Genomic DNA, 111,029 nt, shown 5'->3' with positions numbered 1-111,029 from the left:
GGCTTCGCGCCGGCCAGCGCGCCAGCTGGCGGAAGGTGGTCGCGCGCAGGTCGGCGAGGATGCGCAGGACCGCTTCGTGTCCGGTCACGCGCTCGAAATACCGGGCGATCGTGCGCAGCACCGCCGCCGCACGTATCCCGCCGGACGGTGAATAGATATCCAGGGTGGCCAGCATGCCAGCCCCGGCCAGGGCCGTGGCGGTGATGAACCAGCCCGACAGGGCGAGCAGCACGATGCCGCTGACCCAGGTCACCGCCAGCAGCAGCCAGGCCAGCAGGCTCCAGCCGAGGCGCGAGGTGAACAGGCGTTGCAGGTATTCACGGTCCGTCATGCGAGGCTCTCCACGCGGCCATCGGCCAGCCGGACCACCCGGCTGGCACGTTCCCTGACGGCCTCGCGGTGGGCCGCGATGACCAGGGTGATGTCGTGCTCGGCGGCCAGGGCGAACAGGGTGTCCAGCAGGGCGGCCTCGGTCGCCTCGTCGAGCGCGCTGGTGGGTTCGTCCAGCAGCCACAGCGGATGCCCGGCGAGGATCCCGCGGGCCATCGCGATGCGCTGGGCCTGCCCCCCGGAGATTCCGGTGTTGCCTTCCCCGATGGCGGTATCCAGCCCGTCCGGCAGCTGCGGGTCATCGACCGGCAGCCCGGCGCGGGCGAGGGCGTCGTGCATCGCCGCGTCGCTTACCGGTTCGGCGCTGGCCAGTTGCAGGTTGTCGCGCAGGCTGCCGTGGAACAGGTGGGCGTCCTGGCCGATCCACACGAACCGCTGCAGGTCGTCGGCCATGCGGATCTCGCCGCTGGCCGGGCGCAGGAAGCCGGCCAGCAGCGCCAGCAGGGTGGACTTGCCGGAGCCGCTGGGGCCGGTTACCGCCAGGTGTTCCCCGCGGCCGATCTGCAGGTCGATGTCGTGCAGGGCCGGTTGGGCGGTATCCGGATACTGCACCTGCACTCCGGCCAGGTGTACCGCCGTGCGCGGGCTGTCCGGCGCCCCGGGCGGGGCGGTGGCGGGGCCACCGGCCGGCTGCAACAGGGGCGCCAGGGACTCGGCCGCGGCCAGCGCGGCAGCCCGGTCGTGATAGCTCTGCGCGAACTGGCGCAGGGGCAGGAAGTATTCGGGCGCCAGCACCAGGATGAACAGCCCGGTGAACAGGGTCAGGCTGCCGGCCGGACCGTAGTCGATCGCCCCGAACAGGCCGAAACCGATATAGATGGCCAGCAGGCCGATGGCGACCGCGCTGAAGAATTCCATGATCGCCGACGACAGGAACGCGACTCGCAGCACGCGCATGGTCAGGCGGCGGTGTTCGTCGCTGGCGGCTACCACCGCCTCGCGGGCCGCCTGCGTGGCGCGCGCGCGGCGCAGAAAGTCGAGGCTGCGCAGGCGGTCGAGGAAGTGCCCGGCGAGGCGGTTCTCCTCGTCCTGCTGGCGGCGGTGGATCTGTTCGGCGCCCATGCCGACCAGAGCCATGAAGGCGGGAATCAGCGGTGCCGAGAGCAGCAGCAGTCCGGCGGCGAGCCAGTCCAGCCAGGCCACCGTCAGCAGCAGCACCAGCGGGGTCAGGATCACCATGCGGGTGCCGGGCAGGTAGCGCGCGTAGTGGCCGGTCAGGTCTTCCACTCGCCGCAGGTAGTGATCGACCCAGGCCCCTGACGGCGCGCGGTGCGCCAGATGCACGGCGCCGTCGCGCCGGGCCGCGTCCAGTAGTTCCTCGCGCAGTTCACGCTTGACCGCATCCGCCAGACGATGGCCGGCGCCATCGCGCAGGGCCTGCAGGGCATAGCGCAGCACCGCCGCCACCGCCGCGCCCGCCAGCACCATGCCCAGTGGCAGGCGTTCCGGTGCGAACAGCGCCATGTGGACCGCCCAGGCGATCAGGCCGGCCAGGGCCACGGTGGCCAGGGTGGCGCCCAGCCCGGCGGCGGTGGCGCCCAGCAGCCAGTGGCGGTGCGGACGCATGCGCGCCTGCAGCCAGGGGCCGGGGCGCGGAAGGCCGGAGTCGGGGGCGTCGGCGGGCATCGAAATCCTTCTGTGACGGGGCGGGGTCCGCGGGTCCGGGGCGGCCCCGGGACGGAAATTCGAAACTAATCTATAAGAAGATGCTGATCAATGGACCCGGCAACGGGTGGGGGCCGACACACCTGAAAAGAATAGTGTTGAAAAGCATTCTCATTAGCGGTAATGTCGCCTCATCCACCCATTGCCAGGGGCCGGAGCCGTCAAAGATGATTGTATGTGTCTGCAATGCCGTGCGCGAACGCCAGATTCGGGAGCTGGTGGCGCAAAGTGATACCCGCGTCCGTATGCGCGATCTGCGCGAACAGCTGGGTGTGTGCGGTGATTGCGGAAAGTGCGCACGGCGGGCCCGGGGGATCCTGCGCGACTGCGCGGATCGCGCGGGCCAGCCGGTGGCCGGACACGCTCCGGCCGGGGGCTTCGCGGGCATTCCGGTGACGGCCGGGAGCATGGCAGCGGGGGCCTGCGCGGCCACCTAGGATCGGTCCGGTGCGCCCCGCGCGCCCCTTCAGGCAACGAATTCGGGATCCAGCATGAATGCATTGATCGAGTCCCTGGCGGGCGAGCGCTTCGCCGGGTTTCTGGACGCGGGCGGGCCCGTGGTGGCCATCCTTCTGGTGGCGTCGGTGGTGGCACTGGCGTTCGTACTGGTAAAGCTCTGGCAGCTCTGGCAGCTGCGGGTGACCGACGTGCGTCCGGCCGAACAGGCGCTGGAACTGTTCCACGGCGGGGACCCGGAGGCCGCCATTCGGCATGCCGAAGCCACGCCCAACCCGGCAGCGCGCGCAGTGGCGCGCGGTATTCGCGGATTGCGCTCCGGCGTGTCCGAAGCCACCGTGAGGGAAGAGGTCGTGCGGTATGGCAACGCGACCATCCAGTCCCTGCGCCAGGGTCTGCGGCCGTTGGAGGTGATCGGTGCGCTGGCGCCGCTGCTGGGCCTGCTGGGGACGGTCATGGGTATGATCAAGGCCTTTCAGGCGCTGGAAGAAGCCGGCAGCCAGGTGGATCCGGCGATCCTGTCCGGGGGCATCTGGGAAGCCCTGCTGACCACCGCCGTGGGCCTGGCCGTGGCGATCCCGGTGGTGGCCGCGCTGAACTGGCTGGAGACCCGCGTGGAGCGGGTGGCGCATCGCATGGATGACGCGGTCACGCGGCTGTTCACCGGCCAGCTGATGACCCCGGCCCCGCGCGAGCAGGCCGCGGATGCGGAGCCCGCCAGCCAATGACCGGTGACCCGGCGGAACAGCTGACGCTGGACACCGGTCGCCCGCGCCGGCGTAACCTGATCAGCCTGACGCCGCTGATCGACGTCGTTTTCATCCTGCTGGTGTTCTTCATGCTTGCCTCCAGTTTCCTCGACTGGCGCGCCGTGGAGCTGGAGGCCCCGGCCGAGGCCGGGGGAGCCGGTTCCATGGAAGGCGCAATGCTGGTGGAGGTGCGGCCCGATGACCTGCGTCTGGGCGGCATTGCGGTACCCGCCGCTGAACTGCGCGAACGCGTGTCCGCGCGGCTGGCGGAGGATGCCGACACCCGCGTGCTGGTGATGCCGGTGGCCGGGGTGAACATGCAGCGCACTGTCGATGTCCTCGAGGCGCTGGCCGATGCCGGGGTCCGCGACCTGTCCGTGATCCGGGAGGGTGGCTCATGATCGGCCAGCGACGCCACTTTCATGTCGCGCACCGGCCGCGCAACGACGACGAGAGCATACTGCCGCTGATCAACATCGTGTTCCTGCTGCTGATCTTCTTCATGGTGGCGGGGCAGCTGAGCGCGGTGGATCCGTTCGAGGTCGAGCCGGTGGAGTCCGCGGTGGATGGTCAGCCCGGCCCCGACGAATTCATGGTGATCGTGGGCACCGAGGGGCGTCTGGCGGTCAACCAGGACGAGATCGATCTCGAGGGCATGGCGCGTCTGGTGGGTGAGCACCTGCAGCGGCACGGCGATGCGGCGCGGGTGCGGGTGAAGGCCGATGGCCGCGCCGAGGCCGTCGACGTGGTCGGCATTCTCGAACGCCTGCGCGAGGCGGGCGTGGAGCGTATCGATCTGCTGACCGTGCCGGAGACCTGAAGCATGCAGCCCGGCATTCGACACTGGGTGGTCGCACTGATCCTGGCCGTGGTGCTGCACGGACTGGTCGCGATGGCCCTGTTGCTGCGCGAGCCGCCCACCGGGGCCGAGGACGCCGGGGTCGGCGGCCTGGAGATCTCCATGGCGGCCGGGGGCTCCGCACCCCCGGCCGCCGCGGCGGAGCCGCCCGCGGAGACGGCCGAGGCCGAACCGGTCGAGCCCGAAATGCCCGAGCCCGCCCCGGCCGAGCCGGTCCGGCCGGAGGAGGCCGAGGCTCGGGAGCCGGAACGCCAGCCGGTCCGCCAGGCGGAGGAGGTCGAGCCCGAACCCGAGCCCGAACCTGAACCCGAGCCGGAACCCGAGCCGGAACCCGAGCCGGAACCCGAGCCGGAACCGGAGCCCGAACCGGAACCCGAACCGGAACCCGAACCGGAACCCGAACCGGAACCCGAACCGGAACCCGAACCGGAACCCGAACCGGAGCCCGAACCGGAACCCGAACCGGAGCCCGAACCGGAGCCCGAACCGGAGCCCGCTGGCACGGCCGAGACGGCCGCCGAAACCGATGCCGTGGCCGATGAGCCGGGCGAAACGGACCCGACGGCCGACGAGTCCGGCCCCGCCGGGGACGCGGAGGGGGCCGCCGAGACGGATGCCACGGGCGGTGGCGACCCCGGGGCGGAGAGGGACTACCTTGCCGAACTGCAGGCCTGGGTCGAGCGGCACAAGCGTTATCCCAGAGCGGCCCAGCGTCGCCGGCAGGAAGGTACCGTGGAGGTCCGGCTGCAGCTCGCCCGTGATGGTTCGGTGATCGACTACGAGATCCGGGAGAGTTCCGGCTCCGGGATCCTGGATCGCGCGGTGGAAGACATGGTGCAGCGGGCCGACCCGTTTCCGGCGCCGGACAGGATCGGTCTGGACGGCTACGAGATCGTGGTGCCGGTGAATTTTTCGGTGCGCTGACGAACGACGGATCGAAGAGTGGTGGAGGCAGGCGAGATGACACGAAACTGGCAGATTCACGGCGGACTCGCGGCAGGCGTGCTGGGGCTGGTCCTGGCGCTGCCGGCACTGGCGGAGGACGGCGGCGGGATCGGCGTCCAGCTGAACAAGCTGGAGCCCGACGGCGACGACTGTCGCGCCCATCTGGTACTGGAGAACGGCCTGGATCAGGCGCTGGAGTCGCTGCAGCTGGATCTGGTGGTGTTCAGCGATGACGGCATCATCCAGAGCCGGACGCTGCTCGAGATGGCACCGCTGCGGGCGGGGAGCACCTCGGTGCGGGCCTTCCGCATGACGGATACGTCCTGTGATCGCGTCGGGCGCATCCTCGTCAACGACGTCGCCGCCTGCGAGGGCCCCGACGGCGCGGTCGCGGACTGTGCCGACCGCATCCGGCCTGAAAGCCTGGCGGAGCCGCCGCTGATTCGCTGAAGCACCGTTCCGGGAACAGGCGCCGCCAGCCCCTGCCGTTTCTGGTTTTATATGGAGCTATTGAAAACAGTTCTCATTCGCTATAGCATTCCCATACCTTGAGGCCATCTTGCATCGCGGAGCCCCCGCGCAGGATCCTGACAGGGGGCGCAGGCCGCTTCATGGCGCGGCTGCCGGACGCGCGGTGCTCGCCGCAATCAGCAACACAACGAGAACGAGAAGGAGAGTCACGATGCAGGGTGATAAGGAAGTAATCCGTTACCTCAACCAGGCGCTCAAGGGCGAACTGACGGCCATCAACCAGTATTTCCTCCATTCCCGCATGTTCCGGGACTGGGGCCTGGAGAAGCTGGCCGCGGCCGAATACGAAGAATCGATCGACGAGATGAAGCATGCGGACGAGCTGATCAACCGCATCCTGTTCCTCGACGGCCTGCCCAACCTGCAGGATCTGGGCACGCTGAGAATCGGGGAGACCACGCGCGAGATCCTCGAGGCGGACCTGGCGCTGGAGCACGAGGGGGAAGCGGTCTACCGCGACGCGATCGCCCACTGTGAACAGGTCCGGGACTACGGGAGCCGCGATCTGCTCCAGAAGATCCTGGACAGCGAGGAAAGCCATATCGACTGGCTGGAGACCCAATTGCAGTTGATCGACCGGATCGGCCTGCAGAACTACGAACAGAGCCAGACGGGCTCCGCCGAGTAAGGCTCCGGGGCATTCAATGCGGCCGTCCCGCAAGGGGCGGGGCGGCCGGGGAGGCAGAATGAGTTCCAGCGAAAACCGCCACCAGCCGGGATCCGTTCCGGAGCACACCGGGCAGCCTCGTGTCGGGGCCGGGGCCGGGCCGGAAGACCGGCCCGCCGGCGTTCCACGGGAAATCGCCTCGAGCGAGCTGCTGTGTGATGCCGATCGACTGTATATCCGCCATGAAGGCCAGTGCTACACCCTCCGGGTGACGTCCAGCAGGAAGCTGATCCTGACCAAATAAAAGCATTCCACGCCGTGGCGGCCGCCACGGCACCCGCCAGCCAGGGGACCCGCTCCCTCAGCCAGCCATTTTTCGTTACTTGAACCGCGACATGTCACCGGTCGAGGCGGTGCGCTGTCGTGCAAACCGAAGGGAGAAAGAAATGGCTCGCAGAGAACGAATGAGAAGCGTTCATTCCTATGGTTACCGGCGTGAGGCCGGCGTTGATCGGGAGCGCGGAATGGGGCCGGCAAGCTGGCGCCATCGCGCGGTAGCACTGGCGGTCCTGGGCGTCGCCGGGATGCCGATAGCCAACGCTCAGGATGCCGATACCGATCGTCTGGCACCGGTGGAGATCATCGGCGATTCGGCCCAGGCGCGGGAGCTGCCGGGTTCGGGGGCCGTCGTGGAACCCGAACAGCTGGAGCTCGACGGGACGACCGACATCCACCAGGCGCTGAAAACCGTCCCGGGCATGTACGTTCGCGAGGAAGAGGGCTTCGGCCTGCGGCCGAACATCGGGGTGCGTGCCGCACCTCCGGGGCGCAGCAGCAAGGTGACGATCATGGAAGACGGTGTGCTGATGGCTCCGGCGCCGTATTCCAACCCGGCGGCCTATTATTTCCCCACCACCAAGCGTCTCCATTCCATCGAGGTTCTCAAGGGGGCGCCGCTTCTGCGGCACGGGCCGCAGACCACCGGTGGCGTGATCAACCTGCGTTCCACGCCGATTCCGGCCGAACGCGCCGGCAGCATCGAGACCGTGGCCGGGGAACACGGCGGTCTCGACGTGCACGCGACCTGGGGAGATCGTATCGGTGACTGGAGTTACATGATCGAAACGGTCCAGCGTCGCAGCGATGGTTTCAAGGACATCGACCGCAGCAGCCGTGACACGGGCTTCCGCATCGAGGACTACGTGGCCAAGTTGCGCTGGGACGGGGCGCGCCAGAGCGTTGAACTGAAGGCCCAGCATTCCGAGGAGACGTCCAACGAGACCTATCTGGGCCTGACTGACGATGATTTTTCGCGTGATCCCAATCGCCGTTACGGGCTGTCCGAGATCGACCAGATGAACAACGATCATCAGGGTGTCAGCCTCATTCACGAGTTCGACTGGACCCCGGAAGTGCGGCAGACATCGACCGTCTATCGTAACGAGTTCGCGCGCAACTGGTTCAAGCTCGATGGCAACCTGGTGGCGGACGCCAATGAAGGCGATGCGGACGCGCTTGGTACCTTGCGGGGCACCCGGGACACTACGGGTCTCGAGTACAAGAACAACAATCGGGAGTACGTCTCGCAGGGCGTGCAGACCGAGTTCGATCTGGCGCTCGGCGACCACTGGATCCGGACCGGCGTGCGGTACCACGAAGACGAGATGGATCGGTTCCAGCCCGTGGAGATCTACGATCAGGTCAACGGTTCGCTGGTGCGTCAGGGCCGGGTCGAGCCCTCCGGGGGCAACAATCGTTTCGAGGATGGCGAGGCCTGGAGTCTGTGGGTTACCGACGAGTGGCAGGTGAACGACCGGCTGCGTCTGAATCTGGCCATGCGGTACGAAGACGTGAAGACCTCGCGGGTTCAGTACGCGGACGCCAGCCGCAATACCGTGGACTATCGGCGGTCGAACTCTTACAGCGAATGGCTGCCCGGGGCTTCCATGACCTTTGACGTGGACGATCGCTGGCAGCTGCTGGCCGGTGTGCACCGCGGCTTTTCGCCGGCCGGAGGTGGAGCCGAGTCCGGTACCGCCCCCGAGACCAGTATCAACTGGGAGCTGGGCGGGCGCTATCGCTCCGGGAATCTCTTCGCCGAGGCGATCGGGTTCCACAGTGACTTTACCGACCAGAAGGAAGACTGCTCCGTGGGTTCGCCCTGCTCGGACGGTTCCACCTCGGGCACGTTCACTACCGGCGAGGCGGAGATCTCCGGGGTCGAGGTGCAGGCCGGGACGGAGTTCGCGGCAGGTTCCTTCCAGGTGCCGGTGTCGGCGGCCTACACCTATACCCGGGCGCGCATCAGCAGCGACAACCCGGCCTCGGGCCTGGAAAAGGGCGATCGTCTGCAGGATATCCCGCGCCATCAGCTGAATCTGCGGGCAGGCCTGGAGCATCCGAGCGGGTGGGATAACCACGCGGTGCTGAACTATACCGGTGCTTCCTGCAGCTCCGTCGGCTGTAACAACAGTGATTCGGATTTTGATGAGACCGAGTCCCTGATGACCGTCGATCTGGTGAGTCGCTATGCGCTGACCGGGGATACCGACGTGTTCCTGCGGGCCCGCAATGTCTTCGACGAGCAGCGTATCGTGGCACGTACGCCCTACGGGGCCCGCGGAACCAGCCCCGGACGATTTCCGTCGGACTGACGCACCGGTTCTGAGCCGCGGGCGACCTCGCTCGCCGGTTGATCCCGGCAGCAATAAAAAGGCCCGACCGGAGAAGGTTTCCGGTCGGGCCCCGGTGGCCGGGAAATGCGGTCGCATCGTCCCGGCGGAGCATTCGGGCGGGACGATCAGAACTGGGGTTCGTCGTCGCCTTCCATGTCGCCACCCATACCATCGCCTTCGGGTTCCATTCCCTGGCCTCCCATGTCACCTTCCGGCGGGGCGCCTTCCTGCATGCCGCCACCCATTCCGTCCTCGGCCGGCGGCGCGCCTTCTTCCATCTGCTGTTCTTCGAACTCGTCCATGCCCATGTCGTCACCGCCGCAGCCGGCGATCAGCAGGGCAAAGGGCACGATGGCGGTGGCTGCCAGCAGTTTCGTGGAACGTTTCATCAAGGTCCTCCTCATTGGGACAAGGGTAAGAATCAGGGACAGGGTCCCGTCACCCCTGCGTCTCCTGCCCCCGGGGGTGAGTTCCTGAGCCGCGCCGGCCGGATCCGCACGCAAGCGGGATGCCGGTGAAAAAAGAGAATGGCGTCACGCTCTGTGGTTCGCGTGCCCGACCGCCGTGGGGGACATCGACGCTGCGTTGTCCGGTCGGTACATTGCCGGCCGACATGTCCCGAACCGAGTTCGCACCATGAATGCATCAAATGATCCGCGCGGGCTGCTCGAGCAGGCGCGCGCGGCCTGGAGGGACGGAGACACCGCGCGGGCGGTGGACCGCTGGCAGCAGGCCGCCACCGCGGGTGATCCGCTCGCGGCCTACAACCTGGGGGTGCTGCTGGATGAAGGCACGCACATGCCGCGCGACCCGGCGCGTGCCGCGATCTGGTATCTGCAGGCGGCCGAGGCGGGCTGGCCGGATGCCGCGTTCAATCTGGCGGTGCTGTTCGAACAGGGCGACGGCGTGGAGGCCAGCCCGAACGAGGCGGCGCGCTGGTTCCATGCCGCCGCCGAGGGCGGCAATCCGCAGGCGATGTTCAACCTGGGCCTGAAGTTCGACGAGGGGCGCGGGTTGCCGCAGGACGCCGAGCAGGCGGCGCAGTGGTATCTGCTGGCGGCCGAGGCCGGCGAGGGCCGCGGGGCCGCCAACCTGGCGCGGCTGTTCGCGATGGGCGAGGGCGTGGAGCGCTCGGATGTCTCCGCCTTCAAGTGGTATGCGATCGCGGCGGAGATGGGCGTGGCCAGTGCGGCGCGCTATCGCGAGCGGGTGGCACGCGAACTCAACGCGGACGAGCGGCTGCATGCGGGGGAGCGGGCGCAGGAGTGGCTGGCGGAGTTCCCGCGGCGGGGAGACGCCTGAGTCCGCAGGGCGGCACCGCCGCGGTCAGACGACGATGTTCAGCTCGCGGCGGGGTTCCTCGGCCGGGCCGGCAAAGCTGAAGGCCAGTTCCACACGCCGGCGCAGGGCTTCGACCCCGGAATCCTCCAGTGCGCCGCCGTCGGCGATGCGCTCCTCGCCCGGACGGGCATCGTCGGCGGTGCCGGACTGAAACGCCTCGATCTCGGCCGCCAGGCGCGCCTGGCTGGCCATTTCGCGGTCGTTGCGGGGCAGAACCAGGTCGGCACGCGGGTCGCCCTCGTCCCCGTTGCGGTTGCGCTGCTGCTCGGCGCGGTCCTCGATGGGACGGCGCGCGGCCCCGGCTTCGGGGTCGTTCAGCGGGCGATCGAACTCCGATGGCGCGGACAGCTGGCCGAGACCCAGGCGGTCCGAACCGCTCGGCCGGGTGGCCGGGACGGTCGGCGGTGCCGGATTGGTCAGCGGTGCTTCCATGGTGTCCCTCGCTTCCGCGTCAGGCGCGGACGTCGAGCAGGCTCCCGATCATGCGGTCTTCGGCTTGCAGGGTCTTCACGTTCGCTTCCACGTGACGCTGGCTCGCGCTCATCTCGACCATCGCCGTGTTGCTCTGGCGGCTGCCGGCGTTCTCGGTGGCCACGGTGTGGGCCTGCTGACGCATCTGCGTCATGCCCTTCTGGATGCCCTGCAGGCCGCTGCTGCCGTCGATCATTTTCCGGTCCGGATTCGCACTTGTTTCAAATTATAGACCAGACCCCGGGAGATATGCTAAGGGCGCTCAGGAAGGCGCGGGGGCAGCCGCGAGATGTTCGGCCAGGCGGGCCGCGACCCGGTCGCGGGCCGTGGCCTGTCGTTCCAGCCATCGGGTCAGCCGCGCCTGGCGCTGCCCGGCATCCGGCAGGGTCGAAAGGGTCTCGAGAATCGCGGCGGCCACGGCATCGGGATCTTCTCCGCGGCGGATCAGGCCGGTGGTCTCCGCGGCACGCCGCAGGCGGACCTCGTCTTCCGGGGCGTCGCCGCTGGCGGCCGGCCCGGTCACCACGGCACTGCCGCAGGCCAGGGGGCGTGCCAGATCCGGCGGGGTCCGCGTGGCTGCCAAGGTGCCGCCGGGCAGGGTGATGTCGGCGCAGGCGTAGGCGGCCTGCAGGGTCTGCGGATCCTCGATGTAGTAGACCCGGTTCTTGCGCGGGACGTACGACGTCATGAACCGGTTGTGGCGCACGATCGGCAGCGAGTACTTGATTGCGTCGCGGTAGACCGGCTCGTGGCGTTCGGGGTCCGCCGGCGCCAGCAGGAGCAGGGCGGCGGTCTTCTGCAGGACCGCGAACAGTACTGCGAAGGCGAACGCCTCCTCGTCCGGGCCGGTGTTCGGGGCCAGCAGGATCGGGTGGCCGCGCTCGCGGTATTCGGCGAAGCGTTCGCAGAACGCCCGCTCGGGATCCGGGTCTTCCGGTGCGGGGGGCAGGGATACGGCCCCGGCGAGCGGGTCGCCGGTGGTCTCGGCGCCCAGTGCCGGGTCCACGGCGCCATCCCGCGCGGACAGCACGGTGGCGAAGGGGACGCCTTCCAGGGCGGGGCCCTCGGCGTTGACCCAGGCCACGCGGGCCCCGGCGGCCACGATGGCCCGCAGCGCCTCGCCGGGGAGATCGACCGGGCCCAGCAGTACCACGGCCCGGGGGCGCAGGCGCGCCAGGCGCACCGGGGCGAGTTCGGGGGGCAGGGCCACCGCCGGAAGGTCTTCGGGGGCTCCGGGCACGGCGGCCTCCCTGTCGCGGGGGGCATCGCTGACGCCCAGCAGCAGCGGGCCCAGGGCCTCGCCGAGACCGGCGAGCCAGTCGGGCGCCCGCGCGAGTTCGCGGTGCGAGGCGATGATCAGGGTGCGGCCGGTGTATGCGGACGGGACCGAGCGGGCCGTGATCCAGGCAGACAAACGTGAGATCATGCGTGATCGGACGCGGGGCGCCGGGTGGTTTGCGAGCCGCCCAGTATAGCGACCCCGCGAGGATTCGCGCAGGGGTGGCTCGGGAGCAGAAGTCGGCATGAATCTACGCTGGACCATCGGGGCGGTCGCCCTCGCGGGCATTCTGGCCCTGGCGATGTTCGTCTACATGCAGCCCGGCGGGCAGCAGACCCGGCAGTTCGACAGTCTGCCCTGGCAGGTGGAGGTGCTGGACCGGCAGCACACGCGGGTGCTGGGGATTACCCTGGGCGAGACCACCATGGCGGATCTCATGGGGCGGTTGCCGGTGCCCGAGATCCGGATGTTCGAGGATCCCGACGGGACGCGCTCGGTGGAGGCGTATTACGTGAATGCCCGCATCGAGCCGTTCGAGACCAACCTGATCCTGCGCCCCGATCTGGACGAGGCCGACCTGGACCGTATCGAGGCGGGGACGACCTCCGAACGGCCGATGCCGTCGGGTGCCCGGCGCTACGGCCTGGACGACGACACCCTTGCATCGCTGGGTAACGTGCCGGTGGTGGAGATGAGCTACATTCCCCGGGCACGCTGGGACGCGGATCTGCTGCGCCGGCATTTCGGCGAGCCGGCCGAGCGCATGCAGATCGACAGCGACCACGCCTACTGGCTGTATCCCGATCAGGGTGTGGCCGTGCTGCTGCCCGACCGCGGACGGCCGACCATGCACTACACCACGCAGGAGCGCTGGAGCCGGGTCGAGCAGCGCCTGCAGGAAGAGGGGCGCCGGCGGCTGGGCGAAGAGGACCACCGGGCGGAGACGCCGTGAGCGACGAACGGCCCTTTTACCAGCGCCCGCTGGAGGAACTCGACGCGGCCGAATGGGAGGCCCTTTGCGACGGCTGCGGGCGCTGCTGCCTGCACAAGTTCGAGGACGAGGATACCGGCGAACTGGCCCACACCTGGCTGGCCTGTGACCTGCTCGACTGCGAGACCGGCCATTGCTCCGACTATGCCCGGCGTCGGGAGTCCGTGCCGGACTGTCTGCAGCTGACCCTGGAGAAGGTGGCGCAATACGACTGGCTGCCGCCCACCTGCGCCTATCGCCTGCGCTTTGCCGGGCAGCCCCTGCCGAGCTGGCACCCGCTGCTGACCGGCGATCCGGACAGCGTGCGCCGCGCCGGGGTGTCGGTGGCCGGGCGGGTCCTGCGCGAATGCGATGCCCCGGATCTGCCGATCATCGATTACGTGGTGGACTGGCCGGGCGAGGTTCCGCTGGCCGCCCGCCTGTTGCAGCCGGCGTCGGAGCCGGAGGGTGACTCAACCGCAAAATAGAGCGGAGGTGGGGATCGGATCATGTCTTCCCCGTTCATCGACCTGTTCGTCTACGGCACGCTGAAGCGCGGGTATGCCAACTTTGCCGCGCATTGCGGCCATGCCCTGGAGGTGGTTCCGGCGAGCGTGCCCGGCTGGTTGTATCACCTGCCCCATGGCTACCCCGGGGCGGTCATTCCGCAGGAACGTATCCTGGCCGAGGGGTCGGACGACCCGGAGGCCGATGCGGCCCTGCAGTGGCGGCATGACCCCCCGGCCAGCCCGGCGCCGGTCTCCGGTTACGACCGCATTCAGGGCGAGATCATGCGTCTGCCCGAGCCACGCCGCAGTCTGCCGCCGGTGGATCGTCTGGAGGACTTCCGGGCGGACGGGCGGGGCATGTATCGCCGCGCTCTGGTACTCGCCGATCCCGACCCCTCTTCCGGTTCCGGGCCTGCGTCGGGGCCGCGTCCGGTGTGGATGTACTGGATGCCCGAAATCCCCGCCGGCCGGTATCTGCGGCGCGGGGTCTGGCCCGAGGGGTGATCAGCCGTCGCGCAGTGCGGCCGCCAGTTGCCGGGGCGCGGTGCCGGTCTGGCCATCCAGGTAGGTGGCCAGGCGCTGCGAGAAATCCGCCGGTACCGAGTCGCGTACCGCGTCCATCGCCTCCAGCCACTGCCAGCGCGCCGCCAGGCGCGGGAAGGATTCGGGGTCCCAGGGGCTGTCTTCGTGGGTGAGCAGGGCGTAGCGCATCAGCAGCGGCGCCAGGGTCGCGTCCACCAGCGAGAACTCCGCCCCGGCCAGCGTGCGGTCGCCGGCCATCTGGCGTTCCAGTCGCTCCAGACCTCGTGCCGCCTCGTGTGCGGCCCGTTCGAAGGCGTCCTCGTCGGCCGCGGTCATCCAGCGGTACTGCGCGAAGGTCTGTTCCGACAGGTACTCGATCCAGGCGCGGGCCCGGGCGCGTTCCAGTGGTTCCGGAGGCAGGCGTTCGGGCGGGGTAACGGCGTCGATGTATTCGTTGATGACCGCCGATTCGAACAGGACCGTGTCCCCGTTCACGATCAGGATTGGGACCTTGCCCAGCGGCGAGCGTTCCCGGAACCAGTCGGGCGGGTCGGCGAGGTCGATGCGGGTGAGTTCGTACGGCGCTGCCTTGTAATTCAGCGTGATGAGGCTACGCTGGACGAAAGGACAAATATCGAAGCTGACCAGGTGCAGATGCGGAAAGTCCATGGCATGGCCCGGTGGCCCGCGGGCGACCGGTTCCCCCTCCGGAAATATCGGTGCATGAAGGCGGCATTCTGGTCGCTCCGGTCCGCGGATAAAAGCCCGGGCCGACTACCGGTCCCGGGTGTGCGCGGGGCGCCCGCAGTGCTCGCGCGGGGGTGCTCATGAGCCGGACGGGTGCAGCGGCGACGCCTGCGTCCAGCCTGCGTCTGGACAAATGGCTGTGGGCGGCGCGTTTCTTCAAGACCCGCGCCCTGGCGACGGAGGCGGTGTCCGGCGGCAAGGTCCATGTCAATGGCGAGCGCTGCAAGCCCGCGCGCAAGCTGCATCCGGGGGATCGCGTACGGGTGCACAAGGGGAGCTGGTCCATGGAGGTCGACGTGGTGGCGCTGGATGATCGGCGGCGCCCGGCGACCGAGGCGGAGCAGCTCTATACCGAAACCCCGGAGAGCCGCGAGTCGCGCGAGCAGGAGGCATCCCGCCGGCGGCTGGAACGCGAGGCACGGGCCCCGGCGCCCTCGGGGCGTCCGGACAAACGCGAGCGCCGCAAGATCCGGCGTTTCGTGCGGCAGGATCAGGGAGGAACCGATGAGTGACCGACGCCCGCGTACGCCGGCCCTGGCGGTGGATCTGGTGATCCGGCATGCCGCCGAGCCCGGCCGGATCCTGGTCATCGAGCGTCACAACCCGCCGCACGGGTGGGCGCTTCCCGGGGGCTTTGTCGACGTGGGCGAGAGCGCCGAACATGCCGCCGTGCGCGAGGCCCGCGAGGAAACCGGTCTGCAGGTCGAACTGCAGGCCCTGCTGGGGGTGTATTCGGCGCCCGATCGCGACCCCCGCGGGCACACCGTGAGCGTGGTGTATCTGGCTCAGGGGAACGGTCAGGCGCGGGCCGCCGACGATGCGCGCGACTGTGCCTGGCTGGACCCGGACGACCCCGGTCTGCCACTGGCCTTCGATCACCGCCGCATCGTGGACGACTACCTGCGCTATCGCCTTACCGGTGAAGTGGCTCCCCTGAGAACAAGGACGGATTAGCTGTTAAGATACGCCACCGAAGCCATTTTGACGGCCCTGCGTGACCCGCCCTGATACCGACATCCCGGCCCCGGCCGAAACTGACCCCCGCGACAATGCCCCGCGCGCCGGCGACGCATTGGTCGTGCCTCGCGTCTACAGCCGCGAGGAGCACGGCATCTCGCGCGCGGCCATCGACAACAACGCGCTCAAGGTGCTCTACCGCCTGCGTGACGCGGGCTACCGCGCCTGTCTGGTCGGCGGCGGGGTGCGCGACCTGCTGCTGGGGCGCGAGCCCAAGGACTTCGACGTGGCCACCGACGCCACCCCCGAAGAGGTTCGCGGGGAGTTCCGCAACTGCCGGCTGATCGGCCGCCGCTTCCGCCTGGCGCACGTGCTGTTCGGCCGCGAGGTGATCGAGGTCGCGACCTTCCGTGCCCCGCACGATGCCGGTGGTGACGACGATGACGACGACGGCGACGTGGTCCTCAGCGACGACGGCCGCATCCTGCGCGACAACCGCTACGGCACCATCGAACAGGACGCCCTGCGGCGCGATTTCAGCATCAACGCGCTGTATTACGACATCAACGACTTCTCGGTGCTGGACTACACCGGCGGCGTCGAGGACCTGCGCGAGGGCGTTCTGCGCCTGATCGGCGACGATCCCGAGACGCGCCTGCGCGAGGATCCGGTGCGCATGCTGCGGGCGGTGCGTTTCTCCGCCAAGCTGGGGCTTCGCATCGACCCGGCGGTGGACGAGGCGATGCACCGGCTGGCGCCGCTGATGCAGGAAGTCGCGCCGGCACGCCTGTTCGACGAGGTGATCAAGCTGTTCCACAGCGGCGAGGCCGTCACCTGCCTCGACGAGCTCGAACGCTTCGGTCTGTTCGAGGCGATGTTCCCGTCCACCGCCGAGGCCTTCGACGACCCCGACGATCCCGAGGCCGGTCTCAGCCAGCGGGCCTTCCTGGTCGAGGCGCTGCGCAACACCGACAAGCGGCTGGCCGAGGACCAGGGCGTGCACCCGGCGTTTTTGTATGCCGCGCTGATGTGGGCGCCGCTGCAGTGGGAGGCCAGTGCGCGCATCGAGGAAGGCGAGAACCCGGCGCCGGCCTGGGACCAGGCGATGTCGCAGATCCTCGATGAGCAGGGCGAGACCATCACCATCCCGCGCCGCTTTGCGCTGGTGATTCGCGAGATCTGGGACATGCAGAGCCGGCTGGAGACCCACTCCGGGGCGCGGGCCCTGAAGCTGCTGACGCATCCGCGTTTCCGTGCCGGTTACGACTTCTACTGCCTGCGGGCGCAGGTGGGGGATGCCAGCGAGGCGACCTGCCGCTGGTGGACCGAACTGCAGGAAAAGGACGAGGCCGGACGCAAGGCAATGACCGGGGCCTCGGGCGGGGATGGCAAGCGCAAGCGCCGCAAGCGCAAGCCGCGGGGTCGTGCCGGCGGCTCGGGCGGGAAGAAGGCGGGGGAAGACTCGGCATGACCCGGATCCAGCCCGGCGGGCGCACTGCGGCCGTGTCGGCCTACATCGGCATCGGCGCCAACCTGGGGGATCCGGTGGCACAGGTTCGCGGCTCTTTCGCCCGCCTTGCCCGCGAGGTGCCCGGGACGCATCTGGCGGGGCGCTCGCGGCTGTACCGCAATCCGCCGATGGGACCGCCGGATCAGCCGGACTACGTCAATGCCGTGGCCCGGCTGCACACCCGACTGACGCCGCGCGAACTGCTGCATGCGCTGCAGGCCATCGAACAGCGCTGCGGGCGCGTGCGCGACGGCCAGCGCTGGGGGCCGCGGCTGCTGGATCTGGACCTGCTGCTGTACGGCGACCGGGTGCTGAACGAGCCGGGGCTGGCGGTGCCGCATCCGGGGGTGGCCGAGCGCAATTTCGTGGTCCTGCCGCTGCAGGAGCTGGCACCGGGGCTGGAGATCCCCGGGCGCGGCCCGCTGGCGGCGCTGGCCCGTGCCTTTGATCCGGCCGCCCTGATCCCGGTGGAGGAGTCGGGCGACAGCGCAGCGGAGGCCAACGCGGGGGAGCCACCACCGGGCCGTCGCGCGGGGGCGGGCGCATGAGCCTCGCGGATTTCGACTTTATCGCGGTCGAGGGCCCGATCGGTGTGGGCAAGTCCTCGCTGGCGCAGCGGCTGGCGGAACACCTGCGGGCGGAGCTCCTGCAGGAGGCCCCCGACGAGAACCCGTTCCTGGAACGTTTCTATCAGGATCCGGCCAAGCATGCCCTGGCCACCCAGCTGTATTTCCTCGTGCAGCGCGTGCGCCAGCTGACCCCGGTGGCGCAGAAGGGGCTGTTCCAGCAGGCGCATGTGGCCGACTACCTGATGGACAAGGACCCGCTGTTCGCCGAACTCAATCTGGCCCCGGACGAGCTGGAGATCTACCACGAGATGTTCCGCCGGCTGCGCCAGGGGCTGCCGCAGCCGGATCTGGTGATCTATCTGCAGGCGCCGGTGGACGTGCTGCAGGAACGCATCCGCCAGCGCGGACGGGCCTATGAACGCCGGATCGAAACTGCCTATCTGGAACGGCTGAACGCCGCCTACGCGGATTTCTTCTATCATTTCGAGGGACCGGCGCTGGTGATCGTCAACGCGACCGAGATTGACTGGGTGAACAACCCGGCCGATTTTGACCAGCTGCTGCAGTTTCTCGAACCGATCCAGGGCGGGCGGCACTACTTCAACCCGCTGCCGATCACGCTGTAGGGGACACGCATGGGCGCGATCACCGTCAACACCCTGGCCGAGCGTCGGCGGGCCGGCGAGCGCTTTGCCTGTCTGACCGCCTACGACGCCGCGTTCGCGCGCCTGCTGGACGAGCAGGGCGTGGAGGTGATCCTGGTCGGGGATTCGGTGGGCATGGTGGTACAGGGACATGCGACCACCCTGCCGGTCACCCTGGAGGACATGGTCTATCACACCGCCGCGGTCGCCCGCGGTACGCAGCAGGCGCTGATCATGGCGGATCTCCCGTTTCTGGGGGACGCCGATCCGGCCACCGCGCTGGCCCAGTCCGGCGCCCTGATGCGGGCCGGGGCGCAGATGATCAAGATCGAGTGCGGCACGTCGCAGATCCCGGTGGTCGAACGGCTGGTGGATGCCGGCATCCCGGTGTGTGCCCACCTGGGGCTGACCCCGCAGGCGGTGCACCGCATGGGCGGGTACCGCGTGCAGGGCCGCGACGCCGCCACGGCGGCCGAGCTGGAATCGCTGGCCGGGCGGCTGGAACAGGCCGGGGCCCAGGCCCTGCTGCTGGAGGGCGTAACCGAGGCACTGGCCACCGCGGTCGCGCGGGCGGCCGACGTGCCGGTGATCGGGATCGGGGCCAGCCCGGCCTGCGACGGCCAGGTGCTGGTGATCGCCGACGTGATCGGCCTGACCCCGAATCCGCCGCGCTTCGCCCGCGATTTCCTCGCCGAGGGCGGCTCGCTGGCCGGAGCGGTGCGGGCCTATGTCGGAGCGGTGCGCGAGGGGCGCTTCCCGGAATCCGGCGTGCATACCTTTTTGTAGAGAACCCCGGTTCAGACGAGGCTCGGGACGGCCATGAGAATCCTTCGAGATCGACCCCAGATCCAGGCGATGCGCCGCGAATGGTCGCGCCGTGGCGGGCAGGAGACCATTGCCCTGGTGCCCACCATGGGGCACCTCCACGAAGGGCACATGGCACTGGTGCGCGAGGCGCGGGCGCGGGCGTCGCGCGTGGTGGTGTCGATCTTCGTCAATCCGCTGCAGTTCGACCGCGAGGAAGACCTCGCGAACTACCCGCGCAGCCTCGAAGAAGACTCCCGCCGGCTGGCGGATGCCGGCGTCGACGCCCTGTTCTGCCCGGACGAATCGGTGATGTACCCGGACGACGGGCTGCCGCCGGTGAAGGTGGTGGTGCCGGTGCTCTCGGAGATCCTCGAGGGGGCGTTCCGTCCGGGGCATTTCGACGGTGTGGCGACCGTGGTGACCAAGCTGCTCAACCTGGTGCGTCCGGATATCGCGCTGTTCGGAGAGAAGGACTACCAGCAGTTCCGCCTGATCGAGCGCATGGTTGGCTCGCTGGACATGCCGGTGCGGGTGGATGCGGTGCCGACCGTGCGCGAGTCCGACGGGCTGGCCTGTTCCTCGCGCAACAGCCTGCTCACGGCGGAGTCGCGCGCGCAGGCACCGGCGCTCAAGCGCGTGCTCGACGAGGTCGCCATCGTCTGCCGGCGCGACCGCAGCGGCGCGGCCGACCGGGTCACCGAGATCGAGGCGGAGGCCTGCGACCGCCTGCGCGAGGCAGGGCTGGATGCCGAATACGTGGCCATCCGCCGGGCGATGGATCTCGCCGAGCCGGTAGCCGGCGAGGCCCTGTGCGATCAGGACCTCGTGATCCTCGGGGCCGCCTGGCTGGACAGCGTGCGCCTGATCGATAATCGCCGGCCCTGAGTCGGACGCGGGACATTGCCGCTCCCGCGTGCATCGCGCATAATTCCCGGCCCCGTGAAAAGACCGTTCGCCAACGGAAAGACGCTTATGCTGGTCACCATGCTCAAGGGCAAGCTGCACAAGGCCCGGGTCACGCACTGTGAACTCGAGTACGAGGGGTCCTGCGCGATCGATACGCGTCTGCTGGAGGCGTCCGGGATCCTGCCGTTCGAGCAGATCCAGATCTACAACGTCGACAACGGCGAGCGTTTCACCACCTACGCCATCGAGGCGGAGGCCGGATCCGGGGTGGTCTCGGTCAACGGTGCCGCCGCGCACAAGGCATCGGTGGGCGATCGCGTGATCATCTGTGCCTACGGCCAGCTGGATGCCGCCGAGGCGCGCGAGTTCACCCCCGATCTGGTGTATCTCGACGCCGACAACGCCATCGCCCGCACCGGGCACGATATCCCCGTCCAGGCCGCCTGAGTACGGCATTATTGGCCCGGGGCCCTGCATGAGCCCCGGGCCCCGGCCAGTGCGTGTCCCGCTCCGGTCTCAGCCGGTGTTGCGCATACCCGCGGCGATCGCGTTGATCGAGCGCAGCAGCGGCGAGATCCAGGGGTTCTCCCGGGCGTCCCCGTTCCCTTCGTTCTCGGCCTCGAAACCCCGTGACTGGCGCAGCAGGTGGATCTGGATGCTGTTGAGCGGATCCAGATAGGGGTTGCGCCGCTGCAGCGACCGCGCCAGCAGAGGCGTTTCTTCCATCAGCCCGTCCAGCTGAGCCACCCGCAGCACCTCGTTGACGGTGCGGCTGTGTTCCTCGCGTACCCGCGAATAGATGCGCTCGGACAGGTCGGTGTCGTGCGACAGCCGGGCGTACTCGGCGGCGGTGCGCATGTCGGCCTTGGTCAGGGCCATCTGGCAGTTGGACAGCAGCGAACGGAAGAACGGCCACTCCTGATACATGCGCTGCAGCTGTTCCAGGCGTGCCGGATCGTCGCCGCGCCAGCGTTGCAGCGCGGTGCCGATGCCATACCAGGCCGGCAGGGTGTGGCGCGACTGGGCCCAGCCGAAGACCCACGGAATCGCGCGGATCGAACTCTTGGAACGGTCGGTCTTGCGCCGGTGCGAGGGTCGCGAGCCGATGTTGAGATAGCCGATCTCCTGCACCGGGGTGATCTCGTAGAAGTAGTCGAGCGTGCCCGGGGTGTGGTCGATCAGATCGCGGTAGGCATCCTCGCCCAGGCGCGCCAGTTCCTCCATGGTCTCGCGGTAGTCGTCGCGGTCGCAGCGCGGCGGGCGGATCAGGCTGCGCGAGGCCAGCATCAGGCCGGTCGCGCCCATGCCCAGTTCGTACACCGCGGTCTCCACGTTGGAGTACTTGTACGACAGCACCTCGCCCTGCTCGGTGAACTTGATCCGCCCCTGCACGGTGGCCGGGGGCTGGGCGAGGATGGATTCGTGGGTCGGGCCGCCGCCGCGCCCAACGGTGCCGCCGCGGCCATGGAACAGCTGGCAGCGCACGCCGTAGCGGTCGGTGATGCCGACGATCTTCTTCTGCGCCTCGTACAGGTTCCAGCTGGAAGCGAGGATGCCGCCGTCCTTGCAGGAGTCGGAGTAGCCCAGCATCACGTCCTGGACGTTTCCGGAGGCGGCCAGCAGGCGCGCGTAGACCGGATTCGACAGCAGGCCCTCCAGGACGTCCTCGACGTGCAGGAGGTCCTCGATGGTCTCGAACAGCGGCGAGATGCGCAGGTGGCAGTACGCTCCGGTTTCCGGATCTTCGCCGGCCAGTCCGGCCAGGCGCCCCAGCAGCAGGACTTCCAGCACGTGCGAGGCCGCGTGGGTCATGGAGATGACGTAGGTGCCGATTCCGTCCGGGCCAACCTCGCCGCGCATGCGGCGGATGACCACGAACACCTCCAGGGTCTCGCGGCTGCGCTCGCCGAGCGTGTTGCGGTCGGGCTGCGGCAGATCGTCACCGCGGCCGATCAGCTCCGCCAGACACTGCTGACGGGCGGGCTCGTCCATGGCCGCGTAGTCCAGGGACGGATCGATGTGGCGCAGGATCTCGGCGACCGCCTCGGTGTGCACGGTGGATTCCTGGCGCACGTCCAGATGGTGCAGGTGGAAGCCGAAGGTCTCGACCAGACGGATCAGGTCGGTGAGCGCGCCGCTGGCGATGTTGCGGTCGCCGTGGCTGATCAGGGAGTCGCGGATCAACTTGAGGTCGTGCAGGAAAGAGTCCGGCGTGGCGTAGGCGCTGTTGGTGGGCAGCACCGCGGCCTCGCCCCGGATCCGCCGGCTGACCGTACCCAGGGTCTCGCGCAGGCGGTAGCGCATGATGTAGAGCTTGCGCCGGTAGGGCTCGGTCTCGAAGCGGTCGGAGGCCCCCTGGAACACCGCGTTGGAGATGGTCGCGTCCGATTTCAGGCTGGCGAGGAATTCGGCCGATGGCTCGCACATGTAGGAGGAGTGCGTGAGGACGTTGCGCAGTTCGTTGACCCGCTTGATGTACTCGCGCAGCACCTGTTCCATCGCCAGACGCGAGGCCAGCACGGTGACCTCCGGGGTGACGTTGGGGTTGCCGTCGCGGTCGCCGCCGATCCAGGAGCCGAAATGCAGGAACGCAGGGATGCGCACCGGCAGGGAGCCGTCCGGGTTGACCCCGTAGATGCGGCGGATCGCCTTCTCGAGGAAGCGGTAGCTCTGCGGCACCGCCTCGAACAGGCTCTCCTCGAAATAGAACAGGCCGTACTTGATCTCGTCCTGGACCTCCGGCTTCCTCACCCGGACCTCGTTGGTGCGCCACAGGATCTGGATCTGGCCCTCCAGCTCTTCGGTGATCAGGCGACGTTCCTCGTCGCCCAGTCCCGGCTGGTTGAGGCGGTCGGCGGTCTCGAACACCCGGCGCTGATTCTCCATGGTGGTCCGCCGCCGGGCCTCGGTGGGATGCGCGGTGAACACCGGCTGGTAGTGCAGCTGCCCCAGCAGTTCCTCCAGTTCCTGCGCGGTGACGCCGTCGTCGTGCAGTTCGCGCAGGGCCTGGTCGAAGGAGCCCAGCCACAGCGGCTCGCCACTGGAGACCTGGGCGCGGCGCCAGCGGTAGAACAGGTCTTCCTCGGCGATGTTGACCAGCGAGAAGTAGATGCTGAAGGCGCGGATCACGCGCTCGGTCAGGGTCGTGTCGAACTGCGTGATGTCATCCATCAGCCTCTGGCGCAGCTCCGGGTCTTCCTCCTTGCGCAGGCTGACAAATCCACGGCGCAGGGTCTCCACCGCGTCGAAGACGGTCTTGCCCTCGAGTTTCCAGATGACGTTGCCCAGCAATTCTCCGAACAGACGCACGCGCGCGCGCAGTTCCTTGTCCTGGGGCAGGAAACGGTCGTTGTGATCGGCTTGGTTCATGAGGCGGCCCGCGCAGCAGGGGGCCGGCCGCAGCCGGCCCCGCCGTGGTGGTTGCTTGCCTGCCGGCCCGTGCCGGTCGGCGGCGAAAGCCGGCGATTATAGCGCAGATGCGCCTGCGCGCGCCCGGGGGCGGTGTTCGCGATAGAGTTCGAGATAGGCCCCGGCAGCGACCTGCCAGTCGAAGTTCTGCTGCATTCCGGTGCGCATCAGCTGTTCCCAGCGGCCGTCGGCGCGGGCGTGGTAAAGCGCCAGGGCCCGCTCCAGGGCGTCGCCGAGCGCCGGGATGCTGTCCGGGGTGAAGCTGAAACCGGTGGCGCGGCCGTCTTCCAGGGCTTCGGGGGTGGCGTCGACCACGGTATCGGCCAGGCCACCGGTGGCATGTACCACCGGCGGGGTGCCATAACGCAGGCTGTAGAGCTGATTGAGCCCGCAGGGCTCGAAGCGCGACGGCATCGCGAACAGGTCGGCACCGGCCTCGATCTGATGGGCCAGCGGTTCGTCGTAGCCGATGTGGACACCCACCCGCCCCGGGTGGGCCCGCGACAGGGCGCCCGCGGCGTGCTCCAGATCGGTCTGCCCGGAGCCGACCAGCGCCAGCTGAATGCGCCCGGCCTCGGCCAGAGGGGCGGCCACCGCCAGCAGCAGGTCCATGCCCTTCTGCTCGACCATGCGCCCGACGTGTCCCAGCAGCGGGATGTCCGGGTCCTCGGCCAGTCCCAGGCGACGCTGCAGAGCGGCCTTGCAGGCGGCCTTGCCGGAGAGGTCGTCGGGCCCGTAGGCGGCGGCGATGTGCGGATCGCGGGCCGGGTCCCAGGCGCGGTAGTCGACGCCGTTGAGGATGCCGTGGAACACGTTGGCCCGCGCGCGCAGCACGCCGTCCAGGCCCATGCCGTGTTCCGGTTGCCGGATCTCGCGGGCATAGGTGGGGGAGACGGTGGTGATGGCGTCGCTGAACATCAGCCCGGCCTTCATGAAGGACAGCTGCTGGTGGAACTCGACGCCGTCCGGGTGCCAGAGCTCGGCGGGCAGCCCCAGCGCGGTCACGGTTTCGGCAGGGAACAGACCCTGGTAGGCGAGGTTGTGAATGGTGAACACCGACGCCGGGCCGCCCCCCGTCCCGCAGGCCTCGCGCAGGTAGATCGGCAGCAGGCCGCATTGCCAGTCGTTGCCGTGGACGATCTCCGGCGCCCAGTCCAGGCCGGCGTCGTCGGCGGCCACCCGGGCCACGGCCCGGGCGAAGCCGGCGAAGCGCTGCGCGTTGTCCGGCCAGTCCTGGCCGTTGGAGGCGGTGTAGGGGTTGCCGGCGCGCTGGAAATATTCCGGCCAGTCGATCAGGTAGACCGGCATGCGCGTGCCCGGCAAATGGCCTTCGATCAGTTGCCACGGGGCGTCTGCCGGTCCCGGGTGGGTGACCGGCCGGCGCAGGTGCTGCACCGCCTCGGGATAGGCCGGAAGGATCAGGCGCGCGTCCTGTCGCCGGCGCCGCAGGGCAACGGGCAGACTGGCGCTGACATCGGCGAGGCCACCGGTCTTGACCAGACCGTAGACCTCGCTGGTGGCAAAGAGGATGCGCATGACGGCTTCTCCGTGACGGGATGTCCAGTGTAACGCAGTCGCAGGCGGTTCACGGCCGGGCAGGCTGACGGGCGCCGGGTCGCGGATTATGCTGGACCCGTATCCACGACGCGAGTTAAGTGCATGAACCGTTCCGATCGAATCGCCGCGCGCGAAGCCCTGCAGAACGAAGCCCGGCGCCTGGAGCAGGAGCACCTGCGCGAACTGCTGGCGCGCGAGCCGGAACGGGTGGAGCGTGATGTCCGCGAGGTGGCCGGCCTGCGCCTGGACTGGACGCGCCAGCGGCTCGATGCCGATGCCTGGGAGGCGCTGTTCGCGGCGGCGCGGGCCGCCGATATCCCTTCGGCGCTGGAGCGGCTGTTCGGCGGCGAGCGGGTCAACGTGACCGAGGGGCGGGCCGCACTGCACACCGCGTTGCGCCTGCCCCGCGAGGCCCGCTGCGAGCTGGACGGCGAAGACGTGGTGCCGGCGGTGCATGCGGTCCTGGACCGGGTGGGGGCCTTCGTGCAGGAGGTGCAGGACGGGACCCACCGGGGGTTCACCGGGCGGGCGATCGACACGGTGGTGAACATCGGGATCGGCGGCTCCGATCTGGGGCCGCGGATGGTTTGCCGGGCGCTGGCGGATCATGCCCCCACGACCGCCGGGGGGAGTCCGCCGGAGATGCACTTCGTTTCCAACATCGATGGCGAGGCCCTGTGGCAGGTGCTGCGTCAGGTGGATCCGGAGACGACTCTGTTCGTGGTGGCCTCCAAGACCTTCACCACCCAGGAAACCCTGACCAACGCGCGAGCCGCGCGCGACTGGCTGGTGCGCCATGCCGGTGGTGACGAGTCCGCGGTCGCGGCCCATTTCGTGGCGGTGTCCACCGCGCGCGAGCGGGTTGCCGAATTCGGGATTGCCTCCGAGCGCATGTTCGGTTTCTGGGACTGGGTCGGCGGTCGCTATTCGGTGTGGTCGGCGATCGGCCTGCCGGTGGCGCTGATGCTGGGCATGGACGGTTTCCGCCGGTTCCTGGCCGGGGCCCATGCGATGGACGAACACGTGCGCACCGCGACGCCGGAGGACAACGCGGCGGTGCGCATGGCGCTGGTGGACCTGTGGAATCAGGACACCCAGGGTGCGGAGTCGCGCGCAGTGCTGCCCTACGACGAGCGGCTGTATTTCCTGCCGCCGTATCTGCAGCAGGCGGAGATGGAGAGCCTGGGCAAGCGGGTGCGGCTGGACGGCACGCCGGTGGAGGGGCATACCGGGGCGCTGGTCTGGGGTGCGGTGGGCACCGACGGGCAGCATGCGTTCTATCAGCTGCTGCATCAGGGTACGCGGCGGGTGCCGGCGGAATTCATCGGCGTTGCGCGCGCCGAACACGACCTGCCGGAACAGCACCCCATGCTGCTGGCCAATCTGGTGGCCCAGGCCGAGGCGCTCGCCCTGGGGCGCAGCGAGGACGAGGCCCGGGCGGAGATGGCCGCCGCCGGTCGCGATGCGGCCGAGATCGAGGCGCTGGCGCCGCATCGCAGTTTCCCCGGGGACCGTCCGAGCACGCTGATCCTGCTGGAAGACCTGGATCCGGAGCGCCTGGGGGCGCTGATCGCCCTGTTCGAGCACAAGATCTACGTGCTTGCGAGCCTGTGGGAGATCAACGCCTTCGATCAGTGGGGCGTGGAACTGGGCAAGCAGCTGGCCGGCCGTGTGCTGGCGGACCTGGACCCGGCCGGCGAGCCGGGTCCGCACGACCCGGCGACCGCCGCCAGCATCGACTGGCTGCGCCGGCACATGGGCTGAAGCGCCCGCGGAGGGACCCGGCGGCGCGCGTTCAGGCCTGAATCGCGTCTTCGTCGTCCGGCAGCACCGGGACGTCGGTGGGCAGCGTGATGGTGCGGGTCTCGCCGTCCAGCCAGAAGCGCAGTTCGGCTTCTTCGTCGTCCGGGGTGGTTCCCACGGCCTCGAGGAAGTCGATCGGGGTTTCCGGGCTGCGTCCGTTGACCTCCAGGATCAGCGCGCCCTGCTCCAGGCCGGCCTCGGCGGCGGCTCCCTCGGCTCGGCTGACGAGGACGCCGGGCTCGTCCGGCAGGCCCAGGGCCTCGCGCAGATCCGCACGGGCCTCGATCACGGTGATGCCCAGCGCGGTGACGATCTCGTCGTCACCGGGGGGCTGGAAATCGAAGGGGACGTCGGCCTCGAGGATTTCCGGTGCCACCGCGATGGGCGCGCCGGTGCGCACTGCCAGCGCGAGGGCGTCGCTGGGCCGGGCATCGATCCGCCGCGGTGCCCCCTCGCCGGGGACACGCAGCTCCAGCATGCCAAGATAGGTGCCGTCTTCCAGCCCGTCCACGATGACCCGTTCCAGCTCCGCGTCGAGTTCGCGCAGCAGGTCGACCATCAGGTCGTGGGTCATGGGCCGCGGTACGTCGACATCCTGCATGGCCAGGAGGATGGCGCGGGCCTGGTCGGTGCCGATGACGATGGGCACGACCTCGGCGGATTCGGGGTCGCGCAGCAGGGCAATGGGCAGGCCGCTGTGCGAGTCCACCCCCACGGTGGCCAGCTCCACCGGCAGGAGGGTGTCCGGGTCGCTGGCCGGCGCGCGTGCGTCGGCGTGAGAAGTGGCGGCCACGGCGCCGAGGAGCAGCCCCAGGGCGGTGGCCCATGCAGCGATCCGGGAGCGGGCGGGACGTTGCGGGTAGCGGGACATGGGGGCTCTCCGTAAAAGGGACCTGAATACGGATCATGGCAGTCCCGCACCTGCGGGGTCCATCGCGGACCCGTTGAACGTGCGGTCTTGCACCTGGTCGCTTCGGGCATCGCTTATGCTGGGCCGGAATCCGCACACCGCAGACCGGAGAACCCCATGGAAGTGACGCAGCGCCCGTATGCCCCGGCGGCCGAACAGAACCGCGAGCCGATCCTGGGGGTTCTGGAACGGTGGTTCGTCCGTCCGGGTGCCCTGCTGGAGCTGGGGGCGGGGACCGGGCAGCATGCGGCTTTCATGGCGCCGCGCCTGGGACATCTGCAGTGGCTGCCCACCGATGTCGCCGAACACCTGCCGGGGATCGAGGCGTGGCGGCGCGAGGCGGCGGCGCCCAACCTGCAGCCGCCGCGCGCCCTCGACGTCGCCGCTGATCCCTGGCCGGACGGTCCGTTTCGTTACGTCTACAGCGCGAACACCGTCCACATCCTGCACTGGCCGGGGGTGGAGGCGCTGTTCGCCGGGGTCGCCGGGGTTCTGGAGCCGGACGGGCTGTTCGCGCTGTACGGGCCGTTCGCGCATGACGGGGAGCACACGGCCGAATCCAATGCGCGTTTCGACCGTTCCCTGCGCCAGCAGGACCCGGGCATGGGGGTGCGCGATCGCGCCGATCTGGACCGCCTGGCGAACGCCTGTGGCCTGACCCGGGAGGCGGTGGTGGACATGCCGGTGAACAACCAGATCCTGATCTGGCGGCGGGATCCGGTCTGAGCCGTATGGTTTGTGGACTGGGTCACTGTCCGGCGGGAACTTCGGGCGAGGTGGTGACACCAATGATTGACCATGAAGCAGCCATGGAAATGGACCCAGGGCGACTCATAGGATCAGGCGATCGGTGTGATTGATATAATAGAATTCACATCATAAGAATTCGCCGATATAGTGATGTACATGATCGATAACGATCATCTGCCACCAACCGAATGAACGGAAACAAGCAAAGGAGATAGCGATATGACGCTTCGTCTGGGCGATACCGCACCGAACTTCCAGGTCGACACCACCTCCGGCAAGATCGACTTCCACGAGTGGATCGGCGATTCCTGGTGCTTCTTCTTCAGCCACCCGGCCGATTTCACCCCGGTGTGCACCACCGAGATGGGTCGCACCGCGCAGCTTGCGAAGCAGTTCGCGGACCGCAACGTGAAGCCGCTGGGCCTGTCCACCGACACGGTGGAAGAGCACAACAAGTGGATCGAGGACGTGAACGACACGCAGAACACGACCCTCGAATTCCCGATCGTCGCCGACGCCGACAAGAAGATCTCGGAACTCTACGAGATGATCCACCCCGGCGAGAGCGACACCGCGGCGGTGCGTTCGGTCTACATCATTGATCCGAACAAGAAGATCCGTCTGATGATGACCTACCCGATGTCGCTGGGCCGCAACTTCGACGAGATCCTGCGTGCCATCGACGGCCTGCAGACCGCCGACAAGCACGGCATCGCGACGCCGGCCGACTGGACCCCGGGTGACCAGGTGATCATCCCGCCGACGGTCAGCAACGAAGAAGCGCAGAAGAAGTTCCCGCAGGGCTTCGACGAGATCCGCTCGTACCTGCGCTACACCAAGGTCTGAACCTCCGGGTTCTGATCACCGGTCCCGGGGTTCTGCCTCCCCGGGCCGGGTCTCTCCGGGCCCCTCCGGTTCTGCCGGGCGGGGCCTTTTTCGTGTGTGCGGCGGGCGTATGCTTCAGGGCAGCAGCGGGGCGAAGCCGGCCCGGTAGTCGGGATAGCGGAAGCGGTAGCCGGAGTCCTGCAGGCGCCGGCTGTCGCAGCGCCGGCCGCGGGCCCCGTCGCGGGCATCCACGCGGTGGACCGCCGCATCTGCCGGCAGGGTACCCAGGCGCGCGGCGAGCCAGTGCAGCACTTCGCTTTTCAGGGCCGGTTCGGTATCCACGCCGAGATAGACCGGATCGGGATCGGCCAGCGTGAACAGGTGGTGCAGGATGCCGACCGCATCATCGCGGTGGATGCGGTTGGTCCACGTCGGCGGTTCGTCATCGCCCAGCTGGCCGGCGCGCGCCAGCTCCAGCATGCGTTCGCGGCCCGGTCCGTAGATCCCGCCCAGGCGCAGGCGGATGCCCCGGTACGGCGAGGCCTCCAGCAGGCGTTCGGCCTCCAGCAGGCGGCGGCCGGAGAAGCGTTGTGGCAGGGCGGGGGTGTCTTCGTCGACCCGGCTGCCGTCATCGACGCCGTAGACGCCGGTGGACGACACGAAGATCACGCGTTCCGGCTGCAGGCCCTGGCGTTCCAGGGCGCCCAGCGCATGGTGCAGCGCATCGACATAGGCGCGGCGGTAACCCGTGTCGTCCATCCGGTCGGGGGTGGTGATGAAATACACCGCCCGTGCCGTTCGCGGCAGCTCCGGCAGGCCGTCGGGGTCCGTCAGGTCGCCCTGAAGGGGCCGGATCCATTCGGGCAGGTGTTCGGGATGGCGCCGCAGGCCCCAGACCCGGTGCCCGGCGTCGTGCAGCCGACGGCCCAGCCCGGTGCCCAGGTCTCCGCAGCCGAGGATCAGGATATCGTCCATGCGGTTCACTCCGGTGTGGCTGGGGGTTACGCTACTCCCTGCACTGGCGTGGGGGGATTTCCCGCGTCCCGATCATTTTTTCTCGGGGGGTCGAGATGGGTCGCCGCAAGCCGAAACCGGACAGCGTGAACTGCTCCTGCGGGTCCGGTCACCCGCGGGAACGCTGCTGCGGGCCGCGCATCGACGGCAGCGCCCCGGCGGAGACCGCCGAGGCGCTGATGCGTTCGCGGTACACCGCCTTCACCGAGCACAACGAGGCCTACATCCTGGCGACCTGGGATCCGCAGACCCGCCCGGCCTCGCTGGAGCTGGATCCGGACCGGCGCTGGCTGGGCTTGAACGTGCGCGACACCGAGGCCGGCGGCCGCGAGGACACCACCGGGGTGGTCGAATTCGTTGCCCGCGCGCGGCTGCACGGCCAGGGCATGCGGCTGCACGAACGCAGCCGGTTCCGGCGCATCGACGGTCACTGGTACTACATCGACGGCGATACGCCGGACGCCTCGTGAACCCCGTCGTCGATGCCGCCGCGGGTGCGCGTACCGGGGGCGATACCGAAGTCGATCCGGGACTGCTGGCGGCGGTGGAACAGGGCGTGCGCGCGCAGGCCGCGGGGCAGACCGAGCACGCGCTGATCGCCCGCCTGCGTGACGCCGGCGTGGTGCCTTTCGCCGGAGCCGACCTGCGCGAACCGCTGGGGCTGTTCCGTACTCATTTCCTGCTGTTTCACTGCCTCTATCGCCTGCGCGACCGGCTGGCGGCCGAGGGCGAATGGCTGCGCATCCATTGCCTGGATATCGGTATTCAGGCGCGGGCCATGGCCGGCGCGGGGGCTGCGGCAACCGTCGGCACGGTCTCCGCGGCCCTGGTGCGCGAGGACCCTTTGCGGGCCTATTACCTCGACCTGAGCACTCTGGATCACATGGATGCGGCCGCGGTGCAGGCCCTGCTGGATGGCTTCTGGCGGCGGATGGACGGTGGCGACCGCCGGGCTACGGCGCTGGCGGTGCTGGAGCTGGCGGATCCGGTGGAGGACGCGGAGGTCCAGTCCCGCTACCGCCGCCTGGCCCAGCGCCACCACCCCGACCGGGGCGGTGACACGGCCACCCTGCAACGCCTCAACGAGGCGCGCTGGATCCTGCTGGGGGGGTGATGCGGGAGCGTCAGTCGTCGGCGTCGTCCATGGTGGTGACGAAGGCCTGCTCCACGGTGTAGGTGCCGGTCCCCTTGTAGCTGGTCTGCACCCAGCCGTGTTCCTCCAGCCACTGGCTCATCTCGCGGTTCATCGCCGGGTTGCCGCACAGCATCACGCGATCCTGCTCCGGATCCGCCGGCGGCAGATCCAGCGCCCGGAACAGCTCGCCCGAGCGGAACAGCTCGGCGCCGCGCTGGTTGTTGTCGAACGGCTGCTGCGCCACCGGGCAGGCGAAGTCGTGATCCTCGCGGGTCACGGTGGGCATATACCGGAAACGATCGCTGATCTTCGCTTCCAGTTCCTCGCGATAGGCCAGTTCCTCCACGGTACGCACGCTGTGCACCAGGATGACCCGTTCGAAATGTTCGAACACCTCGTCGCTGCGGACCAGGGAGACGAACGGCGCGATGCCGGTGCCGGTGGCCAGCATGTACAGATGACGCCCGGGCTGCACGTAGTCCACCGTCAGCGAGCCGGTGACCTTGTTGTTGATCCAGATCGAGTCGCCCGGTTCGACATGGGCGAGGCGGCTGGTCAGGTCACCGTCGGGCACGTGGATGCTGAGGAACTCGAGTTCCTCGCTGGACGGGTCCGACACGATCGAATAGGCGCGCGGGATCAGCTTGCCCTCGGGGCGCAGGCCGAGGGTGACGAACTGGCCGTTGTGGAATTCGAAGCCTTCCGGCCGCGTGGTGGTGAAGCTGAAGGTCTTGTCCGACCAGCGATGCAGGGACGTGATCTGCTGTTCCGAATAGGGCATGACGAGCGCTTATCTCCTAGTGTTGTACTCAACAATTTAACAGCCGCGGGGCCGGCCTGCCGAAAGCGCCGGTAAGGGCGGGGGCTTCCCGCGCGCCGCAGGTGGACCCGAGAACGCGCACGGAAACGGGAATTTGTGGCCGCGGACTTGAACCCGGGTATGCGTGGCCCCATGGTTCAGGTCAGTTGCCAATTTCGAAGCGAGGATTAATCCAATGCGAATGGATCGCCTGACGACCAAATTCCAGAGCGCGATCTCCGACGCCCAGTCGCTGGCGGTGGGCCGGGATCATCAGTTCATCGAACCCGCCCACCTGCTGCTGGCCATGCTGGATCAGGAGGGCGGCACCACCCGCCACGTGCTCGACCGTGCCGGGGTCAACGTGCGCCAGTTGCGGTCCGCGCTGGGCGAGGCGCTGGACCGCATGCCGAAGGTGGAGGGTGCCGCCGGCGACGTGCACGTGTCCAGCGACCTGGGGCGCATGCTCAACGTGTGTGACAAGCTCGCCCAGGAGCGCAAGGATCAGTACATCCCGAGCGAGCTGTTTCTCCTCGCCGCCATCGACGAGAAGGCCGGTGTGGGCGAGATGCTGCGCAATGCGGGGGCCAACAAGGATTCCATCGAGGATGCGGTGGACCAGATCCGCGGTGGCGCCCAGGTGGACGACCCCAACGCGGAGGAGAACCGGCAGGCGCTGGAGAAATACACCACCGACCTGACCGAACGGGCCGAGCAGGGCAAGCTGGATCCGGTGATCGGGCGTGACGAGGAGATCCGCCGTTCGGTGCAGGTACTGCAGCGCCGGACCAAGAACAACCCGGTGCTGATCGGCGAGCCGGGGGTCGGCAAGACCGCGATCGTCGAGGGTCTGGCCCAGCGCATCGTCAACGGCGAGGTGCCCGAGGGGCTCAAGGACAAGCGCGTGCTGGCGCTGGACATGGGGTCGCTGCTGGCCGGGGCCAAGTACCGTGGCGATTTCGAGGAACGCCTGAAGTCGGTGCTCAACGAGATCTCGCAGGAAGAGGGTCGCGTGATCCTGTTCATCGACGAGATCCACACCCTGGTGGGCGCCGGCAAGGCCGAGGGCGCGATGGATGCCGGCAACATGCTCAAGCCGGCGCTGGCGCGTGGCGAGCTGCACTGCATCGGCGCGACCACGCTCAACGAATACCGCGAGAACATCGAGAAGGACGCCGCGCTGGAGCGCCGCTTCCAGAAGGTGCTGGTGGACGAGCCGACCCAGGAGGACACCATCGCCATCCTGCGCGGACTGAAGGAACGCTACGAAGTGCATCACGGGATCGAGATCACCGACCCGGCGATCGTCGCCGCGGCGCAGCTGTCGCAGCGCTACATCACCGACCGCCAGCTGCCGGACAAGGCGATCGACCTGATCGACGAGGCGGCCAGCCGGATCAAGATGGAGATCGACTCCAAGCCCGAGTCCATGGACCGGCTGGAGCGGCGCCTGATTCAGCTGAAGATCGAGCGCGAGGCGCTGAACAAGGAATCCGACGAGGCCTCGAAGAAGCGCCTGGGCACGCTGGAGGAGGAGATCGAGCGCCTGGAGCGCGAGTACTCCGACCTCGAAGAGGTGTGGAAGTCCGAAAAGGCCTCGGTCTCCGGCGCCGCGCAGCTCAAGGAAGAACTGGAGCGCGCGCGTCAGGAGCTGGAGACCGCGCGGCGTGCCGGTGACCTGTCGCGCATGTCCGAACTGCAGTACGGGAAGATCCCGGATCTGGAGAAGTCCCTGGCCATGGCCCACGAGATGGAGAGCCAGGAGACCCAGCTGCTGCGCAACAAGGTGACCGACGAGGAGGTCGCCGAGGTCGTCTCGCGCTGGACCGGGATCCCGGTGGCCAAGATGCTGGAGGGCGAGAAGGACAAGCTGCTGCGCATGGAAGAGGCCATCGGCGAGCGCGTGGTCGGCCAGAACGAGGCGGTGACCGCGGTGGCCAACGCCATCCGCCGTTCACGCGCCGGGCTGGCGGATCCCAACCGTCCGAACGGCTCGTTCCTGTTCCTGGGCCCCACTGGCGTCGGCAAGACCGAGCTGACCAAGTCGCTGGCCGGCTTCCTGTTCGACACCGAGGAGGCCATGGTGCGCATCGACATGTCGGAGTTCATGGAGAAGCACTCCGTGGCGCGGCTGATCGGGGCGCCCCCGGGCTATGTCGGTTACGAGGAGGGTGGCTATCTGACCGAGGCCGTGCGCCGCAAGCCGTACTCCGTGATCCTGCTGGACGAGGTCGAGAAGGCGCATCCGGACGTGTTCAACGTGCTGCTGCAGGTGCTGGATGACGGCCGCCTGACCGACGGTCACGGGCGTACCGTGGACTTCCGCAACACGGTGATCGTGATGACCTCCAACCTGGGCTCGCAGCAGATCCAGGAGATGGCCGGCGAGGACAACTACGATCGCATGAAGGGCGCGGTGATGGAGATCGTCGGGCAGCACTTCCGGCCCGAGTTCATCAACCGCGTGGACGACGTGGTGGTCTTCCACCCGCTGGAGCGCGAGCAGATCCGCGCGATCACCGACATCCAGCTGCGCTATCTGCGCGAACGCCTGGAGGAGCGCGAACTGGGGCTGGAGGTCTCCGACGCGGCGCTGGATCACCTCGGCGAGGCGGGCTTCGACCCGGTGTACGGGGCGCGGCCGCTGAAGCGGGCGATCCAGACCCAGCTGGAGAACCCGCTGGCGCAGCAGCTGCTGTCCGGCGAGTTCGTCTCGGGCGACACCATCCGCGTGGACATGGAGGGCAACCAGCTCCGCTTCACCAGGGACGCAGCCGTCGCCTGATCCGTCCGATGCATTTCCCCACCTCCAGGGCCCGCCCTGCGCGGGCTTTTTCTGGGAGGGGGCGGGGAAACGATAATTATTGTTTGCTGACCGGGGGCTGCTGCGTCCGCAACGGGTTGCACGTTCAGCAGTGGTGCCGAGTCAGGTATAAGGCGTGCTGGAGTGCCCTACCCCATGATGCAGTAATCCTCTTGCCTCGGAATTGCATCACTCTGCCAGCCCGGTCAGGGCGTGGCGCAGTTCCTGTTCTTCCATGAAATCGGTGTCGATCACGATGATGGCATGGTCGTCGATCACCGAGAAAACGAAGGTGCCATGATCGGCCGTGCGGAAGTAGTAGTGGAGATGGCCCGAGACCTCCCAAACGTCCGTTTCCGCGTCGGCGACGAATATCCGCCGGAAGGCGTCGATGGCCGAGTTTGCACAGCTATCTTCGGCCTGTGAATCCAGGGTCGACCGGAAGAAATCGGGATAACTACATGCCCCGGTTTCCAGGTTGCCCCCCCGGGAGAGGCTGATATAGTCCTTTCCGGACTTTTCGCTGTACTTGATGATCAGAACATTGTCCTTGCCCCCCGCTGACCCTATGGCAACAGGGTTCGGAGGAAGCAGGTATTGCTGTCCGGAGTATGACAGTGTCAGCTGGTCACCTGATGTCGCATTGGGGCTGGCCAGCATGAGGGTGAACGAAAGCGCAAGTGCGACCGAAGCAAGTCGTTTGCTCATGATCACAACCCCATCAGCGCCATATTGATTCTCGACTTGTACGCAACGGCGACCTGACTGCGGCAGGTCTCGTACTGGGACGTATCGCCAGAGGCAATGCGCTTGCCAATCTTCGCCAGCTGCTTGGCCGCATAACGGGGCCCCGCCTTGGTAGCGCCAGGGCGCGGAACCATGTCCATTGCCGCTGTGCAGGACTGAGCTTCCTGAAGCGCTTCCAAGGCAACCTTCGCGACATTCCGGGTTACAGCATGGGGCGCTGCGGTGTCTTCACCCCAGAAATAGTTGATCACCGTGGAGATCCGTTCCCGATCGTCGTGGTTCATCGCCAATCTCCTTTTGGCTGTTGCTATGTTATCAACCCTACGTTCGGTCCGAATCGGTTTCAAGCTTGCCTCACTCGCCCTGCAGGCCACCCTTTCCGTCAGAAGTGGTCACCGCAGGTCGCGGGCTTTCTGGTGAGCTGTGCCTCCCCCATGGAAGCGCTGAACCAGGCCGCCCCCGGGGGGTGCTCCTCCGGGACGCTTTGGCGTACCCCCTCTGCGCCTGCACAACGGCCGATGCCCGAGCAGAGGCAATCGGGCCCGGGCATCGGCTCGTTTGTGGTCAGTGCCACCTGCGCGGTGCTGATGTTCCTGCTGCTGGTCGTGGCCGGCATGCTGGAACTGTCGACCCCGGGACCTCAGATGTGGCCCATGGCCTCCATGGCGCGGGCGACCTTGACGAAGCCGGCGATGTTGGCGCCGACCGAGTAATTGCCCGGTGAGCCGTATTCTTCGGCCGTCTCGAAGCAGGTCTGGTGGATGTTCGCCATGATCTCCTGCAGGCGTGCTTCGGTGTGTTCGAAGGTCCAGGAGTCGCGGCTGGCGTTCTGCTGCATTTCCAGCGCGCTGGTGGCCACGCCGCCGGCGTTGGCGGCCTTGCCCGGACCGAACGCGATGCCCGCCTCGCGGAAGGTCTGAATGCCCTCCGGGGTCACCGGCATGTTGGCGCCTTCGGCGACCGCGATGCAGCCGTTTTCGACCAGCGCCTTCGCGTCCTTGCCGGTCAGTTCGTTCTGCGTGGCGCAGGGCAGGGCGACCTCGCAGGGGATCTCCCAGATGCAGCCGTTTTCGCGGTATTTCGCGCTCGGCTTGCGTTCGGCGTAGTCCGAGACCGGCCCGCGTTCACGCTCCTTGATCTGGCGCAGCAGGTCCAGATCCAGGCCGTCCTCGTCGAGGATCACGCCACGCGAGTCCGAGCAGGCGATGACCTTCGCACCCAGCTGCTGTGCCTTCTGCGTGGCGAAGATCGCCACGTTGCCGGCGCCGGAGATCACCACCCGCTTGCCTTCGAGGGAATCGTTGCGGGCCTTCAGCATCTCCTGGGTGAAGAACACCGCGCCGTAGCCGGTGGCCTCGGTGCGCGCGCGGCTGCCACCCCAGTCCAGACCCTTGCCGGTGAACACACCCGACTCGAAGCGATTGGTCAGGCGCTTGTACTGCCCGAACATGTAGCCGACCTCGCGCTGGCTGACACCGATGTCGCCGGCGGGGACGTCGGTGTATTCGCCGAGGTAGCGATACATCTCGGTGATCAGGCTCTGGCAGAAGCGCATGATCTCGCCGTCGGAGCGGCCCTTGGGATCGAAGTCGCTGCCGCCCTTGCCGCCGCCGATCGGCAGCCCGGTAAGCGCATTCTTGAAGACCTGGGAGAAGCCGAGAAACTTGACGATCCCCAGATACACCGATGGATGGAAGCGGATGCCGCCCTTGTACGGCCCCAGCGCGCTGTTGAACTGCACGCGGAAGGCACGGTTGATCTGGAGTTCGCCGCGATCGTCCTGCCAGGGCACGCGGAAGATGATCTGGCGTTCCGGTTCGCAGACGCGCTGGATGATCTTCAGGTCGGCGAATTCCGGGTACTTGACCAGAACCGGGCCCAGGGTCTGCAGCACCCCGTGCACGGACTGGTGAAACTCCGTCTCGCCCGGGTTGCGGTGCAGGACTTCCTGATAGATCGGCTCGAGTTTCTCGTCGAGACTTCCGTTCATGAGTGTCTTCCTGTGTGAATCATGGGCGCGCATTAAGGCATAAGCTGCTACCCGGGACAATCCTGGCTGCTCTTTTGTGGTGCAGAATGCACATGGATGGTGCGGGCTGGACGGGCGGCGCGTGGCGCGGGAACATGCCCGGAATGGAAGCGTCGGGGCCCGCCGGAGGCCGGGCCGGAGGATGAAACCATGGATGAGCGGGCAGGGGTGCGTGACGTGTTCCGCCGGCTGATGTGGCGGCTTGCGTGGATGCCGGTGCTGCTGGCCGTGGCGGTGGCCGGGACCGGCTGCACCCTGCTGGAGGCGCGTGGTCAGTTTGCCGCGATGCAGGGCGCCTGCGTACTGGAGGGCCGCATCGCCGGGGCCGGAGAGCTTGGCAAGGATTCGGACGACGGGGCCTACGTGGTGCTGGCGGTGCGCGAGCGCGGTGAGGGGTTGCCGCCGGAGGTGGTGGATCACGTGCTCACCGGGTCCGGCGGGCAGTGGTTCTTTGCCCTCGAACCGGGCGTGTGGTCGGTGCTGGGCTACTGGCAGGATGGCCGCGATGCGGATGCCGTGCCGGGGGCCGCTCATGCCTGGGAACGCGGTGCAACGCTCGATTGCGGCGCGGGCGAGCGCTACCTGGACCAGCGCATTCGGGTCGACGATCCCGCGAGGCGAATCGACGGGGCGTTCGACGAGGGCGGCCTGACGTTCCCGGGCGCGGCGGCGGAACGGGCGGCACACGAGGATGATTCGCTGCCCAGCCTCGGGCGGGTTACGGCCTTCGGTCTTGTCACCACGCTGGCGGACCCGCGATTCGATCCGGCGATTGCCGCCGCCAGTCAGTGGCGGCCGCTGGATTTCGTCCGCGATGGCTACGCCGGGGTGTATTTCCTCGATGGTCCCTACGACCCCGCGCGCGAGCCGGTGCTGTTCATCCACGGCATGAACGGTTCGCCCGACTCCTTCGAGGCGCTGGTGGAGGATCTGGATACCCGCCGTTTCCAGCCCTGGGCATATTACTACCCGTCGGGTGTCCCGCTGGAAGCGGCCGCGGCGCACCTGGCGCAGGTGATGGAAGAGCTGGAGCTGCGCTATGGCCTGGAACGGTATCAGGTGGTGGCGCACAGCATGGGCGGTCTGGTGGCGCGCGGCTTCCTGCTGGAGCGTGAGCGCCGCGGCGCGCCTGCCCGGGTTCCGCGCCTGGTGACCCTGGCCACGCCCTGGGGTGGCCACCGGATGGCCGCGACCGGGGTCGCGCATGCGCCGGTCGTGGTGCCGGTCTGGCGTGACATGGCGCCGGGCAGCGAATTTCTGGAAGGTCTGTTCGCCGGCTCGGCCGGGATTCCGGCCGAGACCCATCTGCTGTTTGCGCATCGCCGGGACAGCGGGCGCAGCCGTGAGCTCACCGACGGTGTGGTGAGCCTCGAGAGCATGTTGCGGCCGGAGGCCCAGGCGGCGGCCGCGAGTCTCTACGGGGTGGATGCCACGCATGCGGGCATCCTCGAGCATCCACGAACCCTTGAGCGGGTGCGGACACTGCTCGAGGGGCCCTGACGCGGGGCGCCGGAGGGCGTACTCTGGAGCGGTACCGGCAGACCGGGAACGGCGGGGAAGATCCATGCAGTTGTTCGAGTGCGAGGCCTGTGGCCTTGCGGTTCATTTCGACAATACTCGCTGCACCCGCTGTGGCCACCGCCTGGGTTTTCTGCCCGACCGCATGCGGGTGGCGGCCCTGGCTCCGGTCGGGACGGGCACCGACCGGCAGGGCCGCGAGGTCGCGGGGGGATGGTGGCAGGTGGCCGGGGAGCCGGACGGCCCGCGCTATCGGCAGTGCCGGCATTATGCGGTGGACGGCATCTGTAACTGGATGGTGCCGGAGTCGGATCCGGATCCGTTCTGCCGCGCGTGCCGTCTGAACCGGACCATCCCCGACCTGAGTGTTCCCGGGAACCGGACGCTGTGGGCGCGTCTGGAGGCGGAGAAGCGGCGTCTGGTCTATGGCCTGCTGCGGCTCGGCCTGCCGGTGACGCCCAGGCGCGATGACCCCGCGGGCCTGGCATTCGATTTCCTGGCGTCCACCGCGCCGGCGTTTCAGGAGGGGGGTGGCGTGGTGACCGGGCATGCCGCCGGTCTCATCACCCTGGATATCGCCGAGGCCGATCCGGCGGTGCGCGAGCGCATGCGCGAGGCGATGGCCGAGCCCTATCGCACCATTCTGGGACATTTCCGCCACGAGAGCGGCCACCATTACTGGGAACGCCTGGTGCGCGGTGGCCCGGCGCACGAGGATTTCCGCCGGCTGTTCGGCGACGAGCGCGCCGATTACGATGCCGCGCTGCGCCGTCATTATCGCGAGGGGCCGCCGGCTGACTGGCAGGAGCGCTTCGTCAGTGCCTATGCCAGTGCCCATCCGTGGGAGGACTGGGCGGAGACCTGGGCGCACTATCTGCACATTGTGGACACCCTGGACACCGCGCGGGCCTATGGCCTCGAGGTTGGCGCCGAGGGGCTGGCCGGCTCGGCGATGAGCCACGCGCCGGATTACGATCCCTATCATGCCCCGGACATCGATACCCTGATGGATCACTGGCTGCCGCTGACCAATGCCCTCAACAGCCTTAACCGCAGCATGGGGCACGGCCACATCTACCCGTTCACGCTGACCCCGGCCGCGATTGCGAAGCTGCGGTGGGTCCATGCGATCATTCGGGCCGCGCGCGACCGTGCGGGGCCGGGATGCGGGACGAGCCCGGCCGGCGAGTCGTTCACGCCCCGGCGGTCGTCCGCCTGACCCGCCCGCATCGGATCCGGAAACCAGGGGAACCATGTACAACGTTGCCACCCGCGGTCCGTTCAAGGGCCTGAACCCCCGTGTCGCCTTCGTCTCCATCGTTGCCGTGCTGATCATCGTGGCGCTGGCGATCTACCGCACCGATCAGGTGGATGCCGCGGTCAGCGGCGCACGCGATTTCCTCAGCCCCCTGCTGGAGTGGTATTACGTCGCCGCCATGGCCTTCTTCCTGGTCCTGGTGATCTGGCTGGGCATCGGCCGTTACAAGGACGTGCGCCTGGGACGGGACGACGAGGTCCCCGAGTTCACCACCCTGTCCTGGCTGGCAATGCTGTTCGCCGCGGGCATGGGGGTGGGCCTGCTGTTCTGGGCGGTGGCCGAGCCGCTGAGTCACTACGGCGGCAATCCGTTCGTGGCCGGCGACGGCGACCCGGCGACGGCGGACATGTCCATGGTGCTGACTTATTTCCACTGGGGGCTGAACGCCTGGGCGGTGTTCGCGCTTCTGGCGCTGATGCTGGCGTATTTCGGTTTTCGCCGGGGCCAGCCGCTGGCCCTGCGTTCGGCCCTGCATCCGATGCTGGGCAAGTACGTGCACGGCTGGCCGGGCGACATCGTCGACCTGCTGGCCATTCTCGCGACGGTGTTCGGCATCGCCACCACCCTGGGCCTGGGCATCCAGCAGCTGGGGTCGGGGCTGGACCACCTGACCGGGATGGGCACCTCGGCGACCACCGAGGTGGTGATTACCGCGGTGCTCACCGCGATCGCGGTGCTGTCGGTGGTGACCGGGCTGCAGTCCGGCGTGCAGCGGATCTCGCAGGCCAACATGTGGCTCAGCGCAGGGCTGCTCGCGCTGCTGTTGATCTGGGGGCCGACCCAGTACCTGCTGGCGCTGGTGGTGCAGTCCACCGGCTCCTATCTGCAGAACCTGATGGGGCTGTCGCTGTACACCCATGCCCACCATACCGACGGCTGGCATGCCGACTGGACGGTCTTCTACTGGGGCTGGTGGCTGGCCTGGGCGCCGTTCGTCGGGCTGTTCATCGCGCGCATCTCGCGCGGGCGCACCCTGCGCGAGTTCGTAATGGGCGTGCTGCTGGTGCCCACCATGATCACCTTCGTGTGGCTGGGCCTGCTGGGCGGGACCGCACTGTACGCCGAGTCCGAGGGGATGGCCGGCATCGCCGCCGCGGTCAGCGAGGACATGACCCGCGCGACCTTCCTGACCATGGAGACCCTGGAGCCGGGGATGATCGCGATCGGCGGCAGCCTGCTGGTCACGGTGCTGATCGCGACCTACCTGCTGACCTCCGCGAACGCCGGCATCGTGGTGATCAACACCCTGCTGGCGCACGGCTCCACCGAACATCGCACGGTGCACCTGGCGACCTGGGGTGGCGCCATGGGCCTGCTGACCGCGGTGCTGCTGCTGGCCGGCGGACTGGAGGTGCTGCAGAGCGCGGTCATCCTCGCGGCCCTGCCGTTCTCGCTGGTGATGCTGGTGATGATCGTCGGCCTGATCCGCGGGCTGGAGGAGGAGCGCTGGGCGCCGCGGCCGGGCGAGCACAACATCGTGCCCTCCGAGCCCTGGCAGGTGCCGCCCGACCGGGCCTACGAGGATTTCGACGTGGAGGACGACGCCCCGCTGGCGGAGGACTCGCCCGAACGCGATGACGAGGGCTGGCGGTCGCGCCAGGGCTGACCAAAGGCCCGCCGCTGCAAGGGCGGACTTTCCGTGCGCCCGGGCATGGCTTAGGGTGCCCGTCGCGAATCCCACGAAAACTTCAGAGCGCGAACGGAGACCGCTACATGAGCGACGAAACCCTGCAGCTGTCCGGTGAACTGATCCAGAAAGTCCAGGGCGTGCTGGCCGAGGCCGACCCGCGTGCCCAGCAACCGCTGGTGGCCGTGCAGTATCTGAGTGCGATCACCGGCTTTCTGCTGGCGCAGATGCCCGAGTCGGTGGATGAACGCAAGGATTACCTCAAGCAGCTCGCCGCCTTCACCGAATCGGTGTTCGACGACGTGGAAGGCCAGAAGCAGCAGCAGCCCGCTGCGCCGCAGGAAGCCAGCGGCGTGTGGCGCCCCGGCGACGACTGAACCGGGCGCTTGCGACGGGGACGCCGGGGCAGCCGGTCAGTCCTCGTCGTCCTGACGGCGCTGCCGCATCTGCCGCAGCATCGCCTCCTGTTCGTTGAAGCTGGGCATGCGGCGTTTCCCCCCGGCATCGCGATCGCGGTCGTTGGCACCGGCGGGGCCCGGCTGGCCCGGGCGTTCGCCTTCCTTGACCTCCTGGTATTCCTGCAGCTCGCGCCGGGCGTCCTCGTCGGAGGTGTAGCGCCCGCGATAGTCCTGCGGCGGGCGGTTGCCCTTGCGCAGGAAGGCCCGCATCCGCAGTTCCTTGTTGTAGCGCGTCACGCGACGGTCGATCCACACCAGGTCAAAGGCCGCCAGCGCGGCGACCGGTGCCGCCGGGAGCAGCCACCAGAGTCCGGGTGCGAATACGGCGAGGGCGGCGGTGGCCGCGCTGCCGGCGATGAACGCCACCGCACCGACGGGTTCGTGGAGATAGAAACGGTGCCCGCCGACGGGGAACAGCAGCCACGCGGCATAGGCCGCCGGCCGCGAACGCATGGTACTGGCCAGCCGGGCGTTGACCGCCTGCAGCCCGCCACCTTCCAGATCGAGTTTCTTCCAGGCCTTGCTCATGGGGCGGAGTCTAGCCACCCGAGACGGCGGTGGCGATTGCGTGGGTCCGGCGCGGGGCCTTTGCGGGCCGCCCCGTCCGCATCTGCCGTGCCGGACAGGTGCTGGTAGCATGGCGTTTTTGCGCGCGAAGGGGTGAACGGGGCCGATGGCCGATCGACGCTTGCAGGTGTTTCTGACGGTGGCGCGGCAGCTGTCCTTTACCCGGGCGGCGGAGAGCCTGCACATGACCCAGCCGGCGGTGACCTTTCAGGTCCGCCAGCTGGAGGAGCAGCTGGACGCGCGGCTGTTCGATCGCAACCACAACCGGGTGGCCCTGACCGAAGCCGGGGAACTGGTGCGGCGTTACGCCGAGCGGATCTTCGATACCTACGGCGAGATGGAAGCCGCCCTGCGCGAGCTGAAGGGGGCCGCCGGGGCGCTGGTGATCGGCGCCAGCACCACGGTGGCCGAATACATGCTGCCGTCGCTGCTGGGGGCGTTCCGCCGTGCGCATCCGGAGATCGGCATCCGCCTGCGGGTGGGCAACACCGGGATGGTGGTGGGCATGGTCGAGGAAGGCAGCGTGGACCTGGGCATCGTTGAGGCGCCGGTGACCCATCGCAGTCTGGAGGTGCAGGCCTGTTTCAGTGACCGTCTACAGCTGGTCGTACCGCCCGACCATCCGCTCGCCGGACACGACAGTGTCGGGGTGGAGGCCTTCATCGACGCCCCATTCATATGCCGTGAGGAGGGTTCCGGGACCCGCGAGGTCATCATGGAGTACCTTAGGCAGGCCGGGTACGACCGCAACGCCCTGCGCGGCTGCATGGAACTGGGCAGCCCCGAGGCCATCAAGGGGGCCGTGGCCGCCGGTATGGGGGTCTCGGTGCTGTCCGAGGCCGTGGTGGCCAAGGAACTGGCCCTGGGCGAACTGGCGGCGATCCCGCTCGATCCCGCGCTGGAACGGCCCATCTCGCTGGTCCATGCGCGACAGAAATTCCGGGTGCCGACGCTGGAGGTGCTCAAGCAGTTCCTGCAGGACTACTGCCGGCCCGGCCCCGACATGCCCAAATAAGGACAAAGTGCGATGAAGAACTACTGCGTAGTACAGCACACCTATTCTGAGTTCCTGGCCCTGATCGAGGCCCAGCTCGAAAAACGCGACATCGGTTTCTCCTATTACCGCCCCTTCGTCGGGCAGGATCTGCCCGGCTCGGCGGCCCAGTTCGACGGCCTGTGGCTGCTGGGTGGCGCCTGGCCCACGGCGGACCGCGAGAACAACCCGCAGGTCCCGGACGAACTGTCCCTGATCGACATCTTCCGTCGCTCGCAGCGCCCGGTGGTCGGGCTCGGCATGGGCGGGCTGCTGGTGGCCGAACAGGCCGGGGGCACGGCCCGCGAGGAGCCGCCCTACGTGGCGCGCTTCACCACCGCCCACAAGACCGCGGCCGGCGAGGGTGACCCGGTGGCCGAGGCGGTGGACGGCCACCGCGTGCTGCAGCTGCACCACGGCTCGGTGGAGCTGCCCGAAGGGCTGGAACCGATCATGGTGGATGACGATGGCCAGTGGCTGATGGTGCGGCCCGACGAGCTGACCTATGGCATGCTTTTCCGGCCGGAGGCCAAGCCGGGGATGCTGGAAGACATACTGATGGAAGCCGACCACAATCCGCCGCCGAACATGGGCGAATTGCTGGGCGAGGCACGCATGGAATGGAACCAGATGCAGCAGGTCACCGACAAACTGCTCGTCGCTCTGGTCAAGCAGCTGTCGCTGATGCAGGAGCGGCGCAAGATGCCCGTGTTCAGCCTGCAGATCGAGGGTGATGGATGATCCCGCCGAAGGGCTCGACGGGCGCCGGCCTGCCCGGGGACCTCGGGCAGGTCCTGGCCGGCGGCCAGGCCGGGCGGCGGCGTGATGCGACCACCGAGGCGATCGCCGAGGTGGCCGCGCGCCTGTCCGAGGAGGATCGGGCGAGCCTGCTGAAGTTCGCGCGTTTTCTCGAAGCCCAGGGTGATGGTGCCGGGGCGGGCGACGAGGGCGGTGACCCTGCGGCTGCCCCCGAACCCGTCGGCGTGCCGGAACCCGAGCCCATCCCGCGGCCCGAGGGCGAGTCGGTGATCAAGGCGATGCGCCGGCTGACCGCCACCTATTACATGCTGGACCGCGGCAAGCTGCTCAACGAGGCCTCGTCCTTGATGGCCCAGCACGTAATGCAGGGTCGCGAGGCCGAAGAGGTCATCGACGAACTGGAAACGGTATTCTGGTCGCACTATCAGGCCAGGGTGCAGGCCGAGGACCCGCATCGCGGCGGCAACGACAAGGACAGCCCGACGTCATGATCGACATGCTCCGCCAGTGGTACCGGCGGCACTTCACGGATCCGCAGGTGGTGATCCTGGCCATGCTGTTGCTGGCCGGGTTCCTGGTGATCGTGTTCGCCGGGCGCATCCTTGCGCCGCTGCTGGCGAGCGTGATCATCGCCTATCTCCTGGAAGGGGCAGTGGCCAAGCTGCAGCGCCTGCGGGTGCCGCGCATCCTCGCGGTGATACTGGTGCTGCTGGGAGCACTGCTGGCCACGCTGGCCGCGCTGTTCAGCGTGGTGCCGCTGATGTCGCAGCAGGTGACCCAGCTGGTGCGCGAACTGCCGGGCATGATCTCCGAGGGGCAGAAACTGCTGCTGCAGCTGCCGGAGCGCTACCCCCAGCTGATCACCGACGAACAGGTGTTCGAGCTGATGGGCGCGATCCGTGCCGAGGCCACCCAGCTGGGGCAGCAGGTGGTGACGTTCTCGCTGGCGTCGGCACGCCATCTGGTGGACGTGGTGATCTACCTGATCGTGGTTCCGCTGATGGTGTTCTTCATGCTCAAGGACCGCGACCAGATCCTCGGCTGGATCCGGGGGTTCATGCCGCGCGACACGCATCTGGCCAGCGAGGTCTGGGGCGAGGTGAACGTGAAGATCGCCAGCTACGTGCGCGGCAAGTTCATCGAGATCCTGATCGTCTGGGTGGTCAGCTTCGCCACCTTCAACTGGTTCCAGCTGGAATACGCGGTGCTGCTGTCGTTCATGGTCGGCATCTCCGTGATCATCCCCTACATCGGTGCCGCGGTCGTGACCATCCCCGTGGCGGCGGTGGCATATTTCCAGTTCGGCCTCAGTTCCGAGTTCGCCTGGGTGCTGGTGGCCTATGGCGTGATCCAGTTCCTCGACGGCAACGTGCTGGTGCCGCTGCTGTTCTCCGAGGTGGTCAACCTGCATCCGGTGGCAATCATCGCCTCGGTGTTCATCTTCGGCGGGATCTGGGGCCTGTGGGGCGTGTTCTTCGCCATCCCGCTGGCCACCCTGGTGCATGCGGTGATCAAGTCCTGGCCGCGGTCCCTGCCACCCGGATCGCCGCCGGGCGATCCGCCGCCGTCCGACGGGGACGCGGATCCTGCCGCAGCGACCCCCGCGCGCGACTCCGCCTGAGGCGGAGTCGCGTTCCTTTTTCGTACACGCCGACCAAAGACCCCGCATGACCGGAACCGAACTGCTGATGAACGTCACGCCCCAGGAGAGCCGTGTGGCCCTGGTCGAGAACGGCGTGCTGACCGAACTGCACATCGAGCGCGCGCGCCAGCGGGGCATCGTCGGCAACATCTACAAGGGGCGCGTAGTGCGCGTGCTGCCGGGGATGGATGCCGCGTTCGTCGAGATCGGTCGCGACCGCACCGCCTTTCTGCATGCCTCGGACGTCATCTCGCGCAACGAGGACGAGGGGCGGGGAAGCGAAGGGATCCGCGATCTGCTGCACGAAGGGCAGGAGCTGCTGGTGCAGGTGACCAAGGACCCGATGGGTTCCAAGGGCGCGCGCCTGACGACCTACATCACCGTGCCGGCCCGTCACCTGGTGTTGATGCCCAACCAGAACAATGTCGGGGTCAGCACGCGGATCGAGGACGATGCCATGCGTGCCCGCCTGCGCGAACAGGTCGAGGCCCTGCGCGACGAACTGGCCCCGCAGCACGGCTTCATCGTGCGTACCGCGGCGGAGCTGGCGGACCACGAGGCCCTGGGTACCGACACCGCGTTCCTCAAGAAGATCTGGGACAGCCTGCAGGAAGCCGCGCGCAGCGCGCCGGCCGGGACCGAGGTGTACGCCGACCTGCCGCTGGTTCAGCGCATCCTGCGCGACATGGTCGGGGTGGACCTGGAACGGGTCCGCATCGACTCGCGCGAGACCTACCAGAAGATCGTCGATTTCTCCCGGCGCTATCTGCCGGAGCTGACCGAACGCATCGAGCACTACCCCGGCGAGCGGCCGATCTTCGATCTGTTCAACATCGACGAGGAGATCCAGCGCGCGCTGGAGCGCAAGGTCGAGCTGAAATCCGGTGGCTACCTGATCTTCGATCAGACCGAGGCGATGACCACGGTGGACATCAACACCGGCGGCTTTGTCGGCCACCGCAAGCTCGAGGAGACCATCTTCAAGACCAACCTGGAGGCGGCCCAGGCCATCGGTCGCCAGCTGCGCCTGCGCAATCTCGGCGGGATCATCATCATCGATTTCATCGACATGCAGGATGACGAGCACAAGCGCCAGGTGATCCGCGCGCTGGAGAAGGCGCTGGAGCGCGACCACGTGAAGACCCAGATCTGCGACGTGTCGCCGCTGGGGCTGGTGGAGATGACCCGCAAGCGCACCCGCGACAGCCTCGAACACCAGTTGTGTGAGCCCTGTCCCACCTGTGGTGGCCGGGGCTATCTCAAGACGGCCGAAACCGTGTGTTACGAACTGTTTCGCGAGATCCTGCGGGAGGTGCGCCAGTACGATGCCCGCGAGCTGCGGGTGCTGGCCTCGCAGAGCGTGATCGACCTGCTGCTGGACGAGGAGTCGGCGAGCCTGGCGGAGCTGCAGAGCTTCGTCGGCATCCCCATCCGTTTCCAGGTCGAAACCCTCTATACCCAGGAGCAGTTCGACGTGGTGTTTGTCTGAGGGAGGTCGTCCAGCGTGAATGCAGCGGAGCGAACCGGGTACGCCCGGAACAGGCTGCGCACGATCGCTCGGGTGCTGGTGCCTGCGCTGCTGGTCGTGATCCTGCTGCTGATGCTCGTGCTGCTGGGCCTGCGGCTGTTCCTGCCGCACTGGGACGGGTTGCACGAACGCCTGGAAACGGCCGCTTCCGAAACCTCCGGCATGCAGGTGCGGGCCGAGTCGGTGGAGCTGGGCTGGCGCGGCTGGACCCCCGAGCTGGTAGTGCGCGGGGTGCAGATGGTCGACGGCGATGCCGAGCCCCTGGAGGTCGAACGGGTCGGGGCCACCCTGGATCCGGTGGCGTCGTTGCGCGCGTGGGCGCCCCGCCTGCGGCTGCAGGTCATCGGCATGGAGGCCCGTCTGGTCCGCCAGGCGGACGGGCGGGTCACCTTCCACGGTCACACCATGGGCACCGGCGAGGGCGCGGTACTGGAACATGCGCTGGAGGCCTGGCCGGAGTTCGATGGCGAGGCGATCTCGCTGGTGTGGGACGACCGTGTTGCCGGTATTACGTCGGCCGCCCGGCTGGAACGTCTGAGTTTTCGCAGCGCCGCGGATGGCGACGGCCTGCTGCGGCTGGCGGGCGCCCTGGACCCGGAGGCCGCCGGAAGCTTCGAACTGGGCGTGCGGATCCCGGCGTCCGCCGCCCGCGATGCCCGGTTCTTCCTCGAGGGCCAGAGCCTGGAGATCGCTCACTGGGCACCCTGGCTGGCCTATCTCGGCCTGCCGGCGATCGACGGCACCAGCGGGGCGCGGATCTGGGGTGACCTGGAAGACGGTCGCCTCACCCGCCTGCGCGGGTTCCATACCACCCGGCTGAACGGCGACGAGGACGCGCGCGAGCGCGAACTCGGACACCGCTTCGACTGGCACGTGGACGATGCCTGGCACCGCTCCGCCTGGACCGGCACGCGGCCCGGCTCCGGTGACCTGCGCATGCGCTATCGCCTGGAGACGGGGGCGCACGGCGCCGTGGTGGACCGGCTGGAGCTGGCCGCGCGCGGGCTGGATGCCGAGGTCTATGCCCCGTTCAAGCCCCTGCTGGATCATGCGGCGCCCGCCCTGGCGGACCCTGTGGCGCGCCTGCGTCCGCGCGGCCGGCTGGCGGACGGCACGCTGGTGGCGCGGCGCGATGACGACCGTCTGCGGATCCGCGAGGCGGAGCTCGATCTGCGCTCGTTCAGTCTGCGCACCGATGGCGACTGGCCGGGGGTGCGCGGCCTGGATCTGCGTGCATGGTGGGACGCGGAGACCGACGAGGCCGGCGCCACGTTCGATGGCGAACACCTGCGTGCGGAGTTCCCGCGCGTGCTGGGGGACGAGATCCTGTGGCTGGACCGCCTGCGCGGCGAGCTGCATGCACGACGGCATGCGCCGGACGACTGGACCGTGGCCGGGGAGGGGCTGGAGGTCCGGGCCGAGCAGGGGGCGGCTTCGCTGCGCGGAGAACTGCGCCTGGATGGTCACGAACAGGGGCCGCTGCTGGCCATGGCGATGGACATTCATCATGCCGACGGGGCCTACGCCGCTCGCTATCTGCCCGAGCGCTATCTCCCGGCGACCACTTATCAATGGCTGGCGCGCAGCATCGTCGACGGTCGGGGGACCGGCGGGGGCATGGCCTACCGGGGGCGCCCGCTCGAATTCCCGTTTGCGGACCACCAGGGGGTGTTCGATCTGTGGGCCGACATTGAGGACGGAGTGCTGGACTATCAGGAGGACTGGCCGCCGGCGGAGGAACTGGCGGGGCGTCTGTGGTTTCGCAACGAGGCCTTCCGCACCGAGGGTGCGCGGGGCCGTATCCTCGACACCCGCATCACGCGCGGCGATGTCACCGTGACTGACATGACCGGCGAGCCCGATCTCGAACTGGATGCGTCGGCCGACAGCAATGCGGCCGATCTGCTCGCATACCTGCGCCGGGCCGGGCTGGGCGACGAGCTGGCGGAGCTGCGCGACGGGGCCGAGGCCGCCGGCCCGGCGGGCCTGGACCTGCAGCTCCTGCTGCCGCTGGACAGCGATCGCATGGATGACCTGCGGGTGGCCGGGCGGCTGCGGCCGCAGGGGCTGGACCTGAACGTGCCGCAATGGCCGGTCGCACTGGACGGACTGCGCGGCGAGATCCGTTTCGATACCGCGGACCGGGTGCATGCCGAGGGGCTGGAGGCAGGGGTGCACGGCGAACGGGTGGCCCTGGACATCGACTGGCCGCTGGACGGCGAACGCGCCCGGCTGGGGCTGCGTGGTCCGCAGCCGCTCGAGCCCTGGCTGGAGGGGATCCCGGAACTGGCGGCCCATGCCAGTGGCCGCGCCCATTGGGACGCGGAACTGAGCCTGGGGGGCGGGATGGATGGGATGCGCCTGGATCTGCGTTCGGATCTGGAGGGCGTGGCCATCGACTGGCCCGACCCGCTGGGCAAGGCGGAGGATCAGCGACGCGATCTGACCGTCTCCCTGCCGCTGGACAACCGGCGGCCAGCGGTGGGGGGGCTGGGTCTGGGTGATGTCCTGCACGCGCGGCTGCGCCTGCTGCCGCAGGACGAACAGCGGCCGGCGCTGCAGGCGCTGGCGCTGGGCCTGGGGCGAGCCGCCGGCGATCCGCCCGGCCTGCCCTCGCAGGGCGCCGTGGTCGAAGGGCATTTTGCCGAGCTCGACGCGGAGGCCTGGGCGCGGGCCCTGCAGGCGGCGCCCTGGACGGGCAACGTGCAGGTGGCCGGCCCCGGCACCGACGCCCCGGAGGAAGCGGTCACCGGCGTGCCGCTGAATCGCGTGGTCCTGCGTGTGGGCGAGGCCTTGCACTGGGATGACCTGAGTGTGCCCGCGACCCGACTGCGCGCGGTACGCGACCCCGGTGGCTGGCAGGTGGAAAGTCGCTCCGACTGGCTCGCGGGGACCCTGGGCTGGCGCCACGGCCCGAGCGACCGGCGGGATCACCTGCAGCTGGAGCTGGAACAGGTGCACCTGCCCGAGCTGGAACCGGGCGGACCGGACGCCGATTCGCCCCCCGAAGAGACTCCGGCAGCGGAGGGGGTGAGCGATCCGCGCAACTGGCCGTCGGTGCGGCTTGCCCTCGACAGTCTGCGTCTGGGCGATTACCGTTTTGCCGACATCCGTGGTGACCTGATCCCCGATGCCGACGGTCTGGCCCTGCGGGACCTGGTGCTGCGCAGTCCCGAGCCGGGAATCCGTGCGGCCGGCCGCGGCGGCTGGCATGTGGATGCCGGGGGGCGAGGCCGGAGTCGCCTGGAACTCGATCTGGAGGGCGATGACTGGGGGCAGGGGCTGGATTCCAGCGGGCTGACCCGCGCCCTGCGTGGCGGCGAGGGGACCGCCGAGGTGCAGCTGGAATGGCCCGGCGCTCTGTTCCGGCCGAGCCTGGCGCGCCTGCAGGGAACCATGGAACTGACCCTGAGCGATGGCGAGCTCGCCGATGTCGAGCCCGGCGCCGGGCGGCTGCTGGGTCTGGTGAGCCTCGACCTGCTGCCGCAGCGGCTGCGTCTGGACTTCCGCGACCTGTTCGTCGAGGGCCTGGCCTTCAGCGAACTGCAGGGCAATGCCCGGCTGGCGGACGGCGTGCTGCATGTGCCGGAGCTCGGTCTGGAGACCGCCTCCGCGGCGATCCGGGTGCGGGGCGACACCAACCTCGTGGCACGCGAATACGACCAGGAAATCGTGGTCGTACCGCGACTGCGTACGGCACTGCCGATCGCGGGGGCCCTGCTGGGCGGCCCGGTAACCGGAGCCGCAGTGCTGCTGCTCGAACGCGTGCTGGGTATCGGCGATCAAATGGAAGAGGCGGCCCGGGTGGAGTATCGCGTGACCGGGCCGTGGGAGCGGCCGCGGGTGGAAACCCGGGTGGAACCGGCAGAGGACTGAACACTGATGAATCGGAATCACGACAAGGAGCGCGCATGACACCGGTGGCCGCCATTCAGATGGCATCCGGGACCCAGCCGCAGGCCAATCTGGCGGATGCCCGCCGGCGCATGGCCGAGGCGGCGGAGCAGGGCGCCCGCGTACTGGTACTGCCGGAGAACTTTGCCTTCATGGGGATGCAGGAGACCGATGTCCTCGACATCGCCGAGGCCCCCGACGGTCAGGGCCCGCTGCAGCGTTTCCTGGCCGAACAGGCGCGCGCCCTGGGGGTCTGGATCGTCGGGGGCACGCTGCCGCTGCGGGCGCCGGACGGCAGGCGCGTGCGCTCGGCGTGCCTGGTCTGTGACGATCGCGGCGAGGTGGTGGCGCGCTACGACAAGATCCACCTGTTCGACGTGCACCTGCCCGACAACAACGAGGCCTACACCGAGTCGCGGGTGTATCAGCCCGGCGACGAGGTGGTGACCGTGGACACCCCGGCGGGGCGTCTGGGGCTGGCGATCTGCTACGACCTGCGCTTCCCCGAGCTGTTCCGTGCGCTGCTGGACCAGGGTGCGGAATGGGTCGCGCTGCCGTCGGCGTTCACCGCGCAGACCGGCCAGGCCCACTGGGAGGTGCTGCTGCGGGCCCGCGCAGTGGAAAACCAGATGTACGTAGTGGCCGCGGCCCAGGGCGGTTTCCACGTGAACGGTCGCGAGACCTGGGGCCACAGTGCGGTGATCGACCCCTGGGGCCGCGTACTGGGGGAGCTGGGGCGCAACCCCGGGGTGCTGCTGGGGGAGATCGACGGCCGCGAGGTGGAACGCATGCGGACCGTGTTCCCGACCGTCTCGCATCGGCGTCTGGGCTGTGCCATTCCGGAGTGAGCCTGCCGGAGCGCGTGCGGGGTGCGAGAGCCCCCGCGGCTCGCGGGCTTGAAAGCGTTGCCCGGGCCCCAAGCATCATACTGACGAAAACGACCCAATCGAGGGATGCATGATCGACAACCTGGCCCGACAGACCCTGCTGGATCCCGCCGGTCTCGGCGAGTCCGAACTCTCCCGCCTGGTCGGAACGACCTTCGGCCAGGGCATCGACGGCGGTGACTGCTATTTCCAGTTCGCCTGCCAGGAGGGCTGGTCGCTGGAGGACGGGATCGTCAAGTCGGCGAGCTTCAACATCGAGCGCGGTGCCGGCATCCGCGTAGTGCGCGGCGAACAGACCGGCTTCGCGTATTCCGACGATCTCGCGATGCCCGCCCTGCTGGAGGCGGCGGGCACCGCGCGCAGCATCGCCCGAGCGGGCCAGAGCGGCGGCATGGCGGTGCAGGGGCGCACGCCCTCGCGCGAGCTTTACGTGCCCGACAACCCCATCGACTCCCTGGGCGAGCAGGAGAAGATCGACCTGCTCAAGGAGGTCGACGCCGAGGCCCGCGCCGCCGATCCGCGCGTGACCCAGGTGATGTGCTCGCTGGCCGGCTCGCGCGAGGTGGTGATGGTGCTCAACGCGCGCGGCGAGCTGACCACCGACGTGCGCCCGCTGGTGCGCCTGAACGTCCAGGTGATTGTCGAGCAGGGCGGACGCCGCGAATCGGGCAGCTCCGGCGGCGGCGGCCGCTTCGGTTATCGCCAGTTGATCGAGAACGGTCAGGCCGCTGCGCATGCGCGCGAGGCGGTGCGTCAGGCGCTGGTGAACCTCGAGGCGGTGGATGCCCCGGCCGGCAGCATGAAAGTGGTCCTCGGTCCGGGCTGGCCCGGCGTGCTGCTGCACGAGGCGATCGGCCACGGCCTGGAAGGCGACTTCAACCGCAAGGGCACCTCCGCCTTCGCCGGACGCATTGGCGAACGGGTCGCGGCCGAGGGCATCACCATCGTCGACGACGGCACGCTGGCCGGGCGCCGCGGCTCGCTCAATGTGGATGACGAGGGCAACCCCACCGAGGAAACCGTGCTGATCGAGGACGGCATCCTGCGCGGCTACATGCAGGACGAGCTCAACGCGCGTCTGAGCGGCACGCAGACCACCGGCAACGGTCGGCGCGAGTCCTACGCCCATCTGCCCATGCCGCGCATGACCAACACCTACATGCTGGGCGGTTCCGCCGATCCCGAAGAGATCATCGGTTCGGTGGAAGACGGCCTGTATGCGGTCAATTTCGGCGGCGGTCAGGTGGACATCACCTCCGGGAAGTTTGTGTTTTCGGCTTCGGAGGCCTATCTCATAGAGAACGGAAAGGTGACGCGGCCGGTGAAGGGTGCGACCCTGATCGGTAACGGTCCGGATGTCCTGACCCGCGTGTCGATGGTCGGCAACGACATGCAGCTCGACCCCGGCGTGGGTACCTGCGGCAAGGAGGGGCAGGGCGTGCCGGTGGGCGTGGGCCAGCCCACGCTGCGCATCGACGGCATGACCGTCGGGGGCACCCAGGCAGCATGACCCGGCAGCGTCCGGGGCGTCACCGGACCGGATCTGGCGAGCAAGAAAAGGAGAGCCGCATGAATACCGATTTTCTGGAACAGGAACGCTCCCTCCCGGAAGGCCACGGCCACGACAAGGTGGTGCAGTGGCACGTGTTCCGGGCCCGCGACAAGGCCGAGGAATTCGCCCGCCACGTCAATCTGGGCGAGGGCCAGGAGCTGATCGGCGGCTGGACCCGCGACAGCGTGGGCATGCTGTACTGGGTCGGCGTGCACGTGGATGACCTCGAACGCTGGGGCAACGTGGGCGCGGTCCACAAGCACGGCGCGCGCGTCTAGTCCGTCCTCGACACGGGGTCCGTGCCCGCCCCTGGTGGGGCGGGTGCGGACCCGTGGTTTTTTGTCTCCCCCATCGAACAACCGACCGGAATCCGCATGAGTCAACGTCCCGCAGTCGAGACCCCCGAAGCCGCCGCCCAGGCGCTGTCGCACAGCCCCGAATCCCTGCGCGCCCGCGTGCAGCAGGCGCTGGAGGAGGCAAAGAAGCAGGGGGCCACCGATGCCCAGGTGGTCGTCAGCCACAGCGTGGGTCTGGACCTGGGGGTGCGCAAGGGCGAGATCGAGACCCTGGAGCACGAACGCGACCAGAACCTGTCGCTGATCGCGCATTTCGGCCAGTCCAAGGGCGCGGCATCGACCACCGATTTCAGCGAGCAGGCCCTGCTCGACACCGTCGAGGCGGCCTGCCGCATCGCCCGCTATACCGAGCCGGATCCGTATGCCGGCATGCCGTCGATCGCCTTCAAGGCAGTGGACTGGGAAGATCTGGACCTGGATCACCCCTGGGAGCTGTCCATCGCGCAGGCCACCGAGCTGGCGCAGCGCACCGAACAGGCCGGGTTCGACGCCGAGTCGCGCATCGAGAACTCCGAAGGCGCCTCGGTGAATACCCGCCGCGCGATGGCGTTCCTCGGCGACACCCAGGGCTTCATGGGCGGCTATCGCAGCACCCGTCATTCGCTGTCCTGCGCCCTGGTGGCGCGCGGCGATGACGGCATGCAGCGCGATTATGCCTACAGCGTCAGCCGCCGCGCCGCCGATCTGGGCATCCCCGAGGACATCGGGCGCGAGGCGGCGGAGCGCACCGTGCGCCGGCTGGGCGGGGAAAAGCTCTCCACCCGCAGCTGCCCGGTGCTGTTCGCCCCGGAGATGGCGCGCACCCTGATCGGCAGCTTCACCCGCGCGATCTCCGGCCCGGCCCAGTTCCGCGAGAGCTCGTTCCTGCTGAATGCCCTGGACGAACGCATCTTCCCCGAATGGATGCGCATCGAGGAGCGCCCGCTGACCCCGCGCGGGCTCGGCAGCGCACCGTTCGACGGCGAGGGCGTGCAGACCCGCAACCGGCCGTTGGTGGAACAGGGCGTGCTGCGCAGCTACACCCTCGACAGCTACGCCGCCCGGCGCCTCGGCCGCGAGACCACCGGCAACGCCGGCGGCGCGCGCAACGTGACGGTGCGTCCGGGGACGCTGGACGCCCCGGGCATGCTGCGCGAGATGGGCACCGGGCTGCTGGTGACCGAGCTGATCGGTCAGGGCGTGAACCCGGTGACCGGCGACTACTCGCGCGGCGCGGCCGGGTTCTGGGTGGAAAACGGCGAGATCGTCCATCCGGTGGAGGAGATCACCATCGCCGGCAACCTCAGGGACATGTTCCGCGCCATCGTCGCCACCGGCTCGGACGTCGACTATCGCGGGAACATCCGCACCGGTTCGATCCTGATCGAGTCGATGACCGTCGCCGGGGAATAATCAGCCCCCGCAGCAGCGGTTGCGGCCGGCTTTCTTGGCCTGGTACAGAGCGTCGTCCGCTCGCGCGAGCACCGACTGCGCGTCGGCTCCGGGTTCTCCGACGGGGTCGAGGGTCGCGGCCCCCAGACTTACGGTGACCACCGGGGCCGCGCTGGAATGTTCATGCGGAAGGGCCAGCTCCTCAACCGCGTTTCTCAGTTTCTCGGCGACCTCCAGCGCACCGGATGTCGGCGTCCCGGGGAGCAGGGCCACGAATTCCTCGCCGCCATAACGGCACAGGGTGTCCCCGGGCCGGTTCAGCGTCCGCGCAAGTGTTTCAGCGACTTTCTGCAGGCAGCGATCCCCGGCCCCGTGCCCGTAATGGTCGTTGAAGCCCTTGAAGTGGTCGATGTCGAGCATGATCAGTGACAGGGGTTCCCCGTCGCGCTGACTGCGGCGGGTCTCCCGGTCCAGGTGCTCGTCGAAATAGCGACGATTGGGAATGCCGGTGAGGCCGTCGAGCATTGCGTACTGTTCCAGCAGGTCGGTCCTGCGCTTGAGCTTCACTTGCGTGTTGACACGGGCGCGGACGATCGCCGGGCTGAACGGCCGGGCGATGTAGTCCACCGCGCCCAGGTTCAGTCCGTGCTCTTCGTCGCGCGCGTCGTCGAGCGCCGTGACGAAGATAATGGCAATGTCGCTGGTGTGCGGGTCTTCCTTCAGACGTCGGCAGACCTCGTAGCCGTCGATGCCGGGCATCTGGATGTCCAGCAGGATCAGGTCGGGGCGCTCCGGGGCACCCTCTGCGGCCAGCGCCAGGGCCTTCTCGCCGTTGTTCGCAACCCGAATGCGGTAATCGTCCTTCAGAAGGTGTCCCAGCGCCTGGATGTTGGTCGGTTCGTCGTCGACCAGCAGCAGGGTCGGCTTCGGTTCATCGTGGTTCATGTAATGTTTCCTTGATCAGGCCCCTGCCCGGGTGTCAGCTCGTCGAGGGTTTGCAGGGCCTCATCGAATGCCATGCCTTGTACCTGCGCTTCCAGTCTCTCGCAGTCCAGACCGCGACCCCGCAGCCATGCCAGGGCCTCGCGCAGGGTTTCCTCTTCGATCAGTTCGCTGGCTTCCAGTTGCTGGCGCAGGGTGGCGACCGCGTGCACTGAACCAGCCGCATTGTCTTGTGCAATGTCGGGAAGGTTTGCGAGCGATTGTGAGGCTTCCCGGAATGCGGTTTCCAGACGATGTATGAGCCCGGCGGACACCGGGTCGCCGTCCTTGATCAGGCGGTCGATCTGTTCGGCCATGGACTGCAGGGTCGTGGCGGCGAGGGTACCGGCGACCCCCTTCAGGTTGTGCGCGAGCCGGTGCGCGTCGTCGTCCCGTGAGGCGCGCAGGTGGCCGATCAGCGGCTCGTAATCAGAGACCAGTCGGTCCCTGAAGTTGTGCAGCTGTCGGGAGTAAAGGGCCACATCGCCGCCGAAGTGCCGCAGACCCCTTGCCGGGTCGAAGCCTGGCAGCGTGGCGGGAAGAGCAGGGGAGGAAGAGTCTTCCTCTTCTGCGCCGGGCGTGGGCTCCGTTGTGGAGACGTCGAGATGGCTCGCGAGTGCGGCGTAGAGTTCGGTGCTGTCGACGGGTTTGCCGAGGTGTCCGTTGACCCCGGCATCCCGCGCGCGTTGGCGGTCTTCTTCCATGACCGCCGCCGAGAGGGCCAGAACGGGGCCCGTGTAGCCATCGGCCCGCAGGTTCCGGGTTGCATCGAAACCGTCCATTACGGGCATCTGCAGATCCATCAGTACCAGATCGGGCTTCTCCGCGCGCACGGCCTCGACCGCCTCGGCGCCGTTGTCGGCTGTGGTTACGCGGGCGCCGGTTTTTTCAAGAAGCTCCCTGCCCACTTCCTGGTTGATCTCGTTATCTTCCACCAGCAGCACACGATGGCCGCCCAGCTTCGGCACCCGGGCTGCCTGCGGAGCACGATCAGGGGGGCCGCCACCTTCTGCCCGCACCAGGGCATCGTAGAGTGATGAGGCGGTGATCGGCTTGGCCAGGTAGTCGGTGGTCAGCCCTTCAGGCAGGGTGATTTCATCCCGGGCGTAGGCGCTGACCATCAGGATCGGGGGCCGCGTCCGCTTCAGTTCGCCGCGCTGGCGCAGGCACTCGAGGGCTTCGCAGGTCTCGCTGCCATTCATGCCGCCCGGCATCATCCAGTCCATCAGGATGAAGTCGAACGGCTCGCCGCGGCGTTCCGCCGCCACCACCTGCTCGACGGCGGCCTCGCCACTGTCGGCCTCCTCGGCGAAGTAATGGCAGTGGTGCAGGAGTTCGCGCATGATCTGCCGGGCACTGGCCTGGTCGTCGACGATCAGCACCCGGCGGCTCGTGGTCTCGGGGCACTCGACAATCGCCTGTCGGTCCTGGCCCAGCGGCAGGGTCAGGGTGAAGGCGAAGGTGCTGCCCTCGTCGGGGACCGACTCCACCTCCAGTTTGCCGTCCATGGCCTCGACCAGGCGGCGACTGATTACCAGCCCCAGCCCGGTGCCGCCATATTTGCGGGTGGTGGAGGTGTCGGCCTGGCTGAAGGGGCGGAACAGCCGGGCGAGCTGCTCTTCGCTCATGCCAATACCGGTGTCGCGTACAAAAAAGCGCAGGGTGGCCTGACCATCCGTCACCGGCCCGGCCGCGCGGATCCCGAGCTCCACCGTCCCGCCGCGCTCGGTGAACTTGGTCGCATTGGCGAGCAGATTGCCGAGCACCTGGGACAGGCGCAGGTCGTCGCCAACCAGGGCGCGCGGCAGGTCGGGCTGGATGTCGTAGAGCAGCTCCAGTCCCCCGGCGTGGGCCTTCTCGCCGAACAGCGTCGCCATCTGCTCGACCACCTCGCCGAGTCTGAAGTCACGCGCTTCCAGCTCCAGCTGGCCGGCCTCGATCTTGGAGAAGTCGAGGATGTCGTTGATGAGGCCGAGCAGCATCCGCGAGGATTGCTGGATCTTGTGCACCTGATCGCGCTGCTTCGCGTCCAGCTCGGTCTGTTCCAGCAGCTGGCTCAGGCCGATGACCGCGTTCATCGGCGTGCGGATCTCGTGGCTCATGTTGGCCAGGAACTCGCTCTTGGCGCGGCTGGCCCGCTCCGCCTGCTCGCGTGCCTGCTCGGACTGCTGCTGGGCCTGCTTGATCTCGGTGAGGTCATCGTAGACCGCGACGATCTCGCCGGAGGAGAGGCGGAAGATCCGGTTCTCGCGCCAGCCGGCGATGCGCTCATCGTGGTACTGGGACATCGGCAGCAGCTCCGGCTCCCCGGTCCGCGCCACCCGCTGGAAGGCCTGCAACAGCCCCATCTCGCGGACACCGGGGAACCATTCGGTGAGCCGATGTCCGATGACCGAGTCGCGGGTGGTCCGGTCCATCTGCGCCGCCGCGGGATTGTAGTCGATGAACACGAAGTCCTCGCCGTCGTCCACCGGGCGGTAGACCGCCACCCCGCTGCCGGTCTGCTCGAATATGCCGGCGAAGCGCTCCCTGGATTCGCGCAGGGCCTGTTCCGCATTCCGGCGGTCGGTGACGTCGCGGATCAGACAGGCGAAACGTCCGCGCTCCGGCTGGAAGGCAGTGGTGGAAAAGTACCGCCCAAGCTCGGCGGCATAATCCTCGATGCTGCAGTTCTCCCCGGTCAGTGCGACGTGTCCGAAGTTTTCGATCCAGTGTGATTCGACCCCGGGAAGGATTTCGCGCACACGCCGGCCGACCGTCGTTTCGGCTTTCAGTCCGGTGAGTTGCTCGAATGCGGGGTTGACCGCGAGATAACGGTAATCCACCGGGTTCCCGTCGTCGTCGCAGATGATCTCGTGCAGAGCGAAGCCGTCCTGCAGCTCGCGGAACAGGACCTCGTACTGTTCTTGCGCATGCTGCTGTTCTTCCAGCAGGCGGATCTTGTTCCGCGCCAGCTCGACCAGGCCGGCAACCGAGGCGAGAAAACCGAGTTGCTGTTCGTCCGGTTCCGGCTGACGGTCCAGCCAGTTGAGGACCAGCAGATGGAAACCGCTCTGGCGAAAACCGAACGGATACCACAGCAGGGTTCCGATACCCATTTGGTCGTGCAGGATGCCGGTCGCGCCGTCCGCAACCAGGCTCGGGTGGGGCGCGTCTGCATGACTGTTCATCCAGCCCTGGCGGTTACGCATCTCGCGCAAGCCGTTGCCGAATACTGCCAGCGGGTAGGTGCCGATCGACGGCGTGATGGCAGGCCGTTCGGGATTGAGCCATTCCTCCCGGCCGGTGACCAGCTCGCGTTCGAAATCGATGTCGTAGACCAGCGCCCGGTCGGCACCCAGGGCCTCGCCCAGACTGCGGCAGGTGGTCTCCAGGATCGCCCCGACATCGTCCTCCGCGGCAATGGTATGGGCGATGGCGTCCACGGCTGTCCGGTGCCGACGCGTTGTCGACTCGATCTCGGCGGCGCGGGCCTCGGCCTGCTTCTGTTCGGTGATGTCGAGGATGAAACCGTCCAGCCAGGCGACCCCGCCCTGTTCGTCACGCACGGCGATGCCCCGTTCCTGGGCCCAGCGAATGGAGCCGTCGCGATGCCGGATCCGGTACCGGGTCTCCCAGGGCCGGTCGTCGGCGACGGCCTCCGCGACGGTCTGGTCGACCCGGTCGGCATCGTCGGGGTGGATCAGCTGTGCGTACGAGACGACGGTGTTATTGATCAGCTCCGCTGCGTCATAACCCGTCAGCGGGTCGGCTGCCCGGCTCATGAAGAGCATGGTCCAGGCGTCATCGTACAGGCAGCGGAAGGTGATCCCGGGGATGTTCTCCACCAGCGAGGCAAACTGGTTGCGTGCGTCTTCCAGTTCCTGGCGGGTCCGTTCGATATCGGAGATGTCCTGGATGATCGACCAGATCACCTCGCGTCCGTCCGGCGTCGTGGTCCTGAAGCCGTGGAGCAGGACCGGGTAGCGTGAACCGTCCTTGCGGATGTACTCCTTCTGGAACGGCCCGTAGCGGCCGGTGCGCTGCATCGATTCGAGCATGGCCTGTTCGTCGGCCATGTACTCTTCGGGAGTGACCTCCCAGTAGCTCAACTGCCGGAACTCCTCCCGGGTGTAGCCGGCGGGCTCATTGATGGCGGCATTGAAATCGAGGAATTCACCGGTGGCGAAGTCGTTCATGGCGATACCGACCGGGAAGAGCTCGAACAGTCCGCGGAATTTCTCTTCCTCGGCGGCGAGCCGCTGGCGGTTCGCCTCTTCCTCCGTGACGTCACGGTTGACGCCGACGACCCGGGTGGCCCGGCCGGCACTGTCCCGGATGACCTGGGCCTGACCGTGCAGGGTGCGTATGGTCCCGTCATCGGCGCGGCGAATGGTGATCCGGAGGTCGAATGGTGCGTCGGATTCAACGGCGGCCCGGAAGGCGGCCACGGCCGTATCCCGGGAATCCGGGGTCAGTGTCCCGGCCCAGTCCTCGAAGGCATTCCCGAACTCGGCGGGGTCGATGCCGTAGAGGCGGAACATGCCGTCGTCCCATTCCAGGTGGCCGCTGGCCATGTCGTAGTCCCAGATCCCCAGGCCGGCTGATTCCGTGGCCAGGGCCAGGCGCTCGCGGCTGCGCTCCAGCGCGGTGTTGACCAGCTTTTCAGCGGTGATGTTGCGGAACACGGCCAGGAAGAGGGTCCGCTCCTCGAACGGCAGCAGGACCACCGAGACGCGAACATCGATGACTGTGCCGTCCTTGCAACGGTGCCGCGTCTCGAAATCGTCCTGCCCCTGCTCAAGGATGGTCCGGATGTGCGCCTCGGTTTCCTCCGGTGTCTCCTGCGCCTCGTAATCGCCGATACGCAGGCCGGCGAACTCCTCGGCAGTGTAGCCGAGTTGCTCGTGGGCCAGCCGGTTGAACTGTACCGGCAGGCCGCTCTCCGGATCGATCAGCAGCGTGGCATCGGGATAGAGCTCGAACAGTGTGCGGAACCGCTCCTCGCCCACGGTCGAGACCTGCGCAGAACTGCCGTCACCAAGGGGAGGGGTCGCCATTCCGGGGTACACGCACTGCCTGTATGTAATGAAAGTCTCGCGCATTCCGGGGGGCGGTTGCGAGAGCCCGCTCGTGGTGGTTGGTTCCTCTCCGATCATGGGGGGCGTCGGCGATACGGTTCCGGCAGTATGAACCGGCATCACCTGAAGGGAGGGGAGAAACATGCAGGATTCAACCCGGAGACAGCGCGGACCCGTACGGCGCGCGGGGATCGTGGCCGCGTTCGTCGGGCTGGCGGCGGGGGGCGCGGTGGCCGGACCGCCGCAGGACATGGGCGAGGCTGCACGTGATTTCGTCGCAGCGGAAGGGTATTGCCGGGTCGAGAGCGGAGAGATACCGGACCTGTTGCGAGAGCGGCTGCCGCCGGAGCAGCGCGAATCGGTGCGGCCGTTCGAACGGGCCGGGCCGTGGACCGTGCCCGTCCTGCTGCTGGAGGGCCACGAGGGCCCGGCGGAACCGGCGCGTTACCGGATGCAGGCGGGCTTCGAGTGGATGGAGGGTAGTCCGCCCGGGCGGATGCGGGATCTGCATTTCGTGCAGATCGACCGTTTTGAACCTCCGGACGAGGACGCCGGCGACGGTAACGACGGCGGGGCGTGGGACGGGGTCTCCTGGCGCATGGTGATGAGCCCGATCCAGGGGTTCCCGGGTCACGTGGTCGCGGCCTCGCGCCGGAGCCTGGACGCATCGGCCATCGAACAGGCCCGCTGCCTCGAGCAGGCCTGTACCGATCCCGAACCGCTGGGTGACCGGGTCACGCAGTGGCGTGACAACGGCGAGGAGCTGTGGGATTTCGTCCCGCCATCGCTGCCCTCAACGCCGGAAGTCGGTCCGGACCCGGCATTCCTGCTGGGGTCCCTGCTGGATACCCGGCCGGGACAGCTGGAGGCCCGCGAGAGCGTCGGCTTCGCCGAGCCCTTCGCCGAGGCGGTGGTGGAAGTCGGGCTGGAGGAGCCGGGCGGCGTGGATATCCTGCTGCGCGACGGTGACCTGATGGACCACGAGCTGGAGGCGATCTGGCAGCGCCTGAGCGTCGGGCCGGACGCACAGGTCCGCACCGCCTGGGCGGTGGACCGGCGTCCGCCCCCGCCGTGGCTGGAGGAAGATGACGCCCCGGATGCCGCCCCGGACGACCCGGACGACGCCGGGAAGGACGGGCGGGATGCCGACGCCGGCAAGGGCGGCCAGCCCGCCGGTGCACTGCAGGGTTCGTGGCGTGCGGCGCTGGTCGAGGGTGACGTGCCGCTGGCGTATTTCAGCGTGTTTCACGGCCGCAGCGAGACCCGCGCGCAGGGCGATTTCCTGATGGGTAATGCCCGCGGGCCCGGGCTGGACGGGGCCAGCGGTGATCTGGATTCGGTGGAGCTTGCCGCAGACGGGGACCGCGTGGAACTGGTGTGGAACCCGACCCCGGACCGGCAGGAGAGTTACCACCTGGAGCTCGAACGCCTGGATGCGGACACCTGGGAGGGGCGCTTCCATGCGGCGCGCTATCCGCACGAACATGCGGTGCGGATGACGCGGCGCGGGGATTGAGACGGCCGGCCGGCGACGGGCGCCGGCCGGCGGGTCACAGGTCGAAGATCTCGGCCTTCAGGCCCCACTTGGAGGCCAGGGTCTCGGTGGCGTTGAGGAACTCCTCGGCGCGGGCCGGGTGGTTCCACTGGCCCTTCGCGATCCAGTTGAGTGCGGTGTCGCGATCGGGGGCCAGCGACAGGATGTGGATCAGCTCGCCGGCGTCACCGCCGATGACCTCGCCGCCCAGCAGGCCCCCGGTGTCCATGTCGCCGATCAGGCGGACGAAGCCCTCGGGCTCGTCCTGCCCCAGGGCGCGTGGCGAGGTCTCGAACGCGGCGAAGCCGACCGCGGGTTCCAGCTCTTCGTCCTCGGCATCGTCCTCGTCCATGCCCAGGCGCGCCATCTCCACCGCCGAATAGATGGCGATCGGCACGTAGCGCTCGTCCTGCTCGCGGGTGTTGCCGGTCTGGATGTTCTCCACCGCGATGGTGGCGTCGGCCAGCGCGTGGTTGGCGGTCTGCCATTCGCTGGCGACGTCGCCGATGGCATAGATGTGGTCGACATCGGTCTGCAGCGTGGCGCGCCGCTGCACGAAACCGCGCGCGTCCGTCTGCACGCCGACGGCCTCCAGGTTCAGGTCCGCGGTATGCGGCGTGCGGCCGGTGCCGAGCAGGACCCAGTCGACCTCGTGGCGTCCGCCGTCCTGATCGGTGATGACGACTCCGTTATCGGTGGTCTCCACGCTCTCGTAGCCCTTCACCCGGATCGGCTCGACGCCGTTCTCGCCCAGCTTGTCCTTCAGCGTCGACAGGGCCTGGGGGCTGAACTTCTGGCCGTTCAGGGGCTGCGAGCGGGTCAGCCAGGTCACTTCCTTGCCAAGCATGGAGAAGATGAAGGCGAATTCGGTGGCCACCACGCCGGAGCCGATGATCGCCACCCGGCGGCCCTGCGGCGGACGCTCGTCGAACAGCATGTCGGTGGTGATCACCCGCCCGGGGACGGCCTCGAACGGGGCGGGCACGGTGGCGGTGGCGCCGGTGGCGATGATGGTGTGCTTCGCCTCCAGGGTCTCGCTGCCGTCGGCGCCCGTGACCTCCAGGGTGCTGGCGTCGCGAAAGCGGGCGGTGCCCTCGCGGTACTGGATCTTCAGGTGCTTCATGTATTCCAGGTAGGAATCGCGCACCGAGGTCACGACCTCCTTCTGATGGTCCCAGGCCGGGTCCATCTCCGCGCTCAGCGAGCCCCGGATGCCGCGGCCCTCGAAGTGGCGCTGGGCGGCCACCGTGCGCGCGGTGTGGTACCAGTCCTTCTTGGGCACGCAGCCGCGGTTGAGGCAGCAGCCGCCCCAGGTGTCCTTCTCGATGATGACGACGGAGAGTCCGCGCAGGGCGCCGAGGACGGCGGCGCGATAACCGCCGGGGCCGCTGCCGATGATGGCCAGGTCGAAGGTTTCGCTCATGGATGTGCTCACGGATTGGGGTCTTCGGTCAGGTCGATGATGGGTTCGTGCCATTCCAGCGCGGTGAGTTCGAGTTCGAACACGCGCCCCCCGGCTTCGTAGTCGAAGCGCACGGGGATGTGGTTCAGGTCCGGGGCGAACCAGGCGGCGAGTTCGACATCGCCGTTGTCGCTGCGGCGGACCACGCGCACGGTGTCCAGCGAGCCGATGCCGGAGTCCACGGTCTCCTCGCCGTCGCGGCGGAATTCGTATTCGCGCAGGCGGTCGCGCTCCAGGGTGCGGATGCGGACGGTGTCGCCGGTGTTGCCCAGTTCACCGGTTTCCAGCTGCTGCATCATCATGTAGAGCGAGCCAAGGAAGTCGAGGGTGCCCTCGGGCACGTCGAGCGTGAACCGCTCGCTGTCGATGTGGCCGATGGCCTGCTGTTCCTCGTGGTCCAGGCGGGTTTCGACTTTGCGCTCCTCACGCGGGGTGACCTGGTGGGAGCGCGACGAGATCAGGTGCAGGCCGGAACCATTGGTGTTCAACAGCGATTCGCGGCTGAGTTCGAAGCGTCCGAGTACGCGCAGGAATCCGGTCACGTGGGCATCCATCGCCATGCGCGTGCGGAGGTCTTCGTGGTTGAGGCTCATGGAGGCATTCAGCGTGCTGGCCATGGCCGTGGCCTCGAAGCTGGCGGTGAACGGCGGGATCCGCGACGCGTCCGCCGGGTCCGCGTTGCTGTCGGCGGCAGGGGCGGCGGTCGGGAACGCCGTTGCGAGGATCGCGGCCAGCGCCAGGACGAGACCGGTCAGCAACCGCGCCGTGAAACGCCGTCGGGCGGCGTCAGGACGATTCACCTGGGGCATGGGAAGTCACCTCGTGATCGAGCTGCAGGGGCGCCTCCAGCGGGGCGCCATCGTACCGGATCGTGGGTTCCGACCACTGAATCCGCCCTGAACACACCAGCCCGGCTGCTGCGGGGTAGAGGCGGTGCTCGGCCTGCTGCACGCGCGCACTCAGGGAGGCTTCGGTGTCGTCGGCCAGAACCGGGACCCGTGCCTGCATGATAACCGGTCCCCCGTCCAGTTCCGGCGTGACGAAGTGCACGCTGGCGCCGTGTTCGGTCTCGCCGTCGGCCAGGGCGCGGGCATGGGTGTCCAGCCCGCGGTACTTCGGCAACAGCGACGGGTGAATGTTCAGCAACCGTCCGGTAAAGCGTTCCACGAATCCCGGGGTCAGGATGCGCATGAACCCGGCCAGCAGCACCAGGTCCGGTTCGAACGCCTCGATGGTTTCGGCCAGGGCCGCGTCGAACGGTTCGCGCCCGGCGTAGTCGCGGTGGTTGAGGACCTGTTCCGGGATGCCGCGGGCGCGCGCAAACTCGAGTCCGCCGGCGTCGGGGCGGTTGCTGATCACGCCGACCACCCGGCCGTTGATCTCGCCGCGTTCACAGGCGTCGATCAGGGCCTTGAGGTTGCTGCCGCGCCCGGAGATCAGCACGACCAGGCGTTGCGGGGCCATGCCTGTCATCCCGCGGTGTACACCACGCCGGGTTCGTGTTCCGCGCACTCGGCGACCACGCCGACCGGCCAGGCCGGGACGCCGGCGGCCGCCAGTTCCGAAGACACCGCCTCCACGCTGGCCTCCGGCAGGATCAGCGTCATGCCGATGCCACAGTTGAAGGTCAGCAGCATTTCCTCGTCGGCGATGCCGCCCTGCTGCTGTAGCCAGCGGAACACCGCCGGCCACTGCCAGGCGTTCGTGTCGATGCGCGCATGCAGGGTCTCCGAGAGCAGCACGCGCGGCAGGTTCTCGGTCAGGCCGCCGCCGGTGATGTGGGCCGCTGCGTGCACCGGGTGGCGTGCCATGACCTCCAGCAGCGGCCGGGCATAGATGCGGGTGGGCGCCATCAGGGCCGCGCCCAGGGTCTCGCCGTCGCCGCCGGGCAGCGGCGCGTCGAGGTCCGCCTGCACGTGTTCCAGGATCCGCCGGATCAGCGAGTAGCCGTTGGAATGCGGACCGCTGGACGCCAGCCCGAGGATCACGTCGCCCGCGGCCACCTGGCTGCCGTCCAGCAGTTGATCCTTCTCCGCGATGCCGACCGCGAAGCCGGCGACGTCGTAGTCCTCGCCCTGGTACATGCCGGGCATCTCGGCGGTCTCGCCGCCGATCAGCGCGCAGCCGGCCTGCTCGCAGCCCTCGGCAATGCCGGTGATCACGTCGCCGGCGACATCGATGTCGAGGCGCCCGGTGGCGTAATAGTCGAGGAAAAACAGCGGCTCGGCGCGCTGCACGATGATGTCGTTCACGCACATCGCCACCAGATCGATGCCGATCGAGTCGTGACGATCGGTCTGCTGGGCGAGCCGCAGCTTGGTGCCCACCCCGTCGGTGCCGGACACCAGTACCGGGCGGCGGTAGCGATCCACGGGCAGTTCGAACAGCGCGCCGAAGCCGCCCAGGCCGGCCAGGACCTCGGGGCGCAGGGTGCGCTGCGCGTGCGGCTTGATGCGTTCGACGAGTTCCGACCCGGCGGCGATGTCGACGCCGGCCTCGCGATAGGTCAGACCGGAAGAGGATTCGGACATGGGCAACGTTCCCGGAAAAGGGCCTTCTGGCGGGCCGCGACGCTGCCCGCGGGCAGGCGCGCATTGAACCCGGGCATGTTAGCCGCCCGTGCCGGGGCGTGCAAAGCACGGGCGGCGCGCCGGCGGCGGGCGCTGTGCTATGTTGAGCGGCGTGTTGCCTGCCTGCTGCCCGTGAGTCCCATGCCTGCCGTGTCGCGTTCCATTTCCGCTGTCGCTCTGTTCCTGTCCCTGTGGCTGATCGCTTTGCTGCCACAGGCCGCGGGGGCGGGGACGCTGGTCGTTCAGAGCGATGCGGAAGAGCGCGAAGCGGCGCTGGCGGAAGGGCTCCACGCGGCGCTGGTGCGGGTAGCGGGGCTGGATTCCGACGCGGTGCGGGCGCTCGCCGACGAGCTGCGCGAGACCCCGGACGATGACGAACTGCCGGCGGCGCTGGAGCGCCAGCAGGCGCGCGACGCGGGCGGCTACCGCCTGGAGTTCGACCGGACTGCCCTGCGCCGGTCGCTGCGCGACGCCGCCGTTCCGATGATCGTCGGCTCGCGTCCGTCCCTGCTGGTGTGGGCGGTGGAGGAGGCCGACGGCCGGCGTGACCTGCTGGGCACCGCGTCCGTCGGGGAGGACTCCGGCGTGCTGGCCGCACTGGAGACCCTGGCCGGCGAGCGGGACATGCCGCTGCTGTTGCCGCTGGGGGATCTGCAGGACCGGCGCGAGGCGCGCATCAGCGACATCGTCGGACGCGTGACCGAGCCGCTGTTCGAGGCCGCTCGGCGCTATGGTCCGGACGGCCTGATCCTGCTGCACCTGCGACCGGCGGAAGGCGAGACCCGCGCGCGGGCCCTGCTGGTGCACCGGGACCGCGAATACCGTGCCGAGGCTACCGCCGCGGATGCCCCGGCGGCCGCGCGTCGGGCGACCGCCGCCGCGCTGGACCGGATGGGCGCTGATCTGGCGCGGGTGCCGGATGAACCCGAGTGGATCACGGTGGGCTTTACCGGGGTGGCGGGTTTCGACGGTTTTCGCCAGTTGCGAGCCCGGCTGGGTGGCATGGAGGCCATCGAACGCGTGCAGCTGGACTCGCTGGGCGGGGCCGCCCTGACCCTGCGGTTGCGCACCGGTCTGGATGCCGAGGCCCTGGGCGAAGTGCTGCAGGACGCGGGTTTCACCGCGGCCGGGGAGGAGGAGCGGGAAGAGGCCGGACGCCCCGACGCCGCACTGTGGCTGGGTGTGCGTTGATCCGGAGGAGGATCCGATGAGCGCCGCAGGAACCCCGCCCCCCGGTGACCCGACCCCGGGAAACGTATCCGCCGCCACCGTGGCCGCCCTGCTGGGGCTGCTGGTCGTGGCCGGCGCGCTGTATCTGCTGGCGCCCATTCTCATGCCGTTTCTGGTCGCGCTGCTGGTGGGCTACCTGTTCAATCCGCTGGTGACCCGCCTGGGGGTGCGTCTGCAGACCTCCCGCACGGTGGCGACGCTGGTTATCTTCCTGCTGGTGATGCTGCTGCTGGCGGCGGTGGTGCTGATCCTGATCCCGCTGGTCGCCGCCCAGCTGGAGCGGTTGTTCCTGTTCCTGCCGGAGATCATGGCGTGGTTCGACCAGCAGGCACGGCCATGGCTGGAGCGGCATTTCGGCGACGGCATCCCGGCGCTGGATCCGCAGGCGGTGCAGGACATGGTGGCGCGCCACTGGCAGGAGGCGGGCGGCCTGGCCGGCGGCGCGCTGCACTGGATCGGAAGTTCCACCACCGCGCTGGTGATGGGCGTGCTCAACCTGGTGTTGATCCCGGTGGTGAGCTTCTACCTGCTGCGCGACTGGCCGCGCCTGATCGACGGCCTGCATGACCTGCTGCCGCTGGGCTGGCGGCCCCCGGTGGAGACCTTCGCGCGCGAATCCGACGAAGTGCTGGGTGCGTTCCTGCGCGGGCAGCTGCTGGTGATGGTTTCGCTGGGCCTGTTCTATGCGGTGGCCCTGTCGCTGGTGGGCGTGGAGCTGGGGCTGGCCATCGGCGTGATCGCGGGTGTGGTGAGTTTCATCCCGTATGTGGGCGTGATCGTTGGTATTACCCTGGCCAGCGCTGCAGTGCTGTTCGCCGGCGACGGCTGGGTCCTGCTGCTGGTGGTGTGGGCGATCTTCGCGGTGGCGCAGGTCCTCGAATCGGTCTGGCTGACGCCGTGGCTGGTGGGGGACCGCACCGGGCTGCACCCGGTGGCGGTGATCTTCGCCGTGCTGGCCGGGGGGCAGCTGTTCGGGTTCGTGGGGGTGCTGCTGGCCCTGCCGGTGGCGGCGGTGCTGGCCGTTGCGGTGCGCCACGCGCTGGCGCATTATCGCGCGCTCAATCAGCCCGCCCCCGGAGGGGATGCCGACCCGTGACCCGAGATCCCGCCAGCGCCGACACCGACGTGGCCCAGCTCCCGCTGGACCTGCGGCTGCGCGATGCCTCGCGCTTTGCGGAATACCACGCCGAAGCCAACCGGATCGCGCGCGACACCGTGGAGAGCCTGGGGCGCAACGCCGGGCTGAGTCAGCCGCAGGTCTATCTGCACGGGCCGGGCGCGACCGGCAAGACCCATCTGCTGCAGGCCGCCTGCCACGTGGCGCACGAGCGCGGCGACCGGGCCGCCTACCTGCCGCTGGCCGAACTGGCCACGGCGCCGCCCGCGGCGGTGCTGGACGGGCTGGAGCGTGCAGGGCTGGTGGCGCTGGATGACCTCGCTGCGGTGGTCGGCTCGCCGGCCTGGGACGAGGCGCTGTTCGGCCTGCTCAACCGTCTGCGCGATGCCGGTTGCCGAGTGTTGCTGGCGGCGCCGGAACCGCCGGACGGCATGGGCGCCACCCTGCCGGATCTGAGCTCCCGTCTGGGCTGGGGGCCGGTATTCCGCCTGGAGCCCCCGGAGGAAGAGGACCTCCGGCGCATCCTGGTGGACCGCGCCCGGCGGCGCGGCCTGGAGATGCCGGATGCGGTCGCCAACTACGTGCTGCGCCACCAGCGGCGGGACGTGGCCGCGCTGCTGGCCCTTCTGGAACGCCTGGATCTGGCGGCGCTGGCCGAACAGCGCCGCCTGACCATCCCTTTCGTGCGCGATCAGCTGGCGCGTTCGGCCGCCGACTGAGCCGCGCGGGCGCGGCGCGCGTCCAGTTTCACGAACAGCAGGCTGCCGGTGAACCAGGCCAGGCTGAAGCCCGTGACCAGCGCACCGTAGAGACGGTCGCTGGCGACCGACGCCAGCGTGATCCCCAGGGTGATGTAGGCCAGTGCCAGCAGACTGGCCCAGGCGTGGGTGTAGCGCCGCGCATGCAGGGTCCCGCGCAGCGGGAACAGCAGCGGGACCAGCAGGATCGCCAGCGCGAGGGCGCGCGGCAGGGCCTCCGGCGGCTGCAGCCAGCCGGTGAATGCCAGCAGGGTGGCGAACAGGCCGAACCAGCCGATCAGGGCCATCCAGCGGAACAGGGCCACGAGGTTCATGCCTTGCCGCCTCCCTGGCCCTCTGCGGCCTGCAGCCGCTGTGCCAGCCGTCCCACGCGTTCGCCCAGCGCGCCGGCGATGCGCTGCTCCTCGCGCGAGACCGGCGCCTCGCCGCGTTCTCCGGCCACGTGGCTGGCGCCGTAGGGCGTGCCGCCGGTGGTGGTCGCGGAGAGTTCCGGCACGGTGTACGGCACGCCGGCCCACAGCATGCCCTGATGGATCAGCGGCAGGGCCATGGTCAGCAGGGTGGTCTCCTGACCGCCGTGCTGGGTGGCGGTGCTGGTGAACACCCCGAACGGGCGGTCCACCAGGCCGCCGCTGGCCCACAGCCCGCTGGTGCCATCGAGGAAGTGCTTCAGCGGCGCGGCCATGTTGCCGAAGCGGGTCGGCGAGCCCAGCACCAGCCCGGCGCATTCTTCCAGATCGCGGGTCTCGGCCCACGGCGGGCCGCTGTCGGGCACCGCCGGGGTGTCGCCCGGGGTGCCGGTGGTCACCGGCGGGACCGTGCGCACCCGGGCGGTGGCCCCGGACTGCTCCACGCCGGTGGCCACGTGGCGAGCCAGTTCGGCAGTGGCCCCGTAGCGGCTGTAGTACAGCACCAGGACTTCCACGGCGGCGCTCATGGGAGGATCTCCAGGATCTGTTCGGGCGGCCGGCCGATGCGGGCGGCGTCGCCGTGGATCAGGATCGGGCGCTCGATCAGTTTCGGGTGTTCGACCATGGTCCGGATCAGCGCCTCGTCGTCCAGCTCGGCGTCCTTCAGGCCAAGTTCGCGGTATTCGGCCTCGCCGGTGCGCAGGACATCCCGCGGGCCCAGGCCCAGGCGGGCGAGGATTGCACGCAGGGTGTCGGCATCCGGCGGGGTCTTCAGGTATTCGACGATCTCCGGCTCGATGTCGCGTTCACGCAGCAGGGCCAGCGCGGCGCGGGACTTGCTGCAGCGCGGGTTGTGGTACAGCGTAGGGCGTGGCGATTCGGACATGCACGGACTCCGGAGGTGAAGGATTCATGACTGAGGCCAATGATAACCGGGCCCGCCGCTGGCGTGTCAGCGGCCGGGTGCAGGGCGTGTTCTTCCGCGCCTCGACGCAGAAGCAGGCGCGCCCGCTGGGCCTGACCGGCCATGCCCGCAACCTCCCCGACGGCAGCGTGGAGGTGCTGGCGGTGGGCTCGCCCGAGGCCCTCGACCGGCTCGGGACGTGGCTGCGCGAAGGCCCCCGTCAGGCCCGGGTGGACGACCTGCAGGCCGAGGACGTTCCGATCCCGCAGCCGCCGCCGGAGCGCTTCACCACCGGCTGAGCCGGGGCAGGTCTTCCCCCATATGCATTGCGGGTGTAGATTAGAACGAACGTTCGTTTTAGTGAGACGTCGATGACCGCCAGTCCCGGAAAGGCCGTACGCGGGGAGAGCCTGCGCAAGCTGGTGCTGGACACCGCACTGGAGCGCTTCAGCACCGACGGCTATTTCAATACCTCCATCCACGACATCCGCCGCCAGGCCGGGGTGTCCATCGGTTCGATCTATCACCACTTCGGCAACAAGGAGGCCCTGGCCAAAGCGCTGTACGACGACCTGCTGCAGCGCATGGATGCCGGGCTGCAGCAGGTGATGGAGGAGAGTCAGGACTGCCGCACGCGCTGCGACGGGATCATCGCCTTTCTGTTCGAGACCACCGCACAGGCCCCGCAGACCATGCGCTTCGTGCTGGAGTCCCGCCACCGGGAGTTCCTGCCGGATGAACCGCCGGTGTGTTCGTCGCAGCCGTTCCAGCGCATGCGCGAATGCATCGAGCAGGGCATGGCGGCTGGCGAGCTGCGGCCGATGGAGGTGCCGGTGGCGGCCACCGTGGCCTTCGGTGGAGCCATCCGCCTGCTGCACCTGTACCTCGACGGCGTGCTGGACCGGCCGCTGTCCGACTTTTTGCCCGACATGCAGGAGGCGGCATGGCGGGCGATTGCGATGGATCCGCCTCGCAACACCACCCGGGAGAACGCATGATGATGAAAAGAATGGCCGTACTGCCTTTGCTGCTGGCGCTGGTCGCCTGGCCAATGCTGGCGGTGTCCGCCGCCGAAGCCGGCGCCGAACCCACCGACGCGAAGGCGCTGGAGGGCGTCGAGACCGGGCGCGTGGTGTTCGATCTCAACAACAGCGACCCCGAGGGGCTGGCGCTTTACTTGACGGTGATCCGCGAGACCCACGAGGACTTCACCGATCAGGGCGTGGAGCCGGACATGATCCTGACCTTCCGCGGGCTGGCGGTGACCATGGTCAGCGAGGACCGTGAGCGGTTCGAACTGACGCAGTTCGAGCATCTGGACGCGATCGAGGAGCACATCGCCGCGCTGCGCGAGAAGGGCGTGCGGATGGAGGCCTGTTCGGTGGCCACGCGCCTGTTTGGCGTGGAGAACCACGACCTTCTGCCGGGTATTGATCCCGTACGCAATACCTTCGTGTCGCTGACCGGGTATCAGGCGCAGGGCTATGCGGTGATCCCGATCTACTGAGACCGAGTGGAGCAACCGGAAAACCACCAGGAGGAGGAGACCACATGAGAAAAACGATACTGAGCATCTTTTTCGCCTGCGTCCTGCCGCTCGGTCTGGCCGTGCCGGCGGTCGCCGACGACGAGGGCCTGGACAACCGCGAGGCCACGCAGGGGATCGAGACCATGCGGGCGGTCTATGACATGCGCAAGTCCGATCCGGACGTGATGCTGGCGTACCTGCGCGGCATCGCCACCAACCACGAGAACCTGCTCAAGGAGGGCGTGGAGCCCGACCTGCGCATGGTGTTCATCGCCGAGGCGGTCAAGTTCATCACCACCGATCCGGAGCCGGAGGTCGACATCGACCACGCGGAGACCCTGGAGGAGATCGCGAAGGCAGTGGACCGGCTGGATGAACTGGGCGTGCAGATGGAAGTCTGCTCGGCCGCCACCCGCGCCTACGGCGTGGACAACGACACGATCCTGGAGCCGATCAAGCCGGTTCGCAGCGGATTCATCGCGGTGATGGGCTACCAGAACCAGGGTTACGCGCTGGTGCCGGTCTACTGAACCCGCACACCCCATCACACGGGGCCTTTGGGCCGTCGCATCCGTGCGCCGGCCTTTTTTTGTGCAGACGGCTGCGGGCGTAGCGCCCGCCGGGGCTCAGCCGCGCGCCAGCCGGCGGTTGAGCACCCATACGGACAACGGCGCGAACACCCCCGCGATCCCCGCCGCCCAGGCCAGCGATGCGAGCGCCGGGGCCGCGACCGCCCCGTCCGCGTTCATCAGCCCGCGCGCGGCGTCGGTCAGGAGCGACACCGGGTTGGCCTGGACGAAGCCCTGCAGCCACTCGGGCATGGTCTCCACCGGGACAAACGCCGAGCTGACGAACGTGACCGGGAACAGCGCGGTGAAGCCGAACAGCTGCACGTGTTCCGGGTCGCGCGCGAGCACGCCGACCAGCACCATCACCCAGGAGAACGCCACCGCGAAGGTCAGCACCAGCAGTACCATGACCAGCAGATGGCCGAAGGAGGTGGCCAGGCGGAAGCCCAGCAGGTAGCCCACGATCAGCAGCAGGGCGATGCACAGGAGCTGCTTCACCACGTCCGCGAGGATGCGCCCGGCCAGCGGCGCCCAGCGCGGGATGGGCAGGGCGCGGAAGCGGTCGAACACCCCGCGGGTCAGGTCGGTGTTGAGGCCGTGGCCGACATACACCGTGACGAACAGCATGTTCATCACGATTACGCCCGGCAGCACGAAGGCGAGGTAGTCATCCGGCGAGCCGGCGATGGCCCCGCCGAACACGAACAGGAACAGCACCAGAAACAGGATCGGCTGGATGGAGTAATCCCCCAGCTCCCAGGGGTTGCGGCGCACCTGCACCAGGCTGCGCCAGGCCAGCGCGAGGGTCTGGTCGAGGGCATTCATGCGGCATCCTCCCCGCTGTCCCCGGCGGCATCGGCCGGCGCGTCGCCGCTGCCGGTCTGCCCGGTGAGTGACAGGAATACGTCGTCCAGGCTGGCGCTGCGCAGGCCCAGCTCCGCGACCTCGATCCCGGCGGCATCCAGCTCGCGCAGCACCGCCGGCAGCAGCGAGGCCTCGGCCACCGGTGCGCTGACGGTCTCGCCTTCTACATGCGGTTCGCTGCCGGTGAGCGTGGCCACCTGGCGGGCGGCCGCATCCGCCTGGTCCGCCCGCGCCAGGCGCAGGAACAGCGTGCGCGTGCCGACCCGGGCCTTCAGCTCCGCGGCCGTGCCCTCGGCGATCACGCGGCCCTGATCCAGCACCACGATGGAATCGGCCAGTGCATCGGCCTCCTCGAGGTACTGGGTGGTCAGCAGCACCGTGGTGCCCGCGTCCTGCAGCCGGCGTACCCGCGCCCACAGGTCGCGGCGGGCACGCGGGTCCAGTCCGGTGGAAGGTTCGTCGAGGAACAGGATGCGCGGGCGGCCGACCAGGCTGGCCGCCAGATCCAGCCGCCGGCGCATGCCGCCGGAATAGGTCTGCACCGGGCGGTGCCCGGCGTCCCGCAGGGAGAAGTCGGCCAGCAGCTCGTCGGCGCGGGCCCGGGCCGCGGCGCGTTTCATGCCCAGCAGGCGGGCGATCAGGATCAGGTTCTCGCGCCCGGTCAGCTTCTCGTCCACCGAGGCGTACTGGCCGGTCAGGCCGATGATCTCGCGCACCCGCGCCGCCTGGTCGACGACATCGAGGCCGCCGACCCGCGCGCGACCGGCGGTGGGGGACAGCAGGGTCGCCAGCATGCGCACCGTGGTGGTCTTGCCGGCGCCGTTCGGGCCCAGCAGCCCGAGTACATGGCCGGCCGGAACCTGCAGGCTGACCTCGTCCACCGCGCGGGTGCCGGCGAAATCCCGGACCAGGCCTTCCACCTCGATGGTGTTGTCCACGCTTGCCTCCGTTTGCGGACGGTCAGGCGTGCTGCAGCTCGCGCGTCAGCTCGCGCCGGATCATCCAGTCCACGTACACGAACCCGAAGGGCACCGCGCCCATGATCAGTACCAGCAGCCACTTCAGAACCGACCAGCCGCGCATGTGGCTGGCCACCACGGTGGCGGCCGCATAGATCAGGAACAGGATGCCATGGATCCAGCCGACCCAGGTGACCGCCATGTGCATGTCCGCGTAGGTGCGCAGTGGCATGGCGACAAACAGCAGCGTGATCAGGGAGATGCCCTCGATCACGCTGATCGCGCGAAAGTATTTCATGGCCTTCCGGTATCGCTGGTGAAACGGTCGCGAAGGGTAGCACGCGAGCGTGTACATGGATCAGTGTTTCCCTTAGGGGGTGATGGTAACCGGGGGCTCGAGGGCGCCGAGCAGGGCGTCGCCCTGCGGGCCGACCAGCAGCGGGCTTTCGCGGCCGAGCACCACTTCGGCCGCTGGCTGACGCTCCAGTGCGCGGAGCAGCTCGCGGGGAGTGCTCGAGCGCAGCGAGTGAACCCGGACCGGAGGGTCGGTGGCCGCGATCCACTCGCTCAAGCCCCGGTCCCGCTCCTGAGCGGCGTTAGGATCGTCCAGCGGGGTGAGCAGCACGGTCAGGGGGCGCCGTTGCTGGCGGGCCCGGGCGCGGGCGAAGGCGAGCGCATCGTGCGCGGTCTCCGGGGCATCGACCACCACCAGGACCGGGCTGTCGGGACGTGTCGGCCGGGTTCCGGTGAGGTGGACCCGTCCCGGGGCTTCATGGACCAGGCTGCGGGCGGTGGAGCCCAGGCGGTTGCCGGTCGCGGCCGACCATCCGATCTTGCCCAGCACGAGGAAATCACCGGGGGTGGTCAGCGCAAGCACCTCGCGGCGCACCGATCCGCGGCGGACCTCGAGCGAGCCGCGGATCCTTGCACGCGCGGCGGCCTGTTCGGCCGCACGGCGGAGGTGGGCGGCGCGCCGTCGCAGGCGGCTCTCCAGCGGGCCGGTTTCCAGCGGTCGCGGCTGCCCGGAGAGCGAACCGATCTCGCGGGTGAAGGGGTAGGCGGCGCTGCGCAGCAGATCGGCCTCCTCGACAAAGATCGCCTGCAGTTCGCCCTGCAGCGCGGCGGCAAGCGTGGCGGCGGCCTCGAGCGCGGCCTGGCTGGCACGCGAGGCGTCGAGCAGGACCAGGATGCGCCCGGCCCCCGCCGAAGGGGATGGCTGCGTGCCCGCGGGGTCAGTCATCGTCCTCGTCCCGAGGAACGGGTTCGGCGTCCTCCGCGCCCGCGTCGTCGTGCCGGCGATGCCGCGCAAGGCGGGCGAAGGTCGCCAGCCGGTCGGCGACCGCGCGGTTGAAGCTCTCCGCCGGGAACTCGCCATCGGCGTCCGCTTCCCCCGGGGGCATGTCGGCGAGCAGGGCAACGGCGTCGTCCACCGTGCGCAGCGGGTACACGCGGAAGCGGCCGGCGGCCACGGCTTCGCGCACGTCGCGGCGCAGCATCAGGTGCTCCACGTTGCTGGCGGGGATGAGCACGCCGTGGCCGTTCATCTCGCCCGCTTCCCGACAGACATCGAAGAACCCCTCGATCTTTTCGTTGACCCCGCCGACGGCCTGGACCTCGCCGTGCTGGTTGACCGAGCCGGTCACCGCCAGCGCCTGCTTCAGCGGGACCCGCGCGATGGCCGACAGCAGGGCACAGATCTCGGCGACCGAGGCGGAATCGCCCTCGATCCCGCCGTAGGACTGTTCGAAGGCGAGACTGGCCGACAGCGACAGCTCCGCATCCCCGGTGTAGCGGCTGGCGAGAAAGCGCGAGAGGATCATCACGCTCTTGCTGTGGATCGGTCCCGCCAGTCTGGCCTCGCGCTCGATGTCGATGACCTGGTCCTTGCCCGGCCGCGGTGATGCGCATGGGGCGTCCGAACAGGTGGCTGCCCAGCTGCATCACGGACAGGCCATTGACCTGGGCCGTCTGCCTGCCTTCCGTGGCGATCATCACCGTGCCGCGGCGGATCTGCTCCAGGCTGCGCCGCTGCACGCGTGCCGAGCGCTCGATGCGTTCCTCGATCGCGCGTTCGATGTGGGCGGCGCCGATGGTTTCGGCCTCCGCCTGACGCGCCCAGTGGTCGGCCTCCATCAGCAGGTCGCGCAGGGTGCGGTCATGGGCGGTGAGTTTCGTCTGGTCTCCGGCCAGACGGCTGGCGTGTTCGATGGTGCGGGCCACGGCACCGCGGTCCAGCGGGTGCAGTTCGTCGCGCCGCGCCATGCTGGCGAGCATGCGCGCGTACAGGGCGTAACCGGCCTCGCCGCGCTCGAGATCGTCCTCGAAGTCGGCCTCGACCTTGAACAGCTCGGCGAAGTCCGGGTCGTAATGCGACAGCAGGTAATACAGCAGACGGTCGCCCACCAGCACCACCTTGGGCGATACCGGGACCGGTTCGGGTTCCAGGCTGACCGTGCTGACCAGGCCGTAGAGCCGCTCCAGCGACTCGATACGGATCTCGCCGGAGAACAGCACGCGCTTCAGGCTGTCCCAGGCCATCGGCTGCATCAGTACCCGCCGGGCGTCGAGGATCAGATAGCCGCCGCTGGCATGGTGCAGGGCACCGGCGCGGATCAGCGAGAAGTCGGTGTACAGCGCGCCGTTGTGCACGTGGTGTTCAATCTGGCCGGTCAGATGCTGGTGATTGGGCAGGTCCTCGTAGATCACCGGCGCCCCTTCGGTTTCCGCATGGTCCACCAGCAGGTTGGCGCGAAAGCGGGCCAGCAGCGCGTCCGCGGGCGCGTGATCCTGCCCGCTCTGCCCATCCTGCCCGCCCTGTTCGTCGTGGCCGCCGCGGAAGATCTCCGCGTGTTCCACCACGTGGCCGTGGATGGCGTCGAGCTGTTGCACCACGCGTGGCAGGTGCGCCCACTTCTCCTTCAGGTCGTGAATCGGATCGCCGAGGGTCAGCTGCACCATGTCCTCGTTCAGCGAGTGGACCTTCTCCCGCAGTTCCTTGCGCAGGCGGGGTACCTGCTGGATGGCCTGCTGCAGCTGTTTCTGCAGTTCCTCGGCCTTCTGCTCGATGCGCTCGCGTTCTTCCTCCGGCAGCTTTTCGTATTCCTCGGGGTCCAGGACCTCGCCGTCACGCACGGGCGCGAAGGTGAAGCCGCTGGGGGTGCTCACCAGCTCGATGTCGTGCTTGTTGGCCTCCTCCTGGACCTCGCGGACGCCCTCGTTCTGGCGTTCGGACATCTCCTCCTGCAGTTCCCGCAGCCGCCCCTGGTATTCGTCGCTCTCGAAGGCGGCAGGGATGCTGGTGCGCATCTCCTCGACCAGATTCTCGAGATCATCGCGCAGCTGACGTCCTTCGCCGGCCGGCAGGCGAATCGCGTGGGGGCGTTCCGGCCGGTCGAAGTTGAAGACATGGCACCAGTCCGGCGGGACCGCCTCGCTGGCCGCGCGGCGGGCGAGAAAGCGGCGCACCAGGTCGTGCCGGTCGCTGCCCTCGGGGCCGAGCACGAACAGGTTGAAACCCGCGCTGCGCATGCCCGCACCGAATTCCAGCGCGCGCAGCAGCCGGTCCTGGCCACAGGGGAGTTCCAGTTCTTCCAGCTCTTCGGTGGTGTCGAACGCGAGCTGCTCCGGCGGGCAGCGATGGTAGGTCCGTTCCGCGTCCAGGGGTGTCGGTCGGGTCATGCCAGCTCTCCTTGATCCGTACCCCGGACCATAGCCGGATACCTGCCCCGGCGACAAAGGCCTGCGCCCCGGGGCCGGGGGTGCCCCTGGTTCGGATGGACGCCCGGGACGGGTCATTCGTTATGTTGCCTGTTGGTAAACCTTTTTCTACACTCTTCTTCGTGTACCGGTTGAACTACAAGAAGTCGGCACTCAAGTGCCTGGCGCGGATGCCGCGTGGAGAGCGCCAGCGCGTGACCGGGACGCTGAGCCGGCTGGCACGGGACCCGGACGAACCGGGACTGGATGTCAGACCACTGCAGGGGCGCGAAGGTTACCGTCTGCGCATCGGCCGGTGGAGGGTTCTGTTTCGTCGGCAGGATGACGATCTGGTCATTCTGGTGTTGGACGCAGGCGCACGAGGAGGCATCTACAAATGAGTGAAGCGGTTCAGATCATCGAACGCGACGGCAAACCCGAATATGCCGTGGTCCCGATCGACACCTATGAGCGCCTGGTGGCGAGCGCCGAAAAGGCCGAGGACATCCGGACTTTCGACCGCGCCATGGTCGAGCTGGAGCGTGGCGAGGACGAGGTGGTGCCGGAGGCGGTCGCGCAGCGGCTTCTGGCCGGGGACGAGCACCCGATGCGCGTCTGGCGTGAACATCGCGGGCTGACGCAGGAGGCGCTGGCGACGGCGGCGGGGGTGGGCAAGTCCTACATCTCCCAACTGGAAGCCGGTAGCAAGTCCGGTTCCGTGGATGCCATGCGTCGCATCGCCGCTATCCTCGAGGTCGACATCGAGGATCTGCTCCCGGTAGAGCCCTGAGGAACGGCGGCCTTTGGCGGCCCCGGGCGCTGACCGAATGCCGATCCGGGGACAACGCGGATACCCTGCTCAGGCGCGCCGACCGGGCGCTGTATTCGGCCAAGAACGACGGACGCGACCGGATCGAGGTGGTTGATCCGGAGACCGAGCCGGGGGCCTTTGCTCCGGACCCCGCTGTCCCGGCCGACACGTCGCGAAACGGGCCCGGTGAGGCCCGCTCAGGCCGGTAGCGGAATCAGCCTTCCCCGCGGAACGGACCCAGTTCCAGCAGCTCCAGGCGGTGATTGCCCGAGGGGTGCGGCTCGGAGGGGCCCTGGACGAGCAGGGCCAGGCCTTCGTTGATGCCGTTCTCCGCGAGCCACTGGTGCGCAAAGTCGTTCCAGTCGCTGCGGTCCTCGGCCACGGCCTCCGGCCGGACACCGTAGGAAAACTGCAGGCCCTGAGCGGTTTCGGGGTGCGGCGTAAAGGCCGCGATCCAGCAGGGCAGGCCCAGGCCGGCGATGCGTCGGGCGGTGGCGCCGCTGAGCGTGGGCACCAGCGTGACCTGCGGTCGGCTCCGGTGCGCGGTGTGGAACACGCTGCGCGCGATCAGGTCGGCGGCGCGCTCCTGCTCGGGCAGGTCGGGTTCATCAGGATGGTCGGTGCCCGCGGCCCCGTCGCGTTCCGGTTCGATCGAGCGGGCGATGGCCGCCAGCATCGCCACGGATTCCACCGGATAGCGCCCCATCGCGGACTCGCCGGAGAGCATCACGCAGTCGGTGCCGCCGAGGATGGCATTGGCCACGTCGGTGGCCTCGGCGCGCGTGGGCCGGCGCGAGTTCACCATCGACTCCAGCATCTGCGTGGCCGTGATCACCGGGCGGTTGTGTCGGTTGGCGCGGCGGGTGATGCGGCGCTGGGCCAGCGCGATGCTCGCGATCGGGATCTCCACCCCCAGATCCCCGCGCGCCACCATGATGCCGTCGGCCGTCTCGAGGATGCTGTCGAGCTGCTCCAGCGCGTCGGCGCGCTCGATCTTCGCGATGATGAAGGGGTTGTAGCCCAGATCCTCCGCGGCCTTGCGCACCGCCAGGATGTCCTCGCCGTCGACCACGAAGCTCTGGCTGACCGCGTCCACGCCATGTTCCGCCGCAAACCGCAGCCATTCGTGATCCTCCAGCGTGAAGGCGCGGATCCCGAGGTCGATGCCCGGCAGGTTCAGCCCCTTGCGCGAGCGCAGTTCCCCGCCGGTCTGCACGCGGCAGCTGACGTCGGGCCCGGCGACCGACTCCACCTCCAGCTCGATGTAGCCGTCGTTCAGAAACAGCGCATCGCCCGGCTGCACCGCCTCCGGCAACCCGGAGAACGACACGCTGACCCGCGAGGCGTCCCCGATGCACTCCTGCGTGGTCAGCGTGATGCCCTGACCCGGCTCCAGCTCGATCGGCTCCTCGGCCAGCTCGCCGATGCGCATCTTCGGCCCCGGCAGATCCCCGAGGATGGCCACACGGGTGCCGGTTTCCTGCGCCGCTTCGCGGATCTGAGCGATCAGACCGGCGTGACAGGCGGGGTCGCCATGCGAGAAGTTCAGCCGGACCACGTTCAGCCCGGCCTGCATCATCCGCCGCAGCGTCTCCGGAGAATCGGAGGCCGGCCCGACGGTGGCCACGATCTTGGTCTTCTGTGCGGGAAACGGCATGACAGGCCCTTGCCCGATCACTGCTACCGAGAGTAAACCGTCCGCGAAAGTCTGTCGCCACTGAGCCCGGCAGGCGTCCTCGCTTCGTGCCTGGTTGTTCGTTGGTCAGACGCCAGTTGCCGCTGACCCGGATGCTCCAGCGTCCCTTTGCAGTGCCCTTCAGTCGGTGCAGGTGGCACCCGGGAATATCCATGTCTTCGACCGTGGCCGCCGTATCCAGCGCTGCCAGCAGTATTCTCGGACGTCCTGCATGTCGAGGCTGTATGCCTGTCACGCTGCCTGACTCGTAGAAGCGGCGCAGTCCCTTGTGCCGACACGACTTGATCTTTGGCGAGCGCAGCGCATTGCGCGACACGCGATATATCATCGATTTGATCAGTCGAGAAAGGCGACGGCTTTGACGAGGGCGTGGGCGCGGGTGCCGGGTTGGAGGCGCAGGCGTTCGGCGGAGAGGCGGGTGAGTTCGGCCATCAGGGTCTGGCCGTCGTGCTGCCGGCAGATGGCGAGGATGCGCGCGTGACCGTGGTGGCCGGGGGCCTCGTCGAGGGACTCGATGGTGACCGGGACGATGTTGAGGACGGAGACGTCGTCGGGCGCGGAGAGGGCGAGGGCGACGTCGCGGGCATCGATGCGCAGGCGGGCCTGGCTCCCGGCGCCGTTGGTGGTGCCGGGGGTGGACGGTACGCGGTAGCGGGCCTCGGGCGGGCCGAAGGGGTGGAGGCCGTGTTCGTCGAGCGGGCCCAGTTCGCCCTGGAGGACGGAGACGGCGCCCTGTTCGCGGAACAGGGGGGAGTCGGCGCGGGCGAGGGCGTCGCGCAGGGGTTCCAGGCGTTCGAGCTGGCCGTCGTGCATGAAGGCGACGCGGGTGGCGAGGCGTTCGACCTCGTCCGGGGCGTGGGTGACGAGCAGGGTGGGGATGCCGGTCTCCTCGGACAGCCGCGCGAGGAAGGGCATGATCTCGCGCCGGGTCTGGGTGTCCAGGGCGTTCAGGGGTTCGTCGAGCAGCAGCAGGTCCGGGCTGGTGAGCAGGGCGCGGCCGAGGGCGACGCGCTGGCGCTGGCCGCCGGAGAGCGCCTCGGCGCGGCGCTCCAGCAGGTCGTCGATGCCGAGCAGGTCGGCGACCTCGTCCAGGTGCAGGCGGCGCAGGGGCGCCGGCGTGCGCTTGTAACCGTAGAGCAGGTTGCCGCGTACCGACAGGTGCGGCAGCAGGGTGGATTCCTGGAACACCAGGCCGACGCGGCGGCGGTGCAGCGGGACGAAGGTCTTGCCGGATTGCCAGGGGGTGGCGCCGAAGTGCACCTCGGCGCCGGGCGGGTGTTCCAGCCCCGCGATGATGCGCAGCAGTGTGGTCTTGCCGCAGCCGGAGCGGCCGAACAGGGCGGTGACGCCCTGCAGCGGGAAGGCGGTGTCCACGTCCAGGGTGAAGCCTGCGCGCTCCAGCCGCGCCTTGATCCGCAGGGTCTCGTCGATGGGGCCAGTCACAGGCGCACCGTGTCGAAGCGGCGGTTGATCGCGTAGACGATGAACAGCACGGCGAAGGCGAAGACCAGCAAGCCGAGGGACAGGCGGTGGGCGGCCTCGAAGTCCATGGCCTCGGCGTGGTCGTAGATCAGGATGGACAGCACCTGGGTCTCGCCAGGGATGGCGCCGCCCAGCATCAGGATCACGCCGAACTCGCCGAGGGTGTGGGCGAAGGCGAGGGTGGCGGCGACGATGAAGCCGCCGCGCGACATCGGCAGGATCACGGTGAAGAAGCGGTCCACCCGGCCGGCACCCAGCGAGCCGGCGATCTCGCTCGGCCGGCGGCCGAGGTTGGCGAAGGCCTGCTGCAGCGGCTGCACCGCGAACGGCAGGGAGTAGATCACCGAGGCGATCAGGATGCCCTGGAAGGTGAAGGCCAGGTGGTTGAGGCCCCAGCTCTCCAGTGTGCTGCCGACCGGGCCGGCCGGGCCCAGCAGGACCAATAGATAGAAGCCGAGCACGGTGGGCGGCAGCACCAGCGGCAGGGCCACCAGCGCCTGCACCGCGGTGCGCAGGCCGCCGGGGGCGCGGCCGTTGGCCAGCCACCAGGCGATGGGCGTGGCGATCACCAGCAGGATCAGCGTGGTGTAGATCGCCAGCTTGAGGGTGACCTCGATCGCCATCCAGTCCGTGGGGCTTAGCTCGAACATGGGGTCAGTCGGCTTCCGGTGTTTCGAAGCCGTGGCGTTCGAGGATCTCCCGCCCGGTGCCGGAGTGTATGAAGGTTGCGAAGCGTTCCGCCGCGGGGGCGTCCTGCCCCCGGCGGGTGGTCACGAAGGCCTTGAGCAGAGGCTTGTGCAGGTTGGCGTCGATCACCTGGTACGGGTGTTCGGCCAGATCCGGATGCATGGCCAGGGATAGGGCCACGAGCCCGGCATCCGCCCCGCCCGCCTGGACCATGCGCAGAGTCTGCCCAACGTTCTGCGCGGTCACCAGTTTCGGTTCCAGGGCCTCGCGGATAGACAGGTGTTCGAAGGCCTCCATCGCGGCAACACCATAGGGTGCATGCTGTGGCGAGGCGATGGCGACCCGACGAATGTCGTCATCGAGAATGGACTCGAGGGGGCGTTCGGAGACGTCCACGCGGTTGCTCCACAGGGCGAGGCGGCCCACGGCGAAAACAACGGGCTCGCCGCCGCTGTGGCCGGCCTCGTACAGTCGCTGGGGGTAACCGGTGTCGGCCGAGAAGAACAGGTCGAAGGGAGCGCCGTTGAGGATCTGGTTGGTCAGTCGGCCCGAAGCGCCGAAGCTGATACGGATCGTATCGTCCGGTTCTTGCTGGTGGTAGGCGTCGACGAGTTCCTCGAACGCGAATCGAAGGCTGGCGGCGGCAGCGACATCGGCGCGATCGCCGGCAACGGCGAAGCCGGGCAGAAGCAGGAGCAGGGTCAGGAAGAGGGCGCGCAGGTGCATCATCGGTCGTCCTTTTCGGTTTGTTCTTTCACGCACGGGGATGCTCGTGCTTTTTGCACGGGATCGGGCCACGGGTGGAGGATCCGGGTATCGGGTCGGCGGGGATTTTTGCATTCGCGTTATGTTTAATGAAACATAACGGGCTCGATGAACCCGGTCAAGCATCGGGCGGTCGGGCCCGGTGGCCGCAGGGGCCGGGGGACCGCCGGCCGGCCGTGCATTCCGGATCCGGGATGCCTCGATTCAGCGCCTTTTTGAAGGAGTGCGCATGAGTAACGAAACGAACGAACCGATGGACGAACCGCAGCTGGAGATCAGCGTGGATGCGTCGCGCGAGCTGGTGGATATCGGGCTGGCGGTACTGCTGGACATCCGCCAGCCGTTCGAGCTGGAGCTGGAAGGCGCGGTGGATGGTGCGGTATCGGTGCCGCTGTTCCGGCTGAAGCAGCTGCTGGGCAAGCATCTGTCGGAAGAAGAGCAGGAGCTGCTGGATGCGGACGAGCCGGACGAGCGGGACTTCCAGCACTTCCTGTCGCTGATCAACCAGCACCATGTGCGCCAGGATCAGATCCTGCTGTGCCTGTGCAACAGCGGGCGGCGCAGCCTGCGGGCGGCGCAGCTGCTGCGCGATCTGGGGTATGTACGCAGCCTGTCGGTGCGCGAGGGGTTTCGCGGGTGGCAGGCATCGGGGAAGGCGGATTGAGGATGGCGGGCGGTGGCCGATTTCGGCCCGGCCGGGGCCCTTGAGGGCGTCGGGGTGTTCGCGTGCGAGCACGCTCCCACATAGCCAGATAGCCAGATAGCCAGATAGCCAGATAGCCAGATAGCCAGATAGCCAGATAGCCAGATAGCCAGATAGCCAGATATGCGGGCTATTCGCTGTCGTCGCGGAGCAGCGGGCGCATGGCGTCGAGCTCGTCGCGGATGGCCTCGGCGGCGCGCTCCTCCATGCGGCGGTAGCGGGCGAGGACGTCTTCGCCCAGCGGCGTGACCCGCGCGCCGCCGCCCCGGGTGCCGCCGCGGGCGGTGTCCACCAGGGGTTCGCGGAAGCTGCGGTTCATGGTCTCCACCAGGTTCCAGGCCCGGCGATAGGACATGCCCATGTCACGCGCCGCACCGGAGATCGAACCCGCGCTCCGGATGGCCTCCAGCAGGCGTGCCTTGCCCGGTCCGAGGGCCGTCACCTCGCCCAGCAGGATCCGCAGGCGGGGCGTCGGGTCATGCCGGTTCTGGCTGTTGGGGACGCTGTCGGGGTTGTCGGGGTCGCTGCTCATGGCTGGCCATGGTCGAAATCTGCAGGGATGGTGCCGTGAAAGGACGCGGATTGCGAGGCATGTGCCGGGTACGGGGCCGGGATGGGCCCGGCGGGCGGCGCGGTGCGGCGGTATCTGCGAGACTGAGGACATGGTGAGCAAGCTTTCCAGATCGGCCCCGTTCCGCGTCGGCCGCGGCGTCCGCTGGCGGGTGGCCCGTTCGCGATGAGCGCGATGATGGCCCGTGAAGAAGCGGCGGCGCTGGAGGATCTGCTGGGCCCGCTGGATGCGGCGCTGTCCTCGCATGGGGCGGCGGTGCTGGTGGCCGAGCCCGGGGCGGGCAAGACCACGCGTGTGCCGCTGCATCTGGCCTTCGGGGATTCGCCCGGGCGCGTGGTGGTGCTGCAGCCGCGGCGTCTGGCCGCGCGCATGGCGGCTACGTTCATGGCCGGGCAGTGCGGCGAGGCCGTGGGGCAGACGGTGGGCTATCGCGTGCGCGACGCGCAGCAGGTGTCGGCGCAGACCCGGGTGGAGCTGGTCACCGACGGGATCTTCCTGCGCCGCATCCAGGCCGACCCGCTGCTCGAGGGCGTCGATACCCTGGTCTTCGATGAATTCCACCTGCGTCGGCCGGAGGCGGAGCTGGCGCTGGCCTTCGCGCTGCAGGTGCGCCGGCTGCTGCGCCCGGAGCTGCGCATCGTGGTGATGTCGGCCACGCTGGATGATGACGCGGTGGCGCGCCTGCTGGCCGGGGGCGGGGCAGAGGGCGGGGCCGACCCCGTGCCGGTCCTGCGGGCGCGCGGCCGGCAGTTTCCGGTGGACGTGCGGCATGCGCCGCCGGCGCCGGACGCGTCGCTGGCGGAAGCGGTGGCCGGAGCGGTGCGCGAGGCGCTGGCGGCCGAGAGCGGATCCCTGCTGGTCTTCCTGCCCGGGGAGCGCGAGATCCGCGAGGTGGCTGGGCGGCTGCAGGCGGGCGGGGACGCCGGCCTGGATACGCCGTCCGGTTATGCGCGGGTCGTGCCGCTGTTCGGTCGTCTCTCCGCGGAGGAGCAGGCGCGCGCGGTGCAGCCGGCCCCGGCGGGCGAACGCAAGGTGGTGCTGGCCACCGACATCGCCGAGACCAGCCTGACGATCGAAGGCGTGCGGGTGGTGGTGGATGCGGGGTTGGCCCGCGAGCCGCGCTTCGATGCGGCCACCGGGCTTTCGCGCCTGGTGACGGTGGCGGCCTCGAAGGCCGCGGCCGAACAGCGTGCCGGGCGTGCCGGACGCACCGAACCCGGCGTCGCGATCCGGCTGTGGGCGCGGGCGGAGGAGGTCGCCCGGCCGGATTACGCAACCCCGGGACTGCGCCAGGTGGACCTTCTGCCGCTGGCGCTGGAACTGGCGGGCTGGGGCGAGCCGGTGGCCGGGCTGGACTGGCTGGAACCGCCCCCGGCGCAGGGACTGGCCTCGGCGCAGGCGCTGCTCGGGGAACTGGGCGCGGTGGACGCTGCGGGGCGCATCACCGATCACGGGCGTGCGCTGCTGCGCCTTCCGACCCATCCGCGGCTGGGGCACATGCTGCTGCGTGCGCAGGAACGCGGGTGGTCGCGTCTGGCCTGTGAGCTGGCGGTGCTGGTGGAGGAACCCGGGCTGGTCGGGCCGCAGGCCCCGCTGGATCTGGAACTGAGGCTGGAGCGGGCGCGGCGCGCGGGCGGACGTGCCTGGCAGCGATCCCTGCGGCGTCTGGAACAGGGACTGGAAAGGGTCGCGGGTGCGGCCGAAGCCGGCGAAGCGGGGGTGGACGGGGCGATGGACGAGCCCGCCGCCCTCGGCGTGCTGGCCGCACTGGCCTGGCCGGAGCGCATCGCCCGGCGTCGTGGCGGCGCGGCCGGGCGTTTCGTGATGGGCAACGGCCGCGGCGCGGTGTTGCCGGAGCGCGAACGCCTGGCGCATGCGGAATTCCTGGTGGCGGTGGACTGCAGCGATGCCGAACGCGAGGCCCGCATCCGCTGCGCGGTGGCGCTGGATCCGGCGGTGCTGGAACGCGAGGCGCCGGAGCTGTTCCACCGCGAGACGCGCTGCGACTGGGTGGAGGACGGTGCGCGCCTGGAGAATGCGCGTATCCGCCGGGTCGGCACGCTGGTGATCGAACGGCAGATGATCGCGCTGGCGGATCCCGCCGACACCGTCGCCCCGTGGTGTGCACGGCTGCGCCGCGAGGGGCTGGAGCGGCTGCCGTGGGATACGGCGGCCAGTCAGCTCCGCGCCCGCATCCGCCTGCTGCACGAGGCGATGCCGGAGGCGGGGTTTCCGGATATGGGCGATGCCGCGCTGCTGGCGGATCTCGAGCAGTGGCTGGGCCCGTATCTCGCCGGGATCACGCGGCGGCGCGATCTGGAACGCCTTGATCTGGCGGCGATCCTGCGCGCGCGCCTCGACTGGGCGCAGCAGCAGCAACTGGAGCGCGAGGCGCCGGCGCGCATCGAGGTGCCGTCCGGTTCGGCCCACCGGGTCGACTACACCAGCGAGCCGCCGGTGCTGGCGGTCAAGCTGCAGGAGCTGTTCGGCCTGACCGACACCCCGACGGTCGCCGGTGGCCGCGTGGCGGTGATGCTGCATCTGCTGTCACCGGCCGGGCGCCCGGTACAGGTCACTCAGGATCTGAAGAGCTTCTGGGCGAACGGCTACCCGGAGGTGCGCCGCGAGCTGAAGGGGCGCTATCCGAAGCATCCGTGGCCGGAGGATCCGTGGAACGCGCCGGCGACCCGGCATGCGAAGCGGCGGTGATCGCGGGGACCTCTCCTCCGGGAGCCCGGCTCCGGATCGGGTCCACGATGCGGCGCGCGGCGTTCTCGGGTAGTGTCGCGTTCAGCACCACTGCGAGAAGATTCCCCCGATGCTGAAGTTCCTGACCGCGATCCTGATCCTGCTGTTCATCTGGTGGCGGGTGTCGCGCTGGCTGGAGGTCCGCCGCCGCCGGGCACGCGGCGAGGACATCTCCTACGAGGTGCGGATCAAGGGTTATCGGCCGATCACCATCCTCAGCGTGATCTTCCTGATCCTGTACGGGGGGTATGTCGTCTGGTACCTGCTGACGGAACATCTGGGACTGCTGTAGTCCGTTCGTCCCGCGGGTCGAGCCACGGCTCAGCAGTCCCCGATGCGCTCGCCCTCGATCTCCATGATGATCGTCATCGGGCCCATGGGGCTGTCGACGTCGGTGGTCATGGTGCCTTCGGAACGCGTTCCCATGAAGCGCATCTCGCCTTCCATGGTGGCGCGGCCGCCCTGCGGATCGGTGCAGGTCATGGCGAAGTCGGCGCCGTCGGAGCGGACGTCCACGTGATCCAGGGTGCATTCTTCCGGAACCTCGATGACGTCCTCGCCCTTTTCGATGTCTTCCTGCGTCACGCATTCGCGGGTGACTTCGACCTGGTCCTGCATCTGGGGCATGCCTTCGATGGTGGTCGTATGGGTGTACTCCCATTCGCCGGGTTCGATGTTGGGGGTCTCGGCCTGAGCGGCCACGGGCAGGGCCAGCAGGGCCAGCGGGATCAGGAATCGCAGCATGACGGTTCTCCGGATGCGGAAAAGGGCTTTCCCGATCCATCTTGCATGGGGGCCGGAGGTGTGGCAACTCTGCGTTTGGAGGGGACGAGGAGTACGCAATGACGGGACGCTGGTGGTTGCCGCTGATCGTTGTGCTGGTCGCGGCCGGAGCCTGGCGCGAGCTGGTGCAGGACGACGCGCGGGAGGCGGACGCCCCGGCCCCGGCCGCGTTCGCGGAGCATCCGGTTGCGCCGGGGTGCCGGCTCCCGGTGACCTTTCATCTCGATCGGGTCGACACGGCGTTCGGTCTGGAGGAACACGAAGTGCGCGCGGCCCTGCGCGATGCCCGCCGGATGTGGGAGGCGGTGACCGATGCCCGGCTGTTTCGCGAGCGGGCGGGCGAGGGCGTGGCCGTGCGGCTGGTGTTCGACGAGCGGCAGGCCGAGGCCCTGCGGCGCGAGCAGGTCCGCGCGGGGCTGGAAGAACGGTACGCGGAGATCGAGCGACGGCGCGAGCGTCTGGATCACGCGCGCTCCGCGCTGGAGGCGGACCTCCGTCGCCACGGGGAAGACCGCGAAGACCTGGCAGAGCGCCAGGCGGCTCACCGGCGCGACGTTTCCGCCTGGAATGCCGGCGAGGGGCGCCGCAGCGAGGCGCGTCGTGCGCGGCTGGAGCGCGAAGCGGAGGCCATCGAGCGCCAGCGGCGCGAGCTGAACCGCCGGGCCGAGCGGCTGGGCGAACGCCGTGATGAACTGGAGGACCGCCGGGCGGAGCTGGACGCGGCGATCGCGGACTACAACGCCCGTGCGGACGGCCACAACGAGCGTTCGCGCGGAGCGACCGGATTCAACGTGGGACTGTACGAACAGTCCGCCGACGGACGCGCCATCACGGTCTATCAGGCCGCCGACCGCGAACGGCTGACGCTGGTGCTGGCGCACGAGCTGGGCCATGCGCTGGGCATCAGCCATGTTGCGGATCCGGCGGCGGTGATGCACGCCAGTCTGGGTGCCGAGAATGCGGGGCGCGAGCGGCTCGCGGAGGCCGACCGGCGTGCGCTGGAACAGGCCTGCGACGTGACCACCGAGTCCACCGGGCCCACCGGGCCCGCACGGGGTCAGTAGCGGTAGCGCAGCCCTGCCGACAGGATGTTCACCCGCCCGCGGGTGCTGCCGCTGTATTCCACCGTGCCGGTGTCGAATTCGCGGGTCAGTTCGATGTCCTCGCTCGACACGTGGACGTAGGAGTAACCGAGGTCGACGCTCAGTCGTTCCGACGGATGCCAGGAGGCCCCCAGCGACAGCCAGGTGCGGTCGCCGTCCGGGGTTCGGGTCGAGCGATGGCTGTCGCGGGTGGGGGTGCGGTCGTACTGGATGCCGCCGCGCAGGGTCCAGGCCGGGTTGAGCTCGTATTCGGCCCCGATCGCCAGCGCGTAGCTGTTGCGATAGTCCTGCTCCAGCTCCTGTTCGGCCAGCGGGTGGTTGGACTCCACCGCGATCTCGTCGAAATTCGACCAGTTGAACCAGGTGTACTGCAGCAGCCCGGTCCAGCGTTCGTTGAAGCGATGGCTGAGCGCGGCGCTGGCGATGTCCGGGAGCTTGAGGTCGGCCTCGCCGGTGGCCACCACCGGCCCGGTCAGCGGCGGGCCGTTCTCCGGCATGGCGACGCGCGCCGTGCCCTTGAGCGTGTGGGTCACCCCGCTGCGATAGTGCAACCCGAGGCGAGTGGTGTCCGCGAGGTCGATCAGCACGCCGAGGTTGTACCCCACGTCCCAGCTGTCCCCTTCCAGGCGGTATTCGCCGTCGAGTGCCGGGTCCGGACCAATCGGGTCCGGGATGGCCGCACGCAGCGTGGCATCGGCGTACTGCAGGTCGATGCCACCGCCGACGGAGACCCGGTCGCTGACCTGCACGGCGATGCTGGGCTGCAGGTTGAGCACCCGCAGGTCGGTCTCCAGCGAGTCGTAGCGGGCGAAGAAATCGTCGTCGTACTCGCCCTTCAGTCCGAAATGGGTGCCCAGTCCGAAGCCCAGCCATACGCGATCCGACTGTGGCTCGGCCCAGTAGAAACTGGGCAGCGGGGTGGGGTCGTAGGGGTTGTCGCCCTCGCTGCCTTCCACGGGGAGCGTCTGGCCGTTCGCATTCGTGAAGCTCGAGCCGTCGTTGCGGGTGCTGGAGCGCGGGAACAGCAGATGCGCACCGGCCTGCACCTCGGCGCTTTCCAGGCGGGTCATGCCGGCGGGGTTGAAATAGATGGTGCTGGCGTCGGAGGCGATGGCGGCCTCGCCGGCATAGGCCCGGCCCAGGCCGGTGACCCCCTGTTCCTGCAGGTAGAAGCCGGCGGCCAGCACGGTGGCCGGGGCCAGACCGAGCGGCGCGGCGATGGCCGCGGCCGCGAGATGGCGTGGTCGAACAGGCATGGTTCCCCCTTCACACCCGTGACACGGATTCTCGTGATCCGACTGGCAGCCGAAGGTAGCGACCCCGCCGGCCGGATACAAGGGCCGGCTTAAATCAGCAGCAGGGCGAGCCCGATGGCGGCGGCCGCCGCGCCGCCACCGGCCAGCCCCAGGGTGCGGGTGGTGAAGCGGCCGATCACCGGGCGTGCCCGTTCGCGCCGGGTGAAGGCATCCTGCACGGCGACCAGCGCGGTAATGGCGCCGGCGACCAGCAGGATGATGCCAAAGATGTCCAGCAGTGGGGCGTATTCCATGTCGGTGTCCCTGGCGGCGGTCGAGGCTGCTTGGGTGGATCATCCGGGGCGGCTTCGGGTTCCGCACCCCAACCCTGATCATGTCGGGGTTGGTTGTGAACGGGGTCTCAGTGCTCGAAGGTAGCAATGACCATTCAGGATAGTGGGTTGTCAGGAGACAGCCAATCGGGAGGGATCTCATGTCGTCGATCTTGCTCAATCGTTCGCAGCACGCACGTCACTGGTTTCGGTCGGGCCTGATGGTCGCCGGCGCGGCCATACTGATGGCCTGCGGCCCCGGCGAAGGGCAGTCCGAGGTGCCCGGGGTGGAGGCGTCCGCGCTGGCACATCCGGAGGAAGCGGGCGAACTGGTGGTGGTCACCCGCAACGCACCCACCGCCTGGTTCTACGACCGCCATACCGAGACCGCGGGCCCCGAACACGATCTGGTGGAGGCGTTCGCCGACGCCCGCGGCTGGGACGTCGAGTGGCAGGTGGTGGATTCGGTCGATGCCGTGCTGCGGGCCCTCGCCTCGGGAGAGGTCCACATGGCCGCGGCCGGGCTCACGCACCTCGAGTCGCGCGATGCCGATTTCCTCCGCGGGCCGCAGCACACCGAGGTGACCGAGCAGGTCGTCTGTCATCGTGACCAGCGTCCGCAGCCGCAGACGGCCGCCGACCTGGACGGGATGGAGCTGGCGGTGAGTGCCAGCAGTGCCTACGTGGAAACGCTGCAGGCGCTGGAGGAGCCCGTGCCCTACCGTGCCGAGCCCGAGGGTACCGAGCGGCTGCTGGCGGCCGTGGAAGAGGGCCGGCTGGACTGCACCGTGGCGGATTCGCATATCGCCGAACTCAACCGGCGGATGTTCCCGCATCTGGAAGTGGCCTTCGACCTGAGTGACGTCCGCGCGATCGGCTGGTACCTGCACCCCGATTTCGAGGGGCTGGCCGCACAGGCGCGCGCCTGGATGGACACCGACGAGGGCACGCAGGCCCGCGCCCGGGTGGACGAGCTGTACTACGCCTATGTACCCGAATTCGATTTCGTCGACCTGCGCGCGCTGACCCGGCGCATCGACCAGCGGCTGCCGGACTTCCGGCCGGTGTTCGAGGAGGCCGCGGACGAGTACGAACTGCCCGCCGACCTGCTGGCCGCGCTGGCCTACCAGGAGTCGCACTGGGATCCGGAGGCCCGCAGTCCCACCGGGGTGCGCGGCCTGATGATGCTGACGCAGCGCACTGCGCAGGAGCTGGGGATCGAGGATCGCCTGGATCCGGAGCAGAGCATTCGCGGCGGCGCGCGTTACCTGCGTCAGATGCACGAGCGCCTGGATGAAGACATTCCGGAACCGGACCGCACCTATCTCGCGCTGGCCAGCTACAACATCGGCCGCGGGCATCTGCTGGACGCGCGGCGCCTGGCGCGCGAGCTGGGCCGTGATCCCGACCGCTGGGCGGACATGCGCGAGGTGCTGCCACTGCTGACCGAGGAGCGTTACTACAGCGACCTGCGTTACGGCTATGCGCGTGGCTACCAGCCGGTGTACTACGTCCAGCGCATCCGCAACTACCGCGACGTGATCCGGCCGGTGTTCGTCGAGGACGAATCGGCGCCGCTCACCGGGTCGCGAGTGGCGCTGGACTGAGCACGCTCCCGGTCAGGTCCTCCAGGGCCCGCGCCCAGGCCGGCAGCAGCGCGTCGGTTTCCAGCGCCGAGACGTCCACCGGTGGCGGCAGGCCGTCGGTCAGCCAGCTGTCCAGTCGCGCGGCCAGGGCCTCGGGGTCGCCGGCCGGATAGCGGTATTCGGGCGGATACTGCTCCGGGTAGCAAAGGGCGTCCGGGACCAGCGGACGCGCGCCGGCGCCGCTGGCCTCCAGCATCGACAGTCCCTGGAATTCGTGTGCGGTGGTGCTGACCACGATGCCCGCCCGCCGCAGCAGGGCGTCGTATTCCTCCCGCGGCTGGCGCCCGTCGGCCTCGATCCGTTCACCGAAACGCTGCCGGATGCGCTGCAGGGCGTCGGGGGGCGGTTCCGGACGCGGACCCAGCAGGGCCAGGCGGAAGTCCCGCCCGCGCGCGGCCAGTCTTTCCAGCGCCTCGGCGAAGAGTTCGGGGCGCTTGTCGTATTCCCAGCGATGGTTCCACAGGATCAGCCTCGGGTCGCGTTCCGGCGTGCCCCCGTCGGGTCGCCGCGGCGGCGCGACCGGGACCGGGAGTACGTGCGCCCGCTCGGCCAGGCGCTCGGGGACGCCGGGCGGGACGGCGTCGGGCATGCGCCGCAACAGGGCCCGCAGGCCGTCGAGGAAGGAATCGCGATTGAATGCGGAGTTGAATGCGATGCGCCCGGCGGACAGCGCGCCGTAGACCTGCACTATCTGCGGCTCGATGGAGCGCACCTGATGCTCGCCCACCGGGTAGGCGAACTGGTTTTCGTGGAAGTAGTACAGCGCGGGCAGGGCCGCCAGCGGCGGGTGCAGGCCCCGCAGCGTGGCCAGATCCACCATCGAGGTGGCGACGATCGCATCGGGGCGCACGCCTTCCAGCGCATCCAGCCACGAGATCGGGTTGCCGCGGATGCGCCAGCGGAAATGGCGCCCGGGCAGTTCGAAGCGCTGCCAGTCGATGCCGGGAAAGGCGGTCACCAGGGCGTCCGCCCACGCGGCATGGCTGTCGGCACGATAGGCCGACAGCAGCAGCACGCGTGGACGTATTTCCCGGTTCATTCGGGCTGCGCTCTGTCTCAGCCGCCGGTCGGGGCGGTCCAGCGTTCGCCCTGCATTGGCTCGTCCACCGGTGTGGCGGCGAGGTGGTTGGTGTAGTTGGACAGGGTCTTGAGGCCGATGGCGAGGATGACCTCCAGCATCTTCTGCGGGGTGTGGCCGGCCTCCAGAAAGGCCTGCTTGTCCTTCTCGTCCAACCAGCCGCGGTGTTCCAGCATGGCCCGGGCAAACCCGCGCAGGGCCTCCAGCGCGGGGTCCTCCAGCGGCCGGTCCTCGCGCAGGGCATCTACCACCGAATCGGCGACGCCGGCCATCCGCCCGGTCATGCTGTGGGCGGCCATGCAGTAATCACAGGCATGGAAACGACTGACGGTGAGCAGCAGCACGGCCTGTTCCTCGCCGCTCAGCGAGGTCTGCTGCAGGAGTTCGTTGAGATCGAGATAGGCCGCGGCCAGGGCCGGGGCGGTGGCCATCTTGCGGATCAGGTTGGGGACCATGCCGAAGGTGGCCTCGGCGCGGTCGAAACTGCTGGCGGCCGCAGGGGCCGATGCGCGGTCGTGCAGGGGGAAATCGGATTCGGTCGTCATGGCGCGTCTCCGTCGGGATGGGTGGTGAGCAGCAGGTCCTGCAGCGCCGGGGCCAGGCGCAGGATGGTGTCCGCGTCCTGTTCCGCCCGCGCCATTAGCAGGATGCCCTCCATCAGCGCGAGCCAGTGATCGGCGAGGCGGGCGGTGTCGGTGCGTGCGTCCAGTTCGCCGTGCGCGACGGCCGCGTCGAGGGCCGCGCGGAATCGCGCGCGGATCGCGTCCAGATGGCCCTGCATGGCTGCGCGCAGGCGCGGGCTCTGCGTGCCGGTTTCCACCGCCAGGCTGCCGAACGGGCAGCCGGGAAGGCGACCCTCCGCGGCCTGCATGCGGGCCTGGAATGCGTGGATCGCGCCGACGAAGGCGGTGATCCGCTCGCGCAGTCCGCCGGGTCCGCGCAGGGCGGGCTGCAGGACTTCCGCCTCGAACTCGCCGTACAGCGCCTCCAGCGTGGCGATGACCAGATCCTCCTTGCCCGGGAAGAAGTGATACAGGCTGCCGCGCCGCACGCCGGCGCGCTCGCAGATGCCGGCGATGCCCACCGAACCGTAGCTGCGGGTGAGCACGAGACCGCGGGTGGCATTCATCAGAGCCTGTCGGCTTTGGTCTCCGGTCGTCATGATCTACAGTCTAGTTGACCGATCGGTAAACGCAAGGGGAGGGAATCCGATGGGAGATCCAACGAACGAAGCGAAAGGCCTTGAGGGCGGCGTTTCGGATGACGGGGCCCCGGGTACCTCCGGTGGATCGGCCACGTCGCCGGTGCATGTGCCGGTGCGGTATCGCAGGACATGGGAGGATGGCTTCGGCGCGCGCGGCTGGAAGCTGGCCCTTCCCGGACTGGGCGAGGACGTGATTGCCGCGACACCGTTCACCGGCGAACGCATCCCCACCTCGGTCTTCGTGCATGACATCGTGGATCACCACCTGTGCGGCTTTGCGCTCTCCGGCTACCTCGACGAGGCGGGGGCGCTGATGCAGCTGGCGCTGCGCACGGGCTCGGATCCGGTGGAGGACTATCGTCAGATGATCGACGAGGACCTGCTGCCCGGGCGTCCGGTCGCGGACGACTGGCCGGCCCTGTTGCCGCAAGCCCTGCGGCCCGTGACGGATACTCGCCCCGATCCGGAACATCTGCGAGGGCTGGCGCAGTGGGCGGGGCAGGGGGCCCTGCGGGCACTGCTGGTTGCAGGCTTCGTGCAGGCCGGGTACGCGCGTCTGGCGAGCGCGCGCGCGAACTGGGAAGGATACGGTCTGGACGTGCGAGCCCGGGAGGCCATTGCGCTGGCGCTGCAGCGCCTGTTCGAACGTCTGGACGAACGCATGCTGGCGGGCGACGTGCGGCACGCCGAGGGGCTATTCGAGATCACCAACCGGCGGGTGGCTTATCGTGATGCCGGCGGAGCGCTGGAGGACGCGGAGATCGTGAGGGAAGACCCCGCCGATGCGTGACCGGCGGGGTCGGGGCGTGCCCGTGAATCAGCTCATCACGTGCGCGTCGCACCAGCCGGCTTCGTTCACCAGGACGTTCTGGAAATCCTGGTGGAAGCAGCCGCCCCAGCCTTCCGGGGCATCCACGTTGGCGTTCCAGAAGGCGCAGTTGTCGCAGCGCGCGCCTTCCTGGAACTGCGGGTGATCCGCGGCATCGGCCGCGTCGTTGACGTAGTCGTGGGCGTGACCGTCTTCGGCCTTCTCGTCCGCGGCGTGGACGGACTGCGTGCCCATCAGGCTCACCACCGGAATGGCGGCCACCGCGGCGGATGCGCGGCGCAGGAAGGCACGGCGATTGGCGTTGTGCTTGTCGGACATGGGGAACCTCCGTACTTGCGTAGGCTTGTGAATGTTCTTCGCTGACAACGTCCGGTGTTTTTTCACGATGTATTCCGGACGCTGCTTTCGAGTGTTACAGATGACGAGGGTTCCCGGCCAGATCCGGGATCCGTGTCGCGGGGCACCGCTCTGCGCATCGGCCTCACTTTGAATAGATGATATGGGGTCGCGGGAAATTCCTTCCGCTCCCGCCGGTGCGGTCGATCGGTAATGGCTGCGGCAGGCTTGCGGAGCACCGGCACCTGTCCCGGGAGTTTTACGGATCGGGTGTCAGCGTTAAACTACCGTGAAACACAAGCTTTTCCGGGAGTTCGACATGCAGGTACGCAGGATGATGTTCGCAATGGCCGCCGCTCCGCTCCTGGCGGTCGGCACCGCCAGTGCCGATGGGATGGGGCTCAACCCGAGCTTTGCGGTGATGGGGGGTGGCCTGTGGACCACCGACTCCGATCTGCGAGATGACCCGGCCTATGGTCTGGAAATCGGCTCCGACTGCCTGCTGTTCCAGCCGGACAACGGCGTGCTGCGCCATCGTCTGAGCGTGACCGAGTTCGACGACGGCCCGCTGCGGATGACCAGCACCGAACTGAACACCCACTGGGAGTTTGAAGTTGCCGACAGCGTGACCATGGGTTTCGGGCCCGGGCTGGGCTATGTGAACACCAAGCTGGACGGTGACCGCAACGGTCTGTGGGCCGGGCAGTTCGGCGGCTCGGTGCAGTACGACGTGGATGACACCCTGTTCGTCGGCATGGAGGCGCGCTACCAGATCACCGAGAGCGACCGCTTCGCCGGCTCGCGCGAGGACATGGACAACATGCGCGTGATGGCCAAGGTCGGTTTCAATTTCTGAACCGGCAGGGCCTTCACTGAGAAAAAGGGCCGTCCCGGGCGACCGGGGCGGCCTTTTTTGTGCGTTCTGTCACGGAATCGGCGGGCTTGTGGCCGGCGCCGAACTCCGACAGGATTGAACCGTGACGCACCAACCACCCGGATGAAGCCCGCCCATGGATGAATCCCGTCCCGATGCCCCTGACGCTCCTGACACGCCCGGCGGCTCGGGGGACGATACCGGTGCCACCACTGCGTGGCATGCACTGGAAGCCGACGAGGCCCTGCGGCGCCACGACGCCGCACGCGAGGGGCTGAGCGGCGACGAGGCCCGTGAACGGCTGGAGCGTTTCGGCCCCAACGCCCTCAAGCCGCCGGAAAAGGCCGGGGTGCTGCGGCGTTTCCTGAGTCATTTCCACAACATCCTGATCTACATCCTGGTGCTGGCGGCCATCGGGACCGCCCTGCTGGGCCACTGGGTGGACACCGGGGTGATCCTGGCGGTGGTGCTGATCAACACGCTGATCGGCTTCGTCCAGGAGGGCAAGGCGGAAAAGGCGCTGGACGCGATCCGCAGGATGCTCTCGCCGCAGGCGGTGGTGCGGCGCGACGGCGAACGCCGCGAGGTTCCCGCCGACAGCCTGGTGCCGGGGGATGTCGTGTATCTCCAGGCCGGGGATCGCGTGCCGGCCGACGTGCGGCTGTTCGAAACCCGCAACCTGCAGGTCGAAGAGGCGGTGCTGACCGGGGAGTCGGTGGCGGTCGAGAAGGATACGGCCGCGGTCGATGAAGGCGCCGACCCGGGCGATCGGCGCGGCATGGCGTTCTCCGGCACGCTGGTGTCCTTCGGCCGGGGTACCGGGGTGGTGGTGGCCACCGGCGGCGATACCGAGATCGGGCGCATCTCCACCATGCTGGGCGAGGTGGAGAGCCTCGAGACGCCGCTGGTGCGCCAGGTGGCGCAGTTCGGCCGCTGGCTGGCCGGCGTCATCATCGTCATCTCGGCGGCGACCTTTGCCTTCGGCTTCTGGGTGCGCGATTACCCGCTGGACGAGATGTTCCTGGCGGCCGCCAGTCTGGCGGTGTCCACCATCCCCGAGGGCCTGCCGGCGATCCTGACCATCGCCCTGGCCATCGGGGTGCAGAAGATGGCCCGGCGCAACGCGATCATCCGCAAGCTGCCGGCGGTGGAGACGCTGGGTTCGGTGTCGGCGATCTGTTCCGACAAGACCGGGACCCTGACCCGCAACGAGATGACCGTGCAGGCGCTGATGACCGGTGCCGGCGAATACGGGGTCAGCGGGGTCGGTTATGCGCCGCACGGCGATTTCACGCGTGACGGGGCGGAGGTGGAGCCGACCGATGCCCCGTGTCTGGAAGAGGTCCTGCGTGCGGGGCTGCTGTGCAACGACGCGGAGGTCTTCGAAAAGGACGGTCAGTGGGTGATGCAGGGCGACCCCACCGAGGGGGCGCTGGTGACGGCGGCGTTCAAGGCCGGCCTGAGCGCGCGCCACGAGCACGAGTGCCTGCCGCGCACCGACGTGATCCCGTTCGAATCGGATCACCGTTACATGGCGACCCTGCATCACGACCACGACGGCCACGGGCGCATCTACCTGAAGGGGGCCCCGGAACGGGTGCTGGAGCTGTGCGAGCACCAGGCCACCGCCGACGGTCGCGAGCCGCTGCGGGCGGATGAATGGCATGCGTCGATGGACGCGATCGCCGCGCGCGGTCAGCGCCTGCTGGCCATCGCCCGGCGCGCCACCACCGCCGAGCAGCGCGAGCTGACCTATGGTGACGTGGAACAGGGCGGATTCATCCTGCTGGCGCTGGTGGGGATCATCGATCCGCCCCGCGACGAGGCGATCGCCGCGGTCGCCGACTGCCAGCGGGCCGGGATCCGGGTCAAGATGATCACCGGCGACCATGCGGCCACCGCGCGGGCGATCGGCGAGCAGCTGGGCCTGCGCGGCGAGGGCGGCACGCTGACCGGGCAGCAGCTGGAGGCCATGGACGACGACGAACTGGCGCGCGCGGTGGAAGACACCGACGTGTTCGCGCGTACCACGCCGGAGCACAAGCTGCGGCTCGTCAGGGCGCTGCAGGGCAATGGCCGTATCGTGTCCATGACCGGGGACGGGGTGAACGACGCGCCGGCCCTCAAGCGCGCGGATGTTGGCGTGGCCATGGGGCACAAGGGGACCGAGGCGGCCAAGGAGGCCTCGGAGATGGTGCTGGCGGACGACAACTTCGCCTCCATCGCGCATGCGGTGGAAGAAGGCCGCACGGTCTACGACAACATCCGCAAGGCCATTCTGCACATGCTGCCCACCAATGCCGGGCAGTCGCTGACCATCATGATGGCGATCCTGATGGGCCTGGCCCTGCCGCTGACCCCGGTGCAGGTGCTGTGGGTCAACATGGTGACCTCGGTGACCCTGGCGATGGCGCTGGCCTTCGAACGGACCGAGCCGGGGGTGATGGGCCGTCCGCCGCGAGCGCCCGATACCCCGCTGCTGTCGGGCTTTTTGCTGTGGCGCATACCGTTCGTGGCGATCCTGCTGTGGCTGGGGACCTTCGGCCACTTCGTGTACATGGAGGAGGTGCTGGGGGTGGCCGATGACCTCGCCCGCACCGTGGCCATCAACACCCTGGTGGCCGGTCAGGCCTTCTACCTGCTGAACCTGCGCCTGATCCATCAGCCGGTGCTGGCGGGCGGCGAGCTGTTCCGCTCGCGAGCGATGTGGATCGCCATCGGGGTGCTGGTCGTGCTGCAGCTGGCGTTCACCTACGTGCCGGTGATGCACACCCTGTTCGGCACCACCGCCATCGATACCGGGGACTGGGCGCGCATCCTGCTGTTCGGGCTGGCGGTGTTCCTGATCGTGGAAGGCGAGAAGCTGGTGTTCCGGCGCATGGGGTGGGCCGGGGCCGGGACCTGACCGGGCTGGTCAGGTCCGGTCCCCGCCCCGGCCGGTATCAGTCGGTGTGGGTGACCCACTCGCGGCCGGTGGCCTCTTCCCAGTCTGCGGGTGTGGGCGTGCTGCGGTCGTAGTCCAGCCAGGCCTCGTAGACCTCGTCGGGCCAGTGCGACTGCAGCCAGTAGATGATGGCCTCGGCGTCTTCTTCGTCGATCTGTTCCTCGAACGAGGGCATGGTGCCGCCACGGGCCTGACCGCCGTACCGGATCATGTCCTTGAGCTGCCACCAGGGGTGGTGCCAGGTGTGGGCCGAGCCGTCGAGCGGCGGCGGGGGCCAGTTGCCGTCTTCGTCCGGCTGGTGCCAGTTCTCCGCCCCCTCGCGGTCCTCGCCATGGCAGGCCGCGCAGTACTGCTGATAGAGGTGCTCGCCGCGCGCGAGGATCTCCGGGTTGTCGGTGCGTTCGCGGTGTTCCGGCTCGCCGGACCAGAAGCCGCCGTCACAGCCGGCCAGCAGCAGGGGCAGGGCCAGGGCGAGAAGCGGGGAGGCCCGCAGGGTCGCGGTCACTCGGCTTCCCCTTCGTCCGGCGAGTCGTCCCCGCCGAAGGCATCACGGACCCCGTCCCAGGCGTCGCGCGAGCCGTCGCGGATGCGGCCCCAGGCGTCCCGTGACCCGTCGCGTACGCCATCCCAGGCCTCGCGGGAACCTTCGCGGACGCCGCCCCAGGCCTCGCGCGAGCCGTCCCGCACGCCTTCCCAGGCCTTGCGCGAGCCTTCGCGGATCGACCCGCCGGCGCGCCCGCTGCGCAGTTCCATGTCGTCGTACCAGGCGGCCAGGGCATCGCGTTCGTCGTCCAGGGCCTGCAAGGCCCGTTCGCGGTTTTCGCGCGTGGTGTCGGCGAGATCGTCCCAGGTCTCGCTGGCCTCCCGGTGCAGGCGCTGCAGGGTGTCATCCATCGCGTCCAGGGTATCCCGGGTGCGCTCGCGTGCGGTCTCGTCGCCTTCTTCGGCATCGCGCTGCAGCTGCTCGCGGCGCTGCTGCCAGTCCTCGCGCAGGCTCTTCATCGACTCGCTGGTGGTTTCGGCAGCGGTGGTCCCGTCGCCGGATTCCGCCCAGGTGGCCGGTGGCAGCGCCAGCAGGAGCCCGAGCACGGCCAGGAGTAACAGTCGGGTGGCTGGATTGCGGGTCATGAGGAGTCTCCGGATGCCTCGATTTGTCCACCATGGTAGACGAGTGCGGCCCGGTGTAGTTTCCCCAGTTCCGTGCGCGACGGCCGACGAGGAGGTGAATCCGTGAAATTCGACGCTTTTGTCCGCGGTGCTCCGGGCCTGTCCGTGATCATCCCCGCGTGGAACGAGGCGGAATGGCTGCCGCGGACCCTGGCCGCGGTCCAGGGGGCGCTGGCCGGTGTCGAACGGGCCAGCGAGATCATCGTGGTCGACAATGCCTCCACGGATGCCACCCCGGAGATCGCGCAGCGCGCGGGCTGCCGGGTGGTGTACGAGCCGGAGCGCAGGATCAGCCGGGCGCGCAATGCGGGTGCCGGGGCGGCTCGCGGGCAGTACCTGCTGTTCGTCGATGCCGACACCTGGCCCGATGCCGAACTGCTGCAGGCCACGCTGGACGCGCTCGACAGCGGAACGGTGTGCGGCGGTGGCGCCCGGGTCGCCTTTGATCATCTCGACCATCGCATATATCGCTGGGGCGCGGCCGTATGGAACGCCCTCTCCGCGCGCCTGGGGCTGGCCGCGGGTTGCTACGTATTCTGCACCCGCGAGGCGTTCGCGGCCGCGGGCGGTTTCAGCGAGGCGGTCTATGCGGGCGAGGAGGTGTTCCTGTCACGGGCACTGAAACGCCGGGGACGCGCGCAGGGTCAGCACTTCGAGATCCTGCAGACGCCGGTGCTGACCTCGGGGCGCAAGGAGGACTGGTTCCACCCCGCGCGCCACGTCCTGGTGGTGCTGCAGGTGCTGCTGTTGCCCTGGAGCCTGCGTTCGCGGCGTCTGAGCTGGTTCTGGTACACGCGTCCGCCGCGCAAACCCTGACTCAGAGCACGTCGAAGCGGTTGCGTCCGGATTCCTTGGCCGAATACAGGGCGTGGTCGGCGCGTTCGAGGATCTCGTCGACGGGTTCTCCGGGCTGCGCGAGGTGGCCCCCGGCGCTGAAGGTCACGGGCGTGTCCTCGGGGGTTTCCACTCCGGCGGCGGCCTCGATGAGGGCCTGACCCATGGCGGACAGGCGTTCCGGATCGCAGGGATGTAGCAGGACCAGGAATTCGTCGCCGCCCCAGCGCGCCACCCGGTCGTCGGGGCCGAGAAATTCGCGCAGCCGTTCGGCGACCCGGGTCAGGGTGGCATCGCCTTCGGCATGCCCGTGGGTGTCGTTGAGCGGCTTGAAGTGGTCCAGGTCCAGATAGATGACCCCGAACGGCTCGCCGGAATGCCGCGCGCGCTGGGCATGGTCATCCAGCAGCTCGTCCATGCCCCGCCGGTTCACCAGTCCGGTCAGCGGATCCTTGCGGGCCATTTCGTGCAGTGCCTCGGTGCGCTCGCGGACCTTGGTCTCGAGGTTGCGGGTCTGGTTGCGGATGGCCTCCGCCATGCTCTGGTAGTGCCGCATCAGGCGGCCGATCTCGCCACGACCCTCGGGCAGTTCGACCGGCCGCAGGTCGCCCGCCTGGATGCGCGCCATGGCCGTTTCCAGTGCGGTCACCGGGCGGAAGATCAGGCGCTGCAGCGCAAGATGGACCAGCAGCAGCGTGAGCACCAGGGTGAAAGCGAAGACCACCAGGACCGGCGCGAAATGGCGCACCGGCATCACCTTGTCGAGATCCAGCAGGGTGATTTCGTACCAGTCGAGAGTCGGCAATCGGGCGATGCCCGCCAGCTGGCGCTGCCCGTCGATCTGGACGAAGTCGGTGCGCACCTCGCCTTCCGGGTCGGACAGATCCCGCAGTTCGTCCATCATGGAGCGGATGCGCTGGTGGTCGCGGGGACGGTCGACCAGGCGTTCCACCGTGCTTTTCTGACCCTCCGGCTGCACCAGGCTGGCGAATTCGATGAACTCCGGATCGCGGTAGAGCTGGATGGCGCCGCTGAAGTCGGCGAACACCGTGGTGATCCCCGGCTGCTCAATGTCGACGATGTCGCGCAGGATGCCGTCCAGTTCCAGGCCGGTCCCGGTCATGCCGAGGATCGAGCCGTCGCGGTCGCGGATCAGCACGTCGATCCACAGCTTGGTGACCCCCAGCTCGGTGTCCGGATTGACGTTGAGATGGAAGTCGCGTTCCTCCTCGATCAGGCGGAAGAACCAGGCATCATCGGGGTCGTCGGGGTCCAGGTGATAGCGCAGCGGGTCGTCGGCGAATTCGTCGTCGGCGTTGTTGTGGTAGTAGGCGCCGTTTTCGCGCAGGGCCACGAAGTAGTTTTCGTCGCGGAAATTGCCGCGAAAGCTCTCCATCTCCTCGATGGCGGCCGCCTCCCTGTCGGGGTTGTCGGGTTCGCGGGCGAACCGGAGGATGGCGGTGGAGTCGGCCAGCTGGTGCGACAGCGCGATCTCGCGTTCCAGCGGCTGCTGCAGGCGGGCGCTGTCGTAGCGCACCTGGATCTCCGCGACGTGCTGCCCCCACTGCTCGATGATGCCCTCGGCAATGCGCTCGAAGGCGAACCAGACGCCGACCAGTCCGACCAGGAGCAGGGCGCCGGCGAGCATCAGGAAGCGGCTGCGCAGGCTCATGCCGGGGGCGGGAAGGGAGATGGAAGACCGTGCATGGTTCAAGTTTACCAGAGGGTCACGCGGCCCGTTTGCGCGCCAGTGTGAGGCCGTCGCCGATCGGCACCAGCGACAGATCCACCCGCTCGTCCCGGTGCACGAACCGGTTGAATTCGCGGATCGCTACCGTGTCCTCGCGCTGATCACTGCGGTCGGCCACCGTGCCGTGCCACAGGGTGTTGTCGATCATCACCAGGCCCCCGGGCGCCAGCAGGGCGAGGCAGTGTTCGTAGTATTCGCGGTAGCCGGTCTTGTCGGCGTCGATGAAGGCCAGGTCGAAGGGCTCGACCGCGGGGTCTTCTTCGCGCAGGGCCTGGAGGGCATCCGCGGCCGGTCCGAGGCGCAGGTCGATGCGGTCCTCGACGCCGGCGCGGCGCCAGTAGCGGCCGGCGATGTCGGTCCATTCGCGGCTGAGATCACAGGTCACGATCCGGCCGTCGGCCGGCAGGGCCTCGGCGATGACCAGGCTGCTGTAGCCGGTGAAGGTGCCGATCTCCAGGTAGCGCCGGGCACCCGTCAGCCGGGCGAGCAGGGCCATGAACTGCCCCTGTTCCGGGGCGATCTGCATGCGCGCCTCGGGCAGGGCCGCGGTCTCCGCACGCAGTTCCGCCAGCAGCGGCGATTCGCGCAGCGAGGCGTCGAGCAGATACGGGTGGAGTTCGTCATCGAGACCGATGGACCGTGTGGACATGGCAACCTCCGGGTTAAGGAAACACTGCGCGCAGGCGTCGCTGCCGACATTGTCCGGGCTGGGGTCGGGTGGCGACTGGCGGGCGCGGCTTCCCGCCCCGACCAGCAGACCGGTGGCCAGCGCGGTGACCACCGCGCCGAGCCCCCGGACCACGGCCATCAGCGGTCCCAGCAGGATGTAGCTGATCGCCAGCGAATCGATCCCGATGCCGGGGCTGCCGATCAGGAAGGCCGTGGCGGGGCCGCGTCCGGCGCCGCCCCGGTGCAGGGCCAGGGCGGCCGGGATGGCGCCGCAGGAACACAGGGGCAAGGGCGCCCCGGCAACCGCCCCGCGCGTCGTGGCCCCCACCGATGATCCCCCGAGCCAGGCCTGCAGGCGTTCCTGAGGCAGCAGGGCGCGCACCAGCCCGGCGGCCGCCAGCCCTGCCAGCAGCCAGGGCGCGGCGGCGAGCGCGAGTTGCAGGGTGGCCTGAAGGATGTCGCTTGCCATGCCTCCATCCTTCGCCGTGTATCGCGGGGGCGCAAGAGCGACCAGCGCGGGTGACGGTTCGGCACCGTCCGGCGCGAGCGGCTACACTGCCGCCCATTCACGCAATGCAACGAAAGGAGATGATAATGACGGGATACGCACTGGCGAACGTCCTCCACGTCCTGGCCGTGGTGATCTGGGTGGGCGGCATGTTCTTCGCCTGGGCCATCCTGCGCCCGGCGGCCAACGCGGAACTGGATGACGCCACGCGCCTGCGCCTGTGGCCGGCGGTGCTGGGGCGGTTCTTCCCCTGGGTGTGGGTCTCCATCGCGGTGGTGCTGGTGACGGGCTTCTACCTGATCTTCGGCGTGCTCGGCGGCATGGGCGGGGTGCATCCCAGCGTGCATACCATGCTGCTGCTGGGCATCATCATGATGATGATCTTCGCGCACATCTTCTTTGCGCCCTATCGCCGGCTGAAGCAGGCGGCCGAGGCCGGAGACATCGCCGAGGGTCTGCGCCGGGTCGGCCAGATCCGCCTGTTCGTGGCGATCAATACCGTGCTGGGCCTGGTCACCGTGGCCGTGGGCTCCGGCGGCCGGCTGCCGCTGTAAAGCCCGCTCAGCGGCCCGGCCCGGAGCGCAGCCGCGGGTGCCAGACGAGTTCCGGCGCCCGCGGCGGTTCGCACTCCACCACTGCGTTCTGCTCGAATTTTTCCAGCCAGTGGTCACGGATCGCCGGCGGGAGGTCGGGGATGCCGAAGCCGGGTTCCTCCGGCCATTCTCCGTCCGGGTCGCCGCTGGTGGCCGGCCAGGCGGGTCGTCCCGCGCTGGTGATCGTGGCCCGCAGCTGTTCCTGGCGCCGGGCGTTTTCCGTCGCACCGGACGGCCGACTGAAGGGGTTGTGTGCGGTGATCAGCGTGATCCGTGCATGGCCCCGTGCGCTCAGCTGGCGCGCCAGTTCCGCGTGGGGCTCGCCAATGCTCAGCTCCAGGGTCGCGGCGCCACCCTGTGCGGCCCCGGCCGGCCCCGGCGGCAGCTGCAAGCGGTAGTGCGCCGCGGCGTACACCTGCTCCAGACGCCGGATTTCTGCGCGGCTTCCGGGGGCAGACGATCCCCCGCTGCTTGTCTGTTGGGTCATATCGCGGCACTCTCGAGGTTGCACCTGCACGGCAGGCGATTCGACAGGGGGAGCGGGATGTCGGTCAAGCCATGGATCCAGCGGGGAAGGATGTGAGCCGCGGGTCGGCCCCCGGTCGGGTCCCCGGGCGGACTTCGCATCTGACCGGGGCCTTTCTGCTGGTCCTGCTGCTGGTGGCGGCGGTGGCGGTGGTCAGCTGGTTGCGCGTGCAGCAGCTGCAGCAGGAGGTCCAGTCCCTCACCGCGGAATACGTGCAGCGGGTGGACAGTGTCCACCGCATGCGCGCGCTGGTGCGCGAGCGGACGCTGCGCGCGACGCTGGTCCTGAGCACCGATGACCCTGCCATGCAGGACCAGTACCGCCAGGAATTCCGTGATCTCGCCCGACGCTTCATCGAGGCGCGCGACGAGGTGGAGCGGGCGATCGACGATCCCCGCCATACGCGTCTGCTGGCGGAACTGCGCGAGATGACCGCGGTGGGGGCGCCGCTGATGAGCGAGATGATCGACCTGGCCCTTGCCGGCGGCCGTCAGGAGGCGTTGCCGACCCTGTATTCCCGCATCATGCCGGCGCAGGAGCGCACCCTGGAGCAGATCGAGCGCCTTCTTGCGGCCCTGGAACAGCAGAACGTGGCGGACATTCGCGCGATGGTGCGCCAGCACGAGGATACCCAGCAGGTCATGGTGATGGCCTCGGGCGTGGCCATGCTGCTGATCGCCGGCATCGGTTTTCAGGTACGCCGGCGCATCCGCCAGGATCATTCGGCGCTGCAGGAGGAACTGGTGCAGCGCCGCCGGGCCGAGGCGCGCCTGCGCGAGACCCAGGCCGGGCTGGAGGCCGCGGTGGCGCGGCGGACCGCCGAGCTGGAGGATGCCTCCGCGCGCCTCGAGGAGGCCCAGCGCATCGCCGGCGTGGGGTACTGGGACTGGGGCATCCGCGGCGAGCAGCTCAACTGGTCGACCAATGTCTATGAGCTGTTCGGTCTGGATCCCGAACGGGACACGGCCGGTTTCGAGGCCTACATGCACGCCATCCACCCGGAAGACCGTGCCCGGGTGCGCCAGGGCATCAACGCCGCGCTGGCCGAGGGCAGCCATTATCACCTGGAGCACCGGGTCGTACTGCCCGACGGCGGGCTGCGGCACGTGCGGGTGGAGGGCGAGATCTCGCGCGATGCCGACGGACGCCCGCAGCGGGTGCTGGGCATGGTGCGCGACATCACGCGCGACAAGCGTTCCGAGGAACGCCTGTGGCATCAGGCCCATCACGATTTGCTGACCGGGCTGCCGAACCGCAGCCTGCTGCAGGAGCACCTGCGTCAGGCGCTGAGCCGGGCGCGGCGCAACGGCACGCGTCTGGCGCTGCTGGTCTGCGATCTGGACGGCTTCAAGCCGGTCAACGACCGTCTGGGTCACGATGCCGGTGACGTGGTGCTGGTGACCGTGGCCGCGCGCCTGCGCAGCGGGGTGCGCGAGAGTGACGTGGTCGCCCGCGTGGGGGGCGACGAGTTCGTCCTGCTGCTGGAGGCCGTGGGCGGACCCGAGGACGTGCGCGCCGTGGGACGCAAGCTGCACCAGCGTTTCGCCGAGCCGGTGGAGATCAATCAGGAGGCGGTACGCGTGGGCCTGAGTCTGGGGGCGGCGATCTATCCCGACGACGGCGAACGGGCCGAGGAGCTGCTGCAGCAGGCGGACCACGCCATGTACGTCGCCAAGAACGGTTCCGGCCAGGAACTGGTGCTGTCGGATCAGAGGTAGGGTGTGAGCAGCCGGGCGGCGCCGTCGCGCAGGCGGATCGGCAGCGGGCGGCGGTAGATCTCGGTGAGCGTGAGCTCGCGCGAACGTTCCAGCAGGCCGTCGGCCCACTGCGTCAGGCGTCCGCCCAGCCCCGGGTCGTAGCTTTCCAGGTTGAACTCGAAGTTCAGACGCAGGCTGCGCGGGTCCCAGTTGGCCGAGCCCGCCAGCACCCATTCGCCGTCGACCAGCATGATCTTGGAATGGTTGAACGGCGGCGGGGTCAGCCACAGGCGGCAGCCGCGTTCCAGCAGTTCCGCCTGGCCCGGCTGGCTGGCCCATTGCACCAGCCGCAGATTGTTGTGTTCCGGCAGCAGGATATCCACGCGGATCCCGCGCAGTGCGGCGGCCTTGAGCGCCCCCACCAGGGCATGGTCGGGCAGGAAATAGGGCGTGGCGATCACGATGCGCTCGCGGGCCTCGGCGATCGCCGCCTGCAGGGTGAAGTTGAGGACCTCGAAGTCCTCGTCCGGGCCGTCGGGCAGCCCGCGGCACAGCAGGGCACCGCCGTCGGCGTCCAGTGGCGGGAACCAGGTTTCGCCCTTCAGCTGTTCGCCGGTGGTGAATTCCCAGTCCTCGGCAAACACCCGTTGCAGCTGGCGGCAGACCGGCCCGCGCACGGCGAAATGCAGATCCTGGATGGGGTGACGTCCGGGGTCGCTGGGGCTGTGCCCGCGGCGGATGTTCATGCCGCCGGTGAAGCCACGATACCCGTCGATCACCAGCAGCTTGCGATGGTTGCGCAGATTGAACGCGGCCAGGCTGCGCGGGATGTGGTGCACCGGCAGGAACTCGGCGGCGACGAGGCCGGCACGGCGCAGGTGCCGCACGGTGTTGCGCCGGCTGTAGCGCACGCCAATGCCGTCGACCAGTACGCGCACGGCGACCCCGCGCTCGCGTGCCGCCTTCAGGTGACGCACGAAGCGCTGCCCCTGGGCATCGTAGTCGAAGATGTAGGTGGCCAGGGTGATGGAATGTTCCGCGCGATCGATCGCCTCCAGCATCGCGCCGAAGGCCTGGTCGCCGTCGAACAGCGGTTCCATCGCGTTGCCGCCGGTCAGGCGGAACGGGCTCAGGCGGTCGCCGCTGTGTACCAGGCGTTCCCAGCGCGCCGGCGGCGCGGGGCGTGCCCCTTCGTGCGGCTGCAGCCCGGACAGCAGGTGCCCCTCGCGCAGGGCATGCGCACGGCGCCGGATGCGGTTGACGCCGAACAGCCAGTAGAGGATGGACCCGGCCAGCGGCAGCAGGAAGATCAGCCCGACCCAGGCGATCAGCATGCCGGTGTCGCGCCGCTGCAGCAGGGCATGCGCGGCGGTGGCGACGGCGATCGCGAGCGAGACGACGGCGAAAACACTGGCGG

General features: G+C 68.9%; 108 protein-coding genes and 4 pseudogenes (2 of these 112 cut by a window edge). 62 read left to right on the top strand and 50 right to left on the bottom strand.

The features are described from left to right. A protein-coding gene (cydC, locus tag F573_RS0102615; protein WP_019021367.1) for a thiol reductant ABC exporter subunit CydC crosses the window boundary here: on the bottom strand, nt 1-331 show its start. Its footprint begins 1,310 nt before the window's first position; 331 of the gene's 1,641 nt are visible here — the first part of the coding sequence; it begins with the start codon at nt 329-331; its stop codon lies beyond the left edge, outside the window. Then, on the bottom strand, nt 328-2,016 hold the full coding sequence (cydD, locus tag F573_RS0102610) for a thiol reductant ABC exporter subunit CydD (RefSeq protein WP_019021366.1): 1,689 nt from the start codon (nt 2,014-2,016) through the stop codon (nt 328-330). Before cydD ends, cydC begins: the two co-directional genes overlap by 4 nt. A gap of 206 nt (nt 2,017-2,222) precedes the next feature. Here cydD and F573_RS0102605 point away from each other — a divergent pair, with 206 nt between their 5' ends. The 9 genes and pseudogenes from F573_RS0102605 (at nt 2,223) to F573_RS14165 (ending at nt 8,870) form a co-directional block, all read left to right on the top strand. Next, a complete protein-coding gene (locus F573_RS0102605) occupies nt 2,223-2,492 on the top strand; it encodes a (2Fe-2S)-binding protein (protein WP_019021365.1) in 270 nt (89 codons plus the stop codon). Between the two features lie 54 nt (nt 2,493-2,546). Further along, nucleotides 2,547-3,239, top strand: a complete 693-nt coding sequence (locus F573_RS0102600) for a MotA/TolQ/ExbB proton channel family protein (protein WP_019021364.1) — start codon at nt 2,547-2,549, stop codon at nt 3,237-3,239. Further along, a complete protein-coding gene (locus F573_RS0102595) occupies nt 3,236-3,661 on the top strand; it encodes a biopolymer transporter ExbD (RefSeq protein ID WP_019021363.1) in 426 nt (141 codons plus the stop codon). Before F573_RS0102600 ends, F573_RS0102595 begins: the two co-directional genes overlap by 4 nt. Further along, on the top strand, nt 3,658-4,080 hold the full coding sequence (locus F573_RS0102590; protein ID WP_018870591.1) for a biopolymer transporter ExbD: 423 nt from the start codon (nt 3,658-3,660) through the stop codon (nt 4,078-4,080). The genes F573_RS0102595 and F573_RS0102590 overlap by 4 nt, the downstream gene beginning before the upstream one ends. 3 nt (nt 4,081-4,083) lie before the next feature. Beyond that, nucleotides 4,084-5,043, top strand: a complete 960-nt coding sequence (locus F573_RS0102585) for an energy transducer TonB (RefSeq protein WP_019021362.1) — start codon at nt 4,084-4,086, stop codon at nt 5,041-5,043. A gap of 36 nt (nt 5,044-5,079) precedes the next feature. Then, a complete protein-coding gene (locus F573_RS0102580; protein WP_026300771.1) occupies nt 5,080-5,514 on the top strand; it encodes a hypothetical protein in 435 nt (144 codons plus the stop codon). Between the two features lie 232 nt (nt 5,515-5,746). Then, the gene (gene bfr / locus F573_RS0102575; RefSeq protein ID WP_018871167.1) at nt 5,747-6,223 is read left to right on the top strand and encodes a bacterioferritin; all 477 of its coding nucleotides are present in this window, start codon (nt 5,747-5,749) and stop codon (nt 6,221-6,223) included. 58 nt (nt 6,224-6,281) lie between these two features. Next, nucleotides 6,282-6,506, top strand: coding sequence for a hemin uptake protein HemP (locus tag F573_RS0102570; RefSeq protein ID WP_019021360.1), 225 nt, complete (start codon nt 6,282-6,284; stop codon nt 6,504-6,506). 220 nt (nt 6,507-6,726) lie between these two features. Continuing rightward, nucleotides 6,727-8,870 (top strand): annotated as a pseudogene (locus F573_RS14165) (TonB-dependent receptor family protein). Nucleotides 8,871-9,002: 132 nt separating this feature from the next. Here the strand turns inward: F573_RS14165 and F573_RS0102560 are convergent. Then, nucleotides 9,003-9,266 carry a hypothetical protein gene (locus tag F573_RS0102560; RefSeq protein WP_019021359.1) on the bottom strand — a complete coding sequence of 88 codons (264 nt, stop codon included), beginning with the start codon at nt 9,264-9,266 and terminating at the stop codon, nt 9,003-9,005. Between the two features lie 247 nt (nt 9,267-9,513). Between F573_RS0102560 and F573_RS0102555 the strand changes: the two genes are divergently transcribed. Further along, nucleotides 9,514-10,179, top strand: coding sequence for a tetratricopeptide repeat protein (locus tag F573_RS0102555; RefSeq protein ID WP_019021358.1), 666 nt, complete (start codon nt 9,514-9,516; stop codon nt 10,177-10,179). 24 nt (nt 10,180-10,203) lie between these two features. Here the strand turns inward: F573_RS0102555 and F573_RS0102550 are convergent, their stop codons facing one another. The 3 genes from F573_RS0102550 to F573_RS0102540 all read right to left on the bottom strand — a co-directional run bounded on the left by F573_RS0102550 (nt 10,204) and on the right by F573_RS0102540 (nt 12,115). Beyond that, complete coding sequence (locus F573_RS0102550; protein WP_019021357.1) at nt 10,204-10,650, bottom strand: hypothetical protein; 447 nt, start codon at nt 10,648-10,650, stop codon at nt 10,204-10,206. A gap of 19 nt (nt 10,651-10,669) precedes the next feature. After that, nucleotides 10,670-10,885: a hypothetical protein gene (locus F573_RS0102545; RefSeq protein WP_018946554.1), complete on the bottom strand. Its 216-nt coding sequence runs from the start codon at nt 10,883-10,885 to the stop codon at nt 10,670-10,672. A 66-nt stretch (nt 10,886-10,951) separates the two neighbouring features. Continuing rightward, complete coding sequence (locus tag F573_RS0102540; RefSeq protein WP_026300770.1) at nt 10,952-12,115, bottom strand: hypothetical protein; 1,164 nt, start codon at nt 12,113-12,115, stop codon at nt 10,952-10,954. A gap of 97 nt (nt 12,116-12,212) precedes the next feature. On the opposite strand from F573_RS0102540, the gene F573_RS0102535 reads away from it, so the two are divergent. Genes F573_RS0102535 through F573_RS0102525 form a run of 3 tightly spaced genes read left to right on the top strand, consistent with a single transcriptional unit; the run spans nt 12,213 to nt 13,951 of the window. Next, nucleotides 12,213-12,920 (top strand): hypothetical protein, encoded by a 708-nt coding sequence (locus F573_RS0102535; RefSeq protein ID WP_018871160.1) that lies wholly within the window; start codon nt 12,213-12,215, stop codon nt 12,918-12,920. Further along, entirely contained in the window at nt 12,917-13,426 is a 510-nt protein-coding gene (locus F573_RS0102530) for a YcgN family cysteine cluster protein (RefSeq protein ID WP_019021355.1), read from the top strand. The genes F573_RS0102535 and F573_RS0102530 overlap by 4 nt, the downstream gene beginning before the upstream one ends. Nucleotides 13,427-13,447: 21 nt before the next feature. Next, nucleotides 13,448-13,951 (top strand): gamma-glutamylcyclotransferase, encoded by a 504-nt coding sequence (locus tag F573_RS0102525; RefSeq protein WP_018871158.1) that lies wholly within the window; start codon nt 13,448-13,450, stop codon nt 13,949-13,951. Here the strand turns inward: F573_RS0102525 and F573_RS0102520 are convergent, their stop codons facing one another. Continuing rightward, entirely contained in the window at nt 13,952-14,638 is a 687-nt protein-coding gene (locus tag F573_RS0102520) for a glutathione S-transferase family protein (protein ID WP_019021354.1), read from the bottom strand. It abuts the gene before it with no gap. A 158-nt stretch (nt 14,639-14,796) separates the two neighbouring features. Here F573_RS0102520 and F573_RS0102515 point away from each other — a divergent pair, with 158 nt between their 5' ends. The 8 genes from F573_RS0102515 to panD all read left to right on the top strand — a co-directional run bounded on the left by F573_RS0102515 (nt 14,797) and on the right by panD (nt 20,556). Next, nucleotides 14,797-15,228: an RNA-binding S4 domain-containing protein gene (locus F573_RS0102515; protein ID WP_018871156.1), complete on the top strand. Its 432-nt coding sequence runs from the start codon at nt 14,797-14,799 to the stop codon at nt 15,226-15,228. Next, nucleotides 15,221-15,670 (top strand): NUDIX hydrolase, encoded by a 450-nt coding sequence (locus tag F573_RS0102510; RefSeq protein ID WP_018871155.1) that lies wholly within the window; start codon nt 15,221-15,223, stop codon nt 15,668-15,670. The genes F573_RS0102515 and F573_RS0102510 overlap by 8 nt, the downstream gene beginning before the upstream one ends. A gap of 61 nt (nt 15,671-15,731) precedes the next feature. Beyond that, nucleotides 15,732-17,144, top strand: a complete 1,413-nt coding sequence (pcnB, locus tag F573_RS0102505; RefSeq protein WP_369773210.1) for a polynucleotide adenylyltransferase PcnB — start codon at nt 15,732-15,734, stop codon at nt 17,142-17,144. Further along, nucleotides 17,141-17,731, top strand: coding sequence for a 2-amino-4-hydroxy-6-hydroxymethyldihydropteridine diphosphokinase (gene folK / locus F573_RS0102500; protein WP_019021352.1), 591 nt, complete (start codon nt 17,141-17,143; stop codon nt 17,729-17,731). Before pcnB ends, folK begins: the two co-directional genes overlap by 4 nt. Next, nucleotides 17,728-18,378, top strand: a complete 651-nt coding sequence (locus tag F573_RS0102495) for a deoxynucleoside kinase (protein ID WP_018871152.1) — start codon at nt 17,728-17,730, stop codon at nt 18,376-18,378. Before folK ends, F573_RS0102495 begins: the two co-directional genes overlap by 4 nt. A 9-nt stretch (nt 18,379-18,387) precedes the next feature. After that, entirely contained in the window at nt 18,388-19,182 is a 795-nt protein-coding gene (gene panB / locus F573_RS0102490; RefSeq protein WP_019021351.1) for a 3-methyl-2-oxobutanoate hydroxymethyltransferase, read from the top strand. A gap of 33 nt (nt 19,183-19,215) precedes the next feature. Next, entirely contained in the window at nt 19,216-20,088 is an 873-nt protein-coding gene (panC, locus tag F573_RS0102485) for a pantoate--beta-alanine ligase (RefSeq protein WP_026300769.1), read from the top strand. 87 nt (nt 20,089-20,175) lie between these two features. Further along, on the top strand, nt 20,176-20,556 hold the full coding sequence (panD, locus tag F573_RS0102480) for an aspartate 1-decarboxylase (RefSeq protein WP_019021349.1): 381 nt from the start codon (nt 20,176-20,178) through the stop codon (nt 20,554-20,556). Between the two features lie 69 nt (nt 20,557-20,625). Here the strand turns inward: panD and ppc are convergent, their stop codons facing one another. Next, nucleotides 20,626-23,478 (bottom strand): phosphoenolpyruvate carboxylase, encoded by a 2,853-nt coding sequence (ppc, locus tag F573_RS0102475; protein ID WP_019021348.1) that lies wholly within the window; start codon nt 23,476-23,478, stop codon nt 20,626-20,628. A 96-nt stretch (nt 23,479-23,574) separates the two neighbouring features. Next, nucleotides 23,575-25,053, bottom strand: a complete 1,479-nt coding sequence (gene glgA / locus F573_RS0102470) for a glycogen synthase GlgA (RefSeq protein ID WP_019021347.1) — start codon at nt 25,051-25,053, stop codon at nt 23,575-23,577. 123 nt (nt 25,054-25,176) lie between these two features. Between glgA and pgi the strand changes: the two genes are divergently transcribed. After that, nucleotides 25,177-26,838 carry a glucose-6-phosphate isomerase gene (pgi, locus tag F573_RS0102465; protein WP_019021346.1) on the top strand — a complete coding sequence of 554 codons (1,662 nt, stop codon included), beginning with the start codon at nt 25,177-25,179 and terminating at the stop codon, nt 26,836-26,838. A gap of 31 nt (nt 26,839-26,869) precedes the next feature. On the opposite strand, the gene F573_RS0102460 is transcribed toward pgi, so the two are convergent. Further along, nucleotides 26,870-27,748 carry a bifunctional nuclease family protein gene (locus F573_RS0102460; RefSeq protein ID WP_019021345.1) on the bottom strand — a complete coding sequence of 293 codons (879 nt, stop codon included), beginning with the start codon at nt 27,746-27,748 and terminating at the stop codon, nt 26,870-26,872. A 156-nt stretch (nt 27,749-27,904) separates the two neighbouring features. On the opposite strand from F573_RS0102460, the gene F573_RS0102455 reads away from it, so the two are divergent. Together F573_RS0102455 and F573_RS0102450 are read left to right on the top strand one after the other, a co-directional pair. After that, nucleotides 27,905-28,513 carry a DUF938 domain-containing protein gene (locus F573_RS0102455; protein WP_019021344.1) on the top strand — a complete coding sequence of 203 codons (609 nt, stop codon included), beginning with the start codon at nt 27,905-27,907 and terminating at the stop codon, nt 28,511-28,513. A 243-nt stretch (nt 28,514-28,756) separates the two neighbouring features. Beyond that, the gene (locus F573_RS0102450; RefSeq protein WP_018871143.1) at nt 28,757-29,383 is read left to right on the top strand and encodes a peroxiredoxin; all 627 of its coding nucleotides are present in this window, start codon (nt 28,757-28,759) and stop codon (nt 29,381-29,383) included. A gap of 114 nt (nt 29,384-29,497) precedes the next feature. Here F573_RS0102450 and F573_RS0102445 read toward each other — a convergent pair whose 3' ends face one another. Continuing rightward, the gene (locus F573_RS0102445) at nt 29,498-30,337 is read right to left on the bottom strand and encodes an SDR family oxidoreductase (protein WP_019021343.1); all 840 of its coding nucleotides are present in this window, start codon (nt 30,335-30,337) and stop codon (nt 29,498-29,500) included. A gap of 95 nt (nt 30,338-30,432) precedes the next feature. Here F573_RS0102445 and F573_RS0102440 point away from each other — a divergent pair, with 95 nt between their 5' ends. Further along, a complete protein-coding gene (locus F573_RS0102440) occupies nt 30,433-30,846 on the top strand; it encodes a YchJ family protein (protein WP_019021342.1) in 414 nt (137 codons plus the stop codon). Next, a complete protein-coding gene (locus F573_RS0102435) occupies nt 30,843-31,490 on the top strand; it encodes a DNA-J related domain-containing protein (protein WP_019021341.1) in 648 nt (215 codons plus the stop codon). Before F573_RS0102440 ends, F573_RS0102435 begins: the two co-directional genes overlap by 4 nt. A 10-nt stretch (nt 31,491-31,500) precedes the next feature. Here F573_RS0102435 and F573_RS0102430 read toward each other — a convergent pair whose 3' ends face one another. Then, complete coding sequence (locus F573_RS0102430) at nt 31,501-32,292, bottom strand: ferredoxin--NADP reductase (protein WP_019021340.1); 792 nt, start codon at nt 32,290-32,292, stop codon at nt 31,501-31,503. Nucleotides 32,293-32,512: 220 nt separating this feature from the next. On the opposite strand from F573_RS0102430, the gene clpB reads away from it, so the two are divergent. Further along, nucleotides 32,513-35,095, top strand: coding sequence for an ATP-dependent chaperone ClpB (clpB, locus tag F573_RS0102425; RefSeq protein ID WP_019021339.1), 2,583 nt, complete (start codon nt 32,513-32,515; stop codon nt 35,093-35,095). 207 nt (nt 35,096-35,302) lie between these two features. On the opposite strand, the gene F573_RS0102420 is transcribed toward clpB, so the two are convergent. From F573_RS0102420 to gdhA, 3 genes are all read right to left on the bottom strand, one after another. Then, nucleotides 35,303-35,821, bottom strand: a complete 519-nt coding sequence (locus F573_RS0102420) for a hypothetical protein (protein ID WP_231372012.1) — start codon at nt 35,819-35,821, stop codon at nt 35,303-35,305. Between the two features lie 2 nt (nt 35,822-35,823). Next, on the bottom strand, nt 35,824-36,144 hold the full coding sequence (locus F573_RS0102415) for a hypothetical protein (RefSeq protein ID WP_019021337.1): 321 nt from the start codon (nt 36,142-36,144) through the stop codon (nt 35,824-35,826). A gap of 356 nt (nt 36,145-36,500) precedes the next feature. Then, nucleotides 36,501-37,850, bottom strand: a complete 1,350-nt coding sequence (gene gdhA, locus F573_RS0102410) for an NADP-specific glutamate dehydrogenase (protein ID WP_018871135.1) — start codon at nt 37,848-37,850, stop codon at nt 36,501-36,503. A gap of 189 nt (nt 37,851-38,039) precedes the next feature. Here gdhA and F573_RS0102405 point away from each other — a divergent pair, with 189 nt between their 5' ends. The 4 genes from F573_RS0102405 (at nt 38,040) to F573_RS0102390 (ending at nt 42,729) form a co-directional block, all read left to right on the top strand. Then, a complete protein-coding gene (locus F573_RS0102405; protein ID WP_019021336.1) occupies nt 38,040-39,389 on the top strand; it encodes an alpha/beta fold hydrolase in 1,350 nt (449 codons plus the stop codon). Between the two features lie 64 nt (nt 39,390-39,453). Then, nucleotides 39,454-40,626, top strand: coding sequence for a putative zinc-binding metallopeptidase (locus F573_RS0102400; RefSeq protein WP_019021335.1), 1,173 nt, complete (start codon nt 39,454-39,456; stop codon nt 40,624-40,626). Between the two features lie 34 nt (nt 40,627-40,660). Continuing rightward, nucleotides 40,661-42,331 (top strand): BCCT family transporter, encoded by a 1,671-nt coding sequence (locus tag F573_RS0102395; RefSeq protein ID WP_019021334.1) that lies wholly within the window; start codon nt 40,661-40,663, stop codon nt 42,329-42,331. Nucleotides 42,332-42,438: 107 nt separating this feature from the next. After that, nucleotides 42,439-42,729 carry a hypothetical protein gene (locus F573_RS0102390; protein WP_018871131.1) on the top strand — a complete coding sequence of 97 codons (291 nt, stop codon included), beginning with the start codon at nt 42,439-42,441 and terminating at the stop codon, nt 42,727-42,729. A gap of 36 nt (nt 42,730-42,765) precedes the next feature. Here F573_RS0102390 and F573_RS0102385 read toward each other — a convergent pair whose 3' ends face one another. Then, complete coding sequence (locus tag F573_RS0102385; RefSeq protein WP_019021333.1) at nt 42,766-43,338, bottom strand: hypothetical protein; 573 nt, start codon at nt 43,336-43,338, stop codon at nt 42,766-42,768. 145 nt (nt 43,339-43,483) lie between these two features. Between F573_RS0102385 and F573_RS0102380 the strand changes: the two genes are divergently transcribed. The 10 genes from F573_RS0102380 to pmbA all read left to right on the top strand — a co-directional run bounded on the left by F573_RS0102380 (nt 43,484) and on the right by pmbA (nt 56,420). Next, a complete protein-coding gene (locus tag F573_RS0102380) occupies nt 43,484-44,392 on the top strand; it encodes a LysR family transcriptional regulator (RefSeq protein WP_019021332.1) in 909 nt (302 codons plus the stop codon). Nucleotides 44,393-44,404: 12 nt separating this feature from the next. Continuing rightward, entirely contained in the window at nt 44,405-45,151 is a 747-nt protein-coding gene (locus tag F573_RS0102375; protein WP_019021331.1) for a type 1 glutamine amidotransferase, read from the top strand. Beyond that, on the top strand, nt 45,148-45,660 hold the full coding sequence (locus tag F573_RS0102370) for a hypothetical protein (RefSeq protein WP_019021330.1): 513 nt from the start codon (nt 45,148-45,150) through the stop codon (nt 45,658-45,660). The genes F573_RS0102375 and F573_RS0102370 overlap by 4 nt, the downstream gene beginning before the upstream one ends. Continuing rightward, nucleotides 45,657-46,790, top strand: a complete 1,134-nt coding sequence (locus F573_RS0102365; RefSeq protein WP_019021329.1) for an AI-2E family transporter — start codon at nt 45,657-45,659, stop codon at nt 46,788-46,790. Before F573_RS0102370 ends, F573_RS0102365 begins: the two co-directional genes overlap by 4 nt. A 46-nt stretch (nt 46,791-46,836) precedes the next feature. After that, a complete protein-coding gene (gene rng, locus F573_RS0102360) occupies nt 46,837-48,300 on the top strand; it encodes a ribonuclease G (protein WP_019021328.1) in 1,464 nt (487 codons plus the stop codon). Nucleotides 48,301-48,372: 72 nt separating this feature from the next. Further along, nucleotides 48,373-52,215, top strand: coding sequence for a YhdP family protein (locus F573_RS0102355; protein WP_019021327.1), 3,843 nt, complete (start codon nt 48,373-48,375; stop codon nt 52,213-52,215). 35 nt (nt 52,216-52,250) lie between these two features. Continuing rightward, nucleotides 52,251-53,081 carry a carbon-nitrogen hydrolase family protein gene (locus tag F573_RS0102350; RefSeq protein ID WP_019021326.1) on the top strand — a complete coding sequence of 277 codons (831 nt, stop codon included), beginning with the start codon at nt 52,251-52,253 and terminating at the stop codon, nt 53,079-53,081. Nucleotides 53,082-53,190: 109 nt separating this feature from the next. Continuing rightward, nucleotides 53,191-54,630 carry a metalloprotease TldD gene (gene tldD / locus F573_RS0102345; RefSeq protein WP_019021325.1) on the top strand — a complete coding sequence of 480 codons (1,440 nt, stop codon included), beginning with the start codon at nt 53,191-53,193 and terminating at the stop codon, nt 54,628-54,630. A gap of 59 nt (nt 54,631-54,689) precedes the next feature. Next, nucleotides 54,690-54,950: a hypothetical protein gene (locus F573_RS0102340; protein ID WP_018870123.1), complete on the top strand. Its 261-nt coding sequence runs from the start codon at nt 54,690-54,692 to the stop codon at nt 54,948-54,950. A gap of 96 nt (nt 54,951-55,046) precedes the next feature. Further along, on the top strand, nt 55,047-56,420 hold the full coding sequence (pmbA, locus tag F573_RS0102335; RefSeq protein ID WP_019021324.1) for a metalloprotease PmbA: 1,374 nt from the start codon (nt 55,047-55,049) through the stop codon (nt 56,418-56,420). On the opposite strand, the gene F573_RS0102330 is transcribed toward pmbA, so the two are convergent. Further along, nucleotides 56,421-57,344 (bottom strand): diguanylate cyclase, encoded by a 924-nt coding sequence (locus F573_RS0102330; protein WP_019021323.1) that lies wholly within the window; start codon nt 57,342-57,344, stop codon nt 56,421-56,423. Then, on the bottom strand, nt 57,341-62,419 hold the full coding sequence (locus tag F573_RS0102325) for a PAS domain S-box protein (protein ID WP_196801790.1): 5,079 nt from the start codon (nt 62,417-62,419) through the stop codon (nt 57,341-57,343). The genes F573_RS0102330 and F573_RS0102325 overlap by 4 nt, the downstream gene beginning before the upstream one ends. A 214-nt stretch (nt 62,420-62,633) precedes the next feature. Between F573_RS0102325 and F573_RS0102320 the strand changes: the two genes are divergently transcribed. Then, complete coding sequence (locus F573_RS0102320) at nt 62,634-63,956, top strand: hypothetical protein (RefSeq protein ID WP_019021321.1); 1,323 nt, start codon at nt 62,634-62,636, stop codon at nt 63,954-63,956. A 34-nt stretch (nt 63,957-63,990) separates the two neighbouring features. On the opposite strand, the gene F573_RS0102315 is transcribed toward F573_RS0102320, so the two are convergent. Genes F573_RS0102315 through purM form a run of 4 tightly spaced genes read right to left on the bottom strand, consistent with a single transcriptional unit; the run spans nt 63,991 to nt 67,967 of the window. Then, the gene (locus tag F573_RS0102315) at nt 63,991-65,397 is read right to left on the bottom strand and encodes an NAD(P)/FAD-dependent oxidoreductase (protein WP_019021320.1); all 1,407 of its coding nucleotides are present in this window, start codon (nt 65,395-65,397) and stop codon (nt 63,991-63,993) included. A gap of 8 nt (nt 65,398-65,405) precedes the next feature. Then, nucleotides 65,406-66,245 carry a DUF3108 domain-containing protein gene (locus F573_RS0102310; RefSeq protein ID WP_026300768.1) on the bottom strand — a complete coding sequence of 280 codons (840 nt, stop codon included), beginning with the start codon at nt 66,243-66,245 and terminating at the stop codon, nt 65,406-65,408. Further along, the gene (gene purN / locus F573_RS0102305; RefSeq protein WP_019021318.1) at nt 66,223-66,900 is read right to left on the bottom strand and encodes a phosphoribosylglycinamide formyltransferase; all 678 of its coding nucleotides are present in this window, start codon (nt 66,898-66,900) and stop codon (nt 66,223-66,225) included. Before purN ends, F573_RS0102310 begins: the two co-directional genes overlap by 23 nt. 5 nt (nt 66,901-66,905) lie before the next feature. Further along, on the bottom strand, nt 66,906-67,967 hold the full coding sequence (gene purM / locus F573_RS0102300; RefSeq protein ID WP_019021317.1) for a phosphoribosylformylglycinamidine cyclo-ligase: 1,062 nt from the start codon (nt 67,965-67,967) through the stop codon (nt 66,906-66,908). A gap of 180 nt (nt 67,968-68,147) precedes the next feature. Between purM and F573_RS0102295 the strand changes: the two genes are divergently transcribed. The 3 genes from F573_RS0102295 to hda are packed head-to-tail and all read left to right on the top strand — an operon-like array spanning nt 68,148 to nt 71,072. Next, nucleotides 68,148-69,197, top strand: a complete 1,050-nt coding sequence (locus tag F573_RS0102295) for a DUF2066 domain-containing protein (protein WP_019021316.1) — start codon at nt 68,148-68,150, stop codon at nt 69,195-69,197. A gap of 16 nt (nt 69,198-69,213) precedes the next feature. Then, nucleotides 69,214-70,332, top strand: a complete 1,119-nt coding sequence (locus tag F573_RS0102290) for an AI-2E family transporter (protein WP_019021315.1) — start codon at nt 69,214-69,216, stop codon at nt 70,330-70,332. Further along, the gene (gene hda / locus F573_RS0102285; RefSeq protein WP_019021314.1) at nt 70,329-71,072 is read left to right on the top strand and encodes a DnaA regulatory inactivator Hda; all 744 of its coding nucleotides are present in this window, start codon (nt 70,329-70,331) and stop codon (nt 71,070-71,072) included. The genes F573_RS0102290 and hda overlap by 4 nt, the downstream gene beginning before the upstream one ends. On the opposite strand, the gene F573_RS0102280 is transcribed toward hda, so the two are convergent. Genes F573_RS0102280 through arsC form a run of 3 tightly spaced genes read right to left on the bottom strand, consistent with a single transcriptional unit; the run spans nt 71,045 to nt 72,407 of the window. Further along, complete coding sequence (locus tag F573_RS0102280) at nt 71,045-71,425, bottom strand: DUF2069 domain-containing protein (protein ID WP_019021313.1); 381 nt, start codon at nt 71,423-71,425, stop codon at nt 71,045-71,047. The genes hda and F573_RS0102280 overlap by 28 nt on opposite strands. Beyond that, the gene (wrbA, locus tag F573_RS0102275; protein WP_019021312.1) at nt 71,422-72,048 is read right to left on the bottom strand and encodes an NAD(P)H:quinone oxidoreductase; all 627 of its coding nucleotides are present in this window, start codon (nt 72,046-72,048) and stop codon (nt 71,422-71,424) included. Before wrbA ends, F573_RS0102280 begins: the two co-directional genes overlap by 4 nt. Further along, a complete protein-coding gene (gene arsC / locus F573_RS0102270; protein WP_018935048.1) occupies nt 72,045-72,407 on the bottom strand; it encodes an arsenate reductase (glutaredoxin) in 363 nt (120 codons plus the stop codon). The genes wrbA and arsC overlap by 4 nt, the downstream gene beginning before the upstream one ends. 26 nt (nt 72,408-72,433) lie before the next feature. Between arsC and F573_RS0102265 the strand changes: the two genes are divergently transcribed. The 4 genes from F573_RS0102265 (at nt 72,434) to F573_RS0102250 (ending at nt 74,483) form a co-directional block, all read left to right on the top strand. Continuing rightward, complete coding sequence (locus F573_RS0102265) at nt 72,434-72,724, top strand: acylphosphatase (RefSeq protein ID WP_018870108.1); 291 nt, start codon at nt 72,434-72,436, stop codon at nt 72,722-72,724. Between the two features lie 72 nt (nt 72,725-72,796). Then, nucleotides 72,797-73,423, top strand: a complete 627-nt coding sequence (locus F573_RS0102260) for a TetR/AcrR family transcriptional regulator (protein WP_019021311.1) — start codon at nt 72,797-72,799, stop codon at nt 73,421-73,423. 2 nt (nt 73,424-73,425) lie between these two features. Beyond that, complete coding sequence (locus F573_RS0102255; RefSeq protein WP_026300766.1) at nt 73,426-73,932, top strand: DsrE family protein; 507 nt, start codon at nt 73,426-73,428, stop codon at nt 73,930-73,932. 44 nt (nt 73,933-73,976) lie between these two features. Next, complete coding sequence (locus F573_RS0102250) at nt 73,977-74,483, top strand: DsrE family protein (protein WP_018870105.1); 507 nt, start codon at nt 73,977-73,979, stop codon at nt 74,481-74,483. Nucleotides 74,484-74,579: 96 nt separating this feature from the next. Here F573_RS0102250 and F573_RS0102245 read toward each other — a convergent pair whose 3' ends face one another. The 5 genes and pseudogenes from F573_RS0102245 to F573_RS14160 form a co-directional block, all read right to left on the bottom strand. Then, nucleotides 74,580-75,347 (bottom strand): ABC transporter permease, encoded by a 768-nt coding sequence (locus F573_RS0102245; protein WP_019021309.1) that lies wholly within the window; start codon nt 75,345-75,347, stop codon nt 74,580-74,582. Then, nucleotides 75,344-76,324 carry a daunorubicin resistance protein DrrA family ABC transporter ATP-binding protein gene (locus F573_RS0102240; protein WP_019021308.1) on the bottom strand — a complete coding sequence of 327 codons (981 nt, stop codon included), beginning with the start codon at nt 76,322-76,324 and terminating at the stop codon, nt 75,344-75,346. The genes F573_RS0102245 and F573_RS0102240 overlap by 4 nt, the downstream gene beginning before the upstream one ends. A 22-nt stretch (nt 76,325-76,346) precedes the next feature. Beyond that, nucleotides 76,347-76,643 carry a DUF3817 domain-containing protein gene (locus F573_RS0102235; protein WP_019021307.1) on the bottom strand — a complete coding sequence of 99 codons (297 nt, stop codon included), beginning with the start codon at nt 76,641-76,643 and terminating at the stop codon, nt 76,347-76,349. Nucleotides 76,644-76,715: 72 nt separating this feature from the next. After that, nucleotides 76,716-77,585, bottom strand: a complete 870-nt coding sequence (locus F573_RS0102230) for a universal stress protein (protein WP_019021306.1) — start codon at nt 77,583-77,585, stop codon at nt 76,716-76,718. Next, a pseudogene (locus F573_RS14160) lies at nt 77,578-80,023 on the bottom strand (Lon protease family protein). Before F573_RS14160 ends, F573_RS0102230 begins: the two are co-directional and overlap by 8 nt. A 161-nt stretch (nt 80,024-80,184) precedes the next feature. Between F573_RS14160 and F573_RS14155 the strand changes: the two are divergent. Both F573_RS14155 and F573_RS0102215 read left to right on the top strand, forming a co-directional pair. Beyond that, complete coding sequence (locus F573_RS14155; RefSeq protein ID WP_026300765.1) at nt 80,185-80,442, top strand: type II toxin-antitoxin system RelE/ParE family toxin; 258 nt, start codon at nt 80,185-80,187, stop codon at nt 80,440-80,442. After that, nucleotides 80,439-80,831 (top strand): helix-turn-helix domain-containing protein, encoded by a 393-nt coding sequence (locus F573_RS0102215; protein WP_019021302.1) that lies wholly within the window; start codon nt 80,439-80,441, stop codon nt 80,829-80,831. Before F573_RS14155 ends, F573_RS0102215 begins: the two co-directional genes overlap by 4 nt. Before the next feature lie 235 nt (nt 80,832-81,066). On the opposite strand, the gene pyk is transcribed toward F573_RS0102215, so the two are convergent. The 5 genes and pseudogenes from pyk to modA form a co-directional block, all read right to left on the bottom strand. Next, nucleotides 81,067-82,509 carry a pyruvate kinase gene (gene pyk, locus F573_RS0102210; RefSeq protein ID WP_019021301.1) on the bottom strand — a complete coding sequence of 481 codons (1,443 nt, stop codon included), beginning with the start codon at nt 82,507-82,509 and terminating at the stop codon, nt 81,067-81,069. A gap of 115 nt (nt 82,510-82,624) precedes the next feature. Next, nucleotides 82,625-82,876 (bottom strand): annotated as a pseudogene (locus F573_RS14735) (type II toxin-antitoxin system RelE/ParE family toxin); the annotation flags it as partial. A gap of 8 nt (nt 82,877-82,884) precedes the next feature. Continuing rightward, nucleotides 82,885-83,991, bottom strand: coding sequence for a molybdenum ABC transporter ATP-binding protein (gene modC, locus F573_RS0102205; protein ID WP_019021300.1), 1,107 nt, complete (start codon nt 83,989-83,991; stop codon nt 82,885-82,887). Beyond that, nucleotides 83,988-84,680 carry a molybdate ABC transporter permease subunit gene (modB, locus tag F573_RS0102200; RefSeq protein WP_019021299.1) on the bottom strand — a complete coding sequence of 231 codons (693 nt, stop codon included), beginning with the start codon at nt 84,678-84,680 and terminating at the stop codon, nt 83,988-83,990. The genes modC and modB overlap by 4 nt, the downstream gene beginning before the upstream one ends. 4 nt (nt 84,681-84,684) lie before the next feature. Further along, the gene (modA, locus tag F573_RS0102195; protein ID WP_026300764.1) at nt 84,685-85,443 is read right to left on the bottom strand and encodes a molybdate ABC transporter substrate-binding protein; all 759 of its coding nucleotides are present in this window, start codon (nt 85,441-85,443) and stop codon (nt 84,685-84,687) included. A gap of 268 nt (nt 85,444-85,711) precedes the next feature. On the opposite strand from modA, the gene F573_RS0102190 reads away from it, so the two are divergent. Continuing rightward, complete coding sequence (locus F573_RS0102190) at nt 85,712-86,146, top strand: rhodanese-like domain-containing protein (protein WP_019021297.1); 435 nt, start codon at nt 85,712-85,714, stop codon at nt 86,144-86,146. Between the two features lie 169 nt (nt 86,147-86,315). On the opposite strand, the gene F573_RS0102185 is transcribed toward F573_RS0102190, so the two are convergent. Further along, nucleotides 86,316-86,717, bottom strand: coding sequence for a winged helix-turn-helix domain-containing protein (locus F573_RS0102185; RefSeq protein ID WP_019021296.1), 402 nt, complete (start codon nt 86,715-86,717; stop codon nt 86,316-86,318). A 216-nt stretch (nt 86,718-86,933) separates the two neighbouring features. Here F573_RS0102185 and hrpB point away from each other — a divergent pair, with 216 nt between their 5' ends. Beyond that, entirely contained in the window at nt 86,934-89,465 is a 2,532-nt protein-coding gene (gene hrpB, locus F573_RS0102180; protein WP_026300763.1) for an ATP-dependent helicase HrpB, read from the top strand. 109 nt (nt 89,466-89,574) lie between these two features. After that, nucleotides 89,575-89,796, top strand: coding sequence for a hypothetical protein (locus tag F573_RS0102175; protein ID WP_018870091.1), 222 nt, complete (start codon nt 89,575-89,577; stop codon nt 89,794-89,796). A gap of 29 nt (nt 89,797-89,825) precedes the next feature. Here the strand turns inward: F573_RS0102175 and F573_RS0102170 are convergent, their stop codons facing one another. Next, nucleotides 89,826-90,248 (bottom strand): DUF3617 family protein, encoded by a 423-nt coding sequence (locus F573_RS0102170; RefSeq protein WP_018946474.1) that lies wholly within the window; start codon nt 90,246-90,248, stop codon nt 89,826-89,828. 98 nt (nt 90,249-90,346) lie between these two features. Between F573_RS0102170 and F573_RS0102165 the strand changes: the two genes are divergently transcribed. Then, nucleotides 90,347-91,351: a matrixin family metalloprotease gene (locus F573_RS0102165; RefSeq protein WP_019021294.1), complete on the top strand. Its 1,005-nt coding sequence runs from the start codon at nt 90,347-90,349 to the stop codon at nt 91,349-91,351. Here F573_RS0102165 and F573_RS0102160 read toward each other — a convergent pair. Next, entirely contained in the window at nt 91,345-92,646 is a 1,302-nt protein-coding gene (locus F573_RS0102160) for an OmpP1/FadL family transporter (protein WP_019021293.1), read from the bottom strand. The two genes, F573_RS0102165 and F573_RS0102160, sit on opposite strands and share 7 nt — an antisense overlap. Nucleotides 92,647-92,735: 89 nt before the next feature. Beyond that, a complete protein-coding gene (locus F573_RS0102155) occupies nt 92,736-92,939 on the bottom strand; it encodes a DUF3185 family protein (protein WP_019021292.1) in 204 nt (67 codons plus the stop codon). A 179-nt stretch (nt 92,940-93,118) separates the two neighbouring features. Between F573_RS0102155 and mltF the strand changes: the two genes are divergently transcribed. Continuing rightward, the gene (mltF, locus tag F573_RS0102150; RefSeq protein WP_019021291.1) at nt 93,119-94,564 is read left to right on the top strand and encodes a membrane-bound lytic murein transglycosylase MltF; all 1,446 of its coding nucleotides are present in this window, start codon (nt 93,119-93,121) and stop codon (nt 94,562-94,564) included. Here the strand turns inward: mltF and F573_RS0102145 are convergent. Genes F573_RS0102145 through F573_RS0102135 form a run of 3 tightly spaced genes read right to left on the bottom strand, consistent with a single transcriptional unit; the run spans nt 94,536 to nt 96,810 of the window. Continuing rightward, on the bottom strand, nt 94,536-95,642 hold the full coding sequence (locus F573_RS0102145) for a DUF3524 domain-containing protein (RefSeq protein ID WP_038033118.1): 1,107 nt from the start codon (nt 95,640-95,642) through the stop codon (nt 94,536-94,538). The genes mltF and F573_RS0102145 overlap by 29 nt on opposite strands. Nucleotides 95,643-95,659: 17 nt before the next feature. Beyond that, a complete protein-coding gene (locus tag F573_RS0102140) occupies nt 95,660-96,226 on the bottom strand; it encodes a carboxymuconolactone decarboxylase family protein (RefSeq protein WP_019021289.1) in 567 nt (188 codons plus the stop codon). Beyond that, a complete protein-coding gene (locus tag F573_RS0102135) occupies nt 96,223-96,810 on the bottom strand; it encodes a TetR/AcrR family transcriptional regulator (RefSeq protein WP_019021288.1) in 588 nt (195 codons plus the stop codon). The genes F573_RS0102140 and F573_RS0102135 overlap by 4 nt, the downstream gene beginning before the upstream one ends. Nucleotides 96,811-96,892: 82 nt before the next feature. Here F573_RS0102135 and F573_RS0102130 point away from each other — a divergent pair, with 82 nt between their 5' ends. Then, nucleotides 96,893-97,675 carry a hypothetical protein gene (locus tag F573_RS0102130; RefSeq protein ID WP_019021287.1) on the top strand — a complete coding sequence of 261 codons (783 nt, stop codon included), beginning with the start codon at nt 96,893-96,895 and terminating at the stop codon, nt 97,673-97,675. A 27-nt stretch (nt 97,676-97,702) separates the two neighbouring features. Here F573_RS0102130 and F573_RS0102125 read toward each other — a convergent pair whose 3' ends face one another. Then, nucleotides 97,703-98,032, bottom strand: a complete 330-nt coding sequence (locus F573_RS0102125) for a high-potential iron-sulfur protein (protein ID WP_019021286.1) — start codon at nt 98,030-98,032, stop codon at nt 97,703-97,705. Between the two features lie 337 nt (nt 98,033-98,369). On the opposite strand from F573_RS0102125, the gene F573_RS0102120 reads away from it, so the two are divergent. After that, entirely contained in the window at nt 98,370-98,906 is a 537-nt protein-coding gene (locus F573_RS0102120) for an outer membrane beta-barrel protein (protein WP_026300761.1), read from the top strand. Between the two features lie 154 nt (nt 98,907-99,060). After that, on the top strand, nt 99,061-101,829 hold the full coding sequence (locus F573_RS0102115) for a cation-transporting P-type ATPase (RefSeq protein ID WP_019021284.1): 2,769 nt from the start codon (nt 99,061-99,063) through the stop codon (nt 101,827-101,829). Nucleotides 101,830-101,866: 37 nt separating this feature from the next. On the opposite strand, the gene F573_RS0102110 is transcribed toward F573_RS0102115, so the two are convergent. Both F573_RS0102110 and F573_RS0102105 read right to left on the bottom strand, forming a co-directional pair. Beyond that, the gene (locus F573_RS0102110; RefSeq protein ID WP_019021283.1) at nt 101,867-102,373 is read right to left on the bottom strand and encodes a cytochrome c; all 507 of its coding nucleotides are present in this window, start codon (nt 102,371-102,373) and stop codon (nt 101,867-101,869) included. Continuing rightward, complete coding sequence (locus F573_RS0102105) at nt 102,370-102,996, bottom strand: hypothetical protein (protein ID WP_018870077.1); 627 nt, start codon at nt 102,994-102,996, stop codon at nt 102,370-102,372. The genes F573_RS0102110 and F573_RS0102105 overlap by 4 nt, the downstream gene beginning before the upstream one ends. Nucleotides 102,997-103,098: 102 nt before the next feature. On the opposite strand from F573_RS0102105, the gene F573_RS0102100 reads away from it, so the two are divergent. Continuing rightward, nucleotides 103,099-103,851, top strand: coding sequence for a glycosyltransferase (locus tag F573_RS0102100; protein WP_019021282.1), 753 nt, complete (start codon nt 103,099-103,101; stop codon nt 103,849-103,851). A 1-nt stretch (nt 103,852) separates the two neighbouring features. On the opposite strand, the gene F573_RS0102095 is transcribed toward F573_RS0102100, so the two are convergent. From F573_RS0102095 to F573_RS15360, 3 genes and pseudogenes are all read right to left on the bottom strand, one after another. Further along, nucleotides 103,853-105,541, bottom strand: a complete 1,689-nt coding sequence (locus F573_RS0102095) for a GGDEF domain-containing protein (protein ID WP_019021281.1) — start codon at nt 105,539-105,541, stop codon at nt 103,853-103,855. 55 nt (nt 105,542-105,596) lie between these two features. Continuing rightward, nucleotides 105,597-106,268 (bottom strand): O-methyltransferase, encoded by a 672-nt coding sequence (locus F573_RS15365; RefSeq protein ID WP_019569157.1) that lies wholly within the window; start codon nt 106,266-106,268, stop codon nt 105,597-105,599. A 159-nt stretch (nt 106,269-106,427) separates the two neighbouring features. Further along, nucleotides 106,428-106,757: pseudogene (locus F573_RS15360) on the bottom strand (permease); the annotation flags it as partial. 125 nt (nt 106,758-106,882) lie between these two features. Between F573_RS15360 and F573_RS0102080 the strand changes: the two are divergent. Then, nucleotides 106,883-107,350: a CopD family protein gene (locus F573_RS0102080; protein ID WP_019021279.1), complete on the top strand. Its 468-nt coding sequence runs from the start codon at nt 106,883-106,885 to the stop codon at nt 107,348-107,350. Between the two features lie 7 nt (nt 107,351-107,357). On the opposite strand, the gene F573_RS0102075 is transcribed toward F573_RS0102080, so the two are convergent. Beyond that, a complete protein-coding gene (locus tag F573_RS0102075; protein ID WP_019021278.1) occupies nt 107,358-107,804 on the bottom strand; it encodes a DUF3293 domain-containing protein in 447 nt (148 codons plus the stop codon). A gap of 143 nt (nt 107,805-107,947) precedes the next feature. On the opposite strand from F573_RS0102075, the gene F573_RS0102070 reads away from it, so the two are divergent. After that, nucleotides 107,948-109,633: a diguanylate cyclase domain-containing protein gene (locus tag F573_RS0102070; RefSeq protein WP_019021277.1), complete on the top strand. Its 1,686-nt coding sequence runs from the start codon at nt 107,948-107,950 to the stop codon at nt 109,631-109,633. On the opposite strand, the gene cls is transcribed toward F573_RS0102070, so the two are convergent. Further along, a protein-coding gene (cls, locus tag F573_RS0102065) for a cardiolipin synthase (protein WP_019021276.1) crosses the window boundary here: on the bottom strand, nt 109,624-111,029 show its 3' portion. It continues 19 nt past the right edge of the window; the window shows 1,406 of its 1,425 coding nt (coding positions 20-1,425); its start codon lies off the right edge, out of view; it ends in the stop codon at nt 109,624-109,626. The genes F573_RS0102070 and cls overlap by 10 nt on opposite strands.

The organism is Thioalkalivibrio sp. ALE23 (genome assembly GCF_000378545.1).
GTDB lineage: Bacteria > Pseudomonadota > Gammaproteobacteria > Ectothiorhodospirales > Ectothiorhodospiraceae > Thioalkalivibrio.
The sequence above is the reverse complement of the archived record's forward strand: the minus strand, read 5'-3'. Positions and strand labels throughout refer to the sequence as shown.

Excerpts from the sequence above, each read along its gene's own strand:
- cydD (WP_019021366.1), bottom strand. The coding sequence starts at position 2,016 with ATGCCCGCCGACGCCCCCGACTCCGGCCTTCCGCGCCCCGGCCCCTGG.
- F573_RS0102605 (WP_019021365.1), top strand. The coding sequence starts at position 2,223 with ATGATTGTATGTGTCTGCAATGCCGTGCGCGAACGCCAGATTCGGGAG.
- F573_RS0102600 (WP_019021364.1), top strand. The coding sequence starts at position 2,547 with ATGAATGCATTGATCGAGTCCCTGGCGGGCGAGCGCTTCGCCGGGTTT.
- F573_RS0102595 (WP_019021363.1), top strand. The coding sequence starts at position 3,236 with ATGACCGGTGACCCGGCGGAACAGCTGACGCTGGACACCGGTCGCCCG.
- F573_RS0102590 (WP_018870591.1), top strand. The coding sequence starts at position 3,658 with ATGATCGGCCAGCGACGCCACTTTCATGTCGCGCACCGGCCGCGCAAC.
- F573_RS0102585 (WP_019021362.1), top strand. The coding sequence starts at position 4,084 with ATGCAGCCCGGCATTCGACACTGGGTGGTCGCACTGATCCTGGCCGTG.
- F573_RS0102580 (WP_026300771.1), top strand. The coding sequence starts at position 5,080 with ATGACACGAAACTGGCAGATTCACGGCGGACTCGCGGCAGGCGTGCTG.
- bfr (WP_018871167.1), top strand. The coding sequence starts at position 5,747 with ATGCAGGGTGATAAGGAAGTAATCCGTTACCTCAACCAGGCGCTCAAG.
- F573_RS0102570 (WP_019021360.1), top strand. The coding sequence starts at position 6,282 with ATGAGTTCCAGCGAAAACCGCCACCAGCCGGGATCCGTTCCGGAGCAC.
- F573_RS0102560 (WP_019021359.1), bottom strand. The coding sequence starts at position 9,266 with ATGAAACGTTCCACGAAACTGCTGGCAGCCACCGCCATCGTGCCCTTT.
- F573_RS0102555 (WP_019021358.1), top strand. The coding sequence starts at position 9,514 with ATGAATGCATCAAATGATCCGCGCGGGCTGCTCGAGCAGGCGCGCGCG.
- F573_RS0102550 (WP_019021357.1), bottom strand. The coding sequence starts at position 10,650 with ATGGAAGCACCGCTGACCAATCCGGCACCGCCGACCGTCCCGGCCACC.
- F573_RS0102545 (WP_018946554.1), bottom strand. The coding sequence starts at position 10,885 with ATGATCGACGGCAGCAGCGGCCTGCAGGGCATCCAGAAGGGCATGACG.
- F573_RS0102540 (WP_026300770.1), bottom strand. The coding sequence starts at position 12,115 with ATGATCTCACGTTTGTCTGCCTGGATCACGGCCCGCTCGGTCCCGTCC.
- F573_RS0102535 (WP_018871160.1), top strand. The coding sequence starts at position 12,213 with ATGAATCTACGCTGGACCATCGGGGCGGTCGCCCTCGCGGGCATTCTG.
- F573_RS0102525 (WP_018871158.1), top strand. The coding sequence starts at position 13,448 with ATGTCTTCCCCGTTCATCGACCTGTTCGTCTACGGCACGCTGAAGCGC.
- F573_RS0102520 (WP_019021354.1), bottom strand. The coding sequence starts at position 14,638 with ATGGACTTTCCGCATCTGCACCTGGTCAGCTTCGATATTTGTCCTTTC.
- F573_RS0102515 (WP_018871156.1), top strand. The coding sequence starts at position 14,797 with ATGAGCCGGACGGGTGCAGCGGCGACGCCTGCGTCCAGCCTGCGTCTG.
- F573_RS0102510 (WP_018871155.1), top strand. The coding sequence starts at position 15,221 with ATGAGTGACCGACGCCCGCGTACGCCGGCCCTGGCGGTGGATCTGGTG.
- folK (WP_019021352.1), top strand. The coding sequence starts at position 17,141 with ATGACCCGGATCCAGCCCGGCGGGCGCACTGCGGCCGTGTCGGCCTAC.
- F573_RS0102495 (WP_018871152.1), top strand. The coding sequence starts at position 17,728 with ATGAGCCTCGCGGATTTCGACTTTATCGCGGTCGAGGGCCCGATCGGT.
- panB (WP_019021351.1), top strand. The coding sequence starts at position 18,388 with ATGGGCGCGATCACCGTCAACACCCTGGCCGAGCGTCGGCGGGCCGGC.
- panC (WP_026300769.1), top strand. The coding sequence starts at position 19,216 with ATGAGAATCCTTCGAGATCGACCCCAGATCCAGGCGATGCGCCGCGAA.
- panD (WP_019021349.1), top strand. The coding sequence starts at position 20,176 with ATGCTGGTCACCATGCTCAAGGGCAAGCTGCACAAGGCCCGGGTCACG.
- ppc (WP_019021348.1), bottom strand. The coding sequence starts at position 23,478 with ATGAACCAAGCCGATCACAACGACCGTTTCCTGCCCCAGGACAAGGAA.
- glgA (WP_019021347.1), bottom strand. The coding sequence starts at position 25,053 with ATGCGCATCCTCTTTGCCACCAGCGAGGTCTACGGTCTGGTCAAGACC.
- pgi (WP_019021346.1), top strand. The coding sequence starts at position 25,177 with ATGAACCGTTCCGATCGAATCGCCGCGCGCGAAGCCCTGCAGAACGAA.
- F573_RS0102460 (WP_019021345.1), bottom strand. The coding sequence starts at position 27,748 with ATGTCCCGCTACCCGCAACGTCCCGCCCGCTCCCGGATCGCTGCATGG.
- F573_RS0102455 (WP_019021344.1), top strand. The coding sequence starts at position 27,905 with ATGGAAGTGACGCAGCGCCCGTATGCCCCGGCGGCCGAACAGAACCGC.
- F573_RS0102450 (WP_018871143.1), top strand. The coding sequence starts at position 28,757 with ATGACGCTTCGTCTGGGCGATACCGCACCGAACTTCCAGGTCGACACC.
- F573_RS0102445 (WP_019021343.1), bottom strand. The coding sequence starts at position 30,337 with ATGGACGATATCCTGATCCTCGGCTGCGGAGACCTGGGCACCGGGCTG.
- F573_RS0102440 (WP_019021342.1), top strand. The coding sequence starts at position 30,433 with ATGGGTCGCCGCAAGCCGAAACCGGACAGCGTGAACTGCTCCTGCGGG.
- F573_RS0102430 (WP_019021340.1), bottom strand. The coding sequence starts at position 32,292 with ATGCCCTATTCGGAACAGCAGATCACGTCCCTGCATCGCTGGTCGGAC.
- clpB (WP_019021339.1), top strand. The coding sequence starts at position 32,513 with ATGGATCGCCTGACGACCAAATTCCAGAGCGCGATCTCCGACGCCCAG.
- F573_RS0102420 (WP_231372012.1), bottom strand. The coding sequence starts at position 35,821 with ATGAGCAAACGACTTGCTTCGGTCGCACTTGCGCTTTCGTTCACCCTC.
- F573_RS0102415 (WP_019021337.1), bottom strand. The coding sequence starts at position 36,144 with ATGAACCACGACGATCGGGAACGGATCTCCACGGTGATCAACTATTTC.
- gdhA (WP_018871135.1), bottom strand. The coding sequence starts at position 37,850 with ATGAACGGAAGTCTCGACGAGAAACTCGAGCCGATCTATCAGGAAGTC.
- F573_RS0102405 (WP_019021336.1), top strand. The coding sequence starts at position 38,040 with ATGGATGAGCGGGCAGGGGTGCGTGACGTGTTCCGCCGGCTGATGTGG.
- F573_RS0102400 (WP_019021335.1), top strand. The coding sequence starts at position 39,454 with ATGCAGTTGTTCGAGTGCGAGGCCTGTGGCCTTGCGGTTCATTTCGAC.
- F573_RS0102395 (WP_019021334.1), top strand. The coding sequence starts at position 40,661 with ATGTACAACGTTGCCACCCGCGGTCCGTTCAAGGGCCTGAACCCCCGT.
- F573_RS0102390 (WP_018871131.1), top strand. The coding sequence starts at position 42,439 with ATGAGCGACGAAACCCTGCAGCTGTCCGGTGAACTGATCCAGAAAGTC.
- F573_RS0102385 (WP_019021333.1), bottom strand. The coding sequence starts at position 43,338 with ATGAGCAAGGCCTGGAAGAAACTCGATCTGGAAGGTGGCGGGCTGCAG.
- F573_RS0102380 (WP_019021332.1), top strand. The coding sequence starts at position 43,484 with ATGGCCGATCGACGCTTGCAGGTGTTTCTGACGGTGGCGCGGCAGCTG.
- F573_RS0102375 (WP_019021331.1), top strand. The coding sequence starts at position 44,405 with ATGAAGAACTACTGCGTAGTACAGCACACCTATTCTGAGTTCCTGGCC.
- F573_RS0102370 (WP_019021330.1), top strand. The coding sequence starts at position 45,148 with ATGATCCCGCCGAAGGGCTCGACGGGCGCCGGCCTGCCCGGGGACCTC.
- F573_RS0102365 (WP_019021329.1), top strand. The coding sequence starts at position 45,657 with ATGATCGACATGCTCCGCCAGTGGTACCGGCGGCACTTCACGGATCCG.
- rng (WP_019021328.1), top strand. The coding sequence starts at position 46,837 with ATGACCGGAACCGAACTGCTGATGAACGTCACGCCCCAGGAGAGCCGT.
- F573_RS0102350 (WP_019021326.1), top strand. The coding sequence starts at position 52,251 with ATGACACCGGTGGCCGCCATTCAGATGGCATCCGGGACCCAGCCGCAG.
- tldD (WP_019021325.1), top strand. The coding sequence starts at position 53,191 with ATGATCGACAACCTGGCCCGACAGACCCTGCTGGATCCCGCCGGTCTC.
- F573_RS0102340 (WP_018870123.1), top strand. The coding sequence starts at position 54,690 with ATGAATACCGATTTTCTGGAACAGGAACGCTCCCTCCCGGAAGGCCAC.
- pmbA (WP_019021324.1), top strand. The coding sequence starts at position 55,047 with ATGAGTCAACGTCCCGCAGTCGAGACCCCCGAAGCCGCCGCCCAGGCG.
- F573_RS0102330 (WP_019021323.1), bottom strand. The coding sequence starts at position 57,344 with ATGAACCACGATGAACCGAAGCCGACCCTGCTGCTGGTCGACGACGAA.
- F573_RS0102325 (WP_196801790.1), bottom strand. The coding sequence starts at position 62,419 with ATGGCGACCCCTCCCCTTGGTGACGGCAGTTCTGCGCAGGTCTCGACC.
- F573_RS0102315 (WP_019021320.1), bottom strand. The coding sequence starts at position 65,397 with ATGAGCGAAACCTTCGACCTGGCCATCATCGGCAGCGGCCCCGGCGGT.
- F573_RS0102310 (WP_026300768.1), bottom strand. The coding sequence starts at position 66,245 with ATGCCCCAGGTGAATCGTCCTGACGCCGCCCGACGGCGTTTCACGGCG.
- purN (WP_019021318.1), bottom strand. The coding sequence starts at position 66,900 with ATGGCCCCGCAACGCCTGGTCGTGCTGATCTCCGGGCGCGGCAGCAAC.
- purM (WP_019021317.1), bottom strand. The coding sequence starts at position 67,967 with ATGTCCGAATCCTCTTCCGGTCTGACCTATCGCGAGGCCGGCGTCGAC.
- F573_RS0102295 (WP_019021316.1), top strand. The coding sequence starts at position 68,148 with ATGCCTGCCGTGTCGCGTTCCATTTCCGCTGTCGCTCTGTTCCTGTCC.
- F573_RS0102290 (WP_019021315.1), top strand. The coding sequence starts at position 69,214 with ATGAGCGCCGCAGGAACCCCGCCCCCCGGTGACCCGACCCCGGGAAAC.
- F573_RS0102280 (WP_019021313.1), bottom strand. The coding sequence starts at position 71,425 with ATGAACCTCGTGGCCCTGTTCCGCTGGATGGCCCTGATCGGCTGGTTC.
- wrbA (WP_019021312.1), bottom strand. The coding sequence starts at position 72,048 with ATGAGCGCCGCCGTGGAAGTCCTGGTGCTGTACTACAGCCGCTACGGG.
- arsC (WP_018935048.1), bottom strand. The coding sequence starts at position 72,407 with ATGTCCGAATCGCCACGCCCTACGCTGTACCACAACCCGCGCTGCAGC.
- F573_RS0102265 (WP_018870108.1), top strand. The coding sequence starts at position 72,434 with ATGACTGAGGCCAATGATAACCGGGCCCGCCGCTGGCGTGTCAGCGGC.
- F573_RS0102260 (WP_019021311.1), top strand. The coding sequence starts at position 72,797 with ATGACCGCCAGTCCCGGAAAGGCCGTACGCGGGGAGAGCCTGCGCAAG.
- F573_RS0102255 (WP_026300766.1), top strand. The coding sequence starts at position 73,426 with ATGAAAAGAATGGCCGTACTGCCTTTGCTGCTGGCGCTGGTCGCCTGG.
- F573_RS0102250 (WP_018870105.1), top strand. The coding sequence starts at position 73,977 with ATGAGAAAAACGATACTGAGCATCTTTTTCGCCTGCGTCCTGCCGCTC.
- F573_RS0102245 (WP_019021309.1), bottom strand. The coding sequence starts at position 75,347 with ATGAATGCCCTCGACCAGACCCTCGCGCTGGCCTGGCGCAGCCTGGTG.
- F573_RS0102235 (WP_019021307.1), bottom strand. The coding sequence starts at position 76,643 with ATGAAATACTTTCGCGCGATCAGCGTGATCGAGGGCATCTCCCTGATC.
- F573_RS0102230 (WP_019021306.1), bottom strand. The coding sequence starts at position 77,585 with ATGACTGACCCCGCGGGCACGCAGCCATCCCCTTCGGCGGGGGCCGGG.
- F573_RS0102215 (WP_019021302.1), top strand. The coding sequence starts at position 80,439 with ATGAGTGAAGCGGTTCAGATCATCGAACGCGACGGCAAACCCGAATAT.
- pyk (WP_019021301.1), bottom strand. The coding sequence starts at position 82,509 with ATGCCGTTTCCCGCACAGAAGACCAAGATCGTGGCCACCGTCGGGCCG.
- modB (WP_019021299.1), bottom strand. The coding sequence starts at position 84,680 with ATGTTCGAGCTAAGCCCCACGGACTGGATGGCGATCGAGGTCACCCTC.
- modA (WP_026300764.1), bottom strand. The coding sequence starts at position 85,443 with ATGCACCTGCGCGCCCTCTTCCTGACCCTGCTCCTGCTTCTGCCCGGC.
- F573_RS0102190 (WP_019021297.1), top strand. The coding sequence starts at position 85,712 with ATGAGTAACGAAACGAACGAACCGATGGACGAACCGCAGCTGGAGATC.
- F573_RS0102185 (WP_019021296.1), bottom strand. The coding sequence starts at position 86,717 with ATGAGCAGCGACCCCGACAACCCCGACAGCGTCCCCAACAGCCAGAAC.
- hrpB (WP_026300763.1), top strand. The coding sequence starts at position 86,934 with ATGGCCCGTGAAGAAGCGGCGGCGCTGGAGGATCTGCTGGGCCCGCTG.
- F573_RS0102175 (WP_018870091.1), top strand. The coding sequence starts at position 89,575 with ATGCTGAAGTTCCTGACCGCGATCCTGATCCTGCTGTTCATCTGGTGG.
- F573_RS0102170 (WP_018946474.1), bottom strand. The coding sequence starts at position 90,248 with ATGCTGCGATTCCTGATCCCGCTGGCCCTGCTGGCCCTGCCCGTGGCC.
- F573_RS0102165 (WP_019021294.1), top strand. The coding sequence starts at position 90,347 with ATGACGGGACGCTGGTGGTTGCCGCTGATCGTTGTGCTGGTCGCGGCC.
- F573_RS0102160 (WP_019021293.1), bottom strand. The coding sequence starts at position 92,646 with ATGCCTGTTCGACCACGCCATCTCGCGGCCGCGGCCATCGCCGCGCCG.
- F573_RS0102155 (WP_019021292.1), bottom strand. The coding sequence starts at position 92,939 with ATGGAATACGCCCCACTGCTGGACATCTTTGGCATCATCCTGCTGGTC.
- mltF (WP_019021291.1), top strand. The coding sequence starts at position 93,119 with ATGTCGTCGATCTTGCTCAATCGTTCGCAGCACGCACGTCACTGGTTT.
- F573_RS0102145 (WP_038033118.1), bottom strand. The coding sequence starts at position 95,642 with ATGAACCGGGAAATACGTCCACGCGTGCTGCTGCTGTCGGCCTATCGT.
- F573_RS0102140 (WP_019021289.1), bottom strand. The coding sequence starts at position 96,226 with ATGACGACCGAATCCGATTTCCCCCTGCACGACCGCGCATCGGCCCCT.
- F573_RS0102135 (WP_019021288.1), bottom strand. The coding sequence starts at position 96,810 with ATGAATGCCACCCGCGGTCTCGTGCTCACCCGCAGCTACGGTTCGGTG.
- F573_RS0102130 (WP_019021287.1), top strand. The coding sequence starts at position 96,893 with ATGGGAGATCCAACGAACGAAGCGAAAGGCCTTGAGGGCGGCGTTTCG.
- F573_RS0102125 (WP_019021286.1), bottom strand. The coding sequence starts at position 98,032 with ATGTCCGACAAGCACAACGCCAATCGCCGTGCCTTCCTGCGCCGCGCA.
- F573_RS0102120 (WP_026300761.1), top strand. The coding sequence starts at position 98,370 with ATGCAGGTACGCAGGATGATGTTCGCAATGGCCGCCGCTCCGCTCCTG.
- F573_RS0102115 (WP_019021284.1), top strand. The coding sequence starts at position 99,061 with ATGGATGAATCCCGTCCCGATGCCCCTGACGCTCCTGACACGCCCGGC.
- F573_RS0102105 (WP_018870077.1), bottom strand. The coding sequence starts at position 102,996 with ATGACCCGCAATCCAGCCACCCGACTGTTACTCCTGGCCGTGCTCGGG.
- F573_RS0102095 (WP_019021281.1), bottom strand. The coding sequence starts at position 105,541 with ATGAGCCTGCGCAGCCGCTTCCTGATGCTCGCCGGCGCCCTGCTCCTG.
- F573_RS15365 (WP_019569157.1), bottom strand. The coding sequence starts at position 106,268 with ATGTCCACACGGTCCATCGGTCTCGATGACGAACTCCACCCGTATCTG.
- F573_RS0102080 (WP_019021279.1), top strand. The coding sequence starts at position 106,883 with ATGACGGGATACGCACTGGCGAACGTCCTCCACGTCCTGGCCGTGGTG.
- F573_RS0102070 (WP_019021277.1), top strand. The coding sequence starts at position 107,948 with ATGGATCCAGCGGGGAAGGATGTGAGCCGCGGGTCGGCCCCCGGTCGG.